Consider the following 115,343-nt stretch of genomic DNA (forward strand, 5'->3'; position numbering starts at 1 on the left):
GCCATCGTCTTCTTCGGCCTGGGCGGACTCTTCTACTGGATGCCCTCCTTCTACGGCCGGAGGTTCGGCCTGGGCGAGGCCGACGCGGCGGCGGTGGCCGGCGGGGCCGGACTCGTCGGCATCGTGGCGGGCATCCTGCTCGGCAGCCGCCTCGGCGACCGCCACCACGGCTCCCACCCGGGCCGGCGCGTCGCCGTCGGCGGCGCCGGGCTCACCCTGGGCACCTGCGCGCTCACGGGTGCCGTCGGCCTTCCGTTCCTCATGCCGCAGGTCGTCTGCTTCACCCTGGCCAACGTCGGGTTCGCCATGGCGCTGGCCAATCTGACGGCCGCCAACGCCGACGTCGTGGCCGCCCGGCACCGCGGCCTGGGCTTCGCGGTCCTGCAGATGCTGGTCACGCTCGGCGGATCGCTGGGCCCCTGGCTGATCGGCGTGGTGTCCGACGCGACCGGCTCCCTCGGCGTCGCGTTCGCGGCGGTGCTCGCCCCGCTCTCGGTCGGCTGTGCCGTCGTCCTGCGCGCACGGGCGACGTACGAGGCCGACGCGGCCGCCGCCCTCGCCCGGTCCGGGGAGGACGACGGTTGACGTCGCGCCCGGCCACCCGGCCACCGGTCGCCCGGCCACCCGGTCGCCCCGGCTCCTCGCGCGTCCCCGGCGTCGCCCGCGCGTGCCCCGCGCCCCCGCCGCCACTCCCTGCCGTTCCGTTCAGAGAAACAAAGTTGACACTGGTGGAACGATGGCGGTACACAGGGGAGGAGCTGATCCGCACTCCGCCGGGTCCGTGGGAAGGACGCGTCATGCCTGATGCACCACCCCCGCCCGCCGCGGTCCGGCGGATCCTGGCCGGAGGGGCCGCCGTCACCATGGCGACCGGGGTGCGGGAGCGCGCCGTCGACGCCGCCGGACGCGTCGCCGTGGTGGACGGCGGACGCACCCTGACCTTCGCCGCCCTGCACGCACGGTCCAACCGGCTGGCGCAGGTCCTGCTGGGTGCGGGGCTGGCGCCGGGCGACCCGGTGGCGGTCCTGCTGGGCAACCGGCTGGAGTATCCGGAGGTGGCCGCGGCCCTGGCCAAGGCCGGGCTGCCGATGGTGCCGTTGGGCCTGCGCCAGACCGCGCCCGAGATCGCCTGGATCGTCGGGCACAGCGGTGCGCGGGCCCTCGTCGTCCAGGACGAACGGGCGGAGGAGGCCGTCGCCGCCGTCGGCGCGAGTGCCGACCGCATCGCGGTCGTACTCACCGTCGGGGGCCCCGGACCGGGGCTCGGCTACGAGCGGGCGGTCGAGACCGCGCCCGACCGTGACCCCGGGGTGCCCGTCACCGGTGACGACGTCTTCTGCGTCCAGTACACCTCCGGTACCACCGGCCGCCCCAAGGGCGCCCTGCTCACCCATGGCGGCCGGGCGCTGACCGCCCTGCTGTCCGCGCACGAATGGGGCCTCGGCGCGGGCCGGACGAGCATCGCCGTCGCCCCCATGAGCCACGGCGCGGGCTTCATGTTCGGCTTCGCCCCCGTCCTGACCGGCGGCACCGTCGTCATGCTGCCGCGCTGGGAGCCGGCCCGGCTGCTGGAGCTCGCCCAGGAGCACCGCGCCCGGTCCGTGTTCCTGGTCCCCACCCACGCCCAGACCATCCGCGCCCTCGGGGAGGACGCGCCCTCCCGCTACCGGCTGCCCGCGCTGGACACCCTCTACTTCAACGCGGCCGCCCTGCCGGTCCCGTTGAAGGAGTGGGTGCTGGACGCGTTCCCGCGCTGCGGCGTCCACGAGCTGTACGGCTCCACCGAGGGCGGCGTCGTCACCGACCTGCGCCCGCCCGACGCCCGGCGCAAGGCCGGCTCGGTCGGCCCCGCCTGGTACCTGACCGAAGTGCGCGTCGTCGACGACGACGGACGGCCCGTGCCGCCCGGTGAACCCGGCGAACTGTTCAGCCGCTCCCCGTTCCTGATGGCGGGCTACCTGGACGACCCCGTCGCCTCCGCCGCCTGCCGGGCCCCCGACGGCGCCCTCTCCGTGGGCGACGTGGCCACCATGGACGACGAGGGGTACGTGACGATCGTCGACCGCAAGAAGGACGTGATCGTCTCCGGAGGGCTCAACGTCTACCCCCGCGAGGTCGAGGAGGCCGTCCTCGCCCATCCCGCCGCGGCGGAGTGCGCGGTGGCGGGCACCCCGGACCCCGTCTGGGGGGAACGGGTCACCGCCTTCGTGGTCTGGGCCCCGCACGGCACCCCGCCGGACCTGGCGGAGCTCGTCGGCTTCCTGCGCCCCCGGCTGGCCCCCTACAAACTGCCGCGCCGCCTGGAGACCGTGGGCACCCTGCCCCGCAACGCCGCGGGCAAGGTCCTCCGGCGCGAGCTGCGCGACGCGGCCGGACCCGAACCGGCCCGGTAGACCCCCGTGCGGCCGATCCCCGTACGGCAAGACGACCGAAAGGCGGCGGTGCGGTGCGCCCCCATGTGGAACTGATCCACGAGGACGACTACGTCTGGCATCCGGCAGAACTCCCCGGCGGCACCGGAGAGGTCCGTGAGCGCCGGCTGAGCACGGACGAGGAGGACGGCTCCAGCGCGCTCTCCCTGGAGTTCGACACGGACTTCACGCGCGGCGGCGGAGTCCCCTCCGCCGACACCGAGTTCTTCGTGCTCTCCGGACGACTGACCTACGGCACGACGGCCCTGGGCCCGGGCGGCTATGTGCAGGTTCCCGCCGGAGTGCCCATGGACACCGTCACCGTCGCCGCCGGCAGCCGGATCCTGCACTGGCGCGAGTACGGCCCCTCCGGCTTCCTCGCGGGCGGTGAGCGCGCCCCCGACGCGGAGGGCGAGGTGACCGTGCGGGACTCCGAAGCGCTGGAGTGGACGGCCGCGCCCACCGTGGGCCCCCTCACCCCGCTCTTCATCAAGCTCCTGCACCGGGACGACAAGACCGGCTTCTACACCCGGCTGATCCTCGCCCCCAAGGGGTGGACCGACCACCGGCTGGCCCACCATCCCTGCTACGAGGAGTTCTACACGCTCAGCGGGCGCATGACCTACAACTTCGGGGACATCGACCCGGGCACGTACTGCTTCCGGCCGCCGTTCGTGAAACACGGGCACTTCGTCGCCGAGGAGGACACCACCTGGATCATCCGCTCGGACGGCGAGCTCATCAACTGGTACACCACCGACGAGTGGATCAACTGGGGAGGCGAGGCGGAGAACTACGAGCCCCGTCAGGCCCCCCAGCCGTCCACCATGCCGCTGCGCTCCCGCTCGCGCGGGGCGTGGAGCCGTGACGGCATGTGAGCGGCCCGGCGGCGGACGGCCGCGTGACCTGCCCCCGGGCCCGCCGCCCCGCGCGGCGGGCCCGGCCCCGTCCGGCGTGCCGCCGGGATCAGCGGATCAGGCGCTGACCCTGCGGAGGACCGGTCACCTCGCCGTCGCGGTGGACGACCTGTCCGCGCAGGACCGTGACCCGCGGCCACCCCCGCACCGTGCGCCCGGCGAACGGGCAGTGGTCCTGGCCCGACAGCAGCAGCTCCGGGGTCACCGTGCGCTCCAGGTCCAGGTCCACCACGACCAGGTCGGCGTCGTGCCCGACCATCAACGAGCCCTTGCGGCCCGCCAGTCCGTACGCGGCGGCCGGGTTCGCCGACACCAGCTCGGCGATCCGCCGCAGCGGCAGCCCGCGCCGGTGGTACCCCTCCGACAGCAGCAGCGGATAGAGCAGGGCCGTACCGCCGAACCCCGGCAGCGCGGGCCACAGGGCGTCGCCCTTGCTCTCCTCCATGCAGCAGGCGTGGTCCGAGGCGACCCAGTCGACCGTGCCGTCCAGGACGCCCGCCCACAGGGCCTCGTTGTCGGCGGCCGTGCGGATCGGCGGGTTCACCTTGGCGCCGAGCCCCGCGCCGGCCGCGTCCAGGCTGTCGTGGTCCAGGCACAGATGGTGCAGGGTCACCTCGGCGCGCAGGTCCGCGCCGGGCGCCGCGGCGCGCGCGGCGCGGGCCGCGTCCAGGGCCTGCGCGCTCGACAGGTGCAGCAGGTTGACCGGACAGCCGGTGGCGTGCGCCAGCGTGGCCGCCTCGCCGATGGCGACCCGCTCGGTCAGCGGCGGCCGCGCCTCGCTGTAGGCGCGCAGCGTCTGCGGGTCGCCCGCCGCCCGCACCCGGTCGATGAACAGCCGCATCAGCTCCGCCTGTTCGCAGTGCAGGGAGAGGGACACCCGCCCGTCGGGACGGGTCGCGTCCGCCGCCGCGACCGCCTCCATCAACTGGTACAGATGGCCGAGGTCGTACTCCTCGCCCTCGGCGGTCATCCGGAAGCCGCGCGCGTCACGGGAGTCCGCCGCGAGGTTGAACCCCTTGTAGAACATGTAGAACTTGAACGAGCTCACCCCGGCGTCCGCGACCAGCGCGGGTATCTCCCCGATCTGCGCGGAGTCCATCGGGGCCAGGTGGAACCCGTAGTCGGTGTGGGCGCGGCCCTCCACCGCCTTCAGCACCTCCGGCAGGATCCGGGCGTACGGTCCCGTCCGGTCGAGGTAGTGCTGCCCGGTGCGGAAGTACGACAGGACGCTGGTGACGCCCCCGACCAGGCTGGAGCGCGTCTCCTCGGCGGCGTCCACGCTGAGCGGCCGGTAGATGCCGAGGTGCAGGTGGGCGTCGACGGCCCCCGGGAGCACCGCCCGGCCGGAGGCGTCGAGCACCTCGTCCGCGTCCGAGGCGGGCAGGTCGTCGCCGAGGGCGGCCACCACCCCGTCCCGGACGGCCAGGTCGGCGCGGATCTCACCGGTCCAGGGCTGGACCAGCGTGCCGTTCTTCACGAGCAGGTCGTAGCGTGCCATGCCCAGCTACCGCCTTCCGGTCCCGCGTCCCCCATGAGGAAACGTCGTTTCTCTTTCACGTCGGCGTGCCGCATGCTAGCTTTTGGTAACGCTGTTCCACAAGGAGAAACAAGCGCGACTGAAGGGGGTGTGCACCGCTTGCCGTCCCAGGTCCCCGCCGACCGCACCGAAGCCGCCGACCCCGCCGGCCCGACCGGTACCGGCCCCCTTACCGGCCTCACCGTGCTCGACTGCGCCACCCTCTTCGCGGGCCCCCTCGCCGCCACCGTCCTCGGCGACTACGGCGCCGACGTCATCAAGATCGAACATCCCCGGCGCCCCGACCCCGCCCGCACCCACGGCCCGTCCCGCGACGGCGCCGGCCTGTGGTGGAAGATGCTCGGCCGCAACAAGCACACCGTCACCCTCGACCTCTCCCGGCCCGCCGGCGCCCGGCTGCTGCTGCGTCTCGCCGCCCGCGCGGACGTGCTCATCGAGAACTTCCGCCCCGGCACCCTGGAACGCTGGGGCCTCGCCCCCGACCGGCTGCACGAGGCCAGCCCGGGCCTGGTGATCGCCCGGATCACCGGCTTCGGCCAGTTCGGGCCGTACGCCCACCGGCCCGGATTCGGCACCCTCGCCGAGTCGATGAGCGGCTTCGCCGCCGCCACCGGGCAGCCCGACGGGCCGCCCACCCTGCCGCCCTTCGGCCTCGCCGACGGCGTCGCCGCCCTGGTCGCCGCCTCCGCCGTGCAGACCGCACTGCTGCACCGCCTCACCCACGGCGGCCGCGGACAGGTCGTCGACCTCGCCATCGTCGAACCGCTGCTCACCCTGCTCGGCCCGCAGGCCACCGCCTACGACCAGCTCGGCACCGTCCCCGAACGCCTAGGCAACCGCTCCGCCAACAACGCCCCGCGCAACACCTACCGCACCCGCGACGGACGCTGGGTGGCCGTCTCCACCTCCGCGCAGTCCGTCGCCGAGCGCGTGCTGCGCCTGGTCGGCCACCCCGAGGTGACCGAGGAGCCCTGGTTCGCCGGCGGCTCCGGGCGCGCCGCCCACGCCGACCTCCTCGACGCCCACGTCGGACGGTGGATCGCCGCCCGCGACCTGGACGAGGTGCTCACCGCGTTCACCGACGCCGACGCCGCGATCTGCCCCGTCTACGACATCCGGGACGTCTTCGCCGACCCCCAGTACAAGGCGCTGGACTCCATCACCACCGTGCAGGACCCCGACCTGGGACCGCTGCGCATGCAGAACGTCCTCTACCGGCTCTCCGCCACCCCCGGCGCCATCCGCTGGACCGGCCGCCCGCACGGCGCCGACACCGCGGCCGTCTACGGCGGGCGTCTCGGCCTCACCCCGGAGGAACTCGAGGCCCTCGCCGAGGACGGGATCGTCTGACGCCCCCGCGCGGGGCTCCGGACGGCCGGACGGGTCCTTGCGCCCGGCACGGCGGCGCCCCCGCCCTGCCGACGGCCCCCCCGCCGACGTCTGAGGAAGGAACCCCATGACCGGCGTCCCCGGCGTCCGCCCCGCGGCGCCCCCTCCCTGGCAGGCGCTCGCCGCCTCCCGCGTCCTCGACCTCGCCCAGCCGATGCGGCGGGGCATGCCCCAGTCGCCCAACCACCCGCCCTACCGCATGCTGCTGGAGCGCCGCCACGGCGACCTGGTGCGCGCGGACGGCGGCTCGGCCGCGAACGAGATCGTCATCACCGGCGGGCACGTCGGCACCCACGTCGACGCCCTCGCCCACGTCTCCCAGCACGGCCGGCTGCACGGCGGGCTGCCGGCCGCCGACGTGCAGAGCCACGAGGGCTTCGCCCGCCTCGGCATCGAGGAGTTCGCCCCGTACGTCGGCCGCTGCGTCCTGCTGGACGTCGCCCGCCTGCACGGCGTGCCCGTCCTGCCCGCCGGGTACGAGGTCACCGCCGACGACCTGGCCGCCGCCGAACGCGCCGCCGGCGTCACCGTCGCGCCCGGCGAAGCCGTCCTCGTCGGCACCGGCTGGTCCCGCCACTGGGCCGACGCGCCCGTCTTCGGCGGGCAGCACGGCGGAGCCCCCGGCCCCGGGACCGGCGCAGCGGACTGGCTGGCCGCCCGCGGCCCCGCCCTCGTCGGCGGCGAGACCATCGCCTTCGAGCACATCCCGCCCGGCCGCGGCCACGCCACCCTGCCCGTGCACCGCACCCTGCTGGTGGAGGCGGGCATCCACATCGTCGAGACCATGCGCCTCGACGCCCTCGCCGCGACCGGCACCGCCGAATTCCTCCTGGTCCTCGCCCCGCTGCCGTTCGTCGGCGCGACCGGCGCCCCCGCCCGCCCGCTCGCCCTGCTCCCCGAGGAACGCGCCGCGTGAACCGGACCACGACCCCCGGCGCCGCCGCCCCCGCCCCGATCGCCGCCCGCCTCGCCGCCTTCGCCGCCGACTGCCGGCGCGGCATCCCCGGGCCCGTCACCGCCGACGCCACCGGACGCGTCCTCGACTTCCTCGGCAACTGCCTCGCCGCCCTCGGTCCCCACACCGGGGAGAACCCCGAGACCGCCCCCCACCAGGCCGCGTCGCGCACCGCCCGCCGGGCCGGCGGACGCCCCGAGGCCACCGTCATCGGCGGCGGCGACCGGCTGCCCGCCGACCGGGCCGCCCTCGTCAACGGCACCCTCGCGCACGCCCTCGACTTCGACGACACCCACCTGCCGTCGGTGCTGCACCCCACCGCCGCCGTCCTGCCCGCCGCCCTCGCCGTCGCCGAGGCCCGTGCGGCGGACGGCCCCTCCCTGATCGCCGCGCTCGCGGCCGGCGGCGAGATCTGCGTCCGGCTCGGCACGGCCTCCTACGACCCCGCCCTGCGCAACTCCGTCTTCTTCGAACGCGGCCTGCACGCCACCTCGATCTGCGGCACCGTCGGCGCCGCCGTCGCCGCCGCCGTCCTGCTGGAGCTGCCCGCGCCGCGCATCGCCGACGCCATCGGCATCGCCTGCTCCATGGGCGCCGGAGTCATCGAGGCCAACCGCACCGGCGGCAGCGTCAAACGCGTGCACTGCGGCTGGGCCGCCCACTGCGGCATCACCGCCGCCCAGCTCGCCGCCGAGGGTGTCACCGGACCGCCCACCGTGATCGAAGGGCGCTTCGGCTTCCTGACCGCCCTCCTCGGCGACCGGTGGCACCCCGGCCCCCTCACCGCCGGTCTCGACGCGATGCACGACGCCACGCACTGGGAGTATCCGCGCACCGTCTACAAGCCGTACCCCTCCAACCACTTCACCCACCCCGGCATCGACTGCGCGCTGGCCCTGCGCGCCCGGGGCCTGGACCCGCGCACCGTCTCCACCGCCGAACTGGGCGTCGCGGCCGCCCCCCGGCGCACCATCGGCGAACCCCGCGAGGAGAAGCACCGCCCGCGCTCGCCCTACCACGCCAAGTTCTCCGGCCCCTACACCGTGGCCGCCGCGCTGCTGGCCGACGAGAACGCCGGACTCGGCCTGCACCTCGCCGACTTCACGCCCGCCGCGTTCGGCGACCCGCGCCGCCGCGCCCTCGCCGAACGCGTCGAGGTCGTCCCCGACGCGCTCTGCGACGAGGAGTTCCCGCACGCCTTCAGCGCCGTCCTGCGCATCACCACGCTCGACGGCCGGCGCTGGGAACACCGGGTCCCCGGCTCCCGCGGCGGCCCCGCCGCACCCCTCACCCTCGACGAGCTGGAGACCAAGTACCGGCTGGGCGCCACCCCGCTCCTCGGACCGGACCGCACCGCCCTGCTGGCCGCCACCGTCCGCGCCCTGCCGACCGAGGGCCGCGGCGCCGCCCGCCGCCTCCTGGACACCCTGCGCCCACCCGCCTGACGCCGTACGCACGGGGCCCGGCGTTCCGGGCGGACGGTGCTCCGGCAGGCGCCGGGTGCCGTACGTTCCCGCGGGGAGGGTGCCGACCGGCCCGCGACGACGGCTCTCGCCGACGCGGCCGGAGACGAGGGGGCGCGGGCCGTGCCCGCGCGGCGGCGGGGTCCCCCGGCACCCCCGAAGGGGATGGCACCCCCCGGGTGGCTGGTGCGGTCCGGTACCCCTGGGTGCCGGTGCCCCTGGGTGTCCGGTGCGGCCCGGTACTCCCGGGCGCCCGGTGCGGTCCGGCACCCTGGGTGTCCAGTGCGGCCCGGTACCCCCGGGTGCCCGGTGCGGTCCGGCACCCTGGGTGTCCGGTGCGGCCCGGTACCCCCGGGTGCCCGGTGCGGTCCGGCACCCTGGGTGTCCGGTGCGGTCCGGCACCCTGGGTGTCCGGTGCGGCCCGGTACCCCCGGGTGCCCGGTGCGGTCCGGCACCCTGGGTGTCCGGTGCGGCCCGGTACCCCCGGGTGCCCGGTGCGGCCCGGTACCCCCGGGTGCCCGGTGCGGTCCGGTACCCCTGGGTGCGCAGGGCGGCCCGGCACCCCCGGGCGCCCCGCCCTCAGCCGCCCCCCGCCAGAACCCGTCGGGCGGCGCGGACCACCGCCTCGTCGACCATGCGGCCGTCCGCGTCGACGATGACCGGGCGTCCGGCACGGGCCGCCGCGTCGAAGCGGTCCACCAGGTCGCGGGCGGCGGCCAGTTCGGCGACGGTCGGAGTGAACACCTCGTGCACCACCGGGATCTGCGCGGGGTGGATGCAGGCGCGCGAGCGGTAGCCCAGGCGGCGCAGTGCCGTGCTGGAGCGGCGCAGCGCCCCGAGGTCGCGGTAGTCGGTGCTCACCGGGCCGACCGGGGGGCCGATCCGGGCGGCCGCGCAGGCCAGGACCAGGCCGACGCGCACCGGCAGCAGCTCGCGCTCGTCGCCGGGGGCCGGATCCATGCCGAGGTCGGCCCGCAGATCGGCCTCGCCCGCCTGGAGGTGTGCCACGCGCGGGGCCTGGGCGAGAGCGGGGGCCGACAGCACCGCGCCGGCCGACTCCAGCAGCGGCGACAGGACGACGCGGCCCGGGGCGAGGCCCAGTGCGGCCTCCCGCTCGCCCAGCACCGCGTCCACCGCCGCCACGTCGTCGGGGTGCCCGCACTTGGCCAGGCACAGCCCGCGCAGCGCGGGGGAGACCACCGCCGCCGCGTCCACGAGACCGGCCGCGCCGGGATTGACCCGGACCCACACCTCGACCGGTTGCGCCGGGTCGATCCCCGCGAGCCAGTCGGCGGCGGCCCGCCGGGCGGCGTCCTTCGCGCCCGGCGCGACGGCGTCCTCCAGGTCGACGATGACCGCGTCCGCGCCGCGCTCCAGGGCGCGGGCGAGCATCGCCGGACGGTCGGCCGGCACATAGAGGTAGGAGCGGGCCACCGCGTCACCCGATCCTGGTCTCGCCGGAGGTGAGCCGCCGGGCGATCACGGTGCGCAGGATGTCGTTCGTGCCCTCGCCGATGCTCATCAACGCCGCGTCCCGGTACAGGCGTTCCACCACGAACTCCTTGGAGTAGCCGTACCCGCCGTGCAGCCGCATGGCGTCCAGCGCGGCCGTGACGGCCGTCTCCGAGGCGAACAGCTTCGCCATGCCCGACTCGGCGTCCGCCCGCGCCCCGCCGTCCGCCCGCGACGCCGCCCAGTACACCAGCAGCCGGGCCGCCTGCAGCCGGGTCGCGAGGTCGGCCAGACGCAGCTGCACGGCCTGGAAGTCGTGGACCGGCCGGCCGAACGCCTGCCGCCGGCCGGTGTACGTCAGCGCCTCGTCCAGCGCGGCCTGGGCGATCCCCACCGAGCGGGCCGCCACGTTGATGCGGCCCGTCTCCAGCGCCGACAGCGCCTGCTGCATGCCCCGCCCCTCGACCCCGCCGAGCAGACAGTCCGCGGGCACCCGCACCTGCTCCAGCAGCAGTTCGCACGTCTCCGTGCCCCGGTAGCCCAGCTTGGGCAGGTCCCGGGTGACGGTGAAGCCCTCGCTCGCGGTGTCCACCAGCAGCAGGCTCATGCCCCGGTGGGCGGGCCGTGCCGCCGGGTCCGTCTTGACCAGCACCGGCAGCATCCCCGCGGACCGGGCGTTGGTGATCCAGGTCTTGGCGCCGCTGACCACGTAGCCGTCGCCGTCCCGGCGCGCGGTGGTGCGGATGCCCTGGAGGTCGGTGCCCGCGTCCGGTTCGGTCAGCGCGATGCCGCTGCGGCACGCGCCGCTCGCCATCCCCGGCAGCCAGCGCAGCCGCTGCTCCTCGCTCCCGTGCCGGGCGATCAGCAGACAGGCCAGGGAGTGCGAGCCGAGGATGCCGGCGATGCCCATCCAGCCCCGGGAGATCTCCTCGAAGGTGAGCGCGAAGGACACCATGTCCACATCCAGCCCGCCGTACCGCTCGGGCACCGTGAGCCCGAACAGGCCCAGGGACCGCATCCCGTCGATGATCTCGGCCGGGTGCCGGCCGGACTCCTCCCACTCCCGGGCCACCGGGGTGATCTCCTTGGCGACGAAGTCGCGCAGCGTGCGGCGGAACAGCTCCTGTTCCGGTGTCAGGGCGAAGTCCACGGTTCACGGCTCCCGTTCGTCGGGCGGGCCGTCGCCCGGCCCGGGGGTGAAGGCGGGCTGGCGCCGGCCGTCCGGCAGCGGCCGCCAGACCAGCCGTACGGGCTGGTCGCAGCGGAAGGAGTCGGGGTCGCCCAGCAGGGGGACCAGCAGCACCGGGCCCTGCGCCAGCCGGACCCGGCCCAGGGTGTACGGCACGGGCCGTCCGGGCGGCGCCCGGTGCACGGTGGTGAAGGAGTCCAGCACCGCCGGGCCGCGCACCGGCACCTGGCGCAGGCCGTCGGTGCCGCCGCAGCGCACGCACAGCACGCGCGGCGGATGCTGGTGCCCGCCGCACCCGGGGCAGTGCTGGACGGTCAGCACCCCGTCCCGGGTGGCGTCCCAGTAGGCCGCGGTCACGGTGTCCGCGGGGGCGGGCGGCGGCCCGGGCAGGACGTCCCCGTCCGCGCGGACCGTCCCGTCGTCGCTCACCGGACGTCCTCCCGGGCCAGGACCACGGTGGCATGGCTGGAGAGGATGCCGCCCGTGCCGTGCGCGACGGCCGTCCGCGCGCCGGGCACCTGGCGCGCACCGCACTCGCCGCGCAGCTGACGCACCGCCTCGACCAGCAGGAACAGCCCGAACATGCCGGGATGGCCGTAGGACAGTCCGCCGCCGGACGTGTTGAGCGGCAGGGCCCCGCCGGGACGGATGCGCCCCTCGGCGACGAACGCGCCGGCCTCGCCCTCCCCGCACAGCCCCAGCGCCTCCAGCGACAGCAGCGTGGTGATGGTGAAGGAGTCGTAGATCTGCACGACGTCCATGTCGGCGGGGCCCAGTCCGGCGCGGGCCCAGGCCCGGTCGGCGGCCGCCCGCGCGCCGCTGTCCAGCAGGTCGTCGGGACCGGCCATGCCGGTGTGGCCGGTCGCCTCGCCGTAGCCGAGGACGTGCACGGCGGGCCGGCGCAGGTCCCGTGCCCGCTCGGCCGTGGTGAGGACCAGCGCTCCGCCGCCGTCGGTGACCAGGCAGCAGTCGGCGGTGGTCAACGGGCTCGACAGCACGGGGGCCGACAGCACCTGTGCGACCGTCAGCGGGCCGGCGGCGTACCGGTGGGCGTCCGGGTTGAGCAGCGCCCAGGCGCGGGCGGCCACCGCCACCTCGGCCAGCGCCTCCCGGCCGTAGCCGTGGCGGTGGAGGTAGCGGCGGGCGGCCATCGCGTAGTGCGACGCCGGGTACAGCGGGCCGGCCGGGGCCTCGAACTGCGCCTCCGGCACGGTCGGGTCGGCCGGTCCGGTCAGCGAACGGCGCCGCGCCGAACGCTGGTCGGAGCCGTAGGCGATGACGACCGTCCGGCACTGCCCGTCGGCCAGCGCCTGGGCGGCGCGGGCCACGAACATCTCGAAGGCGCTGCCGCCGGCGGACGTCGAGTCGGTCCAGACCGGCCGGATGCCGAGGTAGTCGGCGGCCTGGAGGGCGGGGAACCGGCCGATGCCGGCGGTGGCGAGACCGTCCACGTCCGCCAGGGCGAGCCCGGCGTCGGCCAGGGCCCGGGTGACGCCCTGGGCGAGCAGGGCGAGCGCGGGCCGCCCGGTGACACCGAGGTCCGAGGTGGCCGCGCCCACGATCGCGGCGGTCATGGCGCCTCCCCGGGGCGCGGTCCGGCGGGCGGCGGGGCCAGGGTGAGCGTGGCGCCCGCCGAGGACACCGCCGTCCGCGGCCGGTCCCCGGTCACCTCGACGCGCTGCTCGACCGTCACCAGGTCCCCGTCGACCGCGGTGACCCGGCCGGTGCACAGCACGCTCTCCCCGGCGAACACCGGCCGCGCGAACCGGAAGCGGAGGGTGCGCAGGGTGCACTGCGGCCCGAGCCAGCCCTGGAGCTGTTCGGCGAGCAGTGCGCCGAGGACCTGGCCGTCGACGACCGGGCCGGGCAGCCCGTGCGCGGCCGCGTGGACGGGGTCGTAGTGCAGACGGTGCCAGTCCCAGGTGGCACCCGCGTACGCCACCAGCCGGGTCAGCGGGAAGTCGCGGCGCAGCGGCGGCACCACGGCGCCGGGCAGCACCTGGGGGCCGGTCACCGGGCCTCCCCGGAGGGGGGCACGGGAGCGGCCGCTGCGTCCGCGGCGGTGGGCGGGGGTGTGGTGGGTGGGCTGGAGGCGGTGGGCGGGCCGGAGGCTCCGGGCGGGGGCGTCGCGGGTGGGCTGGAGGCGGTGGGCGGGGGTGTGGTGGGTGGGCTGGAGGCGGTGGGCGGGCCGGAGGCTCCGGGCGGGGGCGTCGCGGGTGGGCCGGAGGCGGTGGGCGGGGATGTGGTGGGCGGGCCGGAGGCCGCGGGCGCGGGTGTCGCCGGTGGGTCGGCGGTCAGGGCGATGTACAGCATGGTCTCCTCGTTCTCGGCCAGCAGCTCCCCGCCGGAGGTGTAGGCGCAGTGCGAGCGCACGACCAGCATCGGCAGCCTGCCGCCGGTGGTGCGCTCGGTCACCGAGGTGAGCGTCCAGGTGGCGGTGATCCGGTCGTCGGGGCGCACCGGCCGGTGGAAGGTGTACGCGTTGCCGCCGCGTACGGCCCGGGTGCCGGGGACGTCCACGCCCCAGGTGTGGCCGGCGTAGCCGTCGGCGTCGGGCGGCAGACCCGCGTACTGGTTGGTCTCGCACACCAGGGTGGGCGGGGCGACGACGTCGGGGTGGCCGTGGGCGCGGGCGTACGCGGGGTCCAGGTGCAGCGGGTCGCCGTTGCCGGTGGCGAGCGCGAAGTAGCGGATCGCGGCGCGCCCCAGCTCCTCCGGCGCGGTGTAGACGGCGGTCCGTCCGGTGAGCCGCCGGCGCAGCGCGTCCGTCAGCAGGATCGGCTCGGTCACCGGGTGCCTCCCGGGAGGGCGACGGGCTCGACGGAGGCGGCGGGGACGGCGGGGGGCGTCCCGCGCAGGACGGCGGTCGGGAACACCTCGGTGAGGAACTCCCGGCGCAGCAGACCGGCGCAGCCGACCGTCGTCACCGTCGGCCGCGGACCGGGGCCCAGCGTCCGGGCATAGGCCGCGGCGACGGCCGCCCGCTCGCCCAGGGCGGCCGGGCACAGGTACTCCTCCACGGACACCAGGTCCCCGGGGCTCCCGCCGGCCGCGGCCACCACCTCCAGCACGGCGGCGAGCACGGCCCGCGTCTGGGCGACCGGGTCGCCGGGGTGCAGGGCCCGCTGGGTCTCCATGTCCAGTGCGGCGAACCCCGACATGTGCAGGGTCCGCCCGGCGAGCACCCCGGGGCTGTAGGTCAGCGTGTCGTAGCGGCGCCAGCCCGGGTTGACGGCGGTCAGCGGATGCCGGGAGGCCGTGACGTCGAGGGCCACCAGCACCCCCGGGGCGTGCAGCCGGGACATCAGGATGCCTCCCGCGCCCGGGAACACCCCGGCGCCGCCGAGGAGTTCACGGCGCGGGCCCGCGCACCGCGGATAGGCGCGGCGGGTCGCGGGGGTGGTGTAGTCGAACGTCGTCACGGCGTGGTCCAGGCTCAGGCCGGCCCGCTTCAGCAGCCGGCCGGCCCGGCTCAGGCAGGAGGCGTACTGCGCGACGAAGTCGTCCGGGTGGACGAGGCCGCCGTGGTCGTCGAGGGGCAGCACGGTCGGCAGACGGACGGTCCCGGCGCCGGACGCGTCCGCGCCCGGTCCGGCGTCGGCGTGCACGGCGAGCAGCGCGCCGGGGTCGGCCAGCGCTTCGACCACCACCGTGCGCAGGTCCTCGCCGGCCCCGGGGAACACGGCGGTCCGGGCCGCTTCCACCTCCGGGTAGGCGTCCAGCGCCGCGACCGTGACGTACTCGGTGAGGCGGACGCCGCCGGGGTCCGGCAGCCGGGCGTGCAGGGCCCGGAAGGCGGCCCGGGCCTGCCCGGCCGGATCCGGCCCCCGGCCTACGACGGCCTGGCCGCCCCGGCGCGGGGCCCGGGGCTGTGCTGCGGTCAACGGGTCCTCCGGAGGTCAGGTCGGGAGCGGTGGGAGCGGTGGGGGAGTGGGGCGGGGCTCGTCACGGGTCGGCGGGCGGGCGGGACAGGGCGTCATCGACGAGTCGCAGGACCGCCGTCAGGCCGTCCTCGCGGTCCAGGCGCAGCACCCGTTCGGCGAGCTCCCTCGTCACGGCCGTCTCGCCGCCGGCGTTGGCGTGGAACTTGGCGACGACGCGGTCGGTGCCGGGTGGGCGGGCGGGACCGCCGTCGACCCGGACGTCGAGCGAGGTGCCGTCGGCCAGGTGCGCCCTGAGGTCGCCGGGCGCCTCGGCGTCCGGTCCGGCGTAGGGGCGCACCACGTGCGAGACCCGCGCGGCGAGGGACCGGGCGTCCGCCCGCACGAGGGCGGCCGGACCGTAGGTGCCGGGTGTCAGACGCCCGTCGAGCAGCATGAGCGCGGTACTGAACGGCAGGGAGAACTTCGCCTCGTACGGGCTGCGCGGGGTGACGCGGTGGGCGCGGGGTTCGCACACCACGGGCACGGTGCCCGGCGGCACCGCCGCGACGACGGACACGAGGGCGCCGGGACCGGGACCGCCGGGGTCCGCCAGTCGTCCGCGCAGTACGGCGGCCGCGTCGAGGGTGCGGTGCAACAGGTGGCAGCAGGGGTGGAGTTTGCTCTCCACGGCGGTGACGTGCCACATCTCGCCCAGGTCCCCGGCGATGTCGGCGGCCGTGGCGCGGCGGTCGGCGAGGGCCGCGTAGACGCCGTGGCGGCCCTCCAGGACGGAGGCGGGCCCCTGGGCCCCGGCGGCGGCGAGCCGCGCGGCGAGCAGCCCGGCGTGCGCGCCGAGGCCGGGGTGGAGGGCCTTGGTGTCGCTGCCGGCGTCGAGGAACTCCAGCAGTCCGCCCGCGCCGCTGCCGGCGAGGCCGAGGGCGTGGGCCGTGACGTCGGCGGGCTGCCCGGTGAGGACCGAGGAGGTGACGGCGGCCGCGAAGACCGTCGCGATCTGGGTCGCGTGCAGGCCGCGGGCGTGGAACCCGTAGGGGGCGCCGAGTCCGACGCGCAGCGCGGTCTCGTACCCGGCGGCCGCGGCGACCAGCAGCGCGGGGCCGTCGGCCGCCGTCTGCCGGCCCACCGCGAACAGGGCCGGCAGCACGGCCGCGGTCGCGTGCACGAGCGCGCCGGGGTGGGTGTCGTCGAAGTCCAGGGCGTGGACGAGGTTGCCCAGTGCCAGCGCGGCGGCGGGTGCGCCGACCGGGGCGGACAGTCCGGGGACCGTCGCCTCCGGCGGGCCGCCGAGTGCCGCCGCGACGGCCAGCGCGGGCCCGGCGTGGCCGGTGCGGGCCGCCGCGAGCACACAGCCGAGGCCGTCGAGGAGCTGCCGGCACACGGCCCGCCGGACCACGCTGGGCACGGTGGCCGGGGTGAGTCCGGTGGCCCACTCGGCGATCAGCTGCGCGGCGGTCGCCTCGGCGCCCGGGCCCGGGGCGAGGGGCACACCATGGCTGTGGCTGTGGCTGTGGTTGCCGCCGTGGTGGTGGTCGTGCTCGTCGTCGTGGTGGTGCGGGGACGGCCCCGGCCGCGCCGGTGGAGTCGTCGTCCCGGCGGCGGGCGATGCGGTGTGCGGGGCCGGGGAGGGGCCGGCCGGTGCGGGGTCAGACACCGAACGCTCCCGTCGCGCGCAACGCGGCGATCCTGGCGTCGTCGTAGCCCAGGACGTCGCGCAGGACGGCGTCGGTGTGCTCGCCGCGCCGGGGCGCGCGGGGCGCGGGCCCGTCGGGGCGGGGGCCGACCCGGACCGGGCTCGCCGGGGCGCGCACGGTGCCGAACCGGGGGTGCGCGCTCTCGGTGACGAGGCCGCGGGCCGCGGTGTGCGGGTCGGCGAGGGCCTCGGCCACGGTGTGCACCGGTGCGCAGGGCACGCCGGCCGGGGTGAGGACGGCGAGCCACTCGGCCACCGTCCGGGCCGCGAACAGCTCCTCCAGCTCCGGCACGAGCTTGTCGCGGTGTTCGCGGCGGCCCGCGAAGCCGGCGTAGGGGTGGCCCGGTTCGGCCCACTCGGGGTGGCCGAGGAGCGGGGCGAGCCGGCGCCAGAACTTCTCCTTGGCGCACCCGACCACCAGCCAGCCGTCCCGGGCGCGGAAGGCCTGGAACGGCACCAGGGAGGGGTGGGCGGAGTGCCGGGTGCGGACCGGCGCGTAGCCCGCGGTGAGGTGCCAGGTGGCCGGATAGGTCAGCATGGAGACGGCCGTGTCGTACAGCGAGACGTCGCAGTCGCAGCCGACGCCGTCGCGGCGGGCCGCGTGCAGCCCGGCGAGCAGGGCGACGGCGGCGACGTACCCGCCCGAGTAGTCGACCAGCGACAGACCGGACTTGGCGGGCGGCCCGCCCGGTTCCCCGGTCAGGTCCATCCAGCCGGCCAGTCCCTGGAGGACGTAGTCGTAGCCGGGCTGCCGGGAGCGCGGTCCGGTCATGCCGAAGCCGGTGAGGGAGCAGCACACCACCGCCGGGTTGAGGTGCCGCAGGTCGGCGTGGGTGATGCCGATGCGGGCGGGGACGTCCCCGCGCAGGTTGGAGTAGACGGCGTCGCTGTGCCGCACCAGGTCCTCGAAGACGGCCCGGCCGGACGGGGTGGTCAGGTCCAGGCCCACGCTGCGCTTGCCGCGGTTGAAGGTCTCGAAGAACAGGGAGTCCTCGCCGTCCTGGTACGGGGGCACGTAGCGGCCCACGTCCCCGCCCGAGCGGGGCTCCTCGATCTTGATGATCTCGGCGCCGAGTTCGGCCAGGTGCCAGGTGCCGAACGGGCCCGCGCCGTACTGCTCCACGGCGATCACCCGTACGTCGTCCAGCGGACGGCGGGCGGGCGGTGGGGGTGCGGTGGGGGCGGTGGGGGCGGTGGTCATGGGCGCAGCTCCCGGATGAGGTCGAGGACGTGGGCCTGCGACTCGCGGATCTCACGGGGGGTCAGTCCGTGCACGGGCGGGGTGATCTTGAGGCTGTCGGCGAGGCCCGCGTAGCCGGTGAGACGGTCGGCGACCTGGTCGGGGGTGCCGCAGACGGTGAGGGCGCGGGTCATGGCCGGGTCGACGGCACCGGCCAGGTCGCCCGCGCGGACGCCGGGTCTGCGGAACTCCTCGGCCACCCGGCCCTGCGGCGCGGCGAGTCGGTGGGCCGCGAACAGCGGGGCGTAGGTGCGGACCGAGGCGTAGAACCCGACCCCGCCGGACGCCCGGCGCAGGGCCTCCGCCGGGTCGGGGTGGACCGACACGCAGGCGGAGGCGACGACTTCGAGGTCGTCCGGTGTGCGTCCGGCCGTGGCCAGGCCGGCGCGCAGGGCGGGCAGCACGGTCTCGCGCAGATGGGCGGGGGAGCCGAGTTCGTGTCCGATCCAGCCGTCGCCGATCTCGCCGGCGAGCCGGGTCATCAGGGGCCCGGCGGCGGCGAGGTGGACGGGGACGCGGGTGCGCCGGGGGAGCGGTCGCCGGTAGCCGCGCACGCGGAGCGCGGTGAGCGGGCCGCCGGCCTCGATGGGGTCGCCGTCGGCGCAGCGGGCGACGAAGGCCCGGACGCACTCCACGGTCTCGCGCAGCCGCTGCGCCGGGTGGTCGAAGCGCACGCCGTGCCACTCCTCGTTCAGCCGGCGCACACCGGTACCGAGACCCAGCACCGCCCGTCCGTCGGAGAGTTCGTCGAGGTCGAGGGCCTCCAGGGCGCAGGTCATGGGGGAGCGGACGAAGGCGAGGGCGACGGCGGTGCCGATCCGCGCGGTGGTGGTGGCGCAGGCCAGCGCGGCGGCGGTGACGGTGGCGCTGCGGTGGAGTTCGGCCGCCCACAGGGTGTCGGCGCCCGCCTCCTCGGCGAGCCGTCCGGCGGCGGTGAGTTCCGCCAGGTCCGCGCCCCAGGGTGCGTAGCCGAGCCTGGGCAGGGCCGGGGTGGTCATCGAGGGGTCCGGGCGGCGGGGTCGGGGTCGGGGTGCTCGCCGTCCGGCGCGGGGTCGGGGTGCTCGCGGTCCGGTGCGGGGCGGTCGGCGGCTGGCCCGAGCGGGCCCACCGAGGGGTCCGTCGGCGGGCCCACCGGGGGGTCCGCCGGACGGTCCGCCCGGGGTGCCGCCGTCCACGGGGTGGCGGCCTCGGGGCGGATGCCCTCCAGAGGGGCCGCGCCCCGCTTGTGGACGTAGAAGGTGCGCAGGAACGTGCAGACCTCGGTGCCGTGCTGGTTGAGGGTGCGGGTGCGCACGGTGACGATGCCGGCGCCGGGCCGGGAGCGGGACTCGCGTCGTGAGACCACCAGGGACTCCGACCAGAGGGTGTCCCCGGCGTGGACCGGCGCGGTCATCCGGACGTCGTCCCAGCCGAGGTTGGCGAACGCGTTCTGGGAGAGGTCGGTGACGCTCTGGCCGACGGCGATGGCGAGGGTCAGGGTGGACACCACCAGAGGGCGGCCGAACTCGCCGGCCGCCGCGTACTGGCTGTTGAAGTGCAGCTGGCTGGTGTTCATGGTCAGCAGCGTGAACCAGGTGTTGTCGGCCTCGCCGACCGTGCGTCCCAGCGGGTGCCGGTAGACGTCGCCGGGGGAGAAGTCCTCGTAGAAGCGCCCGGTCCAGCCCGGACGGACGACGGGCTGACGGTCGTCGGGGGAAGTCATGGCGTCCTCTTTCGGATGCGGGCTCCCGGGGCATGCCGAAGGTCCGCCTCAGGCGGGCTGCGGTGCGCTGGAGTGGAAGTGGCCGTGCGGTGGCGATGCCGTGGCGTGCGGTGGCCGTGCGGTGGCGGTGCGATCCGGCAGAGCGGGACGGTGCCCCGGCTCGACCCTAGGGGCGCGGCCTGCCACCGTCAAGCGCTCTGTTTCCCCCTGCGGTCCGGTGTTTCCCTCCAGAGGCGCGCGCCGACGCCCGTCGGAAACAGGGGTTTTACCCGGCGCGTCCCGCTCCCGTCTTGACACCGCGTCAGGCTGGTGGCTCCATGTGACGCATCTCTTCGAAACGGTGTTTCCTCAATGGAAACGCTGTGGATGCCTCGCGGCGTCCGTGCCCGACGGCCCGTGCGACCGCACGCGCCGCTCCGTGAAGGGGGCAGCTTCCCGGAATGAGAGCCAAGACCATCGCGGCGGCCCCGTCGCGCACCGCGGCCGCGCTCGCCGCACTCGTCGTCGCCGCGGCCGGATCGCTGGTGCTGGGCGGTGCCCGGCCGGCGCACGCGGGCAGCGCCGCCGTGACCTACGACTGCGTGTTCGCCTCGTCCCACTCGGTGTTCACCACCACGGCGACCCTCACCGCCGACGCCACCACCACCCCCGGCACCCCGATCGACCTCACGCTGAGCTTCGCCGACGGCCCCGCCAACGGGCCCGTGGCGCTGACCGCCGGCACGGTCGCCGTCTCCGCGCGGCTCGGCGTCACCGGCCAGGACCCCGTCACCGTGAGCGCCCCCGCCTCCAACGCGGCCGTCGCCCCCTACGCGGAGATCCCGATCCCGGACCTCACCGGCACGCTCACCGTCGCCCAGCCCGGCACGGTCCAGCTCACCCCGGGCGACCTCACCCTGAACATCACCAACTACGGCCTCAGCATCGCCTGTACCGTCGACGGCACCGCACCGGTCCTGTCGACCGTCACCGTCACCGACGGCAGCACCGGAAGCGCCGCCGCGGCGGTCGAGAAGATCTCCGGCCGCCCCGCCACCGACACCACCGGAGCCCGCCCCGGCGACACCGTGACCCTCGGCGGCACGGGCTGGACCGCGGACGAACCCGTCGACGGCGTACGGCTGTGCGCCCTGGACGGCACCAGCGCCTGCGCCGACGACGTCCTCACCCCCGACCTCACGGTCGACGGCGACGGACGCCTCACCGGCACCGTCCTCATCGGCGCGGGCGCCACGCCCGGCCCGCACACCCTGGTCGTCACGCAGGGCTCGCTCGGCGCCACCGTCGTCCTCGGCGTGCTGGGCACCCGCTCCCTCCAGCTCAGCCCGTCCGGCGGCGGACCCGGCACGAGCACCACCGTCACCGGCGCCTCCTTCGACCCGGGCGACGAGGTCACCGTCACCGGAGTGGACGCCGACGGTGAGGCCACCGGTGCCGCTCTCGTCGCCCCCGTCGACGCCCGCGGCGCCTTCACCGCGACGCTCACCCCCGCCGCCGGCACCGTGAAGGTGGTGGCCACCGAGGCCGACGGCGGCGCCGGCGACTTCGCGGAGGCGGCCTGGAGCGCCACGGCCGACGGCGGCAGCGCCGAGCAGACCCTGAAGGTCGTCGTCTCCGGCGGTGCCCTGACCATGGCCCAGGCGGCGGGCGAGGTGACCCTGTCGCCCGTCACCGTCGACGGCACCGAACACAGCGCCACCGGCTCCCTCAACGCCGTCGAGGTCAAGGACTTCCGCGGCAGTACCCGGGGCTGGTCCCTGGTCGGCACCGTCACCGACTTCACCAACTCCGCCGGCGCGGCCGTCCCGGCCGGGAACCTGTCGTGGACGCCCACCTGCGCGGTCCACGCCGGCGCCGCGGCTGCCTCCACCGTCACCCCCGGCAGCCCGGGACCCCTGAGCGCCACGACCGCGGCCCCCCTGTGCACCCAGGCCGCCAGTGACGACCCCACCTCGGTCACCGGCGGCGACTTCGACGCCGGCGCCTCCCTCGACCTGCGGGTGCCCGCCATCACCCAGGCCGGCGAGTACGCGGCCGTGCTGCGTCTCACGCTGTCCTGACCAATGCGCCCACCACTCCGAAGCCGCCTCCGCCCCCGCCACGGCACCGCCCCCGCGCTCGCCGCGCTCGCCGCGCTCACCGTCCTGGCCGCCTGGCTGCCGGCGCCCCGGGCGGCGGCGGAGGACGGCTCCGGCGGGTCCTCCCAGGCCTGGTCGGTGCAGCCCACCGCCCGGAGCGCCGGCGCCGCCGCGAAACGCCTGGCCTTCCGACTGGACGCCCGTCCCGGCTCGGTGATCCACGACTCGGTGCGCATCAGCAACCTGTCGACCGAGCCCCGCTCCTTCCAGGTGTACGCGGCCGACGCCTACACCACCCCGCGCGACGGAGGCCTCGGCTACCGGCAGGCGGGCGAGGCGCAGCACGACGTCGGCGCCTGGGTGAAGATGAGCACCAACGCCCTGATCCTGCCCCGACGCCGGGCGGCCGACATCCCGTTCACGGTGACCGTCCCCGCGGACGCCACCCCCGGCACCCACACCGGCGGTGTCGTCGCGCTCGACAACACCCTGCACGACGGCGGCACCACCGACTCCGGCGTGGAGGTGAGCATCCAGCGGGCCATCGCCGTACGGCTCGAACTCACCGTCGCCGGACCGCTCACCCCGGGCCTGGCCGTCCGCGGGGTCGGTCTCGTCCACACACCCGACGGCACCCCCTTCGCCGCCGGCCGGGCCACCGTCCGCTACACCGTCACCAACACCGGCAACACACCGGTCCAGGGAAAGGCCGTCATCACCGTCACCGGACTGTTCGGACGCGAGATCGTCACCCGGACCCGCTCGCTGCCGCCGGTCCTGCCCGGCCAGCACACCGAACTCGCTCTCGCCCTCGGCCGCGCCCCGCCGCTGGACCTGCTGACCGCGACGGTGACGGTCTCCGCCGCCGGCGTCCCCGCCACCACCGCCCGCACGCACCGGCTCGCCCTGTCCTGGCCCACCCTCGGGGTCGTGACCGCGGTGGCGGCCCTCCTCGTCGCCGCGCTCTCCCAGGCCCGGCGCCGCCGCCGCACCCTCGCGCAGGAGCACTTATGACCCACCGCCGTGCCCGCGGCCCGGCCGCGGCCCGCCGCACCCTCGCCGTGAGCCTCGGCGTGCTCGGTGCCACGGCCCTGACCGCCGCACCGGCCCACGCCGCGGATACGGCGAGCCCGCCCGCCCCCGCCGTCACCGCGGACGCGACCCGCCTGGTCCCCGGACGGCCCGTCACCGTCACCGGCACCGGCTGGGCCGCGGGGGCCACCGTGCAGACCGAGGTGTGCGGGCTGCGGGCCGTGCACGGCAGCGCCGACTGCGACACCCTGCGCGGCGCGGTCGCCCTCGTGGCACCCGACGGCACCTTCCGGCTCACCCTGGTCGTGGGCGCCCCGCCGGTCCACTGCCCGTGCGTGGTCCGCGCCACCACCGGCGGCGGGCCGGGGGCGCGGTCGGCCGTCACGGACGTCGAGGTGGCCGGCGTACCCGAGACGACCGTCCCGGACCCGGACACCGCCACGCCCGACGTGCGCATCGTCGACACCGTCCTGACCGGCCGCCCCGGCCTCGCCGAACTCTTCGGCGGACGGCCCCGCCGCACCCTGGTCGTCACCGTCCGCAACACCGGGACGGCCACCCTCGGCCGCAGCCCGCTCGTCATCCGGTGGGGCACGGGCGGCACCGCGGACACCGACGTCGTCACCCCGCTCACCTCACCCCTGGAGCCCGGCGCACGCGCCACCTACCGCGTTCCCGTCGCGCTGCCCCTGGCGGCCTTCGGCCGCTACGCGGTGGGCGGGACGTACGCCGCACAGCCCTTCCTCGTCGTCACCGACCTCTACCCCTGGGGCCTTCTCGCCGCCGCCGGCGGCTCGGTGCTCCTCACCGTCTTCGCGATCGGCCGGGCGATCCGCCGCCGGCTCACCCGTCCGCCCGAGCCGGTCCCGCCGCCCCGGGCCGCCGTCCTGCCCGCCCCGGCGACCGTCGAGGTCACCGGCGACGGACTGCGCGCCGTGCTCGCCTCCCTCACCGTCGCCCCGGCCCACCCGGAGGCGGGCGGCGCACCAGCCGAACGGCTCGGCCTGGATGGCCTGTTGCGCAAGCTGTCCGGACGGCCGTCCCTCGTGGACACGGCACGACTCGACACCCTGGAGCGCCTGTTGGACCCACGCCCCGCCGATCCCGCCGGTCCTGCCGATCCCGCCGATCCCGCCGGTCCCGCCGGTCCCCTGGACGATGCGAGCGGCGCGGTCTCCGAGGCGGGTGAGGGTCGGTGACCCGGAACCTGCTCCTTCCCGCGCGCGCTCGGACGCTCCCGTTCGCGCCCCTGCGCACGGCCGCGACGGGAGCCGCCACCGGTCTGGTGCCCGGCGCCCTCGTGCTCGGCGCCCAGCAACTGGGCGGGGTCATCGGGATGCCCGGCGCCGCCGTCCGCTACGTCCTGCTCACCGCGCTCCTGCTGACCCTGGTCGCCCTGCCCGCCGTCCGCCGCCTCGCGGCGCCCCGCCACGGCCTGGGCAGGGGCGCCGCCCGGTGCGCCGCCGCCGGCTGCCTGGCGGTCGCGCTCGCCGCTGCGCTGCCGGGCGTCGCCGTCTTCTGCGCGGCGGTGCTGACGGCGGCCCTCCTCGGCGCCGCCGCGCTCGGCCCGCGCCGGTCCGCCGTGCGGTATCCGGCGGTCCTGGCGGGACTGGCCGGGAGCGCCGCCCTCCTCGAGGCGCTGCCCGACCGCCCGGAGACCGCCCTGCTCCTCTGCGGGGCGACCGGCGCCCTGCTGCTGGCCCCGGACGCACTGACACGACGGACGTCGACGTCGCGGACCGCCGCGGACAGCGGTGCGGGCGGGCCGGCCGCGCCCGGCGGGACGGCTGCGGGGCCGCCCCCGTTCGGTGGCCGGCCGACGGAGTCGGATGATGGGCGGTCACCCGGGCCGGAGGGCGGGCCGTCACCGGCGTCGAACGCCACGCGGTCACCGGCACCGCATGCCGGGCCGTCACCGGCGTCGAACGCCACGCGGTCACCGGCACCGCATGCCGGGCCGTCACCGGCGTTGGAGACCACGCGGTCACCGGCACCGCATGCCGGGCCGTCACCGGCGTTGGAGACCACGCGGTCACCGGCACCGCATGCCGGGCCGTCACCCGCGCCGCACGCCGGGCGCCCACCCGCGCCGCACGCCGGGCGCCCACCCGCGCCGCACGCTGGGCGCCCACCCGCGCCGGACGACAGACCGCCCCTCACCCCGCCGCCCCTCACCCCGCCGCCCCCCACCCCATCGCCCCGACAGGCCCCGCCTCGGCCACCGTGCCCCGCCGACGATCCGGGACCGGGCGGCGGAGCCCTCGGCGGGGGAACCGAGCGCATCGCCCGTGCCGCGCTCGGGGCGGCCACGGCCGTCGGTGTCCTGGCCGCCCTGGACCTGTATACGTTCCGCTTCACCCTGCTCGGCGCGGACCCGGCCGGTCACGTCGCCCCGGCCGCCGCGGCGGCGGCCGTCGCCGTCCTCGCCGCGCACCCGGTGCTGCGGCCGACGGGCGCCGCCGCCCGCCGCGCGGCCGCCCTGACCCTCGCCGGCGCCGCCGCCGCCCTCCTCGCGCAGGCGGCCGCTCCCGGGGCGGCGCACCTGACCCTCGCCCTCGGCGCGCTGCTCACCTGCGCGGCACTCACCGGACGGCTCCTCGACGCACAGACCCGCGACCGCCGCCCCGGAACGGGCACCCGCTGGACGATCGCCGGCGCGCTCGCGGGGATCGGCCTGCTCGCCGGTGCCGGGCGCCTGGTGGACGCGGGTGACGCGCTCGCCCTCTGCGCCCTGCCGCCCCTCGCCGGAACCCTCGTCCTCGCCCGCACCGCACGCGCCGGGTCCGCGCCCACCGGGTCGCGGGAACCCTTCCTGCTGCTCCATGACGTGACGGTCCGGCACCAGGGCCGGACGGTGATCCGGCGACTGCGGCTGACCGTGGCCGCGGGGGAGGTGCTGGTCCTGCGCGACGAGCGGTCCGGCCGGCGGGCGGCCGCCCTGCTGAAGGTGCTGGCCGGCCACGCCCGCCCCGCGGCCGGCGGCTGCCGGCTGCACGGCCACGACCTGCGGGCGACCGGTGTCCGGACGCGCTGGCTGCTCGGCCTGTCGGCCGCGCTGGACCCCTCGGACGCCACCGGGACCGGGCTGCTGCCCCAGATGGCCTCGGACCGGACGGTCCGCGACGCACTGCACGCCGCCGCGGCGTCCTACGGCCCGGGACGCGCCGAGGAACTGGAACACGGTGTCACCGCCGCGTTCCCCGCCCTGCGGGACCGGCTCGACGACCCGCCCCGCGTCCTCGAACCGGCCGAACGCTGCGTGCTGGGACTGGCCCAGGTTCTGCTCGCCCGTCCCCGCCTGCTGCTGCTCGACCTCACGTCCGCCCCGTCCGCCGCCCTCGCCGACGACCCTCACGTGGCCGTGCTGGTACGGCGGGTCGCGGCCCAGGGCACGGCGGTGCTGGTCGCCACCGCGGGCAGCGGAGCCGCACTCCTCGACGCCCGGGTGCTCGACCTCACCGAGCGCCGGCCCGCCCGCACCCGCGCCCGCACGAAGGGGGACCGCCGCGTCCGAGCCGTCGGGGTCCCGGCCCCGGACGGCGCGGCGGACCTCCAGGAAGGGAGACCGGCATGACCACCCTCGCGCGCACCGCGACGCCGCCCCCGCCGTGCCCGCGCCTGCGGCTGCGGCGCGCCGCCCTGGCCCTGGCCGTCTGCGGACCGCTGCTCCTGCCGCTGTCCGCCCCCGCCGCGGCCGCCGACGGCGGGGCCACCGTCACGGTCTCCCGGACCACCGGACTCATCGAGGGGCGGCGGATCACCGTCACCGGCCAGGGCTTCACCCCCGGCCTCACCTCCGTCGCGGTGGGCCTGTGCGCGGAGCACTACCGCAGCAACGCCGACTGCGACCTGACCGGTGGCGCCGCGCTCGTCAACATCGACGCGCGCGGAAGGCTGCCCGAGGTCACGCTCACCGTGCACCGCACGGTCGCCGGCACCGACTGCCGCACGAAGCAGTGCGTCGTCGGGGTCTCGCCGCTGCCCACCGGCACACCGGCGTCCCTACGGCTCCCGAACACCGTCGACGTCCGCATCGGACTGGCGGGCGGCACCGTGACCGGGGATCCGTCCGGCACCGGGCGGGCCGAGACCGCGAGCGCCGCGCCCTCCGCCGCCGGATCCGGCAGGGAGGGGCTCTCGACGCCGCTGTGGTCGCTCGCGCTGGCGGTCGTCGCGCTCTGCGCGGCCGGCGCCGTCGTCGTCTCCCGTCCTCCACGGCACCCGGACCCCGCCCCGCTCTCCCACACCGGAGGTACTCCCTGATGCGTAGCGTGCTTCTCAGAACTACGGCGGTGGCCGGCGCCGGGACGATGGTGCTCGCCGGCGCCCTGCTCGCCGCCGGCCCCGCCGGGGCCGCCGGTGTCCTGACCGTCAGCAAGACCACCGGACTGGTGGTCGGCGACACCGTGACTGTGTCGGCGAAGGGGCTGAGCAAGAACCAGTCCTTCGCGCCGCTCGGCCTGTGCAAGCCGGACCCGTCCGGTCCGACCGACTGCGACACCTCCGCCGACGCGGCGTACATCGGCAGGACCGACGCGGACGGCGTCTGGCACAGCTCCTCGACCGACGCCACCAGCGTCAAAGTCACCGTCAAGGCTCAGGCGGGCGGGGCGAGTTGTACGAGCGCCGCCGGAGCCTGCGTGATCGCCGTCTTCATCACGGCGACCAAGGAGATGGTGCAGGTCCCGCTCACCGTCTCGGCGAGCGGCGGCTCCTCTTCGGGCGGATCCTCGGGCGGGTCGTCCTCGGGGGGATCCTCCTCGGGCGGCGGCTCCTCGTCGAGCGCGGCGACCGGGTCCGCGGGCTCCTCCACCGCGGGCTCGGGCGGCACCACGGACGGCTCGGGCGGATCGTCCACGGACGACGCGCTGGCCAGCACCGGTTTCGTGGACGGTGTCCCGGTCGGCCTGCTCGCCGCCGGCACCCTGGTGCTGTGCGGCAGCTCGGCGCTGCTGCTGATGCCGCGCCGCCGGGGCCGCCACGAGTGACGCCGGCCGGGTGCGAGGGCGGGCCGCGCCACCGGTCGCGGTCCGCCCCCGCACCGCCGCGGGGTGCCTACGGCGTCCGGCGGGTGCCTACGGTGTCCGGCGGGGTGCCGCTCCCGAGGACAGCCGCCCCAGCGCCTCCTCCAGCGCGATCACGTCGGCGTACTTGGAGTCCAGGTCGAACAGGTTGGCCTCGTGCGGGCCCGGGTCCCGGTCGGCGACGGACTCCCGTACCACCTGGGGCCGGAAGCCGTACTGCAACGCGTCCAGGGCGCTCGCCCGCACACAGCCGCTGGTGGAGAAACCGCCGACGACGACGGTGTCCACGCCCTGCCCGGCCAGCCACCGGTCCAGGCCGGTGGCGAAGAAGGCGCTCGGGTAGTGCTTGCGTACCAGCAGATCGCCGTCCGCGGGCCGGCACACCTCGGTGAAGTCCGCGTACGGACTGCCCGCGCGGAAGGCGTCCAGGCCGGGGACCTTGCGGTGGAAGTGCGGTGCGTCGGCGGCCGGGTCGCCCGCGTAGTGGACGGCGGTGAAGACCACCGGCGCCCCGGCCGCGCGGGCGGCGCGGGCGAGCGCGGCCATCGCGGCCAGCGCCGGCTCCGCCGTGCGCAGGTACAGGTGCGAGGCGGGGTCGGCGTACGCGCGCACCGCGTCGACGAGCAGGACCGCGGGGCGCAGGCCCCAGCCGACGCGGCGGCCGAAGCCGGCCCGCGCGTAGTCGTCGTCGAGCCGGCCGGCCACCTCAGATCACCCCGTCGGCGGCGAGCGCGGCGCGCCGCTCGGCGTCCAGGCCCAGCACACCGCCCCAGATCTCCTCGTTGTGGGCGCCGAGTTCGGGCCCCGCCCAGCGCACGGCGCCCGGAGTGGCGGACAGCCGCGGCACGACGTTCTGCATCGGGATCTCCCCGAAGTCGGGGTGCGGCACCCGGACGATGGCCTCACGCGCGGCGAAGTGCGGGTCCTGGAGCATGTCCGCGGCGGTGTAGGTGCGGCCCGCGGGGACGCCCGCCGCGTGCAGCGCGGCCAGCAGCGCGCCGGACTCCTGTCGCGCGGTCCACTTCGCGATCACCTCGTCCAGCTCGGCCTGGTGGGCGCCGCGCGCGCTGTGCGTGGCGTAGCGCGGGTCGGCCGCGAGCGCCGGGTCGCCCATCACCTCGGTGAGCCGGGCGAAGACGGTGTCCTGGTTGGCGGCGATCAGCACGTCCGCGCCGTCGGCGGTCGGATAGACGTTGCTGGGGGCGACGTTGGGCAGGACGGCCCCGGTGCGTTCACGTCGGTAGCCGCCGATCTCCCACTCGGGGATCAGCGACTCCATGTAGGCGAGGACCGCCTCGTACAGCGCGGAGTCGACGATCTGGCCGCGCCCGGTGCGCTGTCGCGCGTGCAGGGCCATCACGGTGCCGTAGGCGGCCATGGTGCCGGCCAGGGCGTCCCCGAGGGAGACGCCGGTGCGCGAGGGGGCGCGGTCGGGTTCGCCGGTGATGTGCCGGATGCCGCCCATCGCCTCGCCGATGGAGCCGAAGCCGGCCCGCGGCGCGTAGGGGCCGGTCTGCCCGTAGCCGGTGACGCGGACCAGGACGAGCCGTGGGTTGAGAGCGGACAGGGTGGCGTGGTCCAGCCCCCAGCGCTCCAGGGTGCCGGGGCGGAAGTTCTCCACCAGCACGTCGGCGGTGGCGGCCAGTTCGCGTGCCAGGCGCTGGCCCTCGGGATGGCGGAGGTTGCAGGTGACGGACTTCTTGTTGCGGGCGACCACCGGCCACCACAGCGAGGTGCCGTAGGGGCGTTCACGGCCCCACTGGCGCATCGGGTCCCCGCGGCCGGGGTCCTCCAGCTTGATGACCTCGGCGCCGTGGTCGCCGAGCAGCTGTCCGCAGAAGGGGCCGGCGAGCAGGGTGCCGGTCTCCAGCACACGGATGTCGCAGAGGGGTCCAGTCATGAGCCGAGTCTAGATTTAGGAAACGCTGTTCCGCCAGGGGAACCGTCGGGGCAGAATGGCGCGTATGGAGAGCGAATCCGCCGGGGCGGCGCCGTCCGCCGTCGGCATCGTCGAAGTCGCCCCGCGCGACGGCCTGCAGAACGAGACCGAGATCCTGGAGCCCGCCGAGCGCGCCGAACTGGTCGCCCGCGCCGTGGCGGCGGGCGCGCGGCGCGTGGAGGCGGTGGCCTTCGTCCGTCCCGGCCGCGTCCCGCAGATGGCCGGCGCCGAGGAGGTGATGGCGCTGGTGCCCCGCGTCGCGGGCGTGCGGTACTCCGGCCTGGTGCTCAACCGGCGGGGCCTGGAGCGCGCGGTGGACGGCGGCGTCGACGAGGTGAACTGCGTGGTCGTCGCCAGTGACACCTTCTGCCGCCGCAACCAGGGGGTGGGCACCGAGGAGGCGCTCACCGTCTGGGAGGACGTCGCGGCCCGCGCGCACGCCGCCGGCGTCGCGCCGTCCGTCACCGTCGCCGCCGCCTTCGGCTGCCCCTTCGAGGGCGAGATCCCCGAGCCGCGGGTGGTCGGCCTGGCGCGCCGGGCCGCGCGCACGGGGGCGGCGGAGATCGTGCTGGCCGACACCATCGGCGTCGCCGCCCCGGACGCCGTGACCCGGCTGCTGCACGCGGTCGCCGAGGCCGCCCCCGGCGTCCCGCTGCGCTGCCACTTCCACAACACCCGCAACACGGGCTACGCCAACGCGGTCGCCGCGCTGCACGCGGGGGCGACCTGGCTGGACGCCTCGCTCGGCGGCATCGGGGGCTGCCCGTTCGCCCCCGCCGCCACCGGCAACATCGCCACCGAGGACCTCGTCTACCTGATGGAACGGATGGGTGTGCGCACCGGCATCGAACTGGAGGCCGCCATCGGCGTCGCCGGCCGGCTGGGGGAGCGCCTGGGGAAGCCGGTCCCGGCCCTCCTCGGCCGCGCGGGCACCTTCCCGCCGTCCCCGCGGCCCCCGCGGCCCCCGTCGTCCCCGTCGCCCCCGCCGTCCCCGCGGCCCCCGTCGCCCCCGTCGTCCCCGCAGGCCGCGCCATCCCCCCAGCCCCCGCAGCCGCCCCTGTGCCCATCGTCCTCACCGTCCCCGCCGTCCGGCTCCGGTGGCCCGTCCGCCGCGGACCCGGCGCAGACGGCGCGCTCCGACCGCTCCGGCCGCTCCGACCGCTCCGGCCGCTCCGGCCGCGTGGGCTGAGGGGGCGTCATGGGAGCCCACGCACACGGCTGGTGGATCCTGCTGCACCTGGTGCTGTTCGTCTTCTGGCTCGGCGGCGATCTCGGCGTCTACGTCTCCAGTCGCTTCGTCCTCGCCCGTGACCTGTCCTTCGAGGCGCGGGCGACGGCCCTGCGCATCATGGGCGTGCTCGACCTCGGCCCCAAGATCTGCCTGGTGCTGTTCCTGCCCAGCGGGGTGACGCTGATGGCCCTGGAGCCGCACGGCGCCCCGTTGCTCGGCGGCTGGACGGCGGCGGCCGCCTGGGCCGGCGCGGGGTGCTGGCTCTGGCTGACGGTCCGTGACCACCGCAGTCCCGGCCGTCACCCCCTCGTCCGCCGCGCCGACTGGGCCGTACGCATCGCGCTCACCGCCACCCTGCTCGCGGTCGGCGGGTACGCGCTGCTGGCGGATGAGCCCTTCGGGGTCACGACCCGCCCGCACTGGCTCGGCGCCAAGGTGATGCTCTACGCGACGGCCATCGCCTGCGGACTGGGCATCAGGCTCACCCTGCGTCCCTTCGGTGCCGCGTTCGCCGCCCTGGCCCGCGACGGCTCCACACCGCAGACCGAGCGGGCGCTGCGCCGCGCGGTCGACGGTTGCGTCCCGTACGTCGCCGGGATCTGGCTGAGCGTGCTGGCGGCGGCCGCGCTGGGCGTGCTCAAACCCGGTGCGGCGCTGTGATGCCGTGCGGGGCGCCCTCGCGAAGGGCGCCCTTCCGGGGCCCACGGTGAGCGGATGCCCCGGGGGTCACCTGAAGCGGTCGTGCGGCGGGCGCCCCGGACCCGGTGTGCTCACGTGGTGCCGGGCCGGTGCCCGAACTCCGCCGACAGCCGCTCCACCGCCGACAGCAGCAGGGGGACGCACGCGGCCATGCGCGGCTTGAAGCGGCTCAGCGGTCCGGCCACGCTGAGCGCGGCCACCACATGGCCGTCGTGGCCCAGCACCGGCGCGGCGACCGAGGCCGAGCCGGCCTCGCGCTCGCCGACGGACGTGGCGTATCCGCGCCTGCGGATCGTCGCGAGCTCCTTGCGCAGCTTGACGGCGTCGGTGATGGTGCGCTCGGTGAGCGGCTCCAGTTCGTGCCGGCCGAGATACTCGTCGATCTCGGGCTCCGGCATGAACGCGAGCACCGCCTTGGAGGAGCTGCCGGCGTGCAGCGGGAACGGGATGCCGAGGGCCACCTCGATGCGCAGCTCCTGCTCCGGCACGACCTGGTCGACGTAGAGCCGCGTGTCGCCGCGCCGGATGGAGAGGGTGGCCGTCTCGCCGCACTGGGCGGCCAGCCGCCGCAGTTCGGGCGCGGCCATGATGCGCAGGTCGGTGCGGGCCAGGTAGGCGCGGCCCAGCGAGATCGCGGCCGGGCCGAGGGCGTAGCGCCGGGTCACGGGGTCGGCGATGATCAGGTCCCGGTTGCGCAGGGCCGTCAGGATGCGGTGCACCACCGCCTTGGTGATGTCGAGTTCCTGGGCGATCTCCGTGACGCCGAGGTCCGGACGGCCGCTGCGGCCGAAAAGCAGGAGTACGTCCATGGCCCGCTCGACGGCGGCGATCGACCTGCTGCTGTTCTCCTCGCTCACGCGGTTCCTTCTGCGGTGCGGTGCGGGGCCGTGGGGGCCGGTCGGGGCGGCTCCACCGACCGAGGCCCAGCATAGGGGCAGGATTTCCCCAAGGGAAACGCGATCGCCCCGCCGTCACCGTTCGGCATTGACACCGGGAGAAGCCCGTCGTTACGCTCATCGTGACATCGTTCCGCTAGAGGAAACATGCGGGGCAGGGGTCGCGGGCGGCCGGCCCGCCGGGGGAGCACTCCGGCCGCACCCGTCCCGTCCACCACCGCCGGGAGGCCTGATGCGAGCCGCCGTCGACGAGTCAACGTTCCGGCAGACGCTGTCGCGTTGGCCCAGTGGCGTCGCCATCGTCACCACCGACGGCGCGTTGGGCCGGCACGGCATGACCGCCAGTTCCTTCTGCAGTCTCAGCCTCGACCCGCCCCTCGTCCTGGTCTGCACGGACCGGCGCATCCGCTCCCACCGCCTGATCCAGGAGCACGGAGTCTTCGCGGTGAGCGTGCTGGGCCGTGACCACATCGGCCTCGGCCGGCGGTTCGCCGGGCTGGAGCCGGGTGTCGAGGACCGCTTCGCGGGCGGTGACTGGCGGCCGCGGGTAACCGGCAGTCCGGTGCTGGCGGACGCCGCGGCCTGGATCGACTGCCGCGTCCGGCACGCCTATCCGGGCGGCGACCACACCATCTTCGTCGGCGAGGTCGTCGACGCCTGCGTGCCCCGTCTGGTTCCGCCCCTGCTGTTCCACTCCCGTTCCTGGGGCCAGGTCGCCGACCCGCTGCCCGACCGCGTCACCGTCGCCGACACCGGCACCGCCGGACGGCTCGCCCTCGCCGGAGCGTCCCGCCGCGCCTCGGCCCGGCTGTTGGAGGACCTCGGGGACGCCGGGGTACGGGTGCGACTGTCCGGCACCGGGCCGGTCGTGGCCCGGACGTCCGCCGCCCGGACGTCCGCCGCCCGGACGTCCCCGGGGCGGCTGCCGTCACGTTCGGTCCTGGTCGCCGGTCCGGCCGAGGCCGCGGCGGCGGTCGCGGCGGGGCCGGTGACGGTGGAGTTCACGGTCGCCGACCGTCCTACGGGCCCTGGTGTCACGAGCACCGACCGTTCCACGGGCCCTGGCGTCACGGTCGCCGACCGTTCCACGGCCGCCGGCGTCACGAGCACCGACCGTCCCACACCCCCCGGCGTCACGGTCGCCGACCGTCCTACGGGCCCCGGAGTCACGGTCGCCGACCGTTCCACAACCCCCGGCGTCACGACCACCGACCGCCCCACGGCCCCCGCTGCCACGAGCGCCGTCCCGGCGGTCGACGGCGTCGCCGCCGCCGACCTGCCCGCCCTGGTGTCCGCGGTCGCCGGCGCGGGCACGGCCGTCGGCCGCGTCCCCCGCGCCCTGGACCCGGCGCGCACGGCGGCGGTGCTCGACCTGGTCGCCGCGCTGCGCGACGCGGGGTGTGACGAGATCGCGCTGGAGGAGGCGGCGCCCGACGCCGGGGGCGCGGCCCCGGCGCCGAGTTCGCCCCTGCACCTGCGGACGCTGCTCCAGGACGCCGTCCAGGTCGCCGGTCCCGTCCCGTTGCGGCTGTGCCTGCGCGACGACCACGGCCTCGGCCTGGTCAACGCGCTCACCGCGATGAAGAGCGGCATCCGCCACTTCGACACGGCCCTCGGCGGCTGCGACGGCACCCTGGACACCGAACGCCTCCTGCTGCTGTGCTCCCGCATGGGCGTGGACACGGCCGTCGAGTCCGCGGCGCTCGCCCGGTGCCGCGACGAACTGGCCCGCCTCGTGCGCCGCGGACGCCCCCGCCGGCCGGCGTGAGCCTCCCCGACCGAAGCCGAGCCCCGCATCCCCTCCTCGCGGGAGGCAGCCGGGCCGGCCGGTCACCCGCATCCGCCAACCTCCTCCCGCCGTCCGCACCAAGGAGTCGACGCATGACCGCACAGCGCCTGACCGGCGAGCGTCTCATCGATGGCATGACCCCGGCCGAGCAGGACCGTGCCCGACGTGTCGAGTCCGTCCTGCCGGCCCTGCGCGAGGCCGCCGCCCGGGCCGACGCCGCCGGGGAGTTCCCACGCGGCCACGTGGCCCTGCTGCGCGAGAACGGACTGCTCGGCCTGGTCGTCCCGGAGGAGTACGGCGGACTCGGCGGCACCCTGCGCGACCTGGCGGCCGCCACCTATGCCATGGGCACCGCCTGCCCCTCCACCGCGCTCGCCTACTTCTTCCACAACACGAGCGCCTCCCGTGGGCTGCTCCCTCTGGAGGCCGTCCGCGCGGGCCTGTTCGACGACGCCGAGATCCCCGAGGTCACGGCGTTCGCGGAGCGCGTGCTGAAGGTGATGGCGGGCGGCTCCTGGCTGGGCAACTTCGCCAGCGAGTCCGTCAAGAGCTCCGAGGCCAACATCGCCATCGCCACCACCGCCCGGCGCACCGCGCACGGCTGGCGGCTCGACGGCGAGAAGTCCTTCGGCTGCGCGACCGGGGTCGCCGACCTCTACCTCGTGACCGCCCGTCTGGACGGCGTCGACGGCGGTGACGGACTCGCCCTGTTCCTCGTGGAGCGCGAGGCGCCCGGCGTCTCCTCCCGCGCACCGTGGAACGGCATCGGCATGCGGGGCAGCGCCAACCACGGCATCCGGCTGGACGGGGTGACCGTGCCGGACGACGACGCGCTGACCCTGCCGGGCGCCTTCACCCGTATGCTCCGGATGAGCCGCGGCAGCTTCGTCGGCAACCAGCTCGCCATCGCCGCCGTGTACACCGGCGCCGCCCAGGCCGTCTACGACCACACCCTGGACCGGCTCACCACCCGGTCCTTCGCCGACACCGGGCGGCCCATCGCCACCAGCCCCATGCACCAGGTCCTCATCGGCGACATGACCCAGCGGCTGGAGACCGCCTACCTGTGGCTGCGCCGCCAGCTGGAGCTCGAGACCTCCGAACCCCCGCTGCGGCCCAAACCCGACGTCTTCCGGCAGTGGCGGCTGGGCAAGGGGTCCGTCACCGAGGCGTGCTTCGACGTGGCGCTCGGAGCGCTCAAGGCCTGCGGCACCTCCGGCGCCACCCTCGACGGGATCATCGGGCGCACCCTGCGCGACCTGGCCATGGGACTGGTGATGACCTTCCCCGCCGAACGCGGACGCCTCGAAGCGGCCAAGATGGTCTCCGACGACAGGGCCAACGCCCTCTTCGCCACCGTGGAGCCCGGCCGATGAGCGCCTCCTCGCCGGTCCCGGGTCCTGCCGTCCCGGGTCCTTCCGTCCCGGGTCCTTCCGTCCCGGGTCCTTCCGTCCCGGGTCCTTCCGTCCCGGGTCCTTCCGTCCCGGGTCCTTCCGTCCCGGGTCCTTCCGTCCCGGGCTCTCCCGCCCCGCATCCTCCCGTCCCGGACGCTTCCGTCCCCTTCACGCCCGCACCGGTGGCCGACCTGGTCGACGGCCGCGGCGCACCCTGCCCGTCCATCCCGGGCCCGCCCCGCGAGATCCCCGTCACCGGTGAGCAACTGGACGCCCTGCGCGGCAGCACCGACGCCCGTCTGGACGCCGCCCTCGACGCCGCCGACCGCGTCCACCGCCGCGGCGACTGGGCGGGCCGCCCCGACGCCGAACGCGCCGACCTGCTCGACGCGGCGGCCACCGCCGTCGACCGGCGCGCGCACGACATCACCCGCGCCGAGGCCTTCGGCAGCGGCGTGCCCGTCGCGCAGACCGGCCTCCTGGGCGTGATCCTCGGCGGCGCGTTCCGGCTCGCCGCGGCACGGCTGCGGGCGTCCGTGCTGCGCGCCGACGCCGTCCGGCCCGACGGCCGCCGCGTCACCGTCCGGCGCGAGCCGCTGGGACCCGCCCTGTGCGTGGTGCCCTACAACGCCCCCGCCCCGATGGCCGCCCACAAGGCGGCCTCCGCCCTCGCCGCGGGCTGCCCGGTCCTGGTCAAAGCACCTGAACTCAACCCGTACGGCACCCAGGTGCTCGTCGAGACCGCCGCGGCGGCGCTCGCCGAGGCGGGCGCGCCCCCGGCCGTGCTGCAACTCCTGCACGGCGACGGCGCGACCGGCGCCCGCCTGGTCGCCGACGACCGGGTGCGGGCGGTCTCCTTCACCGGCGGCACCCCGGCCGGCCGCGAGGTCGCCGCCGCCTGCGGCCACGCCCTCAAACCGGCCCAGCTCGAACTAGGCGGCAACAACGCCCTGGTGGTCATGGCGGACGCGGACACCGACACCGCCGCGCGGATCGCGGTGGACCTGCTCACCACCCTCAACGGCCAGTGGTGCCGCGCCCTCGGACGGCTCGTCGTGCCGGCCGGACGCACGGGCGAACTCCTCGAAGCCATCGGCGCGTCGCTGTCCGCACTGCGCACCGGGGACCCCCTGGACCCCACGACCGGCTACGGACCGCTCGCCCACTCCCGCCACCGCGGCGCCGCCCTGGCCGCGACGCGGACGCTGACCGGACTCGGGGCGACGGCGCACTCCTCCACCCCGCTGCCCGAGCGCGGCAACTGGCTGGCCCCGACCCTGATCACCGGCGCGCCCGAGGAGCGGGCCCGCGCCGAGATCTTCGGCCCGGTCGCCACCGTGCACCCCTACGAGCACCTCGACGAGGCCGTGCACCTGGCCAACGCCACCGGATACGGCCTGGAGGCCTACGTGACGGGCACGGACGAGGCAGCCGCGCTGGCCGTCGCCGCCCGCATCCGGGCCGGCGAGGTCAAGGTCAACGGCTCCTCCGTGCTCAGCCTGCACCAGGACACCCCGCGCCCCGCGTGGGGAGCGTCCGGCCTGGTGGACGAGGGCACCGACGAGACCCTGCTGCACTTCACCGGCACCCGCGTCACCGGCGTCGAGAACGGATTCGCCCTGCACCTCGAGGCCCCGGCCGAGGGGGACACCCCATGACCGCCGACGCCGGCCCCGCTCCCGCGCCCGGGGCGTCCGTCCTGGTGGCCGGCGCCGGCCCCGTCGGACTCACCGCCGCGCTGGTGCTGGCCCGCGCGGGCGTCGCCGTCACGGTCCTGGAGGCGGGGACCTCCCTCGCCGCGGAGTCACGCGCGTCGACCTTCCACCCGCCGACCCTGGAGATGCTCGCCGAGCTCGGCGTCGTGGACGGCCTCCTCGCCCGCGGCCTGGTCGCCCGCACCTTCCAGTACCGCGACCGGCACTCCGGCCCGGTCGCCGAACTCGACCTGGCACTGCTGCGGGCGGACACCCCGTACCCGTACCGCGTGCAGTGCGAGCAGAGCAAGCTGACCCCGTTGCTGCTCCGTGCGCTGACCGGGCTGCCGCACACCCGCGTCGCGTTCGGCGCGCGGGTGTGCGGGGTGCGCCAGGACGGCCACGGGGTCACCGTCGAACTCGCGGACGGCCGCACCGTGCGGGGCGGCCACCTGCTGGCCGCCGACGGCGCCCACTCCGCCGTACGGCACGCTCTGGGCGTGGCCTTCGCGGGGATGACGTATCCCGAACGCTTCCTCGTCGCCTCCCTCGACGAGGACCTGACGGCCCACCTTCCCGGCCTCGCGCCCATCGCCTACGTCCTCGACCCCGACGAGTGGCTCGTCCTGCTGCGCACCCCCGACCACTGGCGGGTGCTGCTGCCCACCGCCGACGGCGTCCCGGACGACGTCGAACTCGCCCGTCTGCCGGACCGGCTGGCCCGTCTGCGCACCGACGCCGGCGCCGGCGCGAGCGCCCCGTGGCGGGTCGCGCACGCGAGCCTGTACCGGGTGCACCAGCGGGTGGCGGCCGCCTTCCGGCACGGCCGGGTGCTGTTGTGCGGCGACGCCGCCCACGTCAACAACCCGCTCGGCGGCATGGGCATGAACAGCGGCATCCACGACGCCGTCCTGCTCGGCACCGCGCTGGCCGCGGTCGTCCACGGCGAACCGGGTGCCGAGGCCGCCCTGGACCGGGCCGCCGCTGACCGGCGCGCCTGCGCGCTCACCTACGTCGGGGCGCAGGCCCACCGCAACTGGGAGCGGCTGCGCGCCCGCGACCCGCGCCTGCGCGCCGAGGTGGTCGCCGATCTGCGCGCGACGGCCGCCGATCCCGCACGGGCGCGCCGCGCCCTGCTGCGCAGCTCGATGATCGCCTCGCTGCGGCCCGTCTCCTGACCGGCCGACCGCGCCGACCCGAGGAGGGCCCGTGGCCGACCCGGACCTGGACCCGGTACACCATGCCGACCCAGACCTGAACCTGATAGAGCGTCACAATCCGGCCCGCGCGGCCGACCTCGTCGGCACGGTGCCGGTCGCCGGTCCGGACGAGGTCGGGCGCGCGGTGACGGCGGCGGGCGCGGCCGCACGGGCGTGGGCCGCGGAGCCCGTGGAACGGCGCGCGTCCGCCCTGCGCCACGCCGCGCGGGTCCTGGCGGAGCAGGCGCCGGCCGCCGCCGTCCTGCTGGCCCGGGAGTCGGGCAAGCCGCTCGCCGACTGCGAGGGCGAGATCGCCTTCTCCGCGGTGGTGCTGCGCTGGTACGCCGACGCGGCCGCGCCGCTGCTCGCCGACCGGCACACCGACGACGCGCACGGGCGGCTCACCGTGCGCAGGCGCCCGTACGGCCCGGTGGCCGCGCTCACCCCGTGGAACGCGCCGGTGATCCTCACCGTCCTCAAACTCGCCCCCGCCCTGGTCGCCGGGAACGCGCTGCTGGTCAAACCCTCCCCGCTCGCCCCGCTCGCCGTCGACACCCTGCTGCGGGCCGTGGCGTCCTGTTTCCCGCCCGGCCTGCTGCACACCCTGCACGGCCACGAGGAGACCGCCGCCGCACTGGTCGGACACCGGGGCGTGTACAAGGTCGCCTTCACCGGCGGGGAGCGGGCCGCCCGCGCCGTCGGCGCCCTCGCCGCCGCCGCACTCACCCCGACCACCATGGAACTGGGCGGCAACGATCCTGCGGTCCTGCTGGACGACGCCGATCTGGGCGACGAGGCCATGGACCGGCTGGTGACGGCCGCGCTGGCCACCGCCGGGCAGGTCTGCATGGCGGTGAAACGCCTCTACGTGCCGCGCTCGGCCCGCGACCGCTGCGTGGCCGCGCTCCTCGCGGCCGCCGACCGCGTCGTCCGCCTCGGCGATCCGCTGCGGCCCGGGGTGACCGTCGGTCCGGTGATCACGGCCCGGTCCGCCGACCGGCTCGCCGCGCTCACGGCGGACGCGGTGCGCCGGGGCGCCCGCGCGCTGCCGCTGGGCGAGGTGTGCCCGGACACCGACCTGGCGGCCGGTCACTTCGTCCGGCCGCTGCTGCTGACCGGAGCGGCCGAGGACGCGCCCGTCGTCCGCGAGGAGCAGTTCGGGCCGCTGCTGCCGGTGCTGGCCTACGACGACGAGGACGAGGTGGTGGCCCGGGCGAACGCCGGCGAACTGGGCCTGGGCGCGTCGGTGTGGAGCGCCGACGAGGACCGCGCCTTCGCGCTCGCCCGCCGGCTGGACGCCGGATTCTGCTTCGTCAACACCCACAACCGCACCGGCATGTCCCTGCGGGCGCCCTTCGGCGGCGTCAAGCGCAGCGGGCACGGCCGCGAGTACGGCCCGGAGGGGCTGGAGGAGTACGTGCAGCCGTGCGTCGTGCACGCCCCGGCGGCCTTCCGCGGCGGGGGCGGCGGCATGGCGCCGGGCGCCTACCCGGTACCGGGCTGACCACGCCCGGCACCGGAGGGGGCGGCGATTCACGGCGCGCCGGTCACCGGAAGGGGTGGTTCACGGCGCGCCGGTGAGCCGTTCACGGCGCGCCGGTCACCGTCACGCCGTTGTCGGACGCGTCGCCGGTGCGCCACACGTAGTCGGCCGCGACGTCGTCGCCGAGCTGGGCCAGCAGGAAACGGCCCGCCCAGCGGGCGGCGACCTCGATGCTCGCGGTCTGGGTGAGCGTCTGGGCGGACGTCTCGGTCTCGGCGGGGGAGGGGTTCTGGGCGTCGGTGATGCCGTAATGGTTGGCGCCGGCGACCCGCACGATCTGCTTCGGCGTGTTCAGCAGGTGCGCGTAGGTCTTCTCCGCGTCGGCGGGGGCGGCGATGCCGTCCGCCGCGCCCTGCACCAGCTGCACCGGGATCCGGTTGTCCACGTCGGCGAAGATCAGGCCCAGCAGGCCGTTGTTGGTGCCGTAGAAGGACGCCGCCTTGACCTGGCCGGGCAGGCTGAAGCTCAGCGCGGGGCAGAAGACCGGACTGCACGTGTCCTCGGCGGCCGACAGCCCGGCGGCACCGCCGAAGGAGTGCCCGAGCAGCGCCAGGGTGCCGCTGTCGATGCGTTTGTGGAGCGGGGACGTGGCGTCGTACTTCTCGTCCTTCATCCAGGCGACCGTGTCGGTGACCTGGTCCACGGCGGCGTAGCGCTCGTACTCGAAGAGCATCAGCCGGTAGTGGTCGGGCACCACGACCACGAAGCCCTGTGCCGCGATCGCCGACGCGTAGCCGGCGTAGTGGGAGCGGCCGACCTTCGCGCCCTGGAGGAGCAGCGCGACGGGCAGGCCGGTGGCGGTGCCGGTCGGGTAGTACACGTCGGCGTCGTCGCCGTCGACGACGGTCCGGTAGGACGCGACGGTGGACGCTGCCGACGTGGCCGACGCGGGCGCGGGGACGGCGAACAGTGCGGCCAGCAGGGTCAGCAGAGGGATCAGCAGGTGCCCTCGGTGGTTTCTCACGGGCTCTCCGAACGAGGCGGGGGAGGGATGGGCGTTCCTTGGTGGGAAACAGAGTTCCACTCAGGGGGACGCGCTGCCAGAGGTCGGAGCCGGATGCCGCGAAACATTTGGGTTACCGCACGTCACGATCGGCGCACCGGGGTCACCGCCGAGTGCGGCGCGGGTGCAGGCTCTTGACAGTGGCGGGGGGTCTTCGCTGTCATCTGCTTCACATCAGTGCGGAACACCGTTTCCATCAAGGAAACGGCCGTCCTGGATCGGAGGCCTTCGTGCGCCTGCTCCCCCGCCTGAGAACGCTCGCCCCGGCCGCCGTCGCGGCGGCCCTGCTGGCCCTGGCCGCCCCGTCGCCCGCCCACGCGGCCGGATCCGTCACCGCGGTGTCGACCACCGTCGACGTCTCCTGCGCCGCGTTCACCTACCACCCGGACGCCGACTGGTACTTCCCGTCCGGCACGCCCAAGGGGCTGGTCTGGCTCCAGCACGGGTTCGCCCGCTCCGGGGCCCACCTCGGCGATCTCGCCGAGCACTACGCCGCCGCCGGCTACCTGGTGTTCGTCCCCACCCTGCCCAGCGCCGACCTCTTCGGATGCACGCTGCAGAACCTCGGCAACAACAAGCCGTTCCTCGACAACGTGTCCGGCTGGTTCGCCGACTCCGCCGACTCCACCGGGCAGTTGGCGAGCAGCTACGCGCGCGCCGCCGCACTCGCCGGCCGCGGCGGATCCACGCTGCCCTCGTCCCTGCTGTTCTCCGGCCACTCCGCGGGCGGCGAGGCCGTCGCCTACGTGGCCCAGCGGCTCCACGGCGCCGCGCCCGCCGCCTTCGCCCGGCTCAAGGGGCTCGTGCTGCTCGACCCGGTCGCCTCGGCGATCGGTGACAACACCGAGGCCTCGCTGACCGCTCTCGCGGCCACCCCGCTGCCGGTGCGCACGCTCTCCTCACCGCCGTACCTCTGCAACAGCAGCGCCAGTGGCACCACCGCGCTGCGCGACGCCTACGCGGACTCGCCCTTCGTCGGCGTCGAGCTGACCACCGGCTCCCACGTGGACGCCGAGGGCGCCACCACCGATGCCGTCGGATCGCTGGCCTGCGGCACCTCGCAGTCCCGGAACGTCACGGCGTTGCAGACGCTGGCCGTCGGCTGGGCCGCGGACGCCTTCTCCGGCACGACGACCGCGACCTACTACCCGGGCGGCGCGTACTACCGGTCCCTGCTGGCGGCGGGCACCGTCACCACCCTGTCCGGCTCCGGGGGCTGACGAAGGCGGGGTGCCGCGATCCGCTCGCGCCACCCCGCCCGCCCCCGGCGACCGGGTCAGCCGTCGCCCTCGTCGAGATGGTCGACCACGGCCCGGTCCGCCAGCCGGGGCCGCAGCCAGGACGCGAGCGCGAGATGGAGCGGGTGCCGCTGGTAGGCGCCGAGCGCGGCCGCGTCGTCGTGCCGCGTGATCATGCACAGGTGGTACGACACGGCCGATCCGACGACGTCCAGAGCGAGGTCGACGGACCGGATCTCCGGTACCTGGGGGGCGAGTTCGGCCAGCCGCCGCCGGGCCTCCGGGGCGTCGGACGGATCGGTGAACCGCATCAGGACGACATGGGTGAGCACGGCTGATCCTCCGGTGTCGGATCGTGACGTCCCCTCTGTCGCGGGGGTGGCCGCGAGTGTATGTTGAGGAAACGCTGTTCCGCCAGGGGAACCAGGGGAACCACAGGAGGATCCATGGCCCTTGTCGCCGGCTCCGTACGGGTGGCCGCGGCCCAGTTCGCCGTGGGGGAGGACCGCACCGCCAACCTCGCCGCCGTGCTGCGCGCCATCGACACCGCCGCCGACCGGGGGGCCGACCTCGTCGTCCTGCCCGAGTTCTGCAACCACCTCTCCTGGTACCGCGACCGCGCCCACGCGCTGGACGCCGCCTGCCGGCCCGGCGACCCGTTCCTGACCTCGGTCGCGGACACGGCGGCCGGCCACCGCATGCACGTGAAGGCGCACGTCACCCTCGCGACCCCGGCCACCGGGCCGAACGGCCGCCCCGACGGCATGCGCATCACCGCGGCGAGCCTGCTGTTCGGGCCGGACGGCGCCCTGCTCGGCCGCGCCGACAAACAGACCCTGATGGGCAGCGAGAACGACCACCTCGACCCCGCGGACGAGACCGGCCCCGTCCTCGACACCCCGCTCGGCCGGCTCGGCCTCTACTCCTGCATGGAGGGCGTCATCAACGAGGTCTGCCGGGGCCTGGCGCTGCGCGGGGCCCAGGTCCTGCTCAACAGCCTCAACTCCTTCGCCCTCGACGAGGCCTCGCTGCACATCCCGGTCCGGGCCGCCGAGAACAAGGTGTGGGTGGTGGCCGCCAACAAGGTCGGCCCGCTGATCCCCGACGCCCACCTCGCCGCCGTCGCCTCCGGACTCGGCGTCCCGCCCGAGGCACTGCACGGCGCGGGCGGCAGCCAGATCGTCCGTCCCGACGGCAGCGTGGCCGCCGAGGCCCCCCGCACCGGCGAGGCGGTGGTGGTCGCCGACATCGAACCGGCCGCCGCCGACGACAAACGCCGTCCCGACGGCACCGACGTCTTCGCCGCCCGACGGCCCTGGCTCTACACACCGATCGCGAGCGCACCCCGCCCCGCGCCACCGTTCCCCGGCACCCGCGCCGGCACCGTGACCGCGGCGGTGCTGCGACCGGGCGGCGACGGACCGGGCGCGCTCAGCGACGCCGTCGCCCTCACCTCCCGCGCGGCTGCGGCCGGCGCGCTGCTGCTGGTCCTGCCCGAGCTCTTCCTCTGCCCCGGCGGAACCGCGCCCGTCGGCAGCGCCCCCGACCCCGCCCTCGCGGCCACCGCCCTGCGGCGGCTGGCCGACGCGCTCGCAGGCACCGACGCCCTGCTCGCCTGCACCCTGCCCGACGCCGGAGTCCACACCGGTCTCCTCCTCGGCGCCGACGGCCCGGTCCTGCGCGTGCCCCAACTCCACCCCAGCGCACGGCACTCCGGCTGGGCCGCCGACCGGCCCGCCCCGCCCGCCACCCACGACGCCCGCTGGGGCCGCGTCGCCCTGGTGGTCGGGGACGACGCCGTCCACCCGGAGACGTTCCGGCTCGCCGCGCTCGCCGGCGCCGACACCGTCGCCGTCTGCTACAGCGGCGCCGAACCCTGGGAACGCACCCTCGGCCTGCCCGAACGCGCCGCGGAGAACCGGATGAACGTGGTGGCCGCCGGACACGGCGAGGGCGCCGTCCACGCCCTGCCCGCGGACTTCGGCCTCTGGCAGAGCCGCGAGGGCGGTTTCACCGGCCGGATCAGCCATCCCACGACCACCCTCGCCGACGGCCCCCTCACCCTGGCCGCCGTCTTCCCCGAACAGGCCACCCGCCGCCTGGTCTCCCGCCGCACCGACCTCGTGGACGGCCGGCCCTGGCGCCTCTCCGGCGCCCTGACCGCCCCCGAACCCGCGGCCCGCACCCCCGAACCCACGGCCCGCACCCCCGAATCCGCGGCCCGCACTCCCGAATCCGCGGCCCGCACTCCCGAATCCGCGGCCTGCACTCCCGAATCCGCGGCCCGCACCCCCGAACCCACGGCCCGCACCCCCGAACCCACGGCCCGCACACCCTGATCACACCCGCACCCCGCACGCCCGATCGCCCCCCGGACCACCGCCGTCCCTGACCACCACCACACCCGGAACACCTCACACCCGGAACACCTCACACCCGGAACACACACCCCAGGTGCCCGCACGCCCTGATCGAACCACCTCCCGCCAACTGTCGCCCCGAGGAGCGTGATGGCCGAGACCCTCAAGGCCGTGCAGGACATGACGGACGCGGCCCCCGTCACCGACGTCACCGAGACCTTCCACCAGTGGCAGGAACTGCTGGCGGAACTGAAGAAGAAGATCGACGCCCGCTTCCGGCTGACCCGCGACCCCTCCACGCTCACCCTGGACGCCTACGGCAACCCGCCCGACAGCCCCGGCGGCTCCCTGGCCGCCTACAGCGGGCCCGAGGTCGACTGGATGGTCCACTCCTGGCTGGGCAACCCCACCCGGGGGTTCGCCAACCTCCACCTGACCGTGTGGCTCGGACCGCAGGTCCGCGTCCCCCACCTCGCCGTCGCCCTGCTGTGCTGGCCCGGCGGCTGGTTCTACCTCGACTCCGTCCCCCGCGCCCACCTGCTCGCCGACGGCCCGTACTACGACCGCTACTACGCCCCGCTGGACGCGGAGTGGCTGGAGGTCCGCGAGCGCCACCCGCGGCTGGAGTGGTTCACCAGCCGGGCCGGGTTCATCCGCGCCAGTCTCTCCCCGACCGCCCACTGCTACAGCCTGCCGCGCGACGAGGAGCACATCGGTCTCGTCCGCCGCCTCACCCACGCCCATGTGGACCGCTGGCTGGGCTGGGTCGACGCCGCCGAGACCGTCCCCGAGGACGAGCGGCCCGCCCTCGCCGCCGCCGACCTGGCCACCCGCCGCAACATCGCCGAACGCGACCCGGCGAACGTGATGGGCGTGCGCTACTTCGGGCAGGAGACCACCGACCGGCTGGTGCGGGGCCTGTGGGGCGGCGACCGCGCACTGCCGAGGCCGAGATGACCGGCACCGCACACCCGGAGCACCCGGACGGGGACACGGCCGTCCCCGTGCGCGCCCTGTGGTGGGCGTGCCGCGTGCCCGGCCTGAAGGAACCCTTCGACACCGCCCACCTGCGCGTCTTCCACCCGGCCCGGCCCACCGGCGCCGACGCCGAACGACTGACCGGGGAGATCCCCGCCGACCCGGCCGGCGCCCCCTACCCGGTGGTCGTGCTGCTGCCCGGCATCAACGTCGGCCAGGACGCCTACCGGTGGCTCGCCGTCGCACTGGCACGGGCCGGCCTGGTCACGGTCACCGCCGACCTGGTGGGGGAGCTCTTCGCGGGCAGTCACGGACTCACCCCCGCCGTCGACCTGGAGGCCGCCTCGCCCGCCGGCTGGGGCACCCGGCCGACCAGCCCGCTCATCGGCGCCCTGCTGGGCGCCCTGCGCGACCTCGGCCGACGGCCCCCGCTCGACGGCCTGCTCGACCTCGACCGGGTGGCCCTCGGCGGCCACTCGGCGGGCGGCACCGTCGCCCTCCAGTCCGCCGCCCTCACCCCGGGCGTCCGCGCGGTGTTCGCCTACGCCGCCCACACCCTGGTCGCCGGCCTGCTGGGCTGGCCCGAGGGATCCGTCCTGCCCGTCGGCCCGGGCCCGTCCGTCCTGCTGCTGTCCGGCGAGCACGACGGTGTGATCGCGGCCAGCAGCGACCGCTACACCTCCGCCCGCGGCCCCTGGGACCCGGTGCTGCGCACCTTCGAGGAGGCCGTGCCGGACGCGGGCGGCGCCAGCGCCTGGGCCCGGCTCGCCGGCGCCGGCCACTTCACCGCCTGCGACCCGTACGACCCCACCGCCTCCCGCGGCTTCCTGGAGACCGCCGCCGGTGACCGGACCGCCCCCCGAGCCCTCCTCGGGCGCCTGGTCACCGACTTCTGCCGGTCCCGGCTGCGCGCCGACGCGTCGGCCGGCCGGCGCCTGGACGACCTGCTCGGCGCCCCGCACCCCGGACTGCTGGACGTGCGCCGCCGCTGAGACCCACCCCCGAACGACCCGAGGAGCGCCTCCCCGCCATGCTCAAGAACTTCTGGTACGCGGTCGAGTTCGCCGACCGCGTCGGGCGCGAGCCCGTCAAGGTGGTCTGTCTGGGGCAGAGCCTGGTGCTGTACCGCACCCAGGACGGCACCCCCGTCGCCCTGTCCGACCTGTGCGCCCACCGGGGCGCCGCCCTGTCGATGGGCACCCTCTCCGGCGACTGCGTCGTCTGCCCCTACCACGGCTGGCGCTTCGACCCCGAGGGCGCCTGCACCACCATCCCCGCCAACCTCCCCGGCCGCGGCATCCCCAGGAAGGCCCGCGTCGACTCCTACCCGGTACGGGAACGCTACGGCTTCGTCTGGGTCTTCCTCGGCGACCTGCCCGAGCAGGAGCGCCCGCCGATCCCCGTCTGGCCCGAGTTCGACGAACTGATCGCCGACGGCGGCCGGTTCCGCACGGTCACCGGCGAGTACCTGTGGCACTCCAACTACGAGCGCATCCTGGAGAACGGCTGCGACATCGCCCACACCCCCTTCGTGCACGCGGGAGCCTTCGGCAACCCCGACCGCCCCGAGGTCGAGGAGTACGCCCTCGACCAGCCCGACGAGTGGTCGGCGTTCGCCACCGTCGCCCTGCACCCGCCGGCCGCCCGGGGCCTGTGGGCCCGGCTCCACGCCGACCGCGTCTCCCAGGGCAAGGAGCGGCCCCCCGTGGTCACCACGGCGGGCTGGATGCTCCCCAACATGATCAAGCTCCATGTGCGCCTGCCCTTCGGCAACATGATCATCTACGACACGAACATCCCCCTCGACGAGACCACCACCCTGGTCAAGTGGGTCGCCCTGCGCGACTTCTTCACCGGCTCCTGGGCCGACGCCAACGCCCGCAAGCGCGTACACCGCATCTTCGGCCAGGACGCCCCCGTGGTCGACGGCACCCGCCCCGAACTCCTCCCGGCCGACCTGGGCGCCGAACTCCACCTGCGCTCCGACCTGATCTCCGTGGCCTACCGGCGCAGACGGCAGGAACTCGCCGCCAAGGGCTGGACGGTGGGCCCCGCCGACCGCATCACCGGCGACGTGCCCGAACGCACCTCGACCGTGATCCCCTCACCGGGCCGCCGCGCCGTGCCCGAGTTCGCGCGCGCCTGGGAACAGAAGGCACACGGCTTCCATCCGACCGTCGAGGGCGCCGAACACGGCGCCGGGCAACCGGAGAGCGAGTGACCGACATGACCGACACCCCCGCCCCGCCCAGCCCTTCCGCCGCCCTGTCCGACGCCGTACTGGACCGCCTGCTCGCCGCCACCGGCCTGCGCGAGGTCCCCACCCCCTGGGCCGAGTTGACCGGCGCCGCCTTCCCCGGCCCGGTCGGCTCCGTACGCTGCTTCCACGGCGACGGACCCGTCGCCTCCGTCGTCCGGATCTCCCTGGTCGTACCCCCCGTCGGCCTCGACAGCCACATGGTGTTCGCCTTCGGCGCCGCCGACGGCCCGCTGCCGCACTTCACCCTGGACGCCGTCCGCACCGGTGACGCCTACGCCTTCCACCTCGACCTGGTGCAGCGCACCGACCTCGCCCCGCACCCCGCCTACACCGACCGGGTCTACGGGCCGCTCACCGAGCACCACGCCCACGCCGAGGCGCTGCCCGGCCTCAGCCCCGCGCACATCGGCCCGCGCCAGCGCTCCCTGATGTCTCCGTGGATGCTCGTCCACCGGGCCGACGAGGCCGCGCTCACCGCGATCGGCCCCGTGGCCGCGGCCTACCTCGACCACTGGCTGGCCCTCGCCGCCGACTTCCCCGCCGAGGCGGCCGAGGAGGTCAAGGCCACCGACCTCGCCGACCGCGACCGCCGGGTGCGCGCCCTGCTGTTCAGCCGCGAGATCGACCCCGTGTGGGACCGGGTGGACCGGCTCCTCGGCGCGCCGACCACCGACGCGCTGCGCGCCCTGCTCATCACCGGCCGCCCCGTCCCCCCGGAGGACGCCGCATGAGCGACACCCCCGCAGCCGTCCCCGCCGAGGGCCCGAGCTCCTGGCAGCGGCGCATCACCGGCGAGTGGCACGGCCGCCCCTCCCTGTTCGACGCCACCGGCACCTGGCAGGGCTTCGAGGACATCCGCCGCTCCTCCGAGTACGCCGACGGCGCCACCGTCTACCGCATGGACGGCGGCCTGGAGGGCGGCGGCCCGCTGGCCGGCCGGTTCCGGCTGGCCGCCCCGTTCGCCTTCGGCGTCACCGACGGCGACGACAGCCGCCTCTACCACGGCCCCGACTTCCACGGCAGCGGCCAGCCCTACGGCTCCTTCGTGGACGCCCGCTACTACGGCCCCGGCTGGCAGGTCGGCCTCCACACCTGGAACCACGTCCTGCCCGACGGCGACACCCAGGTCTACTCCTCGATGCTCCACCAGGGCTGGACCGTGGTCGGCTGCTTCAACGGCGTCTACCGGCGCACCACCGACCACGACACCGACCCCGCCACCCGGGAGGAGATCGCCGCCCACCTGGCCGCGGAGACCCGCTGCGGGCCCGTCCCGTGGATCCTGCCCACCAAGGAGGCGGGCGCCTTCACGGGGGAGTGCGAGCTGTGGGGCGCCGACCGGAAGCCGCTCGGCACGGTCCACGTCGAGGACCGCCTCACCCCGCTGGACCTGCTGCGCACCGAGCACCGCGTCCGGTGGAGCGGCGGCGGCCTGGACCGGGACACCACCGTGGTACGCCGCCGCGACGGCACCCGGGAGTTCTGGGAGGGCCCCGGCGCCTGGGGCAGCGCGCAGGCGTTCGGCCGCGCGAACTACCCGGTGTGGCACTTCGCCGGCGACGACGTCCGGGTCGTGGGGCGCGAGTTCGCGATCGACGCGACGCCCGGGATGGGCGCGGGCGGCCGACTCGCCGTCACCTACGAGCTGTTCGCCGGACAGATCCTCTCCGCCGTCCTCCACGGCGTCCTCGACTGGACCACGCCATGACCGCCCCGGATCCCACCGGCCCTGGCACGCCCGCCCCGGGCCCCGCCGGTCTCGGCCCTGGCACGCCCGTCGCGGGCCCCGCCGGCCCCGTCACGTCCGCCCCGGATCCCGCCGGCCCGGTCACGTCCGCCCCGGATCCGGCCGGCCCTCGAACGCCCGCCCCGGGCCCCGCCGGTCTCGGGTCCGTCGCGGGCCCCGTCGGCCCTGGCCGTGGCACGCCCGCCCCGGGCCCCGCCGGCCCGGTCACGTCCGCCCCGGATCCCGCCGGCCCCGTCGTGGTCGTCACCGGAGGCACCCGTGGCATCGGACACGGCCTGGCCCGCGCCTTCCTCGACCGGGGCTGCCGGGTCGCTCTGTGCGGCCGTGCCCCGGACACGGTCGAGGCGGCACTGGCCGCGCTCGACGCGCCCCCCGGCCGGCTGCTCGGCCTCCCGGCCGACGTCACCGACCGCGACCGGCTCGCCGCACTCTGGGACGCGGCGCACGACGCCTTCGGCACCGTCGACGTCTGGATCAACAACGCCGGCGCGGCGACCGCCCGCCGCCCCCTGTGGGAGCTGTCCGCCGCCGAGACCCGGGCGGTCACCGAGGCCAACCTGCTGGGCGTCGCGCACGGTTCGGCCGTCGCCACGGCCGGCTTCCTCGCCCTGGGACGCGGCAGCGTCTGGAACATGGAGGGCTTCGGCTCCGACGGCCGCCTGCTGCCCGGCCTCGGCGCCTACGGCGCCACCAAACGCGCCGTCGCCTACCTGACGCAGGCGCTCGCGACCGACCTCCGCCACCGGGCGGGCCGGCGACCGCACGACGTCCGCGCCATGGCGCTGTCACCGGGCATGGTGGTCACCGACGTCCTCACCCACGGCTACACGCCCGAGGAGTACGCGCGGGCCCGCAAGGTCCTCGACATCCTCGCGGACCGGGTCGAGACCGTGACGCCCTGGCTCGCCGACCAGGTCCTGTCGGGCCGCACCCGCAACGGCGGCCGCGTCGCCTGGCTCACCCGCCGCAAGGCCGCCGCCCGCTTCGCCACGGCCGCCTTCCGGCACCGCCGCGTCATGCCCGACCTGCCCACCGCCGACCGTCCTGCTGCCGGTACCGACGACCCGGCCCGGCCCCGTCGCGCCGAGGAGGCGGACCGATGAGCCACCCCGCCGACTACCCGCTCTCCCTCGCCGTCGAGGACTTCGTGCCCGTCGTGCTGACCGCGGCCGCCGCGGTCCGCCTGATCACCCCGGCCGCGGCCACCGGACGGCGCGGCCGCCTGACGGCCACCGGCGGCGCGCTGCTCATCGCGGCCGGCGGCCTGTCCAAGGCGGTGTGGAAGCTGGTGGTGGCCCTCGACGGACCCGACCTCCACCCCCTCGACAAGGCCCTGTTCCCCCTGCTGTCGGCGGGCTTCCTGCTGCTGGCCCTCGCCCTGCTGAGGCTGCCGCCGCCCTCCTCGCAGAGCCCCGCCCCCGCCCCCGCTGCCGCCCCCGGGGCGATCCGCCGACTGGAGCGGACGTTCGCCGTGCTCTGGCCGGCCACCGCCGCCGTCTGCCTGACCCTGCGCTCCACGGCCCCCGCCCTGGTGCTGACCGTCGCCGCCGTCACCGTCTGCGCCGTACGGCTGATCCTCCTCGCCCGCGGGGCCGGTGACACCCGGGCCGCCGGGGCGGCCGGCATCTGGCTCCTGGGCATGTACGTCCTCGGACCGCTCGCGGCCCGGCCCGACCAGAGCGTCGCCCTCCAGTGGGTGGAGCAGTCCTGCAACACCCTCACCCAGGCCGCCGTGGTGGTCGCGGCCTGGCGGCTCGCCGCCGCCCTGCCCGGCCCGGCCGCCGCCCCCGCTCCTCCTCACCCGCCCGGCCCATCCGGTCCGGCCGGCCCCGCCGACGACGACCGGACGGTGACCCCATGACCGACGCCCTGGGCTGGCGCCGCAAGTTCGGCGTGATCGCGCCGAGCACCAACACCATCGTGGAACCCGACTTCTACGGCATGACCGTCCCGGGCGTGACCGCCCACTTCTCCCGCATCCACATCCGCGACCAGAACATGGCGGGCGACGCGGGGATGACCCGGCTGCTGGAGCAGATCCGCGACGAGATCGGCGCCGCCTGCGCACGCGTCCTCACCTGCGAACCCGACTACATGGTGATGGGCATGTCCGCCGAGACCTTCTGGGGCGGCATCGAGGGCAACCGCGCGTTCCTGCGGCAGATCCACGACCTCACCGGCCTCCAGGTCGCCACCGGAGCCGAGGCCTGCGAGCGCGCCCTGCGCCTCTTCGGAGCCCGGCGCATCGGCATCGTGACGCCGTACCAGCCCGTCGGCGACGCCAACGTACGGCGCTTCTTCACCGAACTCGGCTTCGAGGTGGCCGGCATCACCGGACTGCGCTGCCCCACCGCCGTGTCCATCGCACACGTCACCGAGGCCGAACTGGACCGGGCGCTCACCGGCCTCGCGGCCCTGCCCGACGTCGACGCCCTGGTGCAGTGCGGCACCAACCTGTCGATGGTCGGCCTCGCCGACCGCGCCGAACGCCGGCTCGGCCTGCCCGTCATCGCCATCAACGCGGCCACCTGGTGGATGGCACTGCGGGACAACGGCATCGACGACAAGGTCGAGGGGGCGGGCACCCTGCTGCGCGAACACTGACCCGCCCCGGCCGCGCCGGACGCGGCTCACCACTTGACGGCGTTCACCGTGCTGCTGTGGGCGTCCGCGGACCGGACGGTGAACTGGACGTCGGCGACGCGGTCGTGGAAGGTCTGGCCGGGCTGCCAGGTGGCCATGTCCAGTGTGCCGCAGCCGGCCGGAGGCACCGCGGCGTTCGGGTTGGGCACCACCCGGATCGGTCCCTGGCCGTTCGCCAGTGAGGTGTCGACCCGGTAGATGACGACGCCGGAGGAGCAGGCGGCGGAGTCGTTGTGGGCCTGCCTGCGTGCCTCGGCGACATAGGCGGTGGTGGGGCCGGTCCGGACCACCAGCAACTTGGTGCCGCCGGTGTATTCCACACCGTTCAGGGTGGCGGTGTTCTGGGTTCTGGACTGCCACACGCACACGACCTGGTCGTCACCGGTCCAGCCGAACTTCCATGAGGTCCAGCCGAAGTACTGTGGGCCCCGACCGGCCAGGTGGCCCATGAGGTCCCAGCCACCGGTGAACCGGTAGGCGTCGCCGCCGAAGGCGTACAGATCGGGCGCTCCGAAGGCGTGCGCGGTCTCATGGGCGGCCACCTTGTGACCCCAGTGCCACATGTCCGTGCCGAACGTCACCGCCCAGCGGATCGTCGTGCCGTTCACGACGATCGGAGCAGTGGGGGTCCAGAACCACGCGGTGGAGCGGGAGACCTGGGAGTGGGCGGTCGAGACGATGTAGAACATGTCGTACCCGGACAGGTCGGCACCGGCGCCGGCCGCGGCCCGCAGTGCGTCGGCCACGTACCGGGAGTGCTGCTGGTAGGTGGGTACGGGGAAGCCGTACGTGGTGGAGGCGGTCGGCATCCTCACCCACCGGTTCGACACCGTTCGCATGCTCAGCCAGGTCTTGCCGTACGAGGCTTCCCACACCCAGTCGGCGGCCGGGGACAGGAGGTTGTAGTAATCCGCGACATCGCCCGCGCCGGCCGTGTCGGGGAAGTCCACGTACACCACGCCGATGTTCTTGGTGCCCGTGGGATTCAGATATTGGGTGTAGTCGGTGTTCTGGCCCTCGTCGAGCGCGGTTCCCCGTCCCCGCAGCGCACACGGCGAAGTGCTCCCGTTGACACCATGGGCGTGCTCGGGGGGAACGGCCGCCAGAACGAGCAGGGTCATGAGCACCCCGAGGACGGACAAGGGGAGCGGGCGCCGCATGCGGCGGATCGAGAAGCGCATGGCGTACCTGTTCTGGAGTGGGGGGTTGGGGCGCGGGCCGGCCGCGATCTCCGGCAGGTGGTACGGCAGTCGGGTTCCAGCCTGCCCGGGGTGACCGCGCCGTGCCCCGACGAGAGGCGAAGCTCGCCCGTACGGAGGGCCGGCAGCGAATATGTGCGGTTGAACCCGGAGACGGTCCCGTGGGTGGACCACAGGTGGTCGGTGGCTGACTGCCCACGCCGCCCGCCGCGGCATGGACCGGGACCCGGCCGGCGCGCGGGTGGACGGGGGAGCCGGTATCCGTGCCGTGGATCGCTCCCATGGGAAATGTGGATCGTGCGGGGGCTGGGCCTGCCGGGTTCCGGCCTGCATAGTCGCTGGGGTCGGTGGCTGCCGAGGTCCCCCAGGGCCGGTGCCCCTGTCCGCCCCGGGTCGAAGGCGGCGCCCGCCGGAAAGACCGGAGAACGGAAAGGCCTGATCCTGTGTGTGATGTCATCGCTTCCGTCATGCGGCAAGTCGACGCGCTGCCCGAACCGAGCAGGCGAAAGGTCCTGAAGGCGGTGGGGGCGGGCGTGGCCACCGGGGGCCTCCTGGCCGCCGGCGGTGGCGGCCAGGCCGTCGCGGCCACTGCGGCAGCTGCCTCCTCGTCCGCCTCGCGGCACCGCACCCGGATCGTCCTGCTGGGTACGGGCGGTGGCCCGGCGCTGCTGGGCGGTGAGCGGTACGGCGCCTCGACGGCCATCGTTCACGACGGCCGTGTGTACGTGGTCGACCTCGGCGTCGGCGCCTTCCTGCGGCTGGCGCAGAGCGGACTCGCCCCGAAGACCGGTCTGGGCTCGACCCTGTCCACGGTCCAGGGCATCTTCTTCACCCACCTGCACAGTGACCATTTCACGGACTGGCCCACGGTGTACTCGACCGGCGCGATGAACATCGTCGGGCGAACCCTTCCCGCCATCAGGGTGTTCGGCCCCGGGGACCGCGGCAGCCTCACCCGCGTCTTCCCGGACGACCGTACGGCGCCCGCCGTCTTCAACCCGGACGACCCGACCCCGGGCATCGCGGGGATGACCGCCCACCTGCGCAAGGCGTTCGCCCAGGACCTCAACGACCGGGCCCGGGACAGCAACGCCACCAGCCCCGACACCCTCTTCGACGTCCAGGACATCCCGATCGGCGACCTGTGGACCGTGGACGCCCAGGGCAGACCGCCCCGGCTGAACGCGCCGATCGAGGTGTGGACGGACGGCGACGTCCGGGTCACCGCCACCCTCGTCGACCACCATCCGACCGCCCCCGCCTTCGCGTTCCGGTTCGACACCCCGGACGGTTCGGTCGTCGTGTCCGGGGACACGGCCGTCAGCGAGAACCTGATCGACCTGGCCCGGGACTGCGACTACCTCGTCCACGAAGTCATCGACCCCCAGTTCGTCGACCGGCTCACCGCCGCCCTGCCCGCCGGGACCGCAGAAGCACTGAAGGAGCATCTGCTCGCCGCGCACACCACCATCGAGCAGGTCGGCCGGGACGTCGCACAGCCCGCCGGAGCGAAGAACCTGGTCCTGAACCACCTCGTGCCCGCGAACAACGCCCTCTCCCGCTGGCGACTCGCCCAACGCGGCTACTCGGGGCGGCTGATCGTCGGGGAGGACCTCATGCAGCTCGGGGTCGGCACGGTGCTCGGCCGCGACTGACCCCACGTCGGAAGGGGCAGCGAGCGAGGAGGCCGCCCCGCCTCGCCCGAGGCCCCTTCCCCGCGGCGACCCCACGCGGCGATCTGTGGCGCGCCGCCCGGCAACGGGGCGTCGACGCCCCCCGACTGGTCCGGCAGCACACCCCCCGCTACGTGCCGTTTCCCTCTCGACGACTACCGCGCGCTGCTCGCCACCCGCACCACCGGCATCGAATCGGACCACCGCCCCGACGGCGTCCGCGTCCGCGCACCCCGCGGCACCACGGTCCACCTGTGGACCGGCACCGCGGTGGTCCGCCACACCGGCGACGGCACCGCCGCCGACCTTCCGTACCCCCTTCCCGGCTCCGGCCCGGACGCCTCGGGACAGCACCGCGGGGGAGCGGTGTTCACCCGGGGCGACCACCTCGGTATCGGCTGGCTGTCCGCCTACAACGCCATCGGGGCGGGCGGGTGACGTGCTGCGCGACGGCGGCCGGTACGAGCGGCACACCGCCGACGCGGGGCGGCCTACGCCTGACGGTCCTGTTCGCCGCCGTCGCCGGTCTGCGGCTGACGCGGTGAGCGGCTCACCTGACGCGTGGGCACCGGGCCGGCCGCCCAGGAACCGTCGTCCGTGTCGTCCACGGTGAGCACGTCCTCGCCGTAGAGGTGCTGGAGCCAGTTGGACTGGTAGATGGTGTCGAGGTAGCGCTCACCGAGGTCCGGGGCGATGGCCACCGCCGTGAGGTCCTGCGCGTCGTGGTCGGCCAGCCAGCGCATCGCGCCGCTGACGACCGTACCGGTGGAGCCGCCGAACAGGAATCCGTTCCTGGCCAGACGATGGCAGGCGCGGATGGTGTCCGTCTCCTCGACGTGCACCACCTCGTCCACGTAGGACTCGTCGAGCAGCGGTGGACGCATGCTCATACCGAGGCCGGGGATCATACGGCGGCCCGGCGCACCACCGAAGATCACCGAGCCGGTGGCGTCCACCGCGACGATCCGCACCGGACGGTGCCACTCGCGGAAGTAACGCGCGCAGCCCATCAGGGTTCCGGTGGTGCCGGCCCCGACGAACAGGACGTCCAGGCGCGGGAAGGACTGCGCGATCTCCGGCGCCGTCCTGTGGTAATGGGCCTTCCAGTTGCTCGGGTTGGTGTACTGGCTGAGCCACACGTACCGGTCGTCGGCATCGGACAGCGCCCGGACGTAGTCGATCCGCGCGCCCAGGAAGCCCCCGTTGGCGTCCAGGTCGGTGATGGTGTGCACCCGGCTGCCCAAGGCCTCCATCATGAGTCTGGTCGACAGGTTGCACCGGGAGTCCGTCACGCACAGGAACTGGTAGCCCTTGCTCGCGGCGATCATGCTCAGGGCCACGCCGAGGTTGCCGGACGAGGACTCGACCAGGATCGACTCCGGTTTGATGACGCCCTCCCGCTCGGCGGTCTCGACCATCTCGGTCGCGGCCTTGAGCTTGATCGAGCCGGCGAAGTTGAAGCCCTCGCACTTCAGGAACAGGGAGCGCCCGAAGATGGACTGAAGGTCGACATAGAGTTGCGGTTCGTTGAAGGCATGGGGAGTCGATATGACGGGCACGACGGCCTCCTCCTCATCTGCAGCAGGACTTTCGGAACGTCCCTCCGGTCGTGGGGGGTGTCATGCCTCCGGTTCCTCGTCGGGTACGGTGCCGGCGCGGCCGGGTGGCGGACGCCGGAGCCGAAGCGCTCCGGGACGGTCATCCGTACCGCCGCAGTTCGTGGAAGAAGTCGTCGACGACGCGCAGCTCTCCGGAGCGGACCACCTCGTCGTAGACGTACTTGCCGACCGCGAGGTCGAGCACCCCGAGGCCGAAGGGCGAGAAGATCACCGGCCGGCCCTCCGGCACCGTCACCCGCCCGGCCATCACGTCGTCCAAGGTGCCCTGGAGGAAGTCCCGGTTGCCCGTGAGCTGCTCGGCCAGATGGGGCGAGGTGTCGGCCTTCAGGCAGTGCTCGACGTCGTCGACGATGTTGGTCGAGGCGAGGATGATCTCCGGTGCGAGGTCGCGCAGTGACACGTGCAGCACCAGGGGGTCGTGGGAGAACCACGTGGGGTCGCTGACGTGCGGCTCACCGGCGACGGTGGCGAAGACCACCAGGTCGCTGCCGCGGATCAGCTCCTCGGCGCCGTCGTGCACCGTGATCCGGCCCGTGGTGCCCGACTGTTCGAGGTAGCGGCGGAACCCCGCCGCGCTGTCGGCGGCCAGGTCGTGCACGCCGATCTCGTCGAACGACCAGCCGCTGCCGGCCAGGAACGTGTGGATGTAGCGGGCGATCAGGCCGGTGCCGAAGAACCCGACGCGCGTGGGCCGGGTCCGGCCCCGGCTGAGCCGGTCGGCGGCCAGCGCCGCCGACGCGGCCGTCCTGGTGGCGCTGATGACGGAACTCTCCAGGCAGGCGAACGGGTAGCCGGTGTCCCGGTCGTTGAGGATCAGTACGGCGGACGCCCTCGGGATCCCGGCCCGTACGTTCTCCGGGAAGCTGGAGATCCACTTCAGCCCGTCCACCCGCACGTGTCCGCCGATCGAGGCCGGCAGCGCGATGATCCGGGAGGACGGGCGGTCGGGGAACCGCAGGAAGTACGACGGCGGGTTCACCGAGTCGCCGGCGCCGTGCAGCCGGTAGGTGGCCTCGACCAACTCGACGATCTGCTTCTCGCTGCCCTCCAGCACCTGCTGGACCTGGGCACCGGAGATCACCGCGAAGGGGGGCACGGGGTGCGGCTCGGCCGTCGCGGACGCGGTCGCTTCGGTGGGGACGGTGGTCGTCGGGCGGCTGGTCATCGGGCTGTCTCCTCGAAGGTCGGCGAGGACGCGGACGGTCGTACCGGGTCGGCCATCGCGACGAGTACGTCGCGCGGGCCCGCGTAGGGCTCCCGGCTGTGCGCGGTGCGGATGTTGTCGACGAGCATCAGGTCGCCGGCCTGCCAGGGCTCGCGTGCGGTGTTGGCCTCGTACACCTTGTTGAGCAGCTGCACGACGTCCTCGCCGATCGGGTCGCCGCCCCCGAAACGGGTGTTGAAGGGCAGGCCGTCGGCGCCGTAGACCTCGATCAGGTAGTCGCGGACCTCGGGAGCCAGCGTCCACTCGTTGAGGAAGGCGATCTGGTTGAACCAGCAGCGCCGGCCGGTGACCGGATGGCGCGTCACGGCGCTGCGGCGCTGCCTCGTGCGCAGCGTCCCGTCGGGCCGCCAGTCGTACGCGATCGCGTTGGCGCGGCAGTACCGCTCGACGGCGGCCCGGTCGTCGGTGCCGAACGCCTCGCCGACGGACGACCCGATCTCGTCGTTGTAGCTGCGGGTGAGCAGCCAGCCCTCCCGCTCGAAGCGGTCGGTCAGCTCGGTGGGCAACTGCTCCAGCACGGTCGCCGCGTCGGCCACTCCGGTCGCCCCGCCCTCGTCGGGCGCGGTGAGGCAGGCGAACAGCATCAGGCCGGGGACCTCGAGCGTGTAGCTCAGCTCGTGGTGCATGCACATGGGCTGGTTCGGCGGCCACTGCGCCGAGGAGTACACGCCGTCCGCGTACGCCTGCCGGGGCGCGAAGGCCTCCCGCTCGGTCATCAGGCCGGTGCTCAGCCGTTCGAAGACGGCGCGGGCCCCGGGCACGTCGCGCAGCCCGAGACCGCGGACCAGGACGCAGCCGTGTTCGGCGACGACGGCACGCAGCGCCTCCCGGTGCCCGGCCGCCCACCCCGGCGCGTCGCCGGGGGTGGCGGCCCGCAGGACCGGGGGCCGGCCGGGTCTGAGCTCGACGTCGTCCAGCGGCGACGCCGGTGATGTGGGGGACATCTCGGTTTCCTTTCGATGTGCGTGAAGTGCGGCCGGGTACCGCTCAGGGAGAAGGGAGCAGTTCGGTGGCGCGCAGGACGACCTGTGCCGCCTCGGCCGGACGGGTACGCAGGAAGTAGTGGCCGCCCTCGCTGAGTTCGTGCAGGTCGACGCGGGTGGCGAGGAGCTCCCAGTCGCGGTGGCGACGTGGGTGACCGGCGGTGACCGGGTCGTCGGCGGCGACGACCACGGTGAGCGGCGCGGACAGCTTCACCACCGGGGGAGTGTCGAGGAGGCCGGCGAGATGGCGGTGTGCCGACACGAAGTCGTGCCGGTAGGCGGCACCGACGTGTTCGGCGCGCTGCGCGTCCAACTCGTGGAGCTGGGTGTAGCCGCCGTCCCTGCTCAGCCTCGCGGCGATCTCGGCGTCGCTGTGCACGCTCAGCTCGGTGACCACGTCGCGTTGCCCGGCGGTGTCGCCGGGCAGCGAAGCGGCGACGAACACCCGTCGGACGTCGAGCCCGCGCTCCTGGAGCTGCCTGGCCGTCTCCACGGCGAAGGCCGCGCCCGAGGAGTGACCCCACAGCAGGACGTCGGACAGGCCGCGGTCGGCGATCTCGGCGACGACCTGGGCGACGACGTCCGCGAACGGCGCGAAGGGCTCGCTCTCGGCGGCCACGTCGTGACCGGGCAGCTCGACGGCGAAGACGGCGATCCCACTGCCCCGCAGCGCCCTGGCCATCGGCTGGAAGTTCACCGCGTTGCCGCCCGCGTAGGGGAAGCACACCAGGACACCGGTCGGGGTGCCCTCCGGCTCGTACAGGGACTGGAGCAGCCCGGTACGCCGGTCGGACCTGCCGTCGACCAGGGCGGCCAGATCGGCGAGGACCGGATGACGGGTCACGTCCTTGAGCGACACCGCGCGGTCCAGGGTGATCGCCAGCTTCACGGCCGACAGCGACGTGCCGCCCCGGTCGAAGAAGTGGTCCCGTCGATCGATCCGGTCCTGCGGGATGCCGAGCACCTCCGCCCAGGCGGCCGCCAGCCGCCGCTCGGTCGGCGTGCCCGGCGCCCGGTGGCCTCCGTCGACGTCCTCGACGGCGTCGAGGCCCGCCGCGAGTGCCGCCAGTGCCCTCTTGTCGGTCTTGCCGTTGGCGGTCAGGGGCAGCCGCTCCCGCCAGTGGAAGGCCGACGGCACCATGTACGGCGGCAGCGATGCGCGCAGCCGGTCCCGCAGGTCCTCCGCGGGGCACGGCCGCGGGCCGGTGCAGAAGGCCACGAGGCGCTTGCTCCCGTCCGGCCCCTCGACGACCACCACCGCACCGTCGCGGACACCGGGCACCCGCAGCAGGGTGTTCTCGATCTCCCCGATCTCGATCCTGAAGCCACGGATCTTGACCTGGGTGTCGCGGCGTCCGAGGAACTCCAGCTTGCCCTCGGGCAGCCAGCGGCCGTGGTCGCCACTGCGGTACAGCCGGGCTCCCTCGCGGTGCGGATCGGGCAGGAAGGCCTGTGCGGTGCGCTCCGGGTCGTTGACGTATCCGCGGCCGACGCACACACCGGAGAAGACGATCTCGCCGGGCGCGCCGAGCGGCACCGGCGACAGTCGCTCGTCGACGACGTAGACGTGCACATTGCCGACGGGGCGGCCGAGCGGGACCCGCTCGCGGTCCGGCACCCGGTCCATGACCTCGTGGTTGGTGTCGTCGGAGGTCTCGGTCAGGCCGTACGCGTTGACCAGCTTGATGCCGGGTTCGGCCGTGAACCAGCGCTGGGTGAGCTCCTTCTTCAACGCCTCACCGGTGACGGACACGCACCGCAGGGCGGGCAGCTCACGCGGGTGCTGCTCCAGGTACGCCAGGACCACTTCGAGGTACGACGGGACGACCTGGAGCACGGCGACCCGGCCGCGGGCGATCCGGTCGACGAACCTCTGGACGTCCAGGATCACCTCCTGCTCGACCAGCAGGGTCCGGCCGCCGACCAGGAGCGCGGACACCAGCTGCCACAGCGAGATGTCGAAGCACTGGGGCGCGGTCTGGGCGACCACCAGGCCCTCGCCGATCTCCAGGTCGTCGATCTTGGCGTAGAGGTGGTTGAGCAGGCCGGCGTGCTCGCACATCGCGCCCTTGGGCTCTCCCGTGGAGCCGGACGTGAAGTAGATGTAGGCGAGCTGGTCCGCGGTGACGGCGATGCCCGGGTCGTCGTCGGAGTGGCCCTCGTCGTACGCCGTGCCGATGACGAGCTTGTGGACACCGGGGAGCGAGTCCAGCGCCCGGTCGAGCGAGTCGGTGCCCAAGGGTTCGGTGAGCACCAGCTCGCACTCGGCGCGCGCGAGCATGGCCGCGATGCGGTCGGCCGGGAAGCGCGGCTCGACGGGCAGGTACACGCCTCCGGCCTTGAACACCGCGAGGACGGAGGCCATCCAGTCCAGGTTCCGCTCGGTCACCACCGCGACGACGCCCTCGCGCCGCAGCCCGCGGGCCAGCAGGGCCCGTGCCAGCCGGTTGGCACGGGCGTTGAGTTCCCGGTAGGTCCACTGCCGTTCGCCGTGCACGGCGGCGACGGCGTCCGGGTGGTCCTTCACCCGCTGCTCGAACACCTCGTGCGCCCGGGCGTCCGGCAGGGTACGGCGCGGTCCGGCCAGTCCTTCGAGCTGGAACCGGAGCTCCTCGGCGGACAGCAGGCTCTGCCGCGCGTGCTCGGCTTCCGGGTCCGCGGCGATGAGCGCGAGCGCGGTGAGGTGGTAGCCGGCGATCCTGGCCGCGCAGTCCGCGTCGAGTACGTCGGTCCGGTACCGCAGCCGCAGCACGGTCCGGCCGCCGTGCTCCGAGAATCCCACCCGGAGCACGGTGTCCGCGTCGGGACCGCCGCCGGCGCCGGCCGGACGAGGACCGGAGGCCGCGTGCGGATCGAGGACGGTCTCGAACGACGGTTCGGTCAGGCCCAGCTCGCGACCGAGGTCGTCGACCGGGAAGTCCTGACGGGACAGCACCTCCGACGCGACACGGTGGGTCTCCACCAGCAGCGCCCGCCACGACCGCGGTGCCGTCGTCAGCCGGCAGGGCAACGGCGGGCCGCCCTCCGTGGGCACGTAGCCGGTCGTGACGTCCTGCTCGCCGGACAGCGCGGCGACGACCACGGTGTGCGCGGCCAGCAGCACGGAGTCCAGCGGTATCACGAGGGCCTTCGCCGACCGGCGCACGGCCTCCATGACGTCACCCGGGACCGTGCTCTCGTGCTCGGCGACGCCCGTCACCGGACGGAGCGTCCACCGCGGGATCGTGGTGGGTCCGCCGGCGGTGAGCACACCGCGCCAGAACTCCCGATCCGCCTCTGCTCGCGTTGCCATCGTCGCGTCCCTCTCCACTCGCCAAGGCCACCGTGTCTGTCGCTGTCGCCGCCGGTCAGGGCAGCTGCACTGCCGTCGTCGCCGCCGTCGGACCGGGGGTGTCCCGCATCTCCGTGGCGGGGTTTCCGCCCCACCGCGCGTGCCGGGGGACTTCCTCCCCCTTCATCAGGAAGGAGTCGGGCGCGAGCACCGATCCGTCGCCCATCGTCACGCCGTAGTGCACATGGGTGCCGATACCGAGGGTGGCTCCCTCGCCGATCGTGCTGCGGTCGGACTTGAACGTGCCGTCCTCCTGCGAGTGGCACTGGACCTTGCTCCCCACGTTGAGGGTGCAGCCGTTCCCGATGGTGGTGAGCTGCCGCTCCGTGATGTAGCAGCCGTCGTCGAAGACCCTGCTGCCGATCCGCACCCCCAGGAGGCGCCAGAGCACGGTCTTGAAAGGGGTGCCGTTGAAGATCTGGAGATGCTCGTCAGGCACCTTCCACAGCCGCTCGTGCCACCAGAAATACGGTTCGTAGATGGAGCACAGGCGCGGTTGCAGCCCGCGGAAGGCCACGACGGCTCGCTCCACCAAGGCGTAGTAGAGGGGGGTGAACACCAGGCTGAACACCAGGAACGCCGCGATCGACACATGTCCGAAGGAGTCGTACACCTCGACGTCCGCGAAGGCGATCACCGTGAGCACGAAGAAGTACAGCCACCGCAGGAGCAGGAAGAGGACCATCGACCGGATGTTGTAGCGGTTCTTCGCGGCGAGGCTGCGACGCAACGCGTCCCCGGTCCGCAAGTGGTCGAAGCGGGAGTCGCGTTCCACCGACCGGGGAATCTCGAAGCACGGTGAGCCGAGCAGACCCACCCCCTCGCGTACCTCGCCGTCGAGCGGAATCATCACCTTCGTCGCGAGCAGGCAGTTGTCGCCCGTCCTGCCCCCGGCCGGATAGGCGATGTTGTTCCCGAGGAAGTTGTGCGGCCCGATCGACGTCCGGGACACCCGGAACGACGTACTCGAAAATTCGGCGTTGACGATGGACAGGCCGTCGGCGACCATCGTGCCGCTTCCCACGGAGCACAGATAGGGGGTCTCGTGCTGCACTTCCGTGCCGAAATTCGACCCGGTCTGCTCCACCCGGGACAGGTCGTACCCCAGGCCGCGCAGATAGTGGACGATGTAGGAGCTGTCACCCAGCAGCCATTTGAAGAACTTGACATTGGTGATGCGTGTGATCGCCCGGTGCGTCGAGTAGTGGAAGCCGTACAGCGGATACACCCTGTCCGGTTCGATGACCAGGTTCATCAGACGTGGAACGGCGAACAGAAGGGCGGCGCCCACGACGACGAAGCCGAAGAAGAGGACCGAGGAGACGATCAACGCGTCGAGGTAGAGCTCCGGCGACACGAGTCCCGCCGCTCCCGGACCCAGCCGGTCGCTCAGCGCGGGCACCTCGGTCAGCAGCACGTACGGTCCCCCGACGGCCAGCGGCACGCCGAGGAGGAACAGCTGACCCACGGTGGCGAGGGCGAAGCCGGCCCGGCGCAGGGCGCCGCACCTGGCGGGCGGGACCCGCACGTAGTCGACCTCCGTGCGCTGCGCCGGAGAGCCGTGCCACCGCTGGCCGTCGGGGACCGCCTGGCCCCGGTGGAGCGAGGACGTGTGACCGAGCTGCGCCCCGTCGCCCAGGGCCGTGTCGATGTCGAGCACGGTCTTCTCGCCGATGAACACGTCCCGGCCGAGAGTGACCCGGCCCGTCTGGATGCGGCCGGCGTGCGCCCGGTAGCAGAGGAAGAACGACTCCTTGCGGATCACCGTACCGGCGCCGATCGTGAGCAGGTCGGTGCAGACCGGAACCGAGCGGGAGAGGATCGTGACGTCCTTGCCGATCCGCGCACCGAGGGCCCGGAGGTACAGCACGTACAGGGGATTGCCGACGAAGAAGACCATCGGGTTGGCGTGGAGCAGCACCTTGACGGTCCAGAAGCGCAGATAGGTCAGGCCCCAGACGGGGAATTCCCGCGCGGTCCACCGGCCGACGAGGATCCACTTGGCCGCGATCGGGAAAGCGCACATGCCGATGAGGGCGGCGCCGCCGAACGCGACCGATCTCAGGTAGAGGTCGGCCAGATCCGATCCCGCGGACACCCATTCATAGCCGCGGGCGGCGATCAGTGCGGCGGTGAACGAATAGGCCAGAAATAGCAGGAACTGCAGCGCTCCGCAGAGGGTGTACTGCAGTGCGCCGGCCGGAGAAACCGCCTCCGACGGGGGCGGGGCCGGTGAACTCGCGGCGACGTGCGGCGCGGCGGAACCGATTCCGGCCGTGACGTCCGTATCGGCGAGCGCCGTCGCCAGACTGCGGACCGTCGGATGACGGTAGACGTCCTTCATCGACACGGACGGCAGATCGGCGCGCTTCCTGACCCGTGCGCAGAACTGGGCCATCACCAGTGAATTACCGCCGAGGTCCGCGAAGAAATCACTGTCGAACGGCACCCGATCGACGCATATGACGCCGGCGAGGATCTCGGCGAATTCCCTCTCCACGTCTCTCGACGGGCTGCTCTCCGCCGGCGGAGTCCTCTCCGCCGGCGAGACGCCGGTGCTGCACGTGGCGACTGCGGATTCATTCGGCATGGTCGTCGTGAGAGACTCGGCAGATTTGTCCACCAATGCGACTCCTTGAGGGAATGTTGATCGGCGTGGACCGGTGCGACCGGCGCCCGGCTGCCTCGCGCCGAGTGCGGTCCGCGGTGCGGCCATGGCGGCCCGGGCGCTGCGGGGTCACGCATGCGTGGCCTCGCGAAACCGGCTTCAGCATCCGTCGTCCACCGGCGGTCTGCCACTCGACTTGATCTCCGTGGCGCAACGGGAGGGTTCCTCGGGGCCGGTGGGCTCGCTTTCCGGGCGCCTTTGCGAAGGAGCCGCGGGTCAGGGGCGGATTACTGCGCTTGGGGGGGCGTTAGCCCGGCCGGGAGGGCCGGGAGGGGAGGTGTGCCGCGGCCGTCGGCCAATTCCCTCCGACCGGCTGTTTAGCGAACGATCGTGTGCTAAATTTTGGCGAACGATCGTACGTCAAGGGGGCGGGTGTGCGTATCAGATGGCTGGGCTGGGCCGGAGTGGAACTCGAAGCGCAGGGCGAGAGCCTGGTCATCGACCTGCTCGGCCGGCCCGAAGGCGTCCTGGAGGGAACGCCCCTGTCGGCCCCCATGCCGACGGTCACACCTCCGCACACGCAGGGTCAGGTGCTCGCGGGGCTCTGCACGCACCTGCATCGAGACCACACGGACGCGGCCGCGCTCGCCCGGGCACTGCGTCCCGGAGGCACGGTTCTGCACCCCCGGCCCTACGGCGGCGACGACCACGAGAACCTCTGGACGCTCCAGGCCGACGGGGAACTCACCCGGTGGGATCTGCCCCGTCGAGCGATGGGGCTGTGGGAGACCGCCACGGTGGGACCGTTCACCGTCGCGGCGGTCCCGGCGGTCGACGCGCTCGGAGATCCACAGGTGTCCTGGGCGGTCGCGGCCGGCGGAAAGCGTGTCATCCACCTGGGCGACAGCATGTTCCACGGCTACTGGTGGCGCGCCGCCCACCGGTTCGGCCCCTTCGACGCCGTGCTGACGCCCATCAACGGACCGACCGTGTGTTTCCCGCACTGTCAGCCGGCGAGCCCGTACCCGGCCTCGCTCGACGCCGAGCACGCGGCCGTGGCCGCGCGACTGCTGGGAGCGGGAATCGCGGTGCCGATCCACTACGACGGATTCCACATCACCGGCTTCTACGACACCCGGCCCGACGAACTGTCCCGTTTCCTCGACGCGGCCGCGACCGAGGCGTACGAAGCCCTCGCCCTCGAGCCGGGCGAAGCCGTGAGTATCTGAGTGTCCTCACCCGGCCGAGCCCGAGCGGGCGTCACGAGGCCGGCCTGAGGTAGTTCAGAGCGAGGTGGGTGAGTTCCTCGAGGAACCGCTCCCTCGGGATGGGCGGCCGGTCGAGGAGGTACCGCACGGTGAGGTGCTCGACCGTACGCACCAGCATCCACACCGCCGTGTCGAGGGAGGCGTCCGGCCGCAGTCCCCGGCGCTGTGTCGTCAGATAGGCGAGGACCAGCTCACCGATGCGCTGCTCGAAGGCGCGCAGCGTGCGACCGTCGTCGAGCCGGGGGCCGTCCTCGACCGCCGCACGCAGGAACGGCGGCTCCACGTCGAGTCCGTCGAGCAGTGCGGTGAGGGTGCTGCGGACGATCACGGGCGCGGACTGCTCGAACTGGCCGGACATACGGGCGGTGACGTGGGAGACGAGTGCGTCGCCGTAGCGCTCCAGGACCGCCGAGACGATGGCGTCCTTGTGCGGGAAGTACTGGTACAGCGAGCCGGGGCTGACCCCGGCCGTCGCCGCGATCCTGCTGGTCGACGCCCCCTCGTAGCCGTGTTCGGCCAGGACCCGCCCCCCGGCGTCGAGGATGCGCTCCACCATCGCCCGGGACCGTTCCTGGCGCGGCGCCCTGCGCGGCGAGACGCGAGCGGCCGTGGTGCGCCGCGCGCCGGGACGGGGCGATGACATGGGCGTCAGAACGCGAATTGAACGCGAGTACGAGCAGCCGTCAGCATCGACACATGGTGGCACACGAGCCTGCGAAGTGTGAGAGCCCCGTCGGACCGGATGACGTGACGGCGCCCCCGACCCCGTACCCGCGACGCTTCCGCGAGACCGAGAGCCTCAACCGCCGTCTCGGCAGGCCGCTGCGGATGCTGCTGTGGGGCCGAGGCGGTGTGGACCCGGACCTGCTGGCGTCCATCGGCGAGCGGCTGATGGCGCGCGACGAGATCGCAGCGGCGCTGGCGAGCGCCATGAGGACCTCCGACACGGCGGATCCGGAGCGGGTGTCGATGAGGCAGTTCCGACGCGCCCTCGCCGACGGGATCGACGCGGTGCCGTCGGCGCCCCGGGCGCTGCGCGACTTCTTCGCCGCGGTCGACGCCGTACCGGCCTGGGTCGACTTCGACCTGGTCAACGAGGGCGGCCGGGTGGCCCGCAGGTTCGGCCGCAACTCCGCCGACGTCATGTTGCAGCTGGCACTGATCGGCTCCTACCGGTTCGACGGACCGCCGAACCTGCTGGTCGAGACCGGCGGCCTGACCGGTGGATCCGCACTGCGCCGGATCGCCGAGACCCAGCAGTGGGCGACCGCGGTCACCGGCCACGACGCGATGCGCCGCGACGGCCAGGGCTTCCGCCTCACGGTGCACGTCCGCCTCATGCACGCCCTGGTCAACCACGCGGCCGAGCGGAACGGGCGCTGGGACACCGGCCGTTGGGGACTGCCGGTCAACCGGTCCGACCTGGCCGCCACCCTCGGCCTGTTCAACGCGGTCCAGCTGCTCGGAGTCCGCCTCCTCGGGGTCCGTGTCACGCGCGCCGAGTCGCGGGCCCTGATGCACCTGTGGAAGTACGTGGGCCACCTGATGGGCGTGGACGAGGACTGGCTCTTCGACCGCGAGCTTGCGCAACATCGTTTCAACTACCACCTGTTGCTCACCCAGAGCTACGGCGGTACGGCCGGCCCGCCGCTGGCGGGCGCCCTCGTGGCGGCCCAGGGCTCCCTGCACTTCACCCGCTTCGCCCGGGTGCGCCGCGCCCATGCCCGGGCGCGGCTGCTGAGCATGCTGCGCTACTTCCTCGGCCGCCGGGGCATGCGGGACCTGGGCCTGCCCGATTCCCTGCCCTGGGCCGTGCCACCCCTGCTGGCCGCCAACCTCCTGCGGTACCACGTCCTCGGCCGCACCGCGGCGGGACGCGCGTACCTGCTGCGCAGCGGCGACCGGTTCATCCGGCGGCATCTGCGACGACACTTCGGCGAGCAGGCTCCGGACGTCGGGACCCTGCCCCCCGGCTAACGGCGGGCCAGCTCCGACCGCCGGTACGAGTACCCGAAGTAGATCACGAGGCCGAGCGCGAACCACACGGCGAAGCGCACCCAGGTCTGCCACCGCAGGAACGTGATCAGCCAGAGCGAGAAGACGATGCCCACCGCCGGCACGAACGGCATCCACGGCGTACGGAACGTCCGCGGCAGCTCCGGCTGCCGGTACCGCAGCACGATCACCGCCGCACACACCACCACGAACGCCAGCAGGATGCCGATGTTGGTCAGCTCGGCCGCCTCGCCGATCGGCAGGAAGCCGGCGATGGCGGCCGAGGCGAACCCGACGATCCAGGTGACGCGGGTCGGGACGTGCCGTGTCGGATGCGTCTTGGCGAACCACTCGGGCAGCAGCCCGTCGCGGGCCATCGCGAACCACACGCGGGTCACGCCCAGCATGAAGGTGAACATCACCGTCAGGATGCCGATGATGGCCCCCACCGCGATCACATCCGCGAGCCCGCTCAGCCCCACCGACTTGAACGCCGTAGAGAACCCGCTCTCCGGGTCGATGTCCTGGTAGTTCTGCATGCCCGTGAGCACCAGGCAGGCGGCCACGTACAGCACCATCGAGATCGCCAGCGAGTAGAGGATCGCCTTCGGCATGTGCCGCTGCGCGTCCTTCGACTCCTCGGCCGCCGTCGACATCGCGTCGTAGCCGAAGACCGCGAAGAACACGGTCGCCGCACCGGTGAACGCGCCGCTGATGCCGAACGGGAAGAACGGCGTGTAGTTGTCGGTGTTGATGTAGAAGACGCCGACCCCGATGACCAGCAGCACGACCAGCACCTTCAGCACGACCACGGCGGTCTCGAAGCGGGCCGCGTTCTTGATCCCCAGGTTCAGCAGGTACGCGATGAGCAGGCACAGCAGCGCGGCGAACAGGTCGACGCGGTGCCCGCCGCCGGTGCCGGGCGCCCCCAGCATCCAGCTCGGCAGGTCGGCGCCCGTCTCGCCGACGAGGAAGCTGAAGTAGCCGGAGATGCCGATCGCCACCACCGCCACGATCGCCGTGTACTCCAGCAGCAGGTCCCAGCCGATGAACCAGCCCACGATCTCGCCGAGCACCGCGTAGCCGTACGTGTACGCCGACCCCGCCTTCGGGATGAGCCCCGCGAACTCCGCGTACGACAGCGCCGCCGCGGCACTGGCCACACCGGCGATGAGGAAGGAGATGAGCACGGCCGGCCCCGCGGTACCGTTCGCCACGGTGCCCGCGAGGGTGAAGATGCCCGCGCCGATGATGCCGCCCACGCCGATCGCGGTGAGCTGCCACAGCCCGAGCGACCGTTCCAGCCGGGTGCCCTCGACGAGTTCCGTCTCCTCGATGTGCTCAATGGGTTTGCGGCGGAGAATTCCCTCACCCATACGGAGCCTGGCCATGCGCCTCACCTCTTTGTGATCAGCAAAAGGCTGACGGCGGATCATGATGGCTCAGCCGCGGACACAGTGGAAGACGCCACGCACGGACCCCGCGAAGCTTCGGCGATCGCACCCGGGCGGGTACACCGACAGCGACGGGCTCGGCTCACGGGGAGGCCGGGCCCGTCAACGCGTCGGGACGCGCACTGTCCCGACCCCCGACGCGTCGATCTGCGCCCGCGAGCGGAGCACGTCGATCAGCGACTGCTCGGGCGGGCGGCCCGCGGCGACCAGGGCGAAGTAGGCCTTGATGTCCTCGAAGTACGGCGACGGCGAACCGAGCGTCGTGCCCTCTCCGCCGACGGTCAGCGTCACCGGACCGATCGGCTCGTCGGTGATCTCCTTGCCCCACATCGCACGGTTGGCGTTGCGCTGGAGCGCGGACGCCAGGTTGTGGTCGGCCTCGGTGAAGCCCGGCACGCCCTGCTCGATGGCCAGGGCGTCGCCGTGGTTGGGGTTGCCCGTGCGTGAGATCTGCCCGGCCGGGGAGTTGGCGGCCGACTGGTGGATGTGGTGGCCGCCGATCTGCTTGTACGGGGCGACTTTCGGGCCTGCCGTCGAGCCGCCGGACGTGGCTCCGCCCGCGCCGGTGCCGCTGGTGGCCGCTCCCGCGGTGTCGGAGGCGGCGGCACTCGGGTCGTTCGCCGACGAACTGTTCGGTTCCGGCGGGGGCTCGGTGGACTGGTTCGGCTCGGTGGACTGCCCGCCGGAATCGCCGGACGTTCCGCCGCCCCCGCCGCCCCCGCCCGCGATCGCGGTGGCCACGGGAACCGCGGTGGCCATGAGCGCGGGAGCGATGGCCTCGGCGTTGGCGACGAGGCGGGGCAGGCTGAACCCGAAGTCGAAGGCCGGCCGCGTCAGCGCCGCGGTCCCGTTGGCGCCGACCGACACATCGGCCGCGATGCTCGACGCCGCGCCTCCGCCACCGCCTCCCAAGGAGATGCCCCGCATGCCCAGGACGGTCGCCACCGCCTCGACCGGCAGCGCGCCCAGCTTGCGGGAGCGCTCCTGGTCGCTGAGCACCCTTCCGGTCACCGTCCTGCCCGTGGCGACCTCGTTGGCCGTGTTCACGGTCCCGGCGACACCGAAAGCGGTGCCGGTCACCGCCACCCCGGTGACCAGCGCGGTCTCGCTCACGCCGAGCGTCGTGGCGGCGGCCGCGATCACCGGCGCCGCCGCCGTGCCGGCGCTCGCCACGACGACCGCCACCACGGCGACCGTCCCGACGGCGACCGCCGCACCGATGGCGACGTCCTTCCAGCTGATGTCCCAGGCGCCGTTGTCGTCCAGCCGGTTCACCGGGTCACAGGCGGCGTAGGCGTACCGGCTGGTCGGGCCGAGCTGGCCCGCCGGGTCGCACGAGAGCCAGCGGCCCAGCCAGGGGACGTAGTAGCGGGCACCGACGTGGTAGAAACCCGTCTCGTCGTCGCGCTGCTTGCCGAGGAAGCCGCGGCGGGCCGGTGCGTCCGTCTGCCCGCGCGTGGCCCGCCACACGGTGCCGCCGTAGGGCGAGTAACTTTCCGCCGACAGCAGTCTGCCCTCGTCGTCGAACTCCAGCACCACCGAACGCAGATGGTCGGTGAGCCGGTGGCGCACCAGACGACGCGGCGAGCCGTCGTCCACGTCGTTGCGGGTCTCGACGCGCGCGAACACGCCGACGCCGTCCCCCACGTCGAGGCCGGTGCGGATCAGGCCCGCATGAGGGCCGGCGAGCCGGCGAACGAACTCGACGCCCGCGAAGGACAGTTCGTCGTGCACCGGCCTGCCGCTGGAACGCCCTGTCGCCTTGCGGGTGCGGGCACCGGTGGCGTCATGGACGTAGTACGTCCGGTCGACGGCGGCCGTGGGTGACGCGCCGCCCTCGTCGGCCACCTGCCGCCACGTCGACCTGAGCCGGTCCCGGTGGTCCCAGTCCATCCGGGTCAGGTGCGGCATCGCCACCGTGTTCCCGTGCGCGTCGTAGGCGTACGTCTCCCGCGCGCCGTCGCCGTCGGCGGCGGACGTGGCGAGGAGCCGGTTTCCGGACCCCGGCGCGTAATGGAACTCCCGTGTCCACCCCGGGTGTTGCGGGTCGTTGCCGCGGTGGGCGATCCGCAGCAGGTTGCCCGCGAGATCGTAGGCGTACCGCTCCACGTACCGTCCGAGCGCGATGCCGTCCTCGGTGTGCGCGACGGGCCGTCCGGGCCGCTGCGGGCCGCCCGCGTCGACGAGCCCGAGCTGCTCGCGGCCCGTCGCCTCGACCAGCCGGTACAGCGCGTCGTAGCGGTAGGCGGACTCGCCCGTCACGCGCTGGTTGCGGAAGAAGACCGGCGGCACGGCGTCGTCCCGCACCAGCACCAGATTGCCCGCGGCGTCGTAGGTGTAGTGCTGGTCCTGCACGGTCCGGGACCCCAGCCGGGAGCGGGTGCGGACCAGCCGGAAGGTCAGCGGGTCGTAGTCGAAGTCGGTGACCAGGCCGTTCCCGCGCTCGATCCGGGTGCGCTGACCGCGTGCGTTGCAGTGGACGGCGGTGACGACGTCCGTCCACACCGGCTGCCCGTCGGGGCCCAGCTCGCCCTCGATCCGCACCTGGAGCGCACACAGCCGGGCGGAGCGGCCGTAGCGGTAGCGGGTGACGCTCCCCGGCCCGCCGAGCGCGGGCGAGGCCAGCACGACCGGGCGGTGCAGAGCGTCCAGACGGGTGGAGGCGTCGAGGCGTGCGGGCTCCAGGACGTCGTCCTCCGGCGGCCGCACGGGGTCCTCGGCCCAGTCGAGGACGCGGTCGTAGGCCACGGCCACCCGCCGCGTGGACGCGCGCGGACTCCCCTTGAAGTCATAGCCGTCACACACCGACAGCCCCGCCTGGTCGTAGCGCAGGTGGATGCGCCCGCGCAGATTGCGCCGCTCGGCGTCCGCCAGGCTCTCCCCGTGGACGACACGCTCCACGGTCACCTCGGCCCCGGGCCGGTCGGGGTCGGCGCCCGTGACGAGAACGGCGACGGGACGGCGGCCGGCGTCGTAGCGGGTCCGGGTGAGGTGACCGCGGGAGTCCCAGGTGCGCAGCTGCTGGTCGAGGACGTCGGCGAGCTGCCGGCGGGAGCCCGAGTCGAGCGCCCAGTGCCGGACGACCCGGCCGAGCAGGTCGTGGTCGGCGCGGCTGACGGCACGCCCGCGCGGATCCTCGTCGGGGTCGGGCATCGCGTCGTGCACGGCGAGCACCTCGCCGGTGATCGCCCGCACCACCCGGCTCTCCACCGCCCGGCACCCGTCCGTCCGCCGGACGAGCACGGTCCGGCCCAGCGCGTCGGACCACTCCAGGTCAGGGGTGTCCGCGTGGGCCGCGCTGGCCCGGGCGGCCCGCCGCTCGGCCTCGCCGAGCCCGCCGTCGACGCGCTGCGCGTACCAAGGCCGCCACTGCGCAGGGAGGAGACCGGGCAGCCCGCGGGTGGCCACGGCGATGTCGGGATCGTGACGCGGATCGGCCAGCACGGTGTCCGCCCGGTCCCAGGTGCTCGACCACCAGGCGCCGAACACCCGCTTGGTGTAGGTCCCGTCGGGGAAGACGGTCGCGACCAGCCGCTGAGCGGCGTCGTAGCAGCGGACCGTCGACACCCCGTCGCGTCGGCCGGGTTCGTAGCGAGGGGTGCTCGTGAAGAACGGTTCGTGGAACAGGACGACGTTCGCCTTGTTGTTGTAGACCTTCCAGCCGCTGGAGATCCAGCCGCCCGGCTCGTCGCTCTGGCTCTTGACCTGGATCTCGCGCCCGGACCCGTCGACGTAGACGAACTTCTGCTGAAGGGGCGAGGCCTCGCCCGGCGCGAGGTCGCTCAGGTGCCGCTCGCGCACGATGGTCCGCACCGACAGCGGCCGGACCACCGGCTCGGACGCCGTACGGCGGACGGCCTCCAGGTCGTAGCAGAGCCGCCGGGTCGCACCGCGCAGCAGCCGCTCGGCGTCGTCGACGAGACCGGCGTCGTCGGCGTCCTCCCCGGCCGGCGCGTCGACGAACGCGTCGTCGAACCCCTCCAGCGAGTCCCCGAGCCGCTCGCCCCGCTTGCCCATGGCCGCGGTCGCCACGACGAGCCCGAGCGTGTCGAGCGCCACGGCGGAGCGGTTGCCGTTCGCGTCCGTCACCAGGACCGGCTTCATCAGCCGGTAGTCCACACCGCCGCCGGCCGCTTCCTCGCGCCGTCCGTCCGGACCGCGCTCGCCGACCGTGCTGCGGTTGCCGAGGCTGTCCACCGTGTCGACCGGCAGCAGGTCGTACCGGTCGTGGCGCACCTCGCGGTCGGCACTGGTGACACCGTCCTGGAAGGGATCGCGGTAACGGCGCGGCCGGAAGAAATGGGCCCGGGCGTAGGCGAACTCCGCCTCCGCCCCCTCGCCGGGGAAGGCGCCGCCCGGGCCGAGGAAGGTCCGCCCCGAGGGCACCCACCACTCGCCGGGGACGTCACCGGGCACATAGCCGCCCTCGCGCAGGACCGCGTCGAGCTCCCCGGGCGCGAGCAGCGGCCGCCCGTCCCGGACCAGGGCGCGGGCCAGGACGCCGGACGTGAACGCCAGGGTGAGGCCGAGCCCCGGAAGGGCCCGCCGCCCCGCCCGGCCGAACGGCAGCAGGGCCAGCGGGTCGGCGCCGCCGAGGTCGTCGGGACGGTACAGGGTGCGGGTGCGCCGCAGCAGCCGGTGCGGCCGGGCGGCCGGCGCACCGGGCCCGGTCCAGTCCTCGAAGCGCAGCCGGCCGCCCTCCGGCACGACGACGTCCGTCACCTCGATCGTGCTCTGCTGCGCGGGCAGCGGCAGCCGGTAGTGGCCGGGATCGTCCAGCAGCGGCTCGGTGTGCTCGTACACCGTGGCCGTCACCAGGGTCCGCGCCTGCTCCTCCCGGTCGACCGGTGCCGTCAGCCGAGGGTCCGCGGGCAGCCGCCCGTAGGCGATGGCCACGTCCTCCAGCGTCCGGCCGAAGTCGTCGACCCGCAGGGTGATCGCGTGCGTGACCCGGGGATCGTCCCGGTCGCGTTCGTACCGGACCGTCAGCTGTTCTCTCGGGTGGGCGAGGAACACCGCGTGCCGGTTGCGGCCCGCCGGCTGGAGCAGCCGCACGGTGAAGTTGTGCTCCAGCACGCTGTACGGCACGGACTGCCGTTCCGACCCGTCGAGCCCGTACACCTCCTGTCGCAGCAGCCTGCCCTTCAGGGCGCGGCAGGCCTCACGCTCCTCCCGCGGGGTGAGGCCCTCGGGGAGCCGGCTGTCCGGCAGGCCGTCACGGGCGCACCCCTCGTCGTACTCGTCCGCCAGCAGACGGCTCACCCGGCCGCCGCCGAGCCGGACACCGGTGTGGAACCAGCTGCGGGTGAGGACGGGCGCGACCAGCACGGCCGGGTCGGAGTTCTCCCAGTCTCCCTCCCCTGGAGCGTCGACGTCCTCCGTGTCCCACTGATCGACGACCGCGAAGCCGCGCAGCTCCCGCTCCACGGGGTCGAAATACTGGTCGTGGTAGGCGTAGCGCGTGGTCAGCCGGTGCCGGGCCACCAGGTCCACCGACTCGACCCGCTCCACCACCTGCACCGGGAACGGCGCCCGCGTGCGCCACGGGCGGCCCGCCGCCTCGTCCTGGAGGTAGAAGGACGTGGAGGAACGGTAGTGGACCCGGGTCTCGGCACCGAGGTTGTTGGTCGTCCGGGTCAGCAGATGCGGCTTGACGCCCATCAGGTCGACGTAGCGCACCGCCCGGCCCGCGTTCCCCGGCAGGGGAGAGGTCCACACGAGGCAGGCCGTGCCGTTCCCGAACAGGTCGACGACGTCGCAGTCGTCCACGTCGGTGGTCCTCGGCAGCCCGTGCAGCCGGACCTCGCGGCTCAGGCCGTTGCCGGACTGGTTGAAGTACAGGCGCGGACCGTCGGGATGGAGGTACACGATGTCGCTGGTGCCGGTCCCGTCGATGTCGGCCAGGCGCACGCGGTCGGGGGAGAAGCGGTCGTCGGTGTCGAAGCGGGGGCAGTTCTCCAGCAGGTGCCGCGGGCCGAACCGGCCGTAGCCGAGGTTCGGCCAGTAGCAGACCTGGGCGCAGCCGATCCGGACGAGGTCCCGCAGCCCGTCCCCGGTCATGTCCGCCAGCAGCAGCGCGCCGTCCCCGTCGCCGCCGAAGCGCACGCGCGTGCCCCGCCACTGCGCCGGATCGACCGGCACCCGGTGCTCACGGCCGAAGCCCGACGCGCCGGCCCCCTCGTGCCAGCCCAGCTCGTCGGGCGCCAGACGCAGGGCGTCGACGAGACCGTCACCGGTGACGTCGAGCAGCCGCAGATCCGCCCGGGGATCGCCGACGAGCGGGTCGGCGAACGGGCGGAAGGGCCGCCAGCCGCCGTGCTCGTCCTGCTCGTACAGCCCGGCCCGCGGTCCCGTCAGGTCCACGACGTCCAGGCGGCCGTCTCCGCTGAGGTCGAGCAGCTGCGCACCCGAGGCCAGGGTCCGGTTGGGCAGCCGCGGCACCGGCGCCGGCTCGCCGAGGCGCACGCGCGGCCGCCCGGCCGGGCGCCCGCTGAGGTTGCGCAGGTAGTACCAGGCGCCCGGGTGCTCGCTCAGGACCCCGGGGATGCCCTCGCCGTGCAGGTCCAGCCAGCGCAGCCGGCCCGGGCCGTGCGGCAGCCGGGCCAGCTCCCGCGGCTCCACGGCCTCCGCCTCGTGCCGGACGGCCGCCTGACTGTAGGCCATCTCCACCGGCGGGAACGCCTTGCGCCGGTACTCGCCCCCGGACCTGCGCCGGAAGCGGGCGTGGGTGACGGCGGTCAGCTCCGCGTAGACCGGGCGGACGGCCGCGTCGGGCGCCGGAGCCGGCGCGTACGTCAGCTCGGTCGCGGCCACGAGACAGTCGTCGCCGACACCGGGTTCCAGGGGGAAGGAGTGGAACATCAGCAGCCGGCGGCACAGCCGCTCGGTGCGCAGCTCGAACCCGCCGCGCCGCGAGGAGAACGGATCGGGGCGGGGCGACCAGCGCCGGTCCGGTTCCGGGCCCGGCCGCTCCGGGTCGTGGCCGCCGTAGTCGAGGACGAGCGAGAAGTGCCACCGCATCGCGCGCAGCTCGGCCGTGGTCACCGAGGAGGGGCGCTCCCCGGCGTCGTCCAGGAGCGGTACGGCGTTGCCGTACCGGACGCACCGCAGATAGCGCTGCGCCCCGTCCCGCACGCCGTCACCGCGGTCGTACTCGTAGGCGATCACGTTCCCACGGTCGTCCCGGGTCAGGCTGATCAGCCAGGAGAAGACGTGCTCCGGCACCCGCGGGTCGCTGATCCGGGAGCCGGCGTCGACGCCGTAGACCGTCAGGACGTTGTCCGCGGACCAGGAACGCCAGTGCACGTCGCCGGCGTCGTGGACGCTCGTCCAGCGCTCGATCCGGGCGAAGCCCGCCTCCACCCGGGGACGGTAGCCGCGCACCAGGTGGCCGCCCTCCCGCCGGTCCCGACCGGTGGGGACGAGGTCCTCGGCGCTGGACAGGACGAAGACGTCGGACTCGTGGGCGTCGTCGTAGCGGGGCAGGCCCCGGTCGGTGCGCCGCGTGATGGACGGCAGTCGCAACGACCAGCCGAACCCGAACGGCCCGTTGCCCTGCCCGCTGTCGTAGCCGAGCGACAGCTGGGGGCCGAAGCCGTCGCGGCCGGCCGTGAGCTGGACCGGAACGGCGAACGAGGCCGTGCCCGTCACCGCGTCCGTGCCGAACGTCTCGCCGATCCCGCGGACCGCCCCGCCGGCGGAGGGCAGTTCCGCCCCGGGCAACGGGTCCGGCCGGGGCCCGGCGGAGCCTTGCCCGGTGTCGTCCCGCGCCGCGCCGTCGAAGGCCCGGATCGCCTCCTGGCCCAGGTCGGTCATCGCCGCTCCCTCCCACGGTCGTCGGCCTCGTACCCGCACAGCAGCCACAGCCGTGAGACCTCACCGAACCCCGGCGGCACCGTCACCGTGCCCAGGTCCGCCTCCCGCGCGCCGTGCACCAGCGTCGGGCCGCCCTCCGCGCCGAGGTCGGGCAGCACGCCGTGGAACAGGCCGGGCCAGTCGCGCGACGCCACGCACTCGACGTCCTCGAACTCCTCGGCCCCAGGGCGACCGGGCGGCCTGAACCGCACCGGACGGTGCAGCGACGGGCGGGCGTGCCCGGCCTCGAGGAAGAACTCGACCCGGCGGACGCGCAGCGCACGGTCACCCGGCAGGAACGGGAACATCGCGCGCGACAGCCGCAGCGGCAGCCGCCGCTCCTCGTCCTCGCCGCCGTGGCGGAACGCGGACCACGCCTGCGGCAGGTCCTGCTCCACGTCGAACACGCGGAGCCCGTCGCCGGGCAGCCGCTCGCGCGCCTCCCGCCGCGCCGCCCGCGCCAGCGCCGTGCCGCCCTCCCGCGCGGTGTAGTTCAGGTGCAGCACGACATCGGTCACGCTCGACAGGTCGAACTGGTTGTCCTCCTGGGGCAGTTCCAGCAGCCACTGGCTCACCGCACCCTGGTACTCGAAGTGCAGGTAGCGCTCGTCCCGGAAGCGGACCTCGAACATGCCGCTGTCGCTCTGGCCGGTGGAGGTGGCCACCGCCTCCCGGGCCGCGTACCTGCGGACGGCGCGCGGATCCTCGGGCAGCAGGGCGTAGCCCCCCTGCCCGCAACCGCACCCCTCGCCGGGCGCACCTGCGCGATTCCCTCCGCGCGCACGGCCGGCCGCGTGGTCACCGGGCCGTGCCGGGCAGCACAGTGCCGGCTCCTGCGTCAGCAGCGGGCTGACCCGCGTCGTACTCGCCAGCAGGGCCAGCCGCGCGTGGACGCCCGTGTACGGACCGGCCACACAGGGCACCGTCAGCGCGACGCTCTTGATCCGGCGCAGGTAGTGACCCGGGTGGTCCCGGTCGAACAGCCACTCCGGGAGCTCGATCTCGCAGCGGCCGGTGGCCTGCAGCCGCAGGAACTGCACCGGCGCGTGCAGACGCAGCGAGACGTGCTTGGTCAGCTCGTACTCGCGGACGTCGAGATCTAGGTAGGCCTGCTCCAGCCGGCGCAGGGCGAGGCCGAGCCGTTCACCGGCCAGCAGCCCCTCGTGCAGCCGGTCCCAGCGGGCGCCGGCGAGGAAGTCCGGGGCGGGCACGGCGCGTTCGAGGACGAAGGCGCGCCGCGCCTGCACCGCCGCGCGGGCGGCCAGCTCGTAGGCCTGCCGGTGGAGGGCGGCCGTCTCCTGCTGGAGCCACAGGAACAGGGCGTGGCCCGTGAGCTTGTCCCGGACGATCTCCTCGGTGATGCGGGCCTGCTCCCAGCGCAGTTGCTGCTCGTCCAGCTCGTGCCGCGCCGCGTCCCGGCGGCGCTCGGCCGCCAGGATCTGCCGCTCGATCTGCTCGATCTCGATGTCGTGGATCTCGACCTGGTGACGCCAGTCGGCCGCGCGCCGGTCCCAGCCGGCCTCGGTCAGCCGCTCCGAGGCGGTGATCCCCGCGATGGTTGCGAAGATCCCGGCGATGCGCGAGGCCGCGGAGAACACTCCGGCCAGCTTCGTACCCAGCGGCAGCTGGTTGGCGTTGAGCGGGCCCATGCCCGCCACACCGAGCCAGATGTCGGGGATGAAGCCGAGCGCCTGTGCCGTCGCCTCCAACGGGATCGCCGTGCCGTGGCTGCCCACGGACTGCCCGGTCAGCGACAGGTAGTCGTTCTCCCCCTGGATCAGCCCCCTCTCCACGAGGTCGGCGTAGAAGCGGCGGTGGGTCAGGGCGATCTGCTTCGTCTTGCGCAACGCCTGCACCTGCCAGTCCGCGTCACGCCACTGCACCCGACGGGTCTGCACCGACAGGGCCTGCACCTGACGCTCCTGGTCCGCGCGTACCGCCGCGAGGAACTCGGCGTCCCCGCGCTCGAACGCGCCCTGCAGCGCCACGCCGAGGGCGTGCACCTCCGCGGCGAGTTCACGGGCGCGGCTCACCAGGAAGGCGAAGCGGTACGGACTGTCCGGCGCGCACACGTCGTCGCAGCCGATCCGCTCGACCGGCTCGGCCCTCCCGGTGAACGGGCCGTCCGGCGGCCGCGGGGCCGGCAGGCGCTGCGCGTCCAGGCACGCGCGGATCAGGCACAGCCGGTCCTCGACGCCGTCGTAGAGCCCGATCAGCCGGGGGTTGGGCGGCGCCGGGTGCGGGACCAGCGAGGCGACCGTGGGCGCCTCGTCGGGCGGCGCGGCATCGGTGTCGAGGACCAGACGCGGCCGCGGGCCCAGGATCGCCTTGAGCCCGTCGAGGACCACCCGCGCCTGGTCGAGCTCCTCAGGTCCTCCTCCGGAACGCAGCAGGGCGTCCGCCCACTCCAGCAGTGTCTCGGCGTGGTGCAGGACGATGCTGCGCCGCCGGACGTCCTCCTCCGAGGCGCGCGTGCTGTCCGGGCAGCATCCGCGGTGCCGCGACCGCTCGTCCCCTCCGGCGCAGCGCAGCCAGGAGACGTCGCCGCGGGCGACGTCCGCGGCCAGCCGGTACCAGCCGAGCGCGGCACCGGGCCGGCAGTGCGCGCGCAGCGCCGCCGCCACGGCTGTCGCCGGGGCGTGCGGCGAGGCCGGCACCAGCGGTGCCCCGGGACTGTGGAACACGAAGTAGGGATAGGCGGGCAACCGGCCGGGATGCACGGGTCCGGCCGGCGGCTGCGGCGCGGGCGGCGCGGCCACGGCCTGCGGCAGTACGACGACGTCGTCCACGGCGATGTCGTAGCGGAACCCGGGCGGCTGCGCCGCGTGCCCCGGCGGTGCGATGCCACCGGTGACGACGAGGTGGACGGAGTCGTCGGTCCGCCCGGCGAGGCCGAGCGAGGCGCCGTCCGTGCAGCGCAGTGCCTCGTCGCTGTGGCGGACGGGGCCGAACTCGCCGTGCCGCACGCGGCACCAGGCCAGCCGCACGGCACGCCGCTGGGGCCACGCCAGCAGGCCGGGCAGCTGGTCGGGCTCGTGCCAGGGCCAGCCCGGGTCCTGCTCGACGGGGTCGTGGAGCCGGGCGTCGACCAGCCAGAAGTAGTACTCGTCGACGAGCGGGCCGTGTGCGCAGCCGCAGGTGGCGCAGCACGACGACGGGGCGACGGCAGGCAGCGGGCCGGTCGTCGCGGGCCCGGCCGTGACGGTGGGGTCCCCGGCGGCGGCGACCCGCAGGAAGCGGGTGCCGAGCCGCACCGGTGCCTCGGTCCACCAGGGCAGTTCCACCGCCGCGGAGAAGCGCGGGCCGTCGTCCTCGTCGTCCTCGCCGTCCTCGCCGCCCTCGTCGTGCCCGGCCGTCCCGACGACGACCGGACCGTCGCCCGGTGACTCGTGGCCGCCGGCACCGATCCCGCCGCCGGCGGGTGGGGTGTGGTTGTTTCGGTTGTCGCCGGTGTCGGCGGGTGGGGCGTGGTCGTGTCCGTCGTTGCCGGCACCGGCGGGTGACTGATGGTCGTTCGTGCTGTTCCCGCCGTCGTCCGGCGGGTGCCGGTCGTCGTCCCCGCCGCCCTCGGACGGTCCGTGGGTCCGGTCGCCGGCCGGCGGTGTCACCGCGGCCAGCCATGAGGGACGCGCGTGCCGCCGGTCCGTCCCGAGCAGGTCGAACCCGTGCCGGGCGGGGTCGATCCCGTGGAGTGTGGCAGGGTCGCGCACCTGGAGCAGCGCCACCCCCGGGTGTTCCGGCGCCGGGGGCTGCGCCCACACGTCGAGTCCGCCCGGTTCGGGCCGGGTCAGCGTGCCCCGGCGCAACCCCGCCTCGAAGAAGGCGAACGCCTCACTGCGCCGGGCGAGCGCGAGTTCGTCGAGGTCCACCCAGTTCTCGCGGTAGAACCGCCGCCGGGCGCAGGCCTCCCACAGCCGGTAGCGGGCGAACCGCGCGTCCCACAGGGCCAGGAACCCGGACGTGGGCTCCCAGCCGGGCTCCTGGCCCAGCCGAGCCCGGCCGACCAGGGCCTGTACGGCGCTGATGGCGTCGTCGACGCGGCTGACCCGTTCGCACGCTCCGGCCTCGACGTCCTGGAGGAGCAGGTCGCTGAGGTGCCGGGCCTCGCGGACCGGGACGCCGCCGACGCCGGTGACCCGGTCGAAGCGGGTGAGGTGGGCCAGCAGCGCGGCGCGGCCGCGTTCGCGCAGCCCGTCGTCCAGGGCGCGCAGATCGGCATGCCGGCGCGGCGGCCCGGCCGACAGCAGGCCGTCGGCGACGAAGGCGGTGAGGTTGGCGTTCCCCCCGGCCGCCGGATCGTCGCCGGCCCACAGATCCGGCCGTGCGGCCCGGATGTCCGCGACCACGAAGCGGCGCGACACCCGGCGCAGCAGCAGGTCCGCGTGCCGGACGCGGATCGGCCAGCGCTCGTCGAGGAGATCGTCGGCGACCAGTGCGGGCCCGTCGGCGAAGCGCGTGACGAGCGGGGTGCGCAGCAGGTCCACACCGACGTACCGCAGCAGGTCCGCGGGCAGGTCGGGGTGCCCTTCCGCGGACTCGTGGAACAGCAGCCACAGGGGCCGCTCCGGGGAGCCCGCCGTCTCGGCGCGCGTGACCGTGTAGTCGAACAGGCGCTCCCAGATATCGGTCAGCGCCTGCTGCCGGACCCTCGACGGCGCGACCCGCTGGTCGACGGCCGGATCAGGTGCCAGATAGGGGTCGGCGACCGGCAGCAGGTCGGGGTCGAAGCCGGCCAGGTGGACGGTGTGGGCGCCGCCCTCCGCACGATGGGCCGCTCCGGAGAACCGGTCCGGGTGCGCGAGCAGATAGCCGGTCTCCCCCTGCCCGTCGTCCGCCACCGGGGCCGCGGACAGGGCGAGCCGGTGGGCCAGCAGCAGCGCCTTGAACGCCCGCTGGTAGGTGCGCCGCACGTCGCGCAGCGAGCCGGTGTACCGCTCCCGCAGGGCGCGCCGCTCCGTGTCGGTGAGGTCCTCCAGGTCCCGGTCCAGGGGACCCGGGTCCTGGGTGCGCCGGTAGAGCCGGTGCTGCGGAAGGGCGATCGGGCAGCCGCCGGAGTCCGGGCCGCTGTAGGCGAGTTCGAACCCGGTCGTGGCCGGGCGCACGTCGTCGGCCTCGGCGAACTCCGGTGCCGGTTGCACGAACTCGATGTCCACGTCGTAGGCACCACGGCGCAGTTCCAGCTCGGCCGCGCACTCGGGCGCGCCCGTCTCACCCGGCCAGTGCCGGGCCAGGACCACCCACACCCGCTGCCCCCGGCGCAGGACCACCCGCCAGCGCCGGGCCCGCGCGGCCCCGGCGTCCGGCACCTCGCCGTCCTGCCCGGGAGCACCGGCGAAGAAGGTGTACGCGCCGCCCGTCTCGACGAGCAGGCTGCCGGTCCAGCGGACGGCGAAGCCCTCCGCGGCGCCGAGGGGTTCGCCGGTGGGGTCGCTCAGCGCGAACCCGTTGCGGACCCCGGCGAACCGGGCCTGCCGCACGGTCAGCGTGGCGTCGAGCCCCGGCACCAGGCCGGGCACGGCCACGGCGACCTCGTCGCGGCCCGGACCGAACAGGCGCAGGGCGGAGGTGGGCTGCCGCCAGACGAGCGGACCCCGGCCCGCGGTGGTCACCCGGCGGTACTCACCCAGCAGCCCTGTGCCGGTGACCGAGAGCAGCGCCGCCGGCGCGGCACCGTGCACATCGTCCCAGGTCACGGCGGGCGCCGTCCCCGCGTCGTTCTCCCAGGGGGCGAGGCCCGCGTTCTCGTCGCCGCGCAGCGCCGGCAGCAGGGTCCTGGCGAGCGCGGCCGTCCCGTCGCGGCGCTGCCCGGTCACCGCCTCGACGTGCTCCGCGAGGTGGTCCGCGACGACGCCCGCCCGCGCCACCGCCCGGCGTACCGAGCGGGCGAAGAAGGCGAACCGCTTCCGTTCGTCGTCCTCGCGCACCAGGAGGCGCAGGGCCGCCTCGGCGTCGTCGAAGAGGAACGCGAACGGTGCCAGGTCGGCCCGGGGCCCCGCGAGCAGCTCCCGCACCGCGTGCTGCTCGTCGGGGCGCAGTTGACGGATCCGGGCCAGTTTCGCGGCGACCTCCTCGTCCCGCATCGGCAGTGTCGCGGTGAGCCGGTCGACGGCGTGGCGGAAGGGGCCGTCGGGCGGGGTGTTCCACATCGCGGGCGGTGAACCGGCCAGCTGCGCGCTCCAGCGCCGGTCCTCGACCGGTACGACGATGCCGTCGTCCTCCAGCAGCGAGGGGAACAGGCGCGCCCCGAGCCGGTACAGCGGGCCGGAGCCGGGTGCGCCGGTGTAGCCGAACTCGGTGCGCAGGGCGGCGTCGACCTGCGACCACGACCAGGCGGCGGCCCCGTCGCCCTCGCCGGACGGCTCCACGGCGAGCAGCCGCTCACGCAGCCGCCACAGCGAGTGGGCCGTGTCGTCGTCCGGCAGCATGAGCGGGTCGTCGCGGCTCTCGTCGGGCGAGGGCAGGGGGAACGGGTCGTCGCCCTGTGCGTGCTCCTCGGCGGTGAACAGGAACAGCAGCTCGCCCACGCCGAGGTCGCCGGCGTACAGCTTGGCCAGCACCTCGGCGAAGCGCAGCGTGTGGGTCGGCCGGGAGTGCCAGCGGGCCGCGGGATCGGCGGGGTCGAATCCGGCGAGGGCCGACAGCCGGTCGAGGTTCTCGGCGAGGATCTCGAGGAACCTCGCCGGACGCGGCCGGCAGCCGAACCGGCGCACGGCGTGCCCGCCGGTGTGCTCCAGCAGCGCGCCGACGGCCCAGTCCCAGTGCGGGTCGTGCGGTCCGGCCCACAGCGCGAGGAGCGGGCTGCGCGCCGTTCCCGGCGGTGACGGGGCCGGGGCTTCGTCCCGCTGCGCCGTCGGGGGCCCGAGGGGGAGGCCGAAGCGGTGACGCAGGAGCTGTAGTGCGGCCAGTTGCCGGACGAAGTCGGGGTTCGGGGAGCCGTCCGGGCCGAAGAGCGGTGACACGGCCGCCACGTCCGCCAGTTGAGCGAAGGTGAGGGCAGGCGTGCCGGCCCGGCGCAGGATCCGCCACAGCCGGACGACGACCGCGAGGCGGCGCAGGTCGTCCACGGGGTGGGCCAGGTCGAGCACGTGGTCGTCGAGCCGGCACGGCTCGCAGTCGGGGAACGCGGGCTGCTCCGGCTCCGGGCGTCCCTGCTCCTCCCGGCTCTCCGGGCCTCGGCGGCCGAACGGGACGATCCCGCTGCGCCACAGGTCGAGGAAGGCGCACCAGTCCAGGCCGGTCGCGTCGAGGAAGCGCGGCAGCCGGACGACGAGGTCGGTCCAGGAGCGGTCGTTCTCGACCTGGTGGGCGAATCCGTAGTACTCCCACACGGGGGTGCCCGTCCGCGGGCCGGTGGCCGGGCCCGGGGAGAAGAGCAGGGCGTACTCCTGGGGGCTCATCCCGAGGAACTCCAGGGCGATGGGCAGGCGCAGTGGGTAGCGCCGGAGGGTGCGGCGGAACCCGGGGGGTTCGGCGTCCGGGGCGAGGACGAATTCGGTGATGTCGCGGCGGAAGGCCCGCATGACCTCGTACCGGCAGGTGCCCAGCGCGTCGAGGTGGCTGCGCGCGACGTCCAGCGGCTGGTGGTAGGGGAGGAGAGGGTGGCTGACGTCGGTGGCGAGGGGGGCGTAGGAGGCACCGGCCGGCAGGGGGACCGCGGGGGTGGAGTGCTCGGGCCGGGCCGCGAGGTCCTCGTCCGTCGCGCCGGGAGAGGTGTCGTGGACGGTGCCCCTGCCTGCCGCCGGGTTGGCGGCGAGGGCTTCCAGGGACTCGTCGACCAGGTCGATGACGGGGACCGCGGTGGTGAGGTTCGCGGCGGTGGCGTGCAACCGGTCGACGGGACCGCGGCGGGCCATGACGAGGTCGCCGAGGGTGGCCGGGGTCTCGTCGCCGTGCCGTGTTCCGTCCGGGGCGTGGCAGTCGGCGGTGAGGGGGAGGGCGAGCAGGGCTTTGAGGTAGGCGACGGGGCCGAGGGCGGACAGGTGGTCGGGTGGCCGGCAGTCGACCAGGCGGCCGTCGGGGTTGACCGGCACCGGTGTACAGGCGTCACCGCCCGCGCCGGATTCGGGGGCCGGGCCTCCGGCCGCGGTGCCGAGGGCGTCGGCGAAGTCGACCGCGACGGTGCCGATCAGGGCGTTCCGCAGGGCCTGTCGGGTGCGGGCGGCGATCTGTGCGGCGCTGGTGAAGCCGCGGGCGTAGAGCGCCTCGACGAGGGAGAAGCGCAGCGGCGCCGGGACGGCGGCGGCCAGCCGTGTGAGGTCGTCGACCGTCGTGACCGCGGCCGTGAGCCACTGCCGTCCGCGCGGGTCCGCCGGGAACAGGGCGTTCCCGACGTCGGTCAGCGCTCCTCGGACGTGTCCCGGATCGTTGCTGCCGCCGAACACGAAGTCGGCCCCGGCGCGGGTGCGGTAGGCGGCGGTGAAGAGGTTGATCGGGTCGCCGTCGGGCACGCGCAGCAGCGGAGGGGTGTCGGGGGTGTTCCCGGGGACGGGGGGCACCGTCGGGGCGAGGACGAAGAACTTGCGCACTTCCTGGAGGAAGGCCTGGAGCCGTTCGTCCGGGGTGCCGGGGCGGGTGAAGTCGGGCAGGTCGGCCGGCCAGGTCGGGGCGTCGCGGAAGAACGCCTCCCACTGCGCGGCCGTGATGCGGGAGAGGGCGGGCGCGTCCGCGGGCCGGAGTCCGGTGCGGATCTTCGCGCGGAGCGGGGTGTCGCCGGGCTGTACGACGTAGCCGCGTGTCAGCGCGGTGAGCACGAGATCGAGGTGACCGCTCGGGTGCGTGGTGACGACGGTGTCCCAGAACGCGGTGTCGATGTCGGCCTGGGGGACCGCGAGCCAGCCGGTGACCAGTGCCAGGACGTCGCCGGCCGCGGGGAGACGGGCCGGTTTGCCGGAGGTGTCCCCGAGGGCCCGCAGCCGGCGCACGGCCCGGGCGATGCCGATGGCGGGGGCGTCCGTGACCGGGGGCTGTCCGGCGGGGACCGGCGGCGGGGCGGCCGGCGGCTGCTCGTCGATCACCCCGGCGTCCTGGGCGGACCTGAGCATGACGCGCAAGCGCTCCGCGTCGGCCAGGACGGCGGACCGGTAGCGCTGGTCGGCGTCGTGGGTGACGGGCAGGCCTGCCCCGAGCGCGTAGAAGTAGCGCGCGGGAACCGTGAACCGGGCGGTCGGGGGAAGGCCCGTCACCAGAGCCCGTGCCGTCGTGTACCGCTCGCCGGTGCCGGTCTGTCCCGGCAGTACGGGGAAGGTGAGGGCCGCTTCGGTGGCCGCCGTCGTCCGGGCCTCCGCGTCGACCGCCGTGACGAGCGCGTAGACGTACGTGGTCAGGCGTTCGGCGTCCGCGTCGCCCTGGGCGTGGTATGCCGTGAGCTTTGCCTCGAACCGGCCGCGCTCGGCGTCGTCGGCCGCGCCGACGGGGGCGGTGTACAGCTTGCCCAGTTCGGTCGTGTCGGGCGCGGGCATCGGCCGGAACTTCTGGTTCCAGACGATCTCGCGGGCCACGTGCCGGGCCTGCGGCACGCTGAGCCCGGTCAGGGACGGCGGCGTCCCGGGGTCGTGCCCCAGCACCCGGGCGACGGCGTTCAGCAGTCCGTCGTAGGCCGGCGGGCTGCCGTCGACGGGGAGTTCGACGTAGGCGTCGGCCGGGTTGATCCGGGCGTCCGCCGGGGGCAGGGCGAGGTACAGCGAGGTCGGGTCGATGCCGGGGAACACGCCACGGTCGGCCGGGATCGCGCCGGTGGCCTCCGGGACGTTCATGAAGATCCGGCGGACGAGGATGACACCGCCGTCGCGTGACATCTCGATCCGCAGGTCGCGGGTGCCGTGCTCGGGCCGGCCCGTGGGCGGATGCGGCGGAGCGACCTCGAAGAGCGCGGTGGCCGCGGCCAGCGGCTTGAACACGCCCGTCGGGGGTGGGCCGGTGAGCCGGAAGTGCTGGACGATGCCCGTGTCCGGGTGGGGCAGCTCGGGATGGGCCGGGTGCGGCGGAGCCACGTAACGGGCGGGGCTGCCGATCTGGGTCTCGCCTGCCGCCGTGGACAGATCGACCACGCGGATCGTCAGCCCCTCCAGCATCGAGGAGAAGACCGGACCCGAGACCGGGTCCCCGAGGGGGTGCAACCGAACCACGACCAGTGCCATATGCACCTCCGGCGTCCCGGTGATACCGGGGGGATGTCGGCTCTCCACGCAAGTAGGACTCTATCGGTTCACAGTAGTTGACAGGTTATTTGTCTGAAAACGTGTCATTTATCTCGACAATGAATAAGAATGGCTAGATTTTGCGTGCATGATGAAACGGTTTGCCTCTAACGGCTGTCACGGCGGTCGTGCTGGACCGTGTTGCGATGATTAATAGGAATGACACATCATCAGCGTGGTGCTTACGATGTGAGGGATGAAGAACTTCTCCTCGTACGGAATGGGGGAATCGTCCGCGCAAGGTGAGTGCTGATGGCACATCACTTCGCCGACGACATTCCCGCCCGCCTCTCGATGTGGCAGCGCGTGCGCGAGTACGCCGTGCCACTGTCCATGATCGAGTCCGCGACCGCACGGCCTGCGGTCGGTGACTGGGCGGGGGCCTGCGCCGCCGCCCGGATCGACGTCGACTTCGACCTGCGCGCCGTGCGCGACCGCCACGGCACCGATCTCGTGACCCACCTCCGTGCGGACCTGCGCCGGCTGGCGCCGGATCTGCTCCGCTGGCACATGCCCCGGATCGCCCCCGACGGGCGGCTCCGGCCCGGCCTCACCCTCTACCTCGCCCGTTACCGGCTTTCCGCCGCCACGCCGTTGCACCTGGTGGTGCGCACACCGCCGGCCTGGGCGGACGCCGGACAGCGGATGTCCCTGGACCTGTGGGAGGCGTCCGGGAACGGCGCCCCAGGACACCATCCGCACCCGCATCCCGACCGGCGTTTCCGGCTCGACCTGCACCGGCACCTCTGGGACTCCGGGCGCAGCGGCGAACTGGCGCGACCTGGTGTCGGTGATCTCGTGCGACGCGGCGGCCGGGGTCGCCGTCCCGCTCTGCCGTGCCGAGAACATCGAACTCGTCGGGGGCGGGGGAACGGACCTGCGCTCCGGTTTCGCCCGGGCGCTCCGCACCCCGCCCCGCCCGGACGTGATCGTCGCCCTGACGGACGGGCAGACCCCATGGCCCGCCGAGCAGCCGCCCTGCCGCACCGTCGTCGGTCTCTTCCCCCGTTCCGCCCGGGCCGTGGACGAGGAGAACGCCGACTACGTCCCGGACGTCCCACCGCCCTGGGCGCGTGTCGTGACCATCGGCTGAGGAAGCGCGGTGGCGCGTCGTCACCACCCGTTCACCGGGGTCACCTGGGTCACCGGGGGAGGGGCGGCGACCGGCGGCCGGAGCTGCGGTCGCCGGTCGCCGCCCCCTGCGCGGCCGAGGAACTCACCCGCTCCCGCCGGACCGGTGACGACCTGGGGGAAGGAGTCCGCAAGGGGGCCGACGATCCGGGCCGGTGATCAGGCGCCCCTCGAGGGCCGGCCGCTCAGGGGCGCCAGCCGTACTGCGGGGGGATGCGCACGTCGCCGCCGAGCTCGCGCGCCGCGCGCCGGGCCCAGGTGGGCTCGCGCAGCAGCTGACGGCCGATCAGCACCGCGTCGGCGTCGCCGGCGGCGAGGATCTTCTCCGCCTGCTCGGGATCGGTGATCTCGCCGACCGCCGCCACCGGCATGTCCGTCTCGCGCCGGACCCGGCCGGCGAAGGGCACCTGGTAGTTCGGGCCGACCGGGATGGTGACCCGGGCCGCGTTGCCGCCGGTGGAGACGTCCATGAGATCCACACCGTGCTCGGTGAGGACACGGGCGAGGGCGATGGTCTCGTCGGGGGTCCAGCCGTCCTCCTCCAGCCAGTCGGTGGCCGAGATACGGAAGAACAGCGGCAGGTCGTCCGGCCAGACCTCGCGGACGGCGTCGACGACCTCGACGGCGAACCGGATGCGGTTGTCGAAACTGCCGCCGTAGGCGTCGGTGCGGCGGTTGCTGTGCGGGGAGAGGAAGTTGCCGATCAGGTAGCCGTGGGCGCCGTGCACCTCGATCACCTGGAAGCCGGCGGCGAGGGCGAGGCGGGCGGAGGCGCGCCACCGGTAGACGATCTCGTGGATCTCCTCGACGGTCAGTTCGTCCGGGACCTTCAGGCCCGGGTACGGCTCGGCGCTCGGACCGACCGGCTGCCAGCCGTGCTCGTCCGGGCCGACCGGACGGTCCCCGTCCCAGGGCCGGCTGGTGGACGCCTTGCGGCCCGCGTGGGCGAGCTGGATGCCGGGGACCGTGCCCTGGCTCTTGAGGAAGTCGGTGATCCGGCGCAGCCCCCCGGCCTGCGTCTCGTTCCACAGCCCCAGGTCGTACGGGGATATCCGGCCCTCGGGCGAGATGCCGGTGGCCTCCAGGATGATCAGCCCGGTGCCGCCCGCCGCGCGTGCTCCGTAGTGCTGGAAGTGCCAGTCCGTGGCCACGCCTTCCGCGAGGCCCGTGGGAGCGGCGGAATACATGCACATCGGGGGCATCCACACCCGGTTGGGAATGGTCACGGAACGCAGCGTGCAGGGCTCGAACAGGGAACTCAAGTGGATCTCCGGGCAGTTGGGGGGCGAGCGGCGCGGAGGGACCGGTCACCCGGTTCCTTCGCGGTCGCTGCTCTTGCGTGCGGCGATAATATCGCAGCGCATATACCTTCGCTCACAATATACCGCGTAAGCAAGTAGTTGGCCGTGCTGCTCGTCGGGCGGAACTCGGCCGGAGGGGGACGCTCCACGAGGCCGGGTGGTCCCGGGGGCCGAGGGCAGGGACCACCCGGCCGGTGTGGACGTGCCGTCTTTCGCGGGGCGCTAGAAGTTCTGCACGCCGACCCAGTTGACGTGGAAGCCCCACTCCTGGGCCTCCTCCACGGTGAGGGGGGCGGCACGCTCGATCCTCTTGAGGTAGACGCGGAAGCCGGAGTGGGTCGGCGAATACACCGCGGAAGAACCGGTCACGGTCCAGTGGGTGCCGTTCCCGCCCAGCGAGAGGACGTACACCGGTGTGCCGAAGGAGGCGCTGAACCCCGCCGACGACGTGTCGACGTCCAGGTAGATTCCCCCTCCGGCCTCGTACTTCTGCCAGCCCTGACCCGACCGGGTCCTGCCCGCACCCGTGATGCTCGGCATCTCTCCTCCTGGTTGTCCGTGCGGTCAAAACGGTGAGGTCACGCTACGAGCAGAAGATGTACATATGTGCTTTCATCCGGCCAAACACGTCGAACAGGTGATGCTGTGGCACGGCCGTCCCGACGCGCGCCGCTCGCGGGGTCGGGTCCTGAGGACCCGCGTACGCCCCCCTTCGGGACGGGGAGTCCCTGGCCCACCCCACCGAACACCGCGACACCACCCTCCGGGCGTGGAGGGCCGAACGTGCGGGCCGTTCGGTCGAGTGCTGCAATGGCTGGTGAAAGGGCTGTCCGGACGTCCGGGCGGGGAACAGCCGGTGCCCGGGCCGCCGCGGTAAGGGGCGCGACTCGACGCCGCCCCCAGGCGGATCCGCGTCCACCTGGGAAGGCGCGCACGCGTCACGGCGCCGCGCACCCTCGCAGTGACCACATGGGGAGATGAGCGAGCATGCCAGGACTCCTTCGCGGTGTCGCCCGCACCGCAGCGATCGCGGGCACGGCCACCGCGGTGTCGAACCGCGTCTCGCGGCGCCAGGCGGGCCGGTGGGCCCAGCAGGACTACGAACAGCAGCTCATGACGCAGCCGGCGGCCGACGCTCCTTCCGGCCGCCCGTCGCAGCCCGCGGCCGACACCGCTCCCGCCGCGTCACAGACTGCCGCCGACGACATGACCGGCAAGATCGACCAGCTGAAGCAACTCGCCGATCTCAAGGCGCAAGGCGTTCTCACCGACGAGGAGTTCGAGGCCCAGAAGCGCCGGGTGCTCGGCTGAGCGGAGGCGCGGCGACAGGGCCGTGACGGAGGGCCGTGACGGAACGGGGGCCGGCCGCGGCGCGGAGAACCGGTCCGCGGCCGGAGGCGGCGGACCGGCTGCGGCTGCGTGATCTGCTGCGCGACCGGTGCTATCCCCCTGGGCTGGCTGGGCTGTGGGCTGGCTGGGCGGGGGGCGTACCCGGCCCGGTGCCCGGCGACGGGACTCACCTGCGGTCGAGAGCCGTGTCCAGGGTGATGGCCGCGTCGATGAGGGCGAGATGGGTGAACGCCTGCGGGAAGTTGCCCAGTTGACGGCCCGTGGGGTCGATCTCCTCGGAGTACAGGCCCAGATGGTTGGCGTATCCCATCATCTTCTCGAACACCAGCCTGGCCCTGTCGAGGCGTCCCGCCCGCGCCAGGGCGTCGACGTACATGAACGTGCACAGCGAGAACGTTCCCTCCGAGCCGCGCAGGCCGTCGGGAGACGCCTCGGGGTTGTACCGGTAGACCAGGCTGTCGCTGACCAGCTCCTGCTCCATGGCGTCCAGGGTCGTCGTCCACATCGGGTCCTGCGGGGTGATGAACCCGACCGTCGCCATGCGCAGCAGCGAGGAGTCCAGCACGTCACTGCCGTAGTGCTGGACGAAGGCCTGACGTCCCTCGCTCCATCCCTTGGCCATGATCTGGTCGTAGATCTCGTCCCGTGCGCGGCGCCAGCGCTCGGTCGAGGCGGGCCTGCCGTTGGCCTCGGCGAGCCGCAGGGCACGGTCGAACGCCGCCCAGGACATCACCCGGCCGTAGGTGAAGTGCTTGCGGCCGCCACGCGTCTCCCACAAACCCTCCCCGGCCTGGTCCCAGTGGTCCACCAGCCAGTCGAGGTTGGTGGACAGCGACCCCCATCCCCGGTGCCCCACCTGGATCCCGTGCTGGTGCGCGAAGTAGATGCTGTCCAGCGCCTCTCCGTAGATGTCCAACTGGATCTGGTCGGCGGCGCCGTTGCCGATCCGGACCGGCGCGGAACCCGCATAGCCCTCCCAGTGGCCGAGAAGCTGCTCGTCCAGTTCGGAGGAGCCGTCGACCCTGTACATGATGTTGAGCGGACCGCTGTCGCCGTCGCTGCCCGCCCGCTCCCTGACCCGGTTGCTCAGCCACTGGATGAACGCCTGGGCCTCCTCGGTGAATCCCAGCCCCAGCAGGGCGTACACGGAGAAGGACGCGTCACGGATCCAGGTGAAGCGGTAGTCCCAGTTGCGTTCGCCGCCCAGTTGCTCGGGAAGTGCCGCCGTCGGGGCGGCCACCAGGGCGCCGCTGGGCGCGTACGTCATGAGCTTCAGGGTGATCGCCGAGCGCTCCACCGTCTCGCGCCAACGCCCCGAGTACTGAGACTGCCCCAGCCAGGACCGCCAGAACGTACGGCTGTGGTCGAAGAGCCGCTGGTACTCGGCGAGCCGGATCTGCCGGGGCGGTCCGTCGGCGTCCGATTCGAGGACCAGCCCGCGTTGCCGGCCCGCCTCGAGGGTCAGCGTGAAGTGCAGGTCGTCCTGCCGGTCCGTGAGGATGTCCAGCAGCCGGTCGTCGTCCGGCTCGCGGATGCCGTGCACGGTGAGCCGTGTGCCGTCGTCCGCCTCGAACACCGCCCCGTGCTCGGAGAGGTGCAGCCGATGGGACAGCCGTCCGTAGTCGAAGCGCGGGGCTATCTCGATCTCGAACGTCATGCTCCCGCGCACACAGCGGACCATCCGGACCAGCTGGTGCCTGCCCGTGACCGTCGTGCCCGTCACGGGCATGAAGTCGAGAACCTCCCCGGCGCCCGCCTCGGTCATGAACCGGGTGACCAGGATCGCCGTGTCCGGCAGGTACAGCTGTTTGGTGGCGTAGGTCGCGCTCCTCGGCCGGACGGTGCAGTGGCCGCCGTTGTCCTTGTCCAGCAGCGCGCCGAACACGCTGGGGGAGTCGAAGCGCGGCAGACACAGCCAGTCGACGGTCCCGTCGGTGGTGACGAGCGCCGCGGTCTGCAAGTCGCCGAGGAGACCGTGGTTCTCGATGAGCGGGTAGTCCTTCATGAAGGCTTGCCCTTCTCTTGCCGTCCACCCCAAGGCACCCATTCAGCCTAAGGAGACGATCTGTGTTCGGCGCGTCGAGGCGGTCGGCGGCCCACGTGCCGCCGTGCGCGCCGGGAGACCCGGCTCGGGCCGGTCCCGGTGGGGGAACGGACGGCGGGCGGACTCGGCCGCTTTGACGGATATTGGTGCCCGGACGACGTTCCGGCCGGCCCACCGGCCGTGGCACAGGAGGCCTGATGTCCGTTTCACCGTCGTGGAGCGCCCTGGCGGGCGTCGTCGTGCTCGGCGCGACGTTGACCGCGTGTGGACAGGGGGAGGCGCTGGGCACGATCGACACGCGCAACGCGAAGAAAGAACTGGTCGAGACCATCTCGAACCCACGGGTGGACGGGTGCCACCGTTTCCGTGCGGGGGTGACCCACGTCGCCAACTACACGGTGAACGACCTCGTCCTCTACCCGACGGCGGACTGCACGGAGCCACCGGGCGGGCAGAGCACCTACCTGGGCACCCAGCTGGCGGACACCGTGGCCCCCTCCCAGGGCACGTGGCGCAGTTTCACCATCGTCCACTGACGCGTCGCCCGTCGCCCGCCGCCCGTCGCCCGTCCGGCGGGCGACGGCTCGTTCCCGGCCGCGTCATGCCCCGGCGTCGGCCGACTCCAGCGACGCCAGCAGGTCCTGGACCGGGATGCGGCCGCCGGCCACCATCTGCGCACCGCTGCGCCGCAGCGCACGGGCCAGGGGAGCGGCCCACGCGTTCTCGTACACGACGACCGCGGCGGAGTTGCCGGGTTGCAGCGCCGCGCCGGCCTCGTCCAGGTCACCCTGGTCGAGCAGTCCGGAGGAGGCGCCCGCGAACACGGTCAGGCCGAGTTCGTCCCCGACCTCCTGCAACTCCAGCGCGGTGACCGAGCCGTCGGCGTCCTTGCGGACGAAGACGAGGTCGATGAGGCGGATGATGCCGCGCTCGACGAGGTCGACGAGGAGAGGAAGGCCCTCGCCCGTCATACGGTTCCCGGGGAACTCGACGATCAGGTAGTCGACGGGTCCCATTTCCTCGAGTTCCTCAGTCATGACCACTCCTCGGCAGCGGGCGTCGGCCGAGTGCCCCGAGGCCCGATGCGAAGGGCCTGAGGGCGACAGCGCGCGCCGTGCGAACGGAGGCGGACAGCCCCCCCAGCCATTGCAGCACCGCGGGGAGGGGACCGCACGTTCGTGGGTGCCGGCGAGGAACGGGTGCCGGCACGTCAACCGGTCAGCTCGTAGAGGCTCTTCCCCACCAGCCACAGGCCGATCACCAGACTGCCGACCACGATCGCCCGCTCCTGGTGCCGCTCCATCCACATGCGCATGTCGAGCAGCCGGCGCCCGGCCCGGGCGGGGGCGAGGACCACGTACAGCTCGGCGGCGAGCAGAGTCGCCGTGGCGAGCACGCAGAAGGAGAAGAGCGCCAGCCACGTCGAGAGGTGGGAGGTGTCGGCTTCCACGACGGTCAGGGCGCCCGCGGCCACGAGACCCCACGGCTGAAGCAGTACGGCCAGCCCCGCCGCCGCACCGGGCGAGCCGCGATCCATGTGCTCACCCAGGGGCGCGGACGACCCGCGGTGCGACGAGGCGACCGGCCCGGTCGGGTCCGGTCCGGACGGGGCCGTGGCGGTCGGGTCCGGTCCGGACGGGTTCGGGCCCGGCGAGTGCGGTTGCGGTGCCGCGGGGGCGACCCCGCCCGGCGTTCGTTCGCGGACGGCCCGTCGGCGCCGGTATCCGGCGTAGAGCACCAGCGACACGCCGATCACCAGTTTCGCCACGAGGGCCGCGGCGGACGGAGGCGACCGGGGAGGTGGGGGCTGGCCCCCGGTCAGCGACAGGACCAGGGCGATCACCGCGACGAAGCACGCCAGCCATCCCAGGATGAAGGCGAGCCCCTTCCACACACCCCGTGCCGACGCCACCACCAGGACGAATGCCATGACGGGCAGCGGGTCGAGAGTGATGGCCAGGGCGATGAGCAGCAGGTCGAAGACCATGTCGATATCCCGTCGTGCACGGACGGGTCGAGCCTATGCACGGGGGTGATCCACCGCACGTCCGGTCCGCCCATCGTGCGTCCGTTCGCCTTGTGCGTCCGTTCGCCCACCGCGCGTTGGACCCGCCCATAGCGCGCTCGGTCCGCCCCCCGCGTCGGATCCTCCCATCGCCCATCGCCCATCGCCCATCGCCCATCGCCCATCGCCCATCGCGCGTCCGCTCCGCCCGCCCGCCCGCCCGCCGGCGGCGTCGGCGGGCGGCATCGCCGGGTGCCACGGACTCCGCCTTCGCCCACCCTGGAACTGGGAGAGGAGCACTCGATGGAGACGTCCGCACAGGGCCCGTCGGTGGCCGGGACGCGGTCGAGGTGCCCAGGCACCTCGACCGCCGGCGGCTGATGCCGCCCGGGAACGCCGGGAACGCCGGCAACGGCCTAGGACGACCGCCCGGCCCGCCCGGCGGGGCGAAGCGCGCGCCCGGCACGCGTCGCCGGACCCGCTCCGTGACGCGTGCGTCCTGGTGGCGTGGCCGGATGCGTGAGCTGGCTGCCCGGGCCATGGCCTTCCACGCCCGTCTCGAGACCCGGCTGCCGGTGATCACGCGGCTCGTGGACCGCATGGTGGCGGTGAACATCCTCGATTCCGCCACCCGTCTGGCGGCCCAGTGCTTCCTGACCGCGGTGCCGTTGCTCTTCGTCGTCGGCGCGTACGCTCCGACGGCGGTGCAGGAACAGCTCGTCGCCTCGGTGAGTGCCGTCTTCGGCCTGACCGGGGACGCGAAAGCGCAATTGCAGCAGGCGTTCCAGCCCCCGAACGACGATCTCCAGCAGGCCACCGGCGTGGTCGGCGGACTGATGGTGCTGCTCTCGGCCACCGCCGTGAGCCGCGCGATGCAACGGCTCTGCAAGCGGGCCTGGGCGATACCCCGGGCCGGGACACGCGTCGCTCCCTGGCGGTGGCTGGCCTGGATCGTCCTCTGGCTCGGGGTCCTGCTCCTCCAGGGGCCGCTGCGCGACGGGTTCGGCCTGGGACTGTGGCTGGGCGTGCCGATCGTCCTCGTGACCCAGACGGTTCTGTGGTGGTGGACGCAGCACCTCCTGCTGGGCGGACTCGTCCGCTGGGCACCCCTTCTGCCGGGTGCCGTCATCACGGCGGTCGCGGTCGCCGGCCTGTCCGTCACCGCGCACTTCTACATGCCCCGGGCCCTCGGCCGCGCGCTGGCCGACTACGGGTCCGCGGGTTCGGTCTTCGTCCTGCTCTCCTGGCTGATCGTGGTGTGCGTGGCCATCGCCGTCGGCGTCACCACGGGTGCCGTGCTGTCCGGGGAACCCTTCCTGGCGGGCCGCCTCGGCACCCCGGCGTCTCAGAACGGCAGGCGGCTGTGCTGAACGGCGTGGGGGTGGCACGCGGGTCGTCGAACGGGTCAGACCGCAGCCACGCCCCGCGGCGTCCACGCGGACGTACTGCTGCGACAGGCCGGCCGCGGCGGCGGCCCGGAGGTGCTGCTCCAGGCAGTTCAACACCTGGACGGCCGTCGTCGGGTCGTCGACGGCGGGGGAAAGGGCTTTGATGGCGATGTCGACCAGGACCCCGACGGCGAAGGCGGGGTCCTGGTCGACCGTCCGCTCCTGCCCCAGGGCGATGAGCTCGCGCACGGCCCGCGCCGGCGGAACGCGCCCCCCGACTCCCTACTTGAACATGTTCAAAAAAGAGGGCTACGCTGATGCCGAGCGGAGCCGAGGGGGTTCGATGAAGGTAGTGCTGCCCGGGGGAACCGGACAGGTGGGCAGGATTCTCGACCGTGCGCTGACGGCGGCCGGCCACGAGGTCACGGTCGTGACCCGGCGTCCCGTGCGGGCGCACGACATCGGCTGGGACGGGGCCTCGCTCGGCCGCTGGGCCGCGGCGATCGACGGCTGCGACGTCGTGATCAACCTGGCCGGACGCAGCGTCTCCTGCCGCTACACCGCCGAGAACCTGCGGGCCATGATGGACTCCCGGGTTGATTCGGCGAGGGTGGTCGGCGAGGCGGTCGCCGCCGCCGCGCGGCCACCCCGCGTGTGGCTGCAGATGAGTACGGCGACGGTCTACGCCCACCGTTTCGACGCGGCGCACGACGAGGCGACCGGAGTGATCGGCGGCTCGGAGCCCGGGGTGCCGGACCACTGGGCGTACAGCGTGCGGATCGCGCAGAACTGGGAGCGGGCGCAGGCCGAGGCGCCGACCCCCGCGACCCGCAAGGTGGCGCTGCGCTCGGCGATGGTCATGAGCCCGGACCGCGGCGGTGTGTTCGACGTGCTGTCGAGGCTGGCGCGGCTCGGGCTGGGCGGCCCGGTGGCCGGCGGCGCGCAGTACGTCTCGTGGATCCATGACGAGGACTTCGTGCGCGCGGTGGAGTTCCTGATCGCCCGGGACGACATCGAGGGACCGGTGAACCTCGCCTCGCCCGGCCCCCTTCCGTACCGCGACTTCATGCGGGCGCTGCGCACGGCCTGGGGCGTCCCGGTGGGGCTGCCGGCGACGCGCTGGATGGCCGAGCTGGGGGCGTTCGCGCTGCGCTCGGAGACGGAGCTGCTGCTCAAGAGCCGTCGGGTGGTGCCGGGCCGGCTGCGCGCGGCCGGGTTCGCCTTCGCGTACCCCGAGTGGGGGAGGGCCGCCACGGCCCTGGTGCAGCGGACCGGGCCGGTTCGCGGGGCATCGGGCCGGGGCGGTGCGTCGAGCGGCCCCGCCGTGTAGACGACCGCGAGAAGCGGACCGGAGGCGGTTCTTCTCCGGCCCGGCCTCGCTCCGACACGAGGGCCGCCGGGCCTTCAGCCGGTGTTCTCGATGCCCGGCCGTGGAGGTGGGTACGGCTGGTTGATCTGGTGGTGGTGGGGCTGACGGGACGGCTCGGCGGTACCGCCGCGAGTGCGGTGATCCGTTGTCGCAGGCGGCCCCGGAAACCACGTGCTCCTGATGCTGCGCCTCCCTACGCTTCCCGCCATGGACAGCACCTGGGCCGAGGGCCTCGTCAACGTCGTGGACGTCGAAGCGACCTGCTGGGCCGGTTCCCCGCCGCCCGGCCAGGTCGGCGAGATCATCGAGATCGGGCTGACCGTCATCGACCTGGACGCCGGCGAGCGCCTCGCCCGGCACCGGATCCTGGTGAGGCCCGTCCGGTCCACGGTCAGCGAGTTCTGCACCGAGCTGACCGGCCTCACCCGACACGAGGTCGACCAGGGGGTCACCTTCGCCGAGGCGTGCCGACTACTGGCGGCCGAGCACCGCGCGGGCGCCCGGCCGTGGGTCAGTTGGGGCGACTACGACCGCCACCAGTTCACACGGCAGTGTCGGGCCACACGGACGCCCTACCCCTTCGGCCGCCACCACACCAACGCCAAGGCTGTCTTCACCGAGGCATACGGTCTACGCAAACGCCCCGGCATGGCACAGGCCCTGGAGATCGCCGGGAGGCGGCTCGAAGGCCGTCACCACCGGGGCGAGGACGACGCATGGAACATCGCGGCCCTCGTGCTTCACCTCTCCGAACGGGGCGTCTGGCCGACCTCGGTGGAACATCCCGCCTGACGCACCGCCCGGCTCGAAGGACGTCCCGCCCGAGGCGCACGGCCCGCCCGATCCCGCCCACGCCGGCGTCCTCCGGGTCCCGTTCCTGGCGCACGCGGGCGGGGGCGAACCCTTCCGGGAAGCGCGGGCTCGCCGCGAGACGGAACGGGCCGCGGGGCGTGAGGACGACAGCTGTAACGGTCAGCCCCCGTGCACGGTGAGCCGGTAGCCCTCGGGGCCGCTGAAGGAGAACGTCGGCCCGAACGGGCTGTCCTGCAGCGGGGTGACGTCGGGCGTGCCCGCCGCCACGAGCTGCTCGCGCAGTGCGTCGGCGTCCGTGGTGCGCAGCCACAGCGCCACGCCCAGACCGGGGCGCGCGGCGCCGTCCAGGTCGGTGTCCGGCAGTGGCTCGCGGACGGCGAAGGGGACCGGGCTGGTGGCGAAGACGACCGCGTGGGGCGGTGAGACGGGGGCCCGTCGCAGCCCGAGGCGCTCTTCGAAGAAGGCGGCCGCGGCGGGCACGTCCTTCACCTGCAGGGCGATGAAGTCGGGACCTTCGACGGTGGCGGGCATGGTTCCTCCAGGGTGGGCGCATCCGGAATCGATGTCAGGACTTTGACATCAGTGGACGGTAGGCGCCGGCCCTCCCTTATGTCAAAATGCTGACATGGAACACCGTGCGCGCGTGCCCGCGCCCCACCCCGCCGAGGACATCACCGAGCACGTGGGATACCGCCTCAAACGTGCCTCGGCCGCCCTGCGCGGCGCCATGGACAAGGCCCTGCGCGCGTACGACCTCACCGTCCCGCAGTACTCCTGCCTCGAACTCCTCGACGAACAGCCCGGCCTGTCCAACGCCGACCTGGCCCGCGGCACCTTCGTCACCCGGCAGTCGGCCAATGTCGTCCTGCGCGGACTCAAGGACGCCGGACTGATCAGTCGGCCGGCCGCCACCGACCACGGCCGCGCCCTGCCCGTCCACCTCACCCCCGCCGGACGGCAGCGCCTGCACGCCGCCCGCGGCGCCGTCTACGCCGTCGAGGAGCGCATGATCGGATCCATCCCCGCGCGGCGGCTGACGGCTCTCCTGGCCGACCTCGACGCCATGGCCGAGGCGCTCGACGAGCGGCCGGAACCCCCGGGTGCCGTCGAGTCGTGAAGCCCCCGCCGGCGCAGGTGAGTTGCCGATTTCATAGGTGCCTGCACAACTGATTATGATCTTGGTCATGTCTGTGCAGAACTCTGACAAGACCCTGTCCCGCAAACAGAGGCTCCAGGAGAAGCAGCGCCGTCAGCTGGCGGTGGTCGACACCGTGGACAAGGCCGAGGCGAAGGTCCGCAAGGCGGAGGTCGAACTGGCGGTGGCCGTCACCGAGGCCGTGCAGGTGTTCGGCGACGAGCAGTCCGCGTCCGAGGGGCTCGACATGCCGCTCGAAGCGGTCCGGCGCTTTCTCGTCATGGCACAGGGCGAAGCGGCCACCGCCGACAGCGTCGCCACCGCCGACAGCGTCGCCGGGGCCGACGGCGCACCCTGAACTCGGCGTCACGGCGTCCTGGTTCTGTGGCTTTTCCTCTGCCGGGGGTAGATGACGATCACATCTGGACGTCGATCGCCGAAGGAGGCGCCTCATGAACAAGGGCAAACAGATCACAGGTGCGGCCCGCGAGGAACTGGCGCGGGAGATGAAGAAGCAGTACGCCGACGGTCTGTCCATACGGGCCATCGCCGAGGCGCACGGACGGTCGTACGGTTTCGTCCACCGTGTGCTCACCGAGGCGGACGTCCCCCTGCGCAGCCGAGGCGGGGACCGTCCGCACCGACGGCTCGAAGAGGCCCACCGTCCACGACGGTGAGGACGGCTCCTCCCGCGCGGGGAACGGCCGGCCTCCGCGGGTCGATCGGGTAGCCGACGGCCTGGGCGGAAGGCATGGCGGTGACGTGGACGCCACGCCCGCGTGACGCCGTCCGCCGTCCCCCGCATGCCGGGCGATCGCCCCGACCCGGCCGATCGCCCGACCCGGCCGATCGCCCGACCCGGCCGATCCGGCCGCCGTCCGGCCGTCGCGCCGGTCCGGCCCGCGCCCCGGCCGCCCAGCCGCGAGTCCCGCCCGCGCGTCCGCCCGGAGCCCGGTCGCCCGCGTCCGGATCCCCGTACGCGTACCGCTCGGCCGGCACGGCGCCGTCCGCCTGCCCGCGGAGGAGTGAGCGCCGGGCCCCCGTCCCGCGCCCGCTCCCCGGGGCGGGGGTCGTCCGGAGACGACCGAGGCGCGGACAGATCGTGTCCCTCCCCTCACGCCAACGGCCGAGCCGGCCCGACCGGCACGGGTTCACCCGTCCGGCCCCGGCCGCTCGTGTGCCGTGCCGGGGCGCGGTGGGGTGAGCGCGGGTGCCGTCGGTATCCGTGACCTGACCGCAGCCGGGCGCCCGGCCCGGAGGAGGACACATGCGCATATCCGGACCGACAGCGGGCCGTAGGGGACGGGCAGCCGCGGTCATCGCCGTCGTACTGAGCTGCTCGGCGGCGCTGACCGGACCGCACCTCGCCGCGGCGGACGGCGTTCCGGCGCCCACGACGCCGGCCCCCGCGTTGAACTGGCGGCCCTGCCCTCAGGACCGGCACTTCGACTGCGCGACCGCGAAGGTTCCGCTGGACCACGCCGACCCGCGCGGGCGCGCCATCGACCTGTCCGTCGTCAGACGCAAGGCCACCCGGCCCGGGAGGCGCATCGGCACCCTGTTCTTCAACCCCGGCGGCCCCGGCGGGCCGGGAACGGTCCAGATGCCGCAGAACTACGCACGCTTCCCGCAGGAGGTGCGGGAGCGGTTCGACATCGTCAGCTGGGACCCGCGCGGTGTCGGCAACAGCACGGCCGTGAACTGCTTCGCGACCCCCCAGGAGGCCCAGGCCTGGATCGCCGGGAAGCCCGCCGGATTCCCGGTCGGCGCACGGCAGCGGGACACCTGGGTCGCCGCGTACCGGGAACTGGGCCGCCGCTGCGCGCAGCGCGACCCCGCGCTCCTGCGCCATGTGTCGACCGCCGACTCCGCCCTCGACCTCGACCGGCTCCGCCGGGCGGTGGGCGAACCGAAGCTCACCTACCTGGGGATCTCCTACGGAACGATCCTCGGCGCCACCTACGCCGGACTCTTCCCCGGGAAGATCCGTGCCCTGGTCCTCGACAGCAACATCGCCCCGTCGGCGTGGACGGGCCGGGCCGGCGACGCCACCCGTCTTCCGACCTTCCTACGCATGGGCTCGGACCGCACCGCGGCGGCGACCCTGGACCGGTTCCTCACCCTGTGCGGGGCCACCACCACGGCGGGCTGTGTCTTCTCGGCCGGCGGTCCGGACACGACCCGGGACAAGTTCGACCGGCTGATGGGGCGCCTGCGGGAACGTCCGGTCGGCACCTGGACCTACGCCCGGACCGTGGCGGACACGGTCAACGGTCTCTACCTCGTCCACCCCGGATGGACGGAACTCGCCGCCCGGCTCCAGGCGTTGTGGGAAGGCCGCGTCCCAGGGCCCTCCGCACCCCTGACCACGCCCCCGGTCCCCGCCCCGTACACCGGCGACGAGCAGGCAGCCGCCGTGTTCTGCGGCGACAGCCCCAATCCACGCGACCCCGGTCTCTTCCACGCCCTGGAGGAGGCCGGCGCCGGGGGCGACGCCGGACGCCACTGGACCTGGGCGGCGGAGCCGTGCGCCACCTGGCCCACCACGGCCGCCCACCGGTACACCGGTCCGTGGGACAAGCCGACGGCCCACCCCGTCCTGGTGGTCGGCACCGTCCACGACCCCTCGACGCCCTACTCGAACGCGCAGGCCATGGCCGAGGAGCTGGCCGACGCCCGCCTGCTCACCAACACCGGATACGGACACACCGCACTGCTCAACCCCAGCAGCTGCGTCAACGCCCACGTGAGCCGCTACCTCGTGGACGGCACTCTCCCACCGCCCGGAACCACGTGCGCACAGGACAAGGCCCCCTTCGCCGCCCCCAAGCCCCGCGGCGGCATCGACGCCGGCGGCGGCGGGACGGCCGGGCCCGTCCCGAACCGTCCACGGCCCAGCGGCCCGAGCACCCGCTGACACAGGGAGAGCCGGAGCCGGGACCGCGCCACCCGGTGCCGAACCGCCGGGGTGCGGGCCCTCGGGACGTGGCCGCTGCCGGGGTGCGGGCCCTCGGGACGTGGCCGCTGCCGGGGTGCGGGCCCTCGGGACGTGGCCGCCGCCGGGGTGCGGGCCCTCGGGACGTGGCCGCCGCCCGGGCGCGGGCCCTCAGGACGTGGCCGCCGCCGGCAGGTCCGGCTGCTCCGGCCGCCGCCGCGGTGTCGTCCGTACGGAGAGCACCATGGTGAGCCCACCGCCGGGCGTGTCCTCGGCGTGCAGGGTGCCGCCGATTGCCTCGGTGAAGCCGCGCGCCACCGCGAGACCGAGGCCGACGCCGACACCGCGGGGCGCGTCCCCGTAGCGCTGGAACGGTTCGAAGATACGGTCCTTGGCGTCGTCCGGCACGCCGGGCCCCCGGTCGACGACGCGCAGCTCGACCCGGTCGGCGAGGGCGCTCGCCGACACCAGGACCGTCCCGCCCGGCGGGCTGTACTTGACGGCGTTCTCGACGACGTTGGCGACCGCCCGCTCCAGCAGCCCCCGGTCGACGTGAACCATGGGCAGCGTCTCGGGGATGTCCAGGTCCACGCTCTCCTCGGGCACCCCGCCGAGCGCCATGGGCACGACCTCGTCGAGGTCGGTCTCGCGGAAGACCGGGGCGACCGTGCCGGTGTGCAGACGGGACATGTCCAGCAGGTTGCCGACCAGGTGGTCGAGCCGGTCGGCGCCCTCGTCGATGGCCCCGAGCAGATCCGCCCGGTCCTGTTCGGACCACTCGACGTCGTCGGAGCGCAGTGAGGACACCGCGGCCTTGATCCCGGCGAGCGGGGTGCGCAGGTCGTGGCTGACGGCGGCGAGCAGCGCGGTCCGCATGCGGTTCCCCTCGGCCAGTTCCCGGGCCCGGTCGGCCTCGTCGCGCAGGCGCCGGCGGTCCAGGACCACGGCGGCCTGCGCGGCGAAGGCGGCCAGTACCCGGCGGTCGGCGGCGGGCAGCACCCGGCCGCGCAGCGACAGGGCCATGTGGTCACCGACCGGAACGTCGACGTCCGCGTCCTCCGGGACCTTGGCGGGCCGGGCGCCCACGCTGCCGGCGCAGGTCCAGGGAGCCGTCTCACCGGTCCGCTCCAGCAGCGCCGCCGACTCCATGCCGAAGGTCTCGCGGACCCGCTCCAGCAGCGCCTCCAGCGTGGTCTCCCCCCGCAGGACGTTCCCCGCGAGGAAGGCGAGGATCTCCGACTCGGCCCGCAGCCGCGCCGCCTGGTCGGTGCGCCGGGCCGCCAGGTCCACCACCGAGGCCACCGACACGGCGACCCCGACGAAGACCGCGATGGCGACGATGTTCGTCGGGTCGGCGATCGTCAGGGTGCGCACGGGCGGGCTGAAGTACCAGTTGAGCAGCAGCGAGCCCACCACCGCGGACGCCAGCGCCGGGAAGAGCCCGCCCAGCAGGGCCGCCGCCACCGTCAGCGCCAGGAACAGCAGCATGTCGTTGGCGAGGCCGACGTCCGGCACGGCGCCGGTGAGGACCCCGGTGAGCAGGACGGGGCCGAGCACACCGACGAGCCAGCCCCCCACGACCCGGGACCGGCCCAGGCGTGCCCCGCGCGCCACCGGCAGCCCGCGGCCCTGGCCCACCGCGTCGTGCGTCACGAGATGGACGTCGAGATCGGGACCGGACTCGCGGGCGACCGTGGCACCGACCCCCGGTCCGAGGACGTACTGCCAGCCCCTGCGGCGGGAGGCGCCCAGCACTATCTGGGTGGCGTTGGCACCCCGGGCGAAGTCGAGCAGGGCGGCCGGGACGTCGTCGCCGACGACGTGGTGGAAGGTGCCGCCGAGGTCCTCGACCAGGGTGCGCTGGACGGCCAGTTCCTTCGGCGAGGCGGCGGTGAGGCCGTCGCTGCGGGAGATGTAGACGGCCATGACCTCGCCGCCGGCGCCCTTCTCCGCCAGGCGGACGGCGCGTCGTATCAGCGTCCGGCCCTCGGGGCCCCCGGTCAGGCCGACCACGATCCGCTCCCGCGAGCCCCAGATGGCCGACACGTGGTGCTCGTCGCGGTACTCGTTCAGGTACTCGTCGACCCGGTCGGCCACCCACAGCAGCGCCAGCTCCCGCAGGGCGGTCAGGTTCCCGGGCCGGAAGTAGTGGGACAGGGCCGCGTCGACCTTGTTCGGCCGGTAGACGTTCCCGTGGGCCATACGGCGGCGCAGGGCCTCCGGGGACATGTCGACCAGCTCGATCTGGTCGGCGCGCCGCACGATCTCGTCGGGGACGGTCTCGCGCTGCCGCACCCCCGTGATCGACTCCACCACGTCGCCCAGCGACTCCAGGTGCTGGATGTTCACGGTGGAGACGACGTCGATGCCGGCGGCGAGCAGCTCCTCCACGTCCTGCCAGCGCTTGGCGTTGCGGGAGCCCGGGACGTTGGTGTGGGCGAGCTCGTCGACCAGGGCGACGGCGGGGGAGCGCCGCAGGACGGCGTCCACGTCCATCTCGGTGAAGGTGCCGCCCCGGTACGCGATCTCCCGGCGCGGGATCTGTTCCAGGCCGTGCAGCATCACCTCGGTGCGCGGCCGCTGGTGGTGCTCCACGAACGCGGCCACGCAGTCGGTGCCCCGCTCCACCCGGCGGTGCGCCTCCGACAGCATCGCGTACGTCTTGCCGACGCCGGGCGCCGCACCGAGGAAGATCCTGAGCCTGCCGCGTGCCATGTCATCCCTCGAAGCGGTAGCCCATGCCGGGCTCGGTGATCAGATAGCGGGGGTGGGAGGGGTCCGTCTCCAGTTTGCGGCGCAACTGGGCTCGCGTTGGATCAGCGCCATCTTGTCCTCGGGGGTGGCCTCCGCGAGGAAGTCGTCGACGCCGGCCTCCTCGGCGATCGCCCTGGCCGTCAGCGGGTTGTCGCCCGTGATCATGACGGTCTTGATGCCCATGCGGCGCAGCTCCTCGAACCGCTCGCGCATGCCCTCCTTGACGACGTCCTTCAGATGGACGACACCCAGGACGCGGGCGCCCCGCTCGTCGTCCGCCGCGACCAGCAGCGGAGTACCGCCCGCCGCGGCGATCCGGTCGGCCGTCCGGCCCGCGTCCCCGTCGGCCTCGCCGCCCCGCTCCTCCACCCAGGCGGTGACGGAGGCCGTGGCGCCCTTGCGGACCTTGCGCCCGTCGACGTCCACCCCGGACATCCGGGTCTGGGCGGTGAACCCGATCCACTCGGCGTGCGCGAGCTCTCCCCGATGGCGCTCACGCAGCCCGTACCGCTCCTTCGCCAGGACGACGACGGAGCGGCCCTCGGGCGTCTCGTCGGCCAGCGAGGAGAGCTGGGCCGCGTCCGCGAGCTCCGCCTCCGTCGTGCCGCGCACCGGTACGAACTCGGCGGCCCGGCGGTTGCCGAGGGTGATCGTGCCGGTCTTGTCGAGGAGCAGGGTCGACACGTCGCCCGCCGCTTCGACGGCCCTGCCGGACATGGCCAGGACGTTGCGCTGCACCAGACGGTCCATGCCCGCGATACCGATCGCCGACAGCAGCGCGCCGATGGTGGTCGGGATCAGGCACACCAGCAGGGCGACCAGCACCACCATCGACAGGTGCGTGCCGGCGTACCGCGCGAAGGGCGGCAGCGTGGCGCACGCGAGGAGGAAGACGATGGTCAGCGACGCCAGCAGGATGTTCAGTGCGATCTCGTTCGGCGTCTTCTGCCGGGCCGCCCCCTCGACGAGGCTGATCATCCGGTCGATGAACGTCTCGCCGGGCTTCGTCGTGATCGTGACGACGATCCGGTCGGACAGGACCTTCGTGCCGCCGGTGACCGCCGAGCGGTCGCCTCCCGACTCACGGATGACCGGCGCCGACTCGCCGGTGACCGCCGACTCGTCGACGGACGCGACGCCCTCGACGACGTCACCGTCACCGGGGATGACGTCCCCGGCCTCGCAGACCACCCGGTCGCCGATCCTCAGCTCGGTGCCGGGGACCCGCTCCTGCGAGCCGTCGCCGCGCAGCCGGCGGGCGACCGTGTCCGTCCTGGCCCTGCGCAGGGTGTCGGCCTGAGCCTTGCCGCGGCCCTCGGCGACCGCCTCCGCCAGGTTGGCGAAGACGACGGTCAGCCACAGCCAGGCGCTGATGGTCCAGCCGAACCAGTCACCCGGGTCGGCGAAGGAGAACACGGTCGTCAGGACCGAGCCGACCCACACCACGAACATCACGGGCGACTTGACCATCACCCGGGGGTCGAGTTTGCGCACCGCCTCCGGCAGGTACCTGATCAGCTGCCCGGGGGCGAAGAGGCCCGCCCCGACGCGGCCCTCGGCGGAGGTGCGCCCGGCGGGGGCGTCGCCGTGCGGCGCCCGGGCGGGAGTGACTGTGGACATGGAGCCCTCTGGATTCTCGGTACGGGTGGCCATCACGCCAACCCCTCGGCGAGCGGGCCCAGGGCCAGCGCCGGGAAGTAGGTCAGACCGGTGACGATCAGGACCGCGCCCACCAACAGGCCGGTGAACAGCGGCTTCTCGGTGCGCAGCGTGCCCGCGGTGACCGGGACCGGCCGCTGCTCGGCGAGCGAGCCGGCCAGTGCCAGGACGAACACCATCGGCAGGAAGCGGCCGAACAGCATCGCCAGCCCGGTCGCGGTGTTGTACCAGTCGGTGTTGACGTTCAGACCGGCGAAGGCCGAGCCGTTGTTGTTGGACGCGGAGGTGAACGCGTACAGCACTTCCGAGAAGCCGTGCGCGCCGGGATTGAGCATCGAGTGGGGCGGGGTCGGCAGCGCCATGGACGCCGCCGTGAAGACCAGGACCAGGGCCGGCGTGACCAGCAGGTAGCAGGCCGCCGGCTTCATCTCCCGCGCGCCGATCTTCTTGCCCAGGTACTCGGGCGTGCGCCCGACCATCAGGCCGGCGACGAACACCGCGACGACCGCCATGATCAGCATGCCGTAGAGGCCGGATCCGGTGCCGCCGGGCGCGATCTCGCCCAGCATCATGCCGAGCATCGTGAGGCCGCCGCCCAGGCCGGTGAAGGACGAGTGGAAGGAGTTCACCGCGCCGGTCGAGGTGAGCGTGGTCGACACCGCGAAGATCGACGAGGAGCCGATCCCGAAGCGGACCTCCTTGCCCTCCATGGCCCCGCCCGCCAGCTGGAGCGCCGGGCCGTGGTGGGCGAACTCGGTCCACATCATCAGGGCGACGAAGCCCGCCCAGAGGGTGGCCATCGTGGCGAGGATCGCGTATCCCTGCCGCACGGAACCGACCATCACACCGAAGGTGCGGGTCAGCGAGAACGGGATCACCAGGATCAGGAAGATCTCGAAGAGGTTCGTGAAGGGCGTCGGGTTCTCGAACGGGTGAGCGCTGTTGGCGTTGAAGTAGCCGCCGCCGTTGGTGCCCAGCTCCTTGATGGCCTCCTGCGAGGCGACCGCGCCGCCGTTCCACTGCTGCGAGCCGCCCATGAACTGGCCGACCTCGTGGATGCCGGAGAAGTTCTGCAACGCGCCGCAGGCCACCAGCACGAGGGCGGCGATCGCCGCGCCCGGCACCAGGATCCGCAGGGTGCCGCGCACCAGGTCGGACCAGAAATTGCCGAGTTCACCGGTGCGTGAGCGTGCGAAGCCGCGTACCAGTGCCACGGCGACGGCCATGCCGACGGCCGCGGAGACGAAGTTCTGCACGGCCAGACCGGCGGTCTGCACGAGGTGACCCATGGTCTGCTCGCCGTAGTAGGACTGCCAGTTGGTGTTGGTCACGAAGGAGACGGCCGTGTTGAACGACTGCGCCGGTCCGACCGAGGAGAAGCCGAGCGAGCCGGACAGCACGCCCTGGAGCCGCTGGAGCAGGTAGAGGAAGAGGACACCGACGGCCGAGAAGGCGAGGACACCGCGCAGGTACGCGGGCCAGCGCAGCTCGGCATCGGGGTCGGCACCGATGCCCTGGTAGATCCACTTCTCGACACGCAGGTGTCTCTTCGAGGAGTAGACCCGGGCCATGTGGTTGCCGAGGGGAACGTGGACGAGCGCCAGCGCGCCCGTCAGGGCGAGCAACTGGAGCACGCCGGCCGGTACGGGACCCATGTCTGCTCTCAGAACCTCTCCGGGAAGATCAGGGCGAGGACGAGATAGCCCAGCAGGGCGACGGCCACGACCAGGCCGACGGTGTTCTCGGCGGTCACAGCTTCGTCACCCCCTTGGCGGCCAGAGCCACCAGCGCGAATCCCGCGATGATGGTGACGACGAAAGCCAGATCGGCCATCGCGAACTCCTGGAACGAGGTGCGTCGGAAACGGACGCTTAGAGGAGAACGCCTCCGCGGCCTGACCAGGTCGCCCCTTGACGGTTCTCTTACGGCGGCGTCCTCGTCCTTGACGGGTCCCTTACGGCACCTGATCCGGGCCGGCGAGCGGGCCCTGCGACGGCGGGGTGACCGGCCTCACAGCGACCGATGCGATCCGGTCACCGTCAGCCCTGCCACGCGGCGGTGGCCATGGCCCCGATCAGTGCTGTGGCCCCGGCACCCGCGAGCGCCGTCAACGGCTCGGCCAGCATCCGCCCCTTGCTCTCGGTCGACCGCGCGGGAGGGATTTCCCCGTCTCAAGAACGACATCGGCGCCCGGAGATCACCTCGGGCCCCGGGCCGGGGCGGCGATACCGCTCCGGGGCGTTGGACGCACCGGTGCCGGGCCGGTCGAGCGGCGGAGAACACGCCGACGGGGCGGCGTACGCCGACACGGTGCCGGAGTACGCCGCCCCGGAGTGGGACGCGCCGTGGGCCGCGGCCCACGAACCGCTGACCGGTCCGCTCCCGCTACTTCGGGTCGCGGTGGAACAGCGACGTGGACCAGAGGGAGCCGAGCAGGGTGAGGCCCACGCTCCAGGCGATCGCGAGCCATCCGTTGTGGCCGATCTCGGTGCCGAGCAGCAGCCCGCGCAGGGTCTCGATGGCGGGTGTGAACGGCTGGTACTCGGCGATCGGCCGGAACCAGCCCGGCATCGCGTCGACCGGGACGAAGGCGCTGGAGATGAGCGGCAGGAGGATCAGCGGCTGTGCACTGTTGGCGGCGGCCTCGGCGTTCGGGCTGGCCAGGCCCATGCCGACCGCGATCCAGGTGAGCGCCAGGGCGAACAGCGTGAGCAGCCCGAACGCCGCGATCCACTCCAGGGCGGTGGCGTCCGTGGACCGGAAGCCGATCGCCACGGCGACGGCACCCACCAGGACCACACTCATGATCGACTGGAGCACGCTGGCGGCGACGTGCCCGACGAGCACGGAGCCGCGGTGGATGGCCATGGTGCGGAAGCGGGCGATGATGCCCTCGCTCATGTCCATGGCGACGGACACCGCGGTGCCGACCGTGGTGCCGCCGATCGTCATCATCAGGACGCCGGGCACGATGTAGGCGACGTACTCGGAGCGGTCCGCCCCGCCGCCCCCGATGCCGGCGCTCATCACGCCGCCGAAGACGTAGACGAAGAGCAGCAGCAGCATCACCGGCGTGAGCAGCACGTTCAGCGTCAGGGACGGATAGCGCCGGGCGTGCAGGAGGTTGCGGCGCAGCATCGTGGACGAGTCGCGGACGGCCAGGGAAAAGGTGCTCATCGGGCGGACTCCTCGGGCTGGGCGGGGACCTTGGTGCTGCCGGTGAGGGCGAAGAACACGTCGTCGAGGTCGGGGGTGTGCACGGTGAGCTCGTCCGCCTCGATGCCGGCCGAGTCCAGCCGGTCGAGGAGGGAGCGCAGTGCGCGCTGGCTGCCGTCGCTGGGGATCTGGAGCGCCAGTGCCTCGTCGTCCGGGGCGGCCCGGTGCAAGGCGGAGGCGGCGGACCGGTAGGCGTCGGGGTCGGTGAAGCGGAGCCGGACGTGTCCGCCGGGGACGATCCGCTTGAGTTCCTCGGCGGTGCCCTCGGCGGCGATCGTGCCGTCGTGGAGGACGGCGATGCGGTCGGCGAGTTCGTCGGCCTCCTCCAGGTACTGGGTGGTGAGGAAGACGGTGACCCCGTCGGAGACCAGTTCGCGGATGATCTGCCACATGGTGTGGCGGCTGCGGGGGTCGAGGCCGGTGGTGGGCTCGTCGAGGAAGATGATCCGCGGGGTGCCGACCAGGGTCATGGCGATGTCGAGGCGGCGCTTCATGCCGCCGGAGTAGCCGGCGGCGGGCTTCTTCGCGGCTTCCACCAGGTCGAAGCGCTCCAGCAGTTCGGCGGTGACCCGGCGCCCCTCGCGCCGGGGCAGGTGGTGCAGGTCCGCCATGAGGAGCATGTTCTCCTCGCCGGTGATCAGTCCGTCGACGGCGGAGAACTGCCCGGTGACGCCGATCGCGGCCCGCACCCCGTCCGCTGACGTGGCGATGTCGTGGCCCGCGACCTGGGCCTGTCCGCCGTCGGCGGTGACGAGGGTGGAGAGGATCTTGACGGCGGTGGTCTTGCCGGCGCCGTTCGGCCCGAGCAGCGCGAACACGGACCCGGCCGGGATGCGCAGATCGATGCCGTCGAGGACGGTCTTGTCGCCGTACGACTTGCGCAGACCGAGGGCGGAGATGGCGGCCGGCGGCGGGTGACCGTCACTCCGTCTGGGCGTGGGCATGACAGAAGAAGGCATGGGCTCCTCCGGGTGAGAGGGCTGAAGTGGCTGGGGGAGTGAGGGGGGAGGCCGGTTCTTCCGGGCTCAGGCCTTGGCGCGGCGGACGTGGATGTTGCCGTACCGGGTGAGGGCGCGGACCTCGACGGTGTCCTCGGTCTTCTCCGGGGTCTTTGACGCGGTGAGCGTGTTGCGCACCTGCCCGGAGCCCGAGCGGACGTCGAGCCAGGCGGCCGTGCCCTCGCGGACGCCGACGTCGATGGCGCCGTAGGAGGTCTCCAGCCGGACGGTGCCGCGGGCCACTTCGTCCACGCGCAGGGCGCCGTGGGCGGTGATGGCGGTGACCGAGTCCTCGGCGCGCCGGATCTCGATGTCGCCGTTGGCGCCGCGCACCCGCAGCTCGCCGGTCGCGGCGCCGACGGTCGTGGTGCCGTGCGAGTTCTTCAGGACGGCGGGGCCGTCGACGAGGCCGACGCGCAGGCTGCCGGAGCTGGTGGTGATCTCGGCCGTGCCCTCGACCCGGTCCACGGTGATCGAGCCGTGCGACGCGGTCAGCTTCAGTGGGCCGGTCGTGTCGAGGCGGACGTCGCCGGACGAGGTCTTCACGCGGACCTCGCCGAGCCGGCCCTCGCCGAGCACCTGGGCCCAGGCGCCGGTCATGTCGATGTGCGAGCCCGTGGGCAGTTCGATCGTCACGTCGACGGTGCCGGTGCGGCCGAACAGGTGGGACTTGGGCGTCCTGACGGTCAGTGCGCCGTTCGCGTACGTGACCTCGGTCTGGTCGGCCGCCCGTACGTCCTGGTCCCGCTGCGGGTCGCGGGGCCGCACGTCGACGACGGTGTCGTGGCGGTCGCCCGCGGTGAACTGGATGGAACCGGCCTCCACGTGCGCCGTGGCCGAGATCGGTTCGGGAGTGTCGAAAGAAGGCATGGCTGTACCGTCCTCTTGGGTCTTCCGGACGTCCCCGCAGGGGGGCGTGGTGTGGGTGAGGCGATGTGGGCGAGGCGCGGCTAGCGCACCCAGCCCGTGAAGCTCTGTCCGAGGGTCTGGGTCTTCTCCGTCGTGCGCGGCCGGGTGCCGCCGCCGACCGCCGCCGACACGGCGCGCACGAGCCACGCGTTGACCGACAGGCCCTCGCGGGTCGCGGCCTCCTCGGCGAGGGCCTTGAGGTGGGCCGGCAGGCGCAGGTTGACGCGGGCGGTGCCGCCCTCGTCAGCGTCGGCCGGGGCCGGGGTTATGAACGGTTCGGCCGGCGCGACCGGCGCGGTCGGCTCCCTGGGGCAGCCGTCGTCGGTGGGGGGCGGTGTCACCACGAAGTCGGGGTCGAGCCCGCGCAGCCGTACGTCGACCGAGCCGGGGGCGAGTTCGCGGGTGATCTCGTTCATCGCGGCGGAGAGCACGTCGAGCATGGTCAGCCGGGTCGCCGACTCCAGGGGAGCGGTGAGCCTCTCGGCCAGCTCGCGGGCGTCGTCACCGCCGGCTTCAGCGGCCACCGCGAGTTCGCGACGCAGGGTGTCGACGTAGGGCGTGAGGTCCATGACGCCATCATGGTGCCATAGTGGCGTCATGCGCAAGCCGTTAGCGGGCATCTCTGGGGGCAGGCGCCTGGCGTGGCCCTTCTGGCCTGCGGAAATATTGTGTCGTCCACCTGAATGACTGTGGTGCCGTGCATGCTCAGTTGCCCTCAGGGGCGCCGTATGGTGCCGGGTGGTGCCAACGTGTGCCATCTGGTGCCATGTGGTGCCGCGCGATGATGTCGGAGGGTGGCCCCGCCTCGCGGTCCGTCGACGCTCGACGCGTTCACTCCCGCCGGTCGCGGCAGCAACCGGTCGTGGCCGGGAATCATCGGCAGCTGCCGTGCTGCCCTCGGGGTGCGATCCGCCACGGCGCGGGGGCCGTCGTCGCCGGCGTCCCGGTCGCCGGCGTCCCGGTCACCGGCGTCCCGGTCACCGGGCCTCAGGCCCACTGTGCGAGCGCTGCCGCCTGCTGTAGGGGCTTGCCGTGCGGACATCACGCTCCCCCGCACAGGTGAACCTGCGGGCAAGCCCGCCTCGACGGTACCGGGCGACCAGTATGTGTAGTGCCGTGATCAAACACCTGATGCGTGCCGGGGCCGTCGCCGTCCTGGCCTTCCTCCCCACGGCTCTTCCAGCCCCCGCTTCCAGCGCGGCCGGCGCGGTGCGGGCCGCGATCGACTGCCCGTCCGGCTATGTGTGCATCTACCCGGACATCGACTTCGGCGGACAGCCCTGGGTGTGGCGGGCCGTGGACGGCAGTGTCAAGGACCTCCCGCTCGCGATCCGTGACCGGGGCAGCTCGATCCGCAACAACTCCGACCGCACCGCCCGCGTCTACGAAGGGCGCAACCACAGCGGCCGTTGGGTGTGCGTCACCCGCAGCGGCGGCTCCATCCACGACCTGCGCGGCTACAACCTCAACGACCAGACCCGCTCCCTGAAGATCAACCGCAACAACTGCGGCTGACCACTCGCACCACCCGCACCACCCGCACCACCCGCGCCACACGCACTACACGCGCCACACGTGCCGGGACAGCTGGTTCGTCGGTCCCCGCACGTCCCGGGGGCGGCCCTGGCGGCGACGGTTCGCGGCTTCAGCGGACCGTTCGCCGCCCTTCCCGTGAGGGACCGCCGGCTCAGCCGGCCGCGTGGGCGGCGAGGAGCGCCAAGGTCTCGTCCCACAGGTCCCTCTGTACGCGGGCGTCCCGGCCGGGCTCGGGGCACCGCAGCGGCCGGGCGTCGCGGACGGAGAAGTAGCCGCCGCTGGTGCGGGCGAGGGCGGGGTCGGTGGCGAGCCGCACGATGATGCCGGCGCCCTTGCGGGGATCGCCGATCCTGAGAGCGTTCAGCACACGCCGCAGGACCGCGGAGCCGGGCAGGTCCCGGCCGAGACCGGTGGCGTTGAAACCGGGGTCGCAGCAGTTCACCGTGACCTTCTCCGGGTCCAGGCGCCTGGCCAGCTCCTGGGACCACATGATGGTCATCAGCTTGGTCCGCCCGTACAGGGCCATCGACTCCCGGCGGCCGTAGGGGTCGGTGCGGCGCAGGTCCTCGGCCGGTGCGATCGTCCTGGCCTGCCGCGACGCCTCCGACGCGACGTTGACGATCCGCGCCGGCGCGGAGGCGAGGAGCGTGTCCGTCAGCGCCTGCGTCAGGGCGAACGGGCCCAGGTGGTTCACGGCGGTCATCTCCGCGAACCCCTCGGCGGTGATCCGCTGTGAGAAGGCGTGCAGGCCGGCGTTGTTGACCAGCACATCCACCCGCGGAAGGCGTGCGGCGATCTCCTCACCCACCCGGCGCGCCCGGG

The 115,343-nt window shown here is 74.2% G+C and carries 84 protein-coding genes and 5 pseudogenes (2 of these 89 running past the window's edge); 45 read left to right on the top strand and 44 right to left on the bottom strand.

Annotated features, from left to right (window positions below; genetic code table 11):
- From ACIP67_RS02915 to ACIP67_RS02925, 3 genes are all read left to right on the top strand, one after another.
- Nucleotides 1-585: the 3' portion of an MFS transporter gene (locus ACIP67_RS02915; protein ID WP_401686349.1), read on the top strand. It extends 876 nt beyond the left edge of the window; only the last 585 of its 1,461 coding nucleotides appear in the window; its start codon lies off the left edge, out of view; it ends in the stop codon at nucleotides 583-585.
- Nucleotides 586-797: 212 nt separating this feature from the next.
- Nucleotides 798-2,393 (top strand): class I adenylate-forming enzyme family protein, encoded by a 1,596-nt coding sequence (locus ACIP67_RS02920; RefSeq protein WP_401686352.1) that lies wholly within the window; start codon nucleotides 798-800, stop codon nucleotides 2,391-2,393.
- 53 nt (nucleotides 2,394-2,446) lie between these two features.
- Complete coding sequence (locus tag ACIP67_RS02925; RefSeq protein WP_401686355.1) at nucleotides 2,447-3,289, top strand: DUF4437 domain-containing protein; 843 nt, start codon at nucleotides 2,447-2,449, stop codon at nucleotides 3,287-3,289.
- A gap of 88 nt (nucleotides 3,290-3,377) precedes the next feature.
- On the opposite strand, the gene ACIP67_RS02930 is transcribed toward ACIP67_RS02925, so the two are convergent.
- Nucleotides 3,378-4,826 (bottom strand): dihydroorotase family protein, encoded by a 1,449-nt coding sequence (locus ACIP67_RS02930; protein ID WP_401686357.1) that lies wholly within the window; start codon nucleotides 4,824-4,826, stop codon nucleotides 3,378-3,380.
- 138 nt (nucleotides 4,827-4,964) lie between these two features.
- On the opposite strand from ACIP67_RS02930, the gene ACIP67_RS02935 reads away from it, so the two are divergent.
- The 3 genes from ACIP67_RS02935 to ACIP67_RS02945 all read left to right on the top strand — a co-directional run bounded on the left by ACIP67_RS02935 (nucleotide 4,965) and on the right by ACIP67_RS02945 (nucleotide 8,654).
- On the top strand, nucleotides 4,965-6,215 hold the full coding sequence (locus ACIP67_RS02935) for a CaiB/BaiF CoA transferase family protein (protein WP_401686360.1): 1,251 nt from the start codon (nucleotides 4,965-4,967) through the stop codon (nucleotides 6,213-6,215).
- Between the two features lie 106 nt (nucleotides 6,216-6,321).
- Nucleotides 6,322-7,170, top strand: a complete 849-nt coding sequence (locus tag ACIP67_RS02940) for a cyclase family protein (RefSeq protein WP_401686362.1) — start codon at nucleotides 6,322-6,324, stop codon at nucleotides 7,168-7,170.
- Entirely contained in the window at nucleotides 7,167-8,654 is a 1,488-nt protein-coding gene (locus ACIP67_RS02945; protein ID WP_401686365.1) for an MmgE/PrpD family protein, read from the top strand. The genes ACIP67_RS02940 and ACIP67_RS02945 overlap by 4 nt, the downstream gene beginning before the upstream one ends.
- A gap of 597 nt (nucleotides 8,655-9,251) precedes the next feature.
- Here ACIP67_RS02945 and ACIP67_RS02950 read toward each other — a convergent pair.
- The 11 genes and pseudogenes from ACIP67_RS02950 to ACIP67_RS03000 all read right to left on the bottom strand — a co-directional run.
- Nucleotides 9,252-10,106: an HpcH/HpaI aldolase/citrate lyase family protein gene (locus tag ACIP67_RS02950; protein WP_401686368.1), complete on the bottom strand. Its 855-nt coding sequence runs from the start codon at nucleotides 10,104-10,106 to the stop codon at nucleotides 9,252-9,254.
- Between the two features lie 4 nt (nucleotides 10,107-10,110).
- A complete protein-coding gene (locus ACIP67_RS02955; protein ID WP_401686371.1) occupies nucleotides 10,111-11,274 on the bottom strand; it encodes an acyl-CoA dehydrogenase family protein in 1,164 nt (387 codons plus the stop codon).
- A 3-nt stretch (nucleotides 11,275-11,277) separates the two neighbouring features.
- Nucleotides 11,278-11,742, bottom strand: a complete 465-nt coding sequence (locus ACIP67_RS02960; RefSeq protein ID WP_401686374.1) for a Zn-ribbon domain-containing OB-fold protein — start codon at nucleotides 11,740-11,742, stop codon at nucleotides 11,278-11,280.
- A complete protein-coding gene (locus ACIP67_RS02965; RefSeq protein WP_401686377.1) occupies nucleotides 11,739-12,887 on the bottom strand; it encodes an acetyl-CoA acetyltransferase in 1,149 nt (382 codons plus the stop codon). Before ACIP67_RS02965 ends, ACIP67_RS02960 begins: the two co-directional genes overlap by 4 nt.
- The gene (locus tag ACIP67_RS02970) at nucleotides 12,884-13,327 is read right to left on the bottom strand and encodes a MaoC/PaaZ C-terminal domain-containing protein (protein ID WP_401686380.1); all 444 of its coding nucleotides are present in this window, start codon (nucleotides 13,325-13,327) and stop codon (nucleotides 12,884-12,886) included. Before ACIP67_RS02970 ends, ACIP67_RS02965 begins: the two co-directional genes overlap by 4 nt.
- Nucleotides 13,324-14,103: a MaoC family dehydratase N-terminal domain-containing protein gene (locus tag ACIP67_RS02975; protein ID WP_401686383.1), complete on the bottom strand. Its 780-nt coding sequence runs from the start codon at nucleotides 14,101-14,103 to the stop codon at nucleotides 13,324-13,326. The genes ACIP67_RS02970 and ACIP67_RS02975 overlap by 4 nt, the downstream gene beginning before the upstream one ends.
- Nucleotides 14,100-15,197 (bottom strand): RidA family protein, encoded by a 1,098-nt coding sequence (locus tag ACIP67_RS02980; RefSeq protein ID WP_401686386.1) that lies wholly within the window; start codon nucleotides 15,195-15,197, stop codon nucleotides 14,100-14,102. The genes ACIP67_RS02975 and ACIP67_RS02980 overlap by 4 nt, the downstream gene beginning before the upstream one ends.
- A gap of 61 nt (nucleotides 15,198-15,258) precedes the next feature.
- Nucleotides 15,259-16,845 carry an MmgE/PrpD family protein gene (locus ACIP67_RS02985; protein ID WP_401686389.1) on the bottom strand — a complete coding sequence of 529 codons (1,587 nt, stop codon included), beginning with the start codon at nucleotides 16,843-16,845 and terminating at the stop codon, nucleotides 15,259-15,261.
- Nucleotides 16,838-18,085 carry a CaiB/BaiF CoA transferase family protein gene (locus ACIP67_RS02990; protein WP_401686391.1) on the bottom strand — a complete coding sequence of 416 codons (1,248 nt, stop codon included), beginning with the start codon at nucleotides 18,083-18,085 and terminating at the stop codon, nucleotides 16,838-16,840. Before ACIP67_RS02990 ends, ACIP67_RS02985 begins: the two co-directional genes overlap by 8 nt.
- Nucleotides 18,082-19,122, bottom strand: a complete 1,041-nt coding sequence (locus ACIP67_RS02995) for an LLM class flavin-dependent oxidoreductase (RefSeq protein WP_401686393.1) — start codon at nucleotides 19,120-19,122, stop codon at nucleotides 18,082-18,084. Before ACIP67_RS02995 ends, ACIP67_RS02990 begins: the two co-directional genes overlap by 4 nt.
- Nucleotides 19,123-19,337: 215 nt before the next feature.
- Nucleotides 19,338-19,826 (bottom strand): annotated as a pseudogene (locus ACIP67_RS03000) (MaoC family dehydratase); the annotation flags it as partial.
- Between the two features lie 440 nt (nucleotides 19,827-20,266).
- On the opposite strand from ACIP67_RS03000, the gene ACIP67_RS03005 reads away from it, so the two are divergent.
- The 6 genes from ACIP67_RS03005 to ACIP67_RS03030 are packed head-to-tail and all read left to right on the top strand — an operon-like array spanning nucleotide 20,267 to nucleotide 27,924.
- Nucleotides 20,267-21,886, top strand: a complete 1,620-nt coding sequence (locus ACIP67_RS03005; RefSeq protein ID WP_401686395.1) for a hypothetical protein — start codon at nucleotides 20,267-20,269, stop codon at nucleotides 21,884-21,886.
- 3 nt (nucleotides 21,887-21,889) lie between these two features.
- Nucleotides 21,890-22,918, top strand: coding sequence for a WxL protein peptidoglycan domain-containing protein (locus ACIP67_RS03010; protein ID WP_401686398.1), 1,029 nt, complete (start codon nucleotides 21,890-21,892; stop codon nucleotides 22,916-22,918).
- The gene (locus ACIP67_RS03015; RefSeq protein WP_401686401.1) at nucleotides 22,915-24,135 is read left to right on the top strand and encodes a hypothetical protein; all 1,221 of its coding nucleotides are present in this window, start codon (nucleotides 22,915-22,917) and stop codon (nucleotides 24,133-24,135) included. Before ACIP67_RS03010 ends, ACIP67_RS03015 begins: the two co-directional genes overlap by 4 nt.
- A complete protein-coding gene (locus ACIP67_RS03020; protein ID WP_401686403.1) occupies nucleotides 24,132-26,510 on the top strand; it encodes a hypothetical protein in 2,379 nt (792 codons plus the stop codon). The genes ACIP67_RS03015 and ACIP67_RS03020 overlap by 4 nt, the downstream gene beginning before the upstream one ends.
- Entirely contained in the window at nucleotides 26,507-27,199 is a 693-nt protein-coding gene (locus tag ACIP67_RS03025) for a neocarzinostatin apoprotein domain-containing protein (protein ID WP_401686406.1), read from the top strand. Before ACIP67_RS03020 ends, ACIP67_RS03025 begins: the two co-directional genes overlap by 4 nt.
- A complete protein-coding gene (locus tag ACIP67_RS03030) occupies nucleotides 27,199-27,924 on the top strand; it encodes a neocarzinostatin apoprotein domain-containing protein (RefSeq protein ID WP_401686408.1) in 726 nt (241 codons plus the stop codon). The genes ACIP67_RS03025 and ACIP67_RS03030 overlap by 1 nt, the downstream gene beginning before the upstream one ends.
- Before the next feature lie 87 nt (nucleotides 27,925-28,011).
- On the opposite strand, the gene ACIP67_RS03035 is transcribed toward ACIP67_RS03030, so the two are convergent.
- Nucleotides 28,012-28,665, bottom strand: a complete 654-nt coding sequence (locus tag ACIP67_RS03035; protein WP_401686410.1) for an isochorismatase family protein — start codon at nucleotides 28,663-28,665, stop codon at nucleotides 28,012-28,014.
- Nucleotide 28,666: 1 nt separating this feature from the next.
- On the bottom strand, nucleotides 28,667-29,860 hold the full coding sequence (locus tag ACIP67_RS03040; RefSeq protein ID WP_401686413.1) for a CaiB/BaiF CoA transferase family protein: 1,194 nt from the start codon (nucleotides 29,858-29,860) through the stop codon (nucleotides 28,667-28,669).
- A gap of 64 nt (nucleotides 29,861-29,924) precedes the next feature.
- Between ACIP67_RS03040 and ACIP67_RS03045 the strand changes: the two genes are divergently transcribed.
- Together ACIP67_RS03045 and ACIP67_RS03050 are read left to right on the top strand one after the other, a co-directional pair.
- The gene (locus tag ACIP67_RS03045; RefSeq protein WP_401686416.1) at nucleotides 29,925-31,088 is read left to right on the top strand and encodes a hydroxymethylglutaryl-CoA lyase; all 1,164 of its coding nucleotides are present in this window, start codon (nucleotides 29,925-29,927) and stop codon (nucleotides 31,086-31,088) included.
- Between the two features lie 9 nt (nucleotides 31,089-31,097).
- A complete protein-coding gene (locus tag ACIP67_RS03050) occupies nucleotides 31,098-31,790 on the top strand; it encodes a hypothetical protein (protein WP_401686419.1) in 693 nt (230 codons plus the stop codon).
- Nucleotides 31,791-31,900: 110 nt separating this feature from the next.
- Here the strand turns inward: ACIP67_RS03050 and ACIP67_RS03055 are convergent, their stop codons facing one another.
- A complete protein-coding gene (locus tag ACIP67_RS03055; protein ID WP_401686422.1) occupies nucleotides 31,901-32,686 on the bottom strand; it encodes an IclR family transcriptional regulator in 786 nt (261 codons plus the stop codon).
- A 271-nt stretch (nucleotides 32,687-32,957) separates the two neighbouring features.
- Here ACIP67_RS03055 and ACIP67_RS03060 point away from each other — a divergent pair, with 271 nt between their 5' ends.
- The 5 genes from ACIP67_RS03060 (at nucleotide 32,958) to ACIP67_RS03080 (ending at nucleotide 40,305) form a co-directional block, all read left to right on the top strand.
- Nucleotides 32,958-34,493 (top strand): flavin reductase, encoded by a 1,536-nt coding sequence (locus ACIP67_RS03060; RefSeq protein ID WP_401686425.1) that lies wholly within the window; start codon nucleotides 32,958-32,960, stop codon nucleotides 34,491-34,493.
- A 113-nt stretch (nucleotides 34,494-34,606) separates the two neighbouring features.
- Complete coding sequence (locus ACIP67_RS03065; RefSeq protein WP_401686428.1) at nucleotides 34,607-35,890, top strand: acyl-CoA dehydrogenase family protein; 1,284 nt, start codon at nucleotides 34,607-34,609, stop codon at nucleotides 35,888-35,890.
- 200 nt (nucleotides 35,891-36,090) lie between these two features.
- The gene (locus ACIP67_RS03070) at nucleotides 36,091-37,566 is read left to right on the top strand and encodes an aldehyde dehydrogenase family protein (protein ID WP_401686431.1); all 1,476 of its coding nucleotides are present in this window, start codon (nucleotides 36,091-36,093) and stop codon (nucleotides 37,564-37,566) included.
- Nucleotides 37,563-38,780 carry an FAD-dependent oxidoreductase gene (locus ACIP67_RS03075; RefSeq protein ID WP_401686434.1) on the top strand — a complete coding sequence of 406 codons (1,218 nt, stop codon included), beginning with the start codon at nucleotides 37,563-37,565 and terminating at the stop codon, nucleotides 38,778-38,780. The genes ACIP67_RS03070 and ACIP67_RS03075 overlap by 4 nt, the downstream gene beginning before the upstream one ends.
- A 31-nt stretch (nucleotides 38,781-38,811) precedes the next feature.
- Nucleotides 38,812-40,305 (top strand): aldehyde dehydrogenase family protein, encoded by a 1,494-nt coding sequence (locus ACIP67_RS03080; protein ID WP_401686437.1) that lies wholly within the window; start codon nucleotides 38,812-38,814, stop codon nucleotides 40,303-40,305.
- Between the two features lie 82 nt (nucleotides 40,306-40,387).
- On the opposite strand, the gene ACIP67_RS03085 is transcribed toward ACIP67_RS03080, so the two are convergent.
- On the bottom strand, nucleotides 40,388-41,308 hold the full coding sequence (locus ACIP67_RS03085; RefSeq protein ID WP_401686440.1) for an alpha/beta hydrolase family protein: 921 nt from the start codon (nucleotides 41,306-41,308) through the stop codon (nucleotides 40,388-40,390).
- Nucleotides 41,309-41,577: 269 nt separating this feature from the next.
- On the opposite strand from ACIP67_RS03085, the gene ACIP67_RS03090 reads away from it, so the two are divergent.
- Entirely contained in the window at nucleotides 41,578-42,567 is a 990-nt protein-coding gene (locus ACIP67_RS03090) for a hypothetical protein (RefSeq protein WP_401686443.1), read from the top strand.
- 56 nt (nucleotides 42,568-42,623) lie between these two features.
- Here ACIP67_RS03090 and ACIP67_RS03095 read toward each other — a convergent pair whose 3' ends face one another.
- A complete protein-coding gene (locus ACIP67_RS03095) occupies nucleotides 42,624-42,917 on the bottom strand; it encodes a Dabb family protein (RefSeq protein WP_401686446.1) in 294 nt (97 codons plus the stop codon).
- A gap of 114 nt (nucleotides 42,918-43,031) precedes the next feature.
- Here ACIP67_RS03095 and ACIP67_RS03100 point away from each other — a divergent pair, with 114 nt between their 5' ends.
- The 9 genes from ACIP67_RS03100 to ACIP67_RS03140 all read left to right on the top strand — a co-directional run bounded on the left by ACIP67_RS03100 (nucleotide 43,032) and on the right by ACIP67_RS03140 (nucleotide 52,534).
- Nucleotides 43,032-44,924, top strand: coding sequence for a nitrilase-related carbon-nitrogen hydrolase (locus ACIP67_RS03100; RefSeq protein ID WP_401686449.1), 1,893 nt, complete (start codon nucleotides 43,032-43,034; stop codon nucleotides 44,922-44,924).
- A gap of 171 nt (nucleotides 44,925-45,095) precedes the next feature.
- On the top strand, nucleotides 45,096-45,902 hold the full coding sequence (locus ACIP67_RS03105; protein ID WP_401686451.1) for a hypothetical protein: 807 nt from the start codon (nucleotides 45,096-45,098) through the stop codon (nucleotides 45,900-45,902).
- Nucleotides 45,899-46,915, top strand: coding sequence for an alpha/beta hydrolase family protein (locus ACIP67_RS03110; protein ID WP_401686454.1), 1,017 nt, complete (start codon nucleotides 45,899-45,901; stop codon nucleotides 46,913-46,915). Before ACIP67_RS03105 ends, ACIP67_RS03110 begins: the two co-directional genes overlap by 4 nt.
- Before the next feature lie 38 nt (nucleotides 46,916-46,953).
- On the top strand, nucleotides 46,954-48,144 hold the full coding sequence (locus ACIP67_RS03115; RefSeq protein ID WP_401686457.1) for a Rieske 2Fe-2S domain-containing protein: 1,191 nt from the start codon (nucleotides 46,954-46,956) through the stop codon (nucleotides 48,142-48,144).
- Between the two features lie 5 nt (nucleotides 48,145-48,149).
- Entirely contained in the window at nucleotides 48,150-48,914 is a 765-nt protein-coding gene (locus ACIP67_RS03120; RefSeq protein ID WP_401686460.1) for a hypothetical protein, read from the top strand.
- Nucleotides 48,911-49,891 (top strand): hypothetical protein, encoded by a 981-nt coding sequence (locus ACIP67_RS03125; protein WP_401686463.1) that lies wholly within the window; start codon nucleotides 48,911-48,913, stop codon nucleotides 49,889-49,891. The genes ACIP67_RS03120 and ACIP67_RS03125 overlap by 4 nt, the downstream gene beginning before the upstream one ends.
- Nucleotides 49,892-50,166: 275 nt before the next feature.
- A complete protein-coding gene (locus ACIP67_RS03130; RefSeq protein ID WP_401686466.1) occupies nucleotides 50,167-51,033 on the top strand; it encodes an SDR family NAD(P)-dependent oxidoreductase in 867 nt (288 codons plus the stop codon).
- Entirely contained in the window at nucleotides 51,030-51,791 is a 762-nt protein-coding gene (locus ACIP67_RS03135; RefSeq protein ID WP_401686469.1) for a hypothetical protein, read from the top strand. The genes ACIP67_RS03130 and ACIP67_RS03135 overlap by 4 nt, the downstream gene beginning before the upstream one ends.
- Nucleotides 51,788-52,534 carry an arylmalonate decarboxylase gene (locus tag ACIP67_RS03140; RefSeq protein WP_401686472.1) on the top strand — a complete coding sequence of 249 codons (747 nt, stop codon included), beginning with the start codon at nucleotides 51,788-51,790 and terminating at the stop codon, nucleotides 52,532-52,534. Before ACIP67_RS03135 ends, ACIP67_RS03140 begins: the two co-directional genes overlap by 4 nt.
- A gap of 26 nt (nucleotides 52,535-52,560) precedes the next feature.
- Here ACIP67_RS03140 and ACIP67_RS03145 read toward each other — a convergent pair whose 3' ends face one another.
- The gene (locus ACIP67_RS03145; protein WP_401686475.1) at nucleotides 52,561-53,754 is read right to left on the bottom strand and encodes a peptidase M6; all 1,194 of its coding nucleotides are present in this window, start codon (nucleotides 53,752-53,754) and stop codon (nucleotides 52,561-52,563) included.
- A gap of 485 nt (nucleotides 53,755-54,239) precedes the next feature.
- On the opposite strand from ACIP67_RS03145, the gene ACIP67_RS03150 reads away from it, so the two are divergent.
- Nucleotides 54,240-55,427, top strand: a complete 1,188-nt coding sequence (locus tag ACIP67_RS03150) for an MBL fold metallo-hydrolase (RefSeq protein ID WP_401686478.1) — start codon at nucleotides 54,240-54,242, stop codon at nucleotides 55,425-55,427.
- Between the two features lie 288 nt (nucleotides 55,428-55,715).
- Entirely contained in the window at nucleotides 55,716-55,883 is a 168-nt protein-coding gene (locus tag ACIP67_RS03155) for a hypothetical protein (RefSeq protein ID WP_401686481.1), read from the top strand.
- Nucleotides 55,884-55,936: 53 nt separating this feature from the next.
- On the opposite strand, the gene sbnA is transcribed toward ACIP67_RS03155, so the two are convergent.
- From sbnA to ACIP67_RS03180, 5 genes are all read right to left on the bottom strand, one after another.
- Entirely contained in the window at nucleotides 55,937-57,004 is a 1,068-nt protein-coding gene (gene sbnA / locus ACIP67_RS03160; protein WP_401686484.1) for a 2,3-diaminopropionate biosynthesis protein SbnA, read from the bottom strand.
- A gap of 139 nt (nucleotides 57,005-57,143) precedes the next feature.
- Entirely contained in the window at nucleotides 57,144-58,229 is a 1,086-nt protein-coding gene (gene sbnB / locus ACIP67_RS03165; protein ID WP_401686487.1) for a 2,3-diaminopropionate biosynthesis protein SbnB, read from the bottom strand.
- Nucleotides 58,226-59,233 (bottom strand): TauD/TfdA family dioxygenase, encoded by a 1,008-nt coding sequence (locus tag ACIP67_RS03170; protein WP_401686490.1) that lies wholly within the window; start codon nucleotides 59,231-59,233, stop codon nucleotides 58,226-58,228. The genes sbnB and ACIP67_RS03170 overlap by 4 nt, the downstream gene beginning before the upstream one ends.
- A gap of 43 nt (nucleotides 59,234-59,276) precedes the next feature.
- Nucleotides 59,277-62,564, bottom strand: a complete 3,288-nt coding sequence (locus ACIP67_RS03175) for an amino acid adenylation domain-containing protein (RefSeq protein WP_401686493.1) — start codon at nucleotides 62,562-62,564, stop codon at nucleotides 59,277-59,279.
- Nucleotides 62,565-62,619: 55 nt separating this feature from the next.
- A complete protein-coding gene (locus ACIP67_RS03180) occupies nucleotides 62,620-65,193 on the bottom strand; it encodes a Pls/PosA family non-ribosomal peptide synthetase (protein ID WP_401686495.1) in 2,574 nt (857 codons plus the stop codon).
- Between the two features lie 452 nt (nucleotides 65,194-65,645).
- Here ACIP67_RS03180 and ACIP67_RS03185 point away from each other — a divergent pair, with 452 nt between their 5' ends.
- On the top strand, nucleotides 65,646-66,440 hold the full coding sequence (locus ACIP67_RS03185) for an MBL fold metallo-hydrolase (protein WP_401686498.1): 795 nt from the start codon (nucleotides 65,646-65,648) through the stop codon (nucleotides 66,438-66,440).
- Nucleotides 66,441-66,471: 31 nt separating this feature from the next.
- Here ACIP67_RS03185 and ACIP67_RS03190 read toward each other — a convergent pair whose 3' ends face one another.
- The gene (locus tag ACIP67_RS03190) at nucleotides 66,472-67,035 is read right to left on the bottom strand and encodes a TetR/AcrR family transcriptional regulator (RefSeq protein ID WP_401686501.1); all 564 of its coding nucleotides are present in this window, start codon (nucleotides 67,033-67,035) and stop codon (nucleotides 66,472-66,474) included.
- A gap of 191 nt (nucleotides 67,036-67,226) precedes the next feature.
- Between ACIP67_RS03190 and ACIP67_RS03195 the strand changes: the two genes are divergently transcribed.
- Nucleotides 67,227-68,456 (top strand): oxygenase MpaB family protein, encoded by a 1,230-nt coding sequence (locus tag ACIP67_RS03195; RefSeq protein WP_401686504.1) that lies wholly within the window; start codon nucleotides 67,227-67,229, stop codon nucleotides 68,454-68,456.
- Here the strand turns inward: ACIP67_RS03195 and ACIP67_RS03200 are convergent.
- The 3 genes from ACIP67_RS03200 to ACIP67_RS03210 all read right to left on the bottom strand — a co-directional run bounded on the left by ACIP67_RS03200 (nucleotide 68,453) and on the right by ACIP67_RS03210 (nucleotide 87,906).
- Nucleotides 68,453-69,865, bottom strand: a complete 1,413-nt coding sequence (locus tag ACIP67_RS03200; protein ID WP_401686506.1) for an amino acid permease — start codon at nucleotides 69,863-69,865, stop codon at nucleotides 68,453-68,455. The two genes, ACIP67_RS03195 and ACIP67_RS03200, sit on opposite strands and share 4 nt — an antisense overlap.
- 165 nt (nucleotides 69,866-70,030) lie before the next feature.
- Nucleotides 70,031-77,743 carry a SpvB/TcaC N-terminal domain-containing protein gene (locus ACIP67_RS03205; RefSeq protein ID WP_401686509.1) on the bottom strand — a complete coding sequence of 2,571 codons (7,713 nt, stop codon included), beginning with the start codon at nucleotides 77,741-77,743 and terminating at the stop codon, nucleotides 70,031-70,033.
- Nucleotides 77,740-87,906 (bottom strand): neuraminidase-like domain-containing protein, encoded by a 10,167-nt coding sequence (locus ACIP67_RS03210; protein WP_401686512.1) that lies wholly within the window; start codon nucleotides 87,904-87,906, stop codon nucleotides 77,740-77,742. Before ACIP67_RS03210 ends, ACIP67_RS03205 begins: the two co-directional genes overlap by 4 nt.
- A gap of 324 nt (nucleotides 87,907-88,230) precedes the next feature.
- On the opposite strand from ACIP67_RS03210, the pseudogene ACIP67_RS03215 reads away from it, so the two are divergent.
- Both ACIP67_RS03215 and ACIP67_RS03220 read left to right on the top strand, forming a co-directional pair.
- Nucleotides 88,231-88,761: pseudogene (locus tag ACIP67_RS03215) on the top strand (hypothetical protein); the annotation flags it as partial.
- A gap of 1 nt (nucleotide 88,762) precedes the next feature.
- Entirely contained in the window at nucleotides 88,763-89,071 is a 309-nt protein-coding gene (locus ACIP67_RS03220; RefSeq protein WP_401686514.1) for a VWA-like domain-containing protein, read from the top strand.
- A gap of 223 nt (nucleotides 89,072-89,294) precedes the next feature.
- Here ACIP67_RS03220 and ACIP67_RS03225 read toward each other — a convergent pair whose 3' ends face one another.
- Together ACIP67_RS03225 and ACIP67_RS03230 are read right to left on the bottom strand one after the other, a co-directional pair.
- Nucleotides 89,295-90,371, bottom strand: coding sequence for an NADH:flavin oxidoreductase/NADH oxidase (locus ACIP67_RS03225; RefSeq protein ID WP_401686517.1), 1,077 nt, complete (start codon nucleotides 90,369-90,371; stop codon nucleotides 89,295-89,297).
- Nucleotides 90,372-90,632: 261 nt separating this feature from the next.
- On the bottom strand, nucleotides 90,633-90,950 hold the full coding sequence (locus tag ACIP67_RS03230) for a hypothetical protein (RefSeq protein WP_401686520.1): 318 nt from the start codon (nucleotides 90,948-90,950) through the stop codon (nucleotides 90,633-90,635).
- A 447-nt stretch (nucleotides 90,951-91,397) separates the two neighbouring features.
- Between ACIP67_RS03230 and ACIP67_RS03235 the strand changes: the two genes are divergently transcribed.
- On the top strand, nucleotides 91,398-91,721 hold the full coding sequence (locus ACIP67_RS03235; RefSeq protein ID WP_401686523.1) for an SHOCT domain-containing protein: 324 nt from the start codon (nucleotides 91,398-91,400) through the stop codon (nucleotides 91,719-91,721).
- 205 nt (nucleotides 91,722-91,926) lie between these two features.
- On the opposite strand, the gene ACIP67_RS03240 is transcribed toward ACIP67_RS03235, so the two are convergent.
- Complete coding sequence (locus ACIP67_RS03240; protein WP_401686526.1) at nucleotides 91,927-93,765, bottom strand: glycoside hydrolase family 15 protein; 1,839 nt, start codon at nucleotides 93,763-93,765, stop codon at nucleotides 91,927-91,929.
- A 236-nt stretch (nucleotides 93,766-94,001) separates the two neighbouring features.
- Here ACIP67_RS03240 and ACIP67_RS03245 point away from each other — a divergent pair, with 236 nt between their 5' ends.
- Nucleotides 94,002-94,340: a hypothetical protein gene (locus tag ACIP67_RS03245; protein ID WP_401686529.1), complete on the top strand. Its 339-nt coding sequence runs from the start codon at nucleotides 94,002-94,004 to the stop codon at nucleotides 94,338-94,340.
- 63 nt (nucleotides 94,341-94,403) lie between these two features.
- On the opposite strand, the gene ACIP67_RS03250 is transcribed toward ACIP67_RS03245, so the two are convergent.
- On the bottom strand, nucleotides 94,404-94,841 hold the full coding sequence (locus ACIP67_RS03250) for a DUF6325 family protein (protein ID WP_401686532.1): 438 nt from the start codon (nucleotides 94,839-94,841) through the stop codon (nucleotides 94,404-94,406).
- A gap of 173 nt (nucleotides 94,842-95,014) precedes the next feature.
- A complete protein-coding gene (locus ACIP67_RS03255) occupies nucleotides 95,015-95,791 on the bottom strand; it encodes a GAP family protein (protein ID WP_401686534.1) in 777 nt (258 codons plus the stop codon).
- A gap of 533 nt (nucleotides 95,792-96,324) precedes the next feature.
- On the opposite strand from ACIP67_RS03255, the gene ACIP67_RS03260 reads away from it, so the two are divergent.
- Entirely contained in the window at nucleotides 96,325-97,179 is an 855-nt protein-coding gene (locus ACIP67_RS03260) for a YhjD/YihY/BrkB family envelope integrity protein (RefSeq protein WP_401686537.1), read from the top strand.
- A gap of 75 nt (nucleotides 97,180-97,254) precedes the next feature.
- Here ACIP67_RS03260 and ACIP67_RS03265 read toward each other — a convergent pair.
- A pseudogene (locus ACIP67_RS03265) lies at nucleotides 97,255-97,446 on the bottom strand (DUF2254 family protein); the annotation flags it as partial.
- 94 nt (nucleotides 97,447-97,540) lie between these two features.
- Here ACIP67_RS03265 and ACIP67_RS03270 point away from each other — a divergent pair.
- Together ACIP67_RS03270 and ACIP67_RS03275 are read left to right on the top strand one after the other, a co-directional pair.
- A complete protein-coding gene (locus ACIP67_RS03270; protein WP_401686540.1) occupies nucleotides 97,541-98,527 on the top strand; it encodes a TIGR01777 family oxidoreductase in 987 nt (328 codons plus the stop codon).
- 246 nt (nucleotides 98,528-98,773) lie between these two features.
- Complete coding sequence (locus ACIP67_RS03275; RefSeq protein WP_401686543.1) at nucleotides 98,774-99,358, top strand: exonuclease domain-containing protein; 585 nt, start codon at nucleotides 98,774-98,776, stop codon at nucleotides 99,356-99,358.
- A gap of 180 nt (nucleotides 99,359-99,538) precedes the next feature.
- On the opposite strand, the gene ACIP67_RS03280 is transcribed toward ACIP67_RS03275, so the two are convergent.
- On the bottom strand, nucleotides 99,539-99,910 hold the full coding sequence (locus ACIP67_RS03280) for a VOC family protein (RefSeq protein WP_401686545.1): 372 nt from the start codon (nucleotides 99,908-99,910) through the stop codon (nucleotides 99,539-99,541).
- 94 nt (nucleotides 99,911-100,004) lie between these two features.
- Here ACIP67_RS03280 and ACIP67_RS03285 point away from each other — a divergent pair, with 94 nt between their 5' ends.
- The 4 genes from ACIP67_RS03285 (at nucleotide 100,005) to ACIP67_RS03300 (ending at nucleotide 103,431) form a co-directional block, all read left to right on the top strand.
- Nucleotides 100,005-100,496, top strand: a complete 492-nt coding sequence (locus ACIP67_RS03285) for a MarR family winged helix-turn-helix transcriptional regulator (RefSeq protein WP_401686548.1) — start codon at nucleotides 100,005-100,007, stop codon at nucleotides 100,494-100,496.
- A gap of 67 nt (nucleotides 100,497-100,563) precedes the next feature.
- Complete coding sequence (locus ACIP67_RS03290; RefSeq protein ID WP_401686551.1) at nucleotides 100,564-100,872, top strand: hypothetical protein; 309 nt, start codon at nucleotides 100,564-100,566, stop codon at nucleotides 100,870-100,872.
- Between the two features lie 94 nt (nucleotides 100,873-100,966).
- Nucleotides 100,967-101,191 carry a helix-turn-helix domain-containing protein gene (locus ACIP67_RS03295; RefSeq protein WP_401686554.1) on the top strand — a complete coding sequence of 75 codons (225 nt, stop codon included), beginning with the start codon at nucleotides 100,967-100,969 and terminating at the stop codon, nucleotides 101,189-101,191.
- Nucleotides 101,192-101,781: 590 nt separating this feature from the next.
- Nucleotides 101,782-103,431, top strand: coding sequence for an alpha/beta hydrolase (locus ACIP67_RS03300; protein WP_401686557.1), 1,650 nt, complete (start codon nucleotides 101,782-101,784; stop codon nucleotides 103,429-103,431).
- 189 nt (nucleotides 103,432-103,620) lie between these two features.
- On the opposite strand, the gene ACIP67_RS03305 is transcribed toward ACIP67_RS03300, so the two are convergent.
- From ACIP67_RS03305 to ACIP67_RS03345, 9 genes and pseudogenes are all read right to left on the bottom strand, one after another.
- A complete protein-coding gene (locus ACIP67_RS03305; RefSeq protein WP_401686560.1) occupies nucleotides 103,621-106,164 on the bottom strand; it encodes an ATP-binding protein in 2,544 nt (847 codons plus the stop codon).
- A gap of 1 nt (nucleotide 106,165) precedes the next feature.
- Nucleotides 106,166-106,255: pseudogene (locus ACIP67_RS03310) on the bottom strand (winged helix-turn-helix domain-containing protein); the annotation flags it as partial.
- Nucleotides 106,255-107,823: pseudogene (gene kdpB, locus ACIP67_RS03315) on the bottom strand (potassium-transporting ATPase subunit KdpB); the annotation flags it as partial. The pseudogenes kdpB and ACIP67_RS03310, both read right to left, overlap by 1 nt.
- Before the next feature lie 32 nt (nucleotides 107,824-107,855).
- On the bottom strand, nucleotides 107,856-109,517 hold the full coding sequence (gene kdpA, locus ACIP67_RS03320; protein WP_401686562.1) for a potassium-transporting ATPase subunit KdpA: 1,662 nt from the start codon (nucleotides 109,515-109,517) through the stop codon (nucleotides 107,856-107,858).
- 8 nt (nucleotides 109,518-109,525) lie between these two features.
- The gene (gene kdpF, locus ACIP67_RS03325; RefSeq protein WP_037775329.1) at nucleotides 109,526-109,615 is read right to left on the bottom strand and encodes a K(+)-transporting ATPase subunit F; all 90 of its coding nucleotides are present in this window, start codon (nucleotides 109,613-109,615) and stop codon (nucleotides 109,526-109,528) included.
- A gap of 632 nt (nucleotides 109,616-110,247) precedes the next feature.
- Nucleotides 110,248-111,039: an ABC transporter permease gene (locus ACIP67_RS03330; RefSeq protein ID WP_401686565.1), complete on the bottom strand. Its 792-nt coding sequence runs from the start codon at nucleotides 111,037-111,039 to the stop codon at nucleotides 110,248-110,250.
- Nucleotides 111,036-112,022 carry an ATP-binding cassette domain-containing protein gene (locus tag ACIP67_RS03335; RefSeq protein ID WP_401686568.1) on the bottom strand — a complete coding sequence of 329 codons (987 nt, stop codon included), beginning with the start codon at nucleotides 112,020-112,022 and terminating at the stop codon, nucleotides 111,036-111,038. The genes ACIP67_RS03330 and ACIP67_RS03335 overlap by 4 nt, the downstream gene beginning before the upstream one ends.
- An 81-nt stretch (nucleotides 112,023-112,103) precedes the next feature.
- Entirely contained in the window at nucleotides 112,104-112,946 is an 843-nt protein-coding gene (locus tag ACIP67_RS03340; RefSeq protein ID WP_401686571.1) for a DUF4097 family beta strand repeat-containing protein, read from the bottom strand.
- A gap of 80 nt (nucleotides 112,947-113,026) precedes the next feature.
- Nucleotides 113,027-113,554, bottom strand: coding sequence for a hypothetical protein (locus ACIP67_RS03345; RefSeq protein WP_401686573.1), 528 nt, complete (start codon nucleotides 113,552-113,554; stop codon nucleotides 113,027-113,029).
- A gap of 547 nt (nucleotides 113,555-114,101) precedes the next feature.
- Here ACIP67_RS03345 and ACIP67_RS03350 point away from each other — a divergent pair.
- A complete protein-coding gene (locus ACIP67_RS03350; protein WP_401686576.1) occupies nucleotides 114,102-114,500 on the top strand; it encodes a peptidase inhibitor family I36 protein in 399 nt (132 codons plus the stop codon).
- Between the two features lie 172 nt (nucleotides 114,501-114,672).
- Here ACIP67_RS03350 and ACIP67_RS03355 read toward each other — a convergent pair whose 3' ends face one another.
- Nucleotides 114,673-115,343, bottom strand: partial view of an SDR family NAD(P)-dependent oxidoreductase gene (locus ACIP67_RS03355; protein WP_401686579.1) — the 3' portion only. 196 nt of this gene lie beyond the right edge of the window; 671 of the gene's 867 nt are visible here — the last part of the coding sequence; the start codon falls outside the window, past its right edge; its stop codon occupies nucleotides 114,673-114,675.

Origin of the sequence: Streptomyces sp. NPDC088812, assembly GCF_044750285.1 — a bacterium.
GTDB lineage: Bacteria > Actinomycetota > Actinomycetes > Streptomycetales > Streptomycetaceae > Streptomyces.

What these genes read in the sequence shown, in the direction of transcription:
- ACIP67_RS03235 (WP_401686523.1), top strand. Translation starts at nt 91,398, where the DNA reads ATGCCAGGACTCCTTCGCGGTGTCGCCCGCACCGCAGCGATCGCGGGC.
- ACIP67_RS03065 (WP_401686428.1), top strand. Translation starts at nt 34,607, where the DNA reads ATGACCGCACAGCGCCTGACCGGCGAGCGTCTCATCGATGGCATGACC.
- ACIP67_RS03135 (WP_401686469.1), top strand. Translation starts at nt 51,030, where the DNA reads ATGAGCCACCCCGCCGACTACCCGCTCTCCCTCGCCGTCGAGGACTTC.
- ACIP67_RS03270 (WP_401686540.1), top strand. Translation starts at nt 97,541, where the DNA reads ATGAAGGTAGTGCTGCCCGGGGGAACCGGACAGGTGGGCAGGATTCTC.
- ACIP67_RS03250 (WP_401686532.1), bottom strand. Translation starts at nt 94,841, where the DNA reads ATGACTGAGGAACTCGAGGAAATGGGACCCGTCGACTACCTGATCGTC.
- ACIP67_RS03075 (WP_401686434.1), top strand. Translation starts at nt 37,563, where the DNA reads ATGACCGCCGACGCCGGCCCCGCTCCCGCGCCCGGGGCGTCCGTCCTG.
- ACIP67_RS03120 (WP_401686460.1), top strand. Translation starts at nt 48,150, where the DNA reads ATGACCGACACCCCCGCCCCGCCCAGCCCTTCCGCCGCCCTGTCCGAC.
- ACIP67_RS03010 (WP_401686398.1), top strand. Translation starts at nt 21,890, where the DNA reads ATGCGCCCACCACTCCGAAGCCGCCTCCGCCCCCGCCACGGCACCGCC.
- sbnB (WP_401686487.1), bottom strand. Translation starts at nt 58,229, where the DNA reads ATGACCAGCCGCCCGACGACCACCGTCCCCACCGAAGCGACCGCGTCC.
- ACIP67_RS03290 (WP_401686551.1), top strand. Translation starts at nt 100,564, where the DNA reads ATGTCTGTGCAGAACTCTGACAAGACCCTGTCCCGCAAACAGAGGCTC.
- ACIP67_RS03105 (WP_401686451.1), top strand. Translation starts at nt 45,096, where the DNA reads ATGGCCGAGACCCTCAAGGCCGTGCAGGACATGACGGACGCGGCCCCC.
- ACIP67_RS03300 (WP_401686557.1), top strand. Translation starts at nt 101,782, where the DNA reads ATGCGCATATCCGGACCGACAGCGGGCCGTAGGGGACGGGCAGCCGCG.
- ACIP67_RS03275 (WP_401686543.1), top strand. Translation starts at nt 98,774, where the DNA reads ATGGACAGCACCTGGGCCGAGGGCCTCGTCAACGTCGTGGACGTCGAA.
- ACIP67_RS02920 (WP_401686352.1), top strand. Translation starts at nt 798, where the DNA reads ATGCCTGATGCACCACCCCCGCCCGCCGCGGTCCGGCGGATCCTGGCC.
- ACIP67_RS03045 (WP_401686416.1), top strand. Translation starts at nt 29,925, where the DNA reads ATGGAGAGCGAATCCGCCGGGGCGGCGCCGTCCGCCGTCGGCATCGTC.
- ACIP67_RS02990 (WP_401686391.1), bottom strand. Translation starts at nt 18,085, where the DNA reads ATGACCACCGCCCCCACCGCCCCCACCGCACCCCCACCGCCCGCCCGC.
- ACIP67_RS02995 (WP_401686393.1), bottom strand. Translation starts at nt 19,122, where the DNA reads ATGACCACCCCGGCCCTGCCCAGGCTCGGCTACGCACCCTGGGGCGCG.
- ACIP67_RS03170 (WP_401686490.1), bottom strand. Translation starts at nt 59,233, where the DNA reads ATGTCCCCCACATCACCGGCGTCGCCGCTGGACGACGTCGAGCTCAGA.
- ACIP67_RS03110 (WP_401686454.1), top strand. Translation starts at nt 45,899, where the DNA reads ATGACCGGCACCGCACACCCGGAGCACCCGGACGGGGACACGGCCGTC.
- ACIP67_RS03005 (WP_401686395.1), top strand. Translation starts at nt 20,267, where the DNA reads ATGAGAGCCAAGACCATCGCGGCGGCCCCGTCGCGCACCGCGGCCGCG.
- ACIP67_RS03340 (WP_401686571.1), bottom strand. Translation starts at nt 112,946, where the DNA reads ATGCCTTCTTTCGACACTCCCGAACCGATCTCGGCCACGGCGCACGTG.
- ACIP67_RS02940 (WP_401686362.1), top strand. Translation starts at nt 6,322, where the DNA reads ATGACCGGCGTCCCCGGCGTCCGCCCCGCGGCGCCCCCTCCCTGGCAG.
- ACIP67_RS03240 (WP_401686526.1), bottom strand. Translation starts at nt 93,765, where the DNA reads ATGAAGGACTACCCGCTCATCGAGAACCACGGTCTCCTCGGCGACTTG.
- kdpA (WP_401686562.1), bottom strand. Translation starts at nt 109,517, where the DNA reads ATGGGTCCCGTACCGGCCGGCGTGCTCCAGTTGCTCGCCCTGACGGGC.
- ACIP67_RS03335 (WP_401686568.1), bottom strand. Translation starts at nt 112,022, where the DNA reads ATGCCCACGCCCAGACGGAGTGACGGTCACCCGCCGCCGGCCGCCATC.
- ACIP67_RS03015 (WP_401686401.1), top strand. Translation starts at nt 22,915, where the DNA reads ATGACCCACCGCCGTGCCCGCGGCCCGGCCGCGGCCCGCCGCACCCTC.
- ACIP67_RS03280 (WP_401686545.1), bottom strand. Translation starts at nt 99,910, where the DNA reads ATGCCCGCCACCGTCGAAGGTCCCGACTTCATCGCCCTGCAGGTGAAG.
- ACIP67_RS03305 (WP_401686560.1), bottom strand. Translation starts at nt 106,164, where the DNA reads ATGGCACGCGGCAGGCTCAGGATCTTCCTCGGTGCGGCGCCCGGCGTC.
- ACIP67_RS03205 (WP_401686509.1), bottom strand. Translation starts at nt 77,743, where the DNA reads ATGACCGACCTGGGCCAGGAGGCGATCCGGGCCTTCGACGGCGCGGCG.
- ACIP67_RS03330 (WP_401686565.1), bottom strand. Translation starts at nt 111,039, where the DNA reads ATGAGCACCTTTTCCCTGGCCGTCCGCGACTCGTCCACGATGCTGCGC.
- ACIP67_RS03030 (WP_401686408.1), top strand. Translation starts at nt 27,199, where the DNA reads ATGCGTAGCGTGCTTCTCAGAACTACGGCGGTGGCCGGCGCCGGGACG.
- ACIP67_RS03150 (WP_401686478.1), top strand. Translation starts at nt 54,240, where the DNA reads ATGCGGCAAGTCGACGCGCTGCCCGAACCGAGCAGGCGAAAGGTCCTG.
- ACIP67_RS02930 (WP_401686357.1), bottom strand. Translation starts at nt 4,826, where the DNA reads ATGGCACGCTACGACCTGCTCGTGAAGAACGGCACGCTGGTCCAGCCC.
- ACIP67_RS03100 (WP_401686449.1), top strand. Translation starts at nt 43,032, where the DNA reads ATGGCCCTTGTCGCCGGCTCCGTACGGGTGGCCGCGGCCCAGTTCGCC.
- ACIP67_RS02965 (WP_401686377.1), bottom strand. Translation starts at nt 12,887, where the DNA reads ATGACCGCCGCGATCGTGGGCGCGGCCACCTCGGACCTCGGTGTCACC.
- ACIP67_RS03230 (WP_401686520.1), bottom strand. Translation starts at nt 90,950, where the DNA reads ATGCCGAGCATCACGGGTGCGGGCAGGACCCGGTCGGGTCAGGGCTGG.
- ACIP67_RS03175 (WP_401686493.1), bottom strand. Translation starts at nt 62,564, where the DNA reads ATGGCAACGCGAGCAGAGGCGGATCGGGAGTTCTGGCGCGGTGTGCTC.
- ACIP67_RS03115 (WP_401686457.1), top strand. Translation starts at nt 46,954, where the DNA reads ATGCTCAAGAACTTCTGGTACGCGGTCGAGTTCGCCGACCGCGTCGGG.
- ACIP67_RS03180 (WP_401686495.1), bottom strand. Translation starts at nt 65,193, where the DNA reads ATGCCGAATGAATCCGCAGTCGCCACGTGCAGCACCGGCGTCTCGCCG.
- ACIP67_RS03285 (WP_401686548.1), top strand. Translation starts at nt 100,005, where the DNA reads ATGGAACACCGTGCGCGCGTGCCCGCGCCCCACCCCGCCGAGGACATC.
- ACIP67_RS03245 (WP_401686529.1), top strand. Translation starts at nt 94,002, where the DNA reads ATGTCCGTTTCACCGTCGTGGAGCGCCCTGGCGGGCGTCGTCGTGCTC.
- ACIP67_RS03190 (WP_401686501.1), bottom strand. Translation starts at nt 67,035, where the DNA reads ATGGTGGAGCGCATCCTCGACGCCGGGGGGCGGGTCCTGGCCGAACAC.
- ACIP67_RS03200 (WP_401686506.1), bottom strand. Translation starts at nt 69,865, where the DNA reads ATGGCCAGGCTCCGTATGGGTGAGGGAATTCTCCGCCGCAAACCCATT.
- ACIP67_RS03060 (WP_401686425.1), top strand. Translation starts at nt 32,958, where the DNA reads ATGCGAGCCGCCGTCGACGAGTCAACGTTCCGGCAGACGCTGTCGCGT.
- ACIP67_RS03125 (WP_401686463.1), top strand. Translation starts at nt 48,911, where the DNA reads ATGAGCGACACCCCCGCAGCCGTCCCCGCCGAGGGCCCGAGCTCCTGG.
- ACIP67_RS03025 (WP_401686406.1), top strand. Translation starts at nt 26,507, where the DNA reads ATGACCACCCTCGCGCGCACCGCGACGCCGCCCCCGCCGTGCCCGCGC.
- ACIP67_RS03050 (WP_401686419.1), top strand. Translation starts at nt 31,098, where the DNA reads ATGGGAGCCCACGCACACGGCTGGTGGATCCTGCTGCACCTGGTGCTG.
- ACIP67_RS03255 (WP_401686534.1), bottom strand. Translation starts at nt 95,791, where the DNA reads ATGGTCTTCGACCTGCTGCTCATCGCCCTGGCCATCACTCTCGACCCG.
- ACIP67_RS03140 (WP_401686472.1), top strand. Translation starts at nt 51,788, where the DNA reads ATGACCGACGCCCTGGGCTGGCGCCGCAAGTTCGGCGTGATCGCGCCG.
- ACIP67_RS03040 (WP_401686413.1), bottom strand. Translation starts at nt 29,860, where the DNA reads ATGACTGGACCCCTCTGCGACATCCGTGTGCTGGAGACCGGCACCCTG.
- ACIP67_RS03295 (WP_401686554.1), top strand. Translation starts at nt 100,967, where the DNA reads ATGAACAAGGGCAAACAGATCACAGGTGCGGCCCGCGAGGAACTGGCG.
- ACIP67_RS03145 (WP_401686475.1), bottom strand. Translation starts at nt 53,754, where the DNA reads ATGCGCTTCTCGATCCGCCGCATGCGGCGCCCGCTCCCCTTGTCCGTC.
- ACIP67_RS03260 (WP_401686537.1), top strand. Translation starts at nt 96,325, where the DNA reads ATGCGTGAGCTGGCTGCCCGGGCCATGGCCTTCCACGCCCGTCTCGAG.
- ACIP67_RS03345 (WP_401686573.1), bottom strand. Translation starts at nt 113,554, where the DNA reads ATGGACCTCACGCCCTACGTCGACACCCTGCGTCGCGAACTCGCGGTG.